The sequence below is a fragment of the Glutamicibacter sp. 363 genome, assembly GCF_052379505.1.
GTDB lineage: Bacteria > Actinomycetota > Actinomycetes > Actinomycetales > Micrococcaceae > Glutamicibacter.
Genome location: NZ_JBQSYR010000004.1, coordinates 1 through 115343 on the forward strand (window position 1 = coordinate 1; position 115343 = coordinate 115343).

A 115343-nucleotide genomic window follows, 5' to 3' on the forward strand; every position below is an offset into this window, starting at 1 on the left:
CGAGCGAAGTGAGTGACTATCTCTCAGGTCTCATGATTGGTGCTGAAATCCGGTCCGTTCTTGGCAAACAAGCCGCCAACGACGCTCTGTCACTGACTATCTGTGGCAATAAAGAGCTCAGCTCCAGATACACCAGGGCGCTGAATATTTTTGGAATTGATCAGGTGCGAGAACTGCAAGGCACAGCCCCTCGGGGAATCTGGGCCGTTGCCAGTGCTCAAAGGCGCCTGCAGACCGTTTCGGTCTGAGCCTCTAACTTGCCACACGATTTATCAAGAAAGGTTTTGCCGTGAATGAACTGACGACAACTTTGAAGGCTGCCGGACTCGTAGCCATTTTGCGAGGTCTTCATCCTTCGGAAGCTCAAGGCGTAGGCGAAGCGCTCTATGCCAGCGGTTTTCGGTCTTTGGAAGTGCCGCTGAATTCCCCGGAGCCATTGAAGAGCATCGAAATTTTACGCGGTGCGCTACCTGAAGACGCAGTAGTTGGTGCAGGAACTGTGCTCACCGTAGACCAGGTTCGTTCGTGCCAGGATGCGGGCTCCCAAATCATCGTTTCGCCAAACACCAACGTGCGGGTTATCCAAGAAACGGTGGCGCTGGGCATGGATTCGTTCCCAGGTGCTGCTACTCCGAGCAACGCCTTTGATGCCATTGAAGCAGGAGCGAAGAACGTCAAGATTTTCCCTGCCGAGCAAGTAGGCCTGGCGGGATTCAAAGCGTGGACCGCCGTGATTCCTTCCGGCATCGGCCTGATCCCTGTCGGGGGCATCAATGAAGAAAACATGGCGCAATGGCTGGAAGCCGGAGCCACAGGTTTTGGCATTGGCTCCTCCCTTTACAAGTCCGGACGAAGCCTTGAAGACCTGAAAACGAGGGCAGGCAATCTTGTCTCTGCCTACCAAACGATCCATGAGATGAGGAAGTCTGCATGAAAATTACAAAACTGACCACGTACATGGTGCCACCTCGCTGGTTGTTCCTGAAGATCGAAACCGACGAGGGAATTGTCGGTTGGGGCGAGCCAGTACTCGAAGGCCGCGCATCCACTGTTGCCGCAGCAGTTGAGGAACTTTCGGATTACCTCATCGGCCAGGATCCGCGAAACATCGAGGACCTGTGGACGGTAATGTACCGCGGCGGCTTCTACCGCGGTGGCGGCATCATGATGAGCGCCCTGGCCGGCATCGACCAGGCGCTGTGGGACATCAAGGGCAAAGCCCTTGGGGTTCCTGCCTACGAGCTACTCGGTGGCAAGGTGCGCGACAAGATCCGCGTGTACTCATGGATTGGCGGCGACCGCCCGTCGGATACCGCAGCCGCCGCGAAGGCCGCTGTTGAACGTGGTTTCACCGCCGTGAAGATGAACGGTACTGAAGAAGTTCAGTACATCGATACTTGGGACAAGGTGCAGGGGTGCTTGGAGAACGTTCAGGCTGTCCGCGACGCAGTAGGCGAGAACGTAGGCATCGGCGTTGACTTCCATGGTCGAGTGCACAAGCCAATGGCCAAAGTCCTGCTCAAGGAACTAGAGCCATTCAAGCTGATGTTCATTGAAGAACCGGTACTCAGTGAAAACGTGAACTCCATGCTGGAGCCATTGCGCAATTCCAGTACTCCGATTGCCTTGGGCGAGCGGCTGTTCTCCCGTTGGGACTTCAAGGATATCTTGGCCAGCGGAGCGGTGGACATCATTCAGCCGGATCCCTCGCACTGTGGCGGCATCACCGAAGCCCGCAAGATTGCGGCGATGGCTGAAGCCTATGACGTTGCAGTCGCCTTGCACTGCCCACTTGGCCCAATCGCTCTAGCCGCGAACCTGCAGATCGATGCCGGTGCATACAACGCCTTTATCCAGGAGCAATCCCTGGGGATCCACTACAACAAATCCAACGATCTCCTTGACTACGTCAATGATCCGTCGGTCTTCGCCTACGAGGATGGCATGGTTGCCATCCCTGAAGGTCCGGGTCTGGGCATTGATGTAAATGAAGAGTACGTCATTGAACGCGCAGCTGAAGGTCATCGCTGGCGCAACCCAATTTGGCGTCACAAGGACGGATCCTTCGCAGAATGGTAAATCGTATGTCTCAGTCGACACTGTCGTCAGCTGCAACACTCAAGAGCGCTGGCAAAGCTACAAAGACGCGCTACGCCGTAGCCTTCATGTTGTTCCTCACCGTAGTAATCAACTACATGGATCGTTCAAACCTCTCGGTTGCAGCGCCGTTGATCTCCGAGGAATTCGGCCTGGACACAGCACAGCAAGGCCTGTTGCTCTCTGCCTTTGGCTGGACCTATGCGGCCATGCAGCTACCGGGCGGTTGGCTTGTAGACCGAGTTCAGCCTCGTCTGCTGTACCCAATTTGCCTGGTGCTGTGGTCGGTGGCCACAATCTTCATGGGCATGGCCGGAAGCTTCATTGCTTTGATCGTGTTGCGAATGGCTGTCGGTGGCTTCGAAGCCCCTGCGTACCCAATCAACAACAAGGTGGTCACTGCCTGGTTCCCTGAACGTGAGCGCGCCACCGCTATTGGCTTCTACACCTCTGGCCAGTTCATAGGTCTCGCGCTGCTGACCCCCGTCCTGCTGTGGCTTCAGCATGCATTGACCTGGCACTGGGTCTTCGTGGTTACCGGTGCGGTAGGCGTCGTATGGGGCCTGATCTGGTTCGTCATGTACCGGAATCCGGTGGATTCCAAGAGAGCCAATGCCGCTGAAATCGAGTACATCCGCGAGGGCGGCGGACTTGTTGACCTTGGCAGCGAGAAGGCCAAGACGGTTGCACCGAAGCTGAGCAAGGCTGACTTTGCCTTGGTTTTGGGACGCAAGAAGCTGTGGGGAATCTATATTGGCCAGTTCTGCCTGACCTCCACGTTGTGGTTCTTCTTGACCTGGTTCCCAACCTACTTGGTGACCTACCGTCAGATGGATTACATCAAGACGGGATTCCTGACGTCGCTTCCATTCATCGCGGCGTTGGCCGGTGTACTGATCAGTGGTGTTCTCTCTGACCTCATGCTCAAGCGTGGGGTGAGCCTGGGTACTTCCCGCAAGCTGCCAATCATCACCGGGCTGTTGCTCTCCATGAGCATGATTGGTGCAATCTTCACGGACAGCACCGCACTGGTCATCACCTTCATGTCTATTGCCTTCTTCGGCAATGGCCTGGCTTCGATTACCTGGTCCTTGGTATCTGCACTGGCACCGTCTCGCCTGATTGGTTTGACCGGTGGCATGTTCAACTTCATCGGCAACCTGTCCTCTATTGCCACCCCAATCGTGATTGGTCTGTTGGTCTCGGCCACGGACTTCGGTCCGGCGTTCATTTACATGACGGTCATCGCGGCGGTCGGAATCCTCTCCTACGTGTTCTTGGTTGGAAAGGTTCAGCGCGTCGAGGGTTAGTATCCCGAGAATGGAGAACACCGAAAAACTATCGCCGTTCAAGCTGATGATTGTTCAGTTTGAACGGCGATAGGTGTTTTAGAGAAAGTTTTTGATCCAGGATTTACAGACCTAGGATGCTGCTGGCTCTGAGTGGTCGGTGGGGGTGTGCACGATGTCGAAGTAGACGTCGGTCTTTTCAGGATCTGGGAAGACTCGGTAGGTGAACTCGTCCGCAGTCAAGGTGACGATGTCTGAGGCACGTGTGAACTGTACTTTTCCGGCGTCATCTTTGGCGACGATGGTACGGGTCTTGCCAACATCGGAGACGCTCCAGTCACCTTGCATCTTTGCTGAGTCGTCCAAGTTGTACATGTTGAAAGTTCCATCGCAGTGGAAGTAGGCGTTGCCGACAAAGTTGCTGACGTTTCTGTCGTTGAGTTCAACGTCGTCACCGTTGGCATCCAGTGCCCTGGTGGTTTCCCAAGAGGTGGACGATAACACCGAGAACGGGGAGCTGGTTGCATCTGCGGCGGCAGTGGCTGAAGATTCGACCTGGCTGCCAGCATTTGCTTGGTCAGCGCCGGCGCCGGTGGAGCATGCGGCGAGCAAGCCAACGGACAGGAAGCCTCCAGCGACGGAGAGAGATAGCTTATGGGAATAACAGAATGATTTCCTAATGTTGAGTATGGGCAAAAATTCGGTATGCACCTTCGTGCGTATAGGTGTTTTTCTAACAATATACGTACGCGTAAGGGTACAAAGCGTTTTCCGGCCCGAAAGACCGCAATGCCGTTGTAGAACTCGTTCTCCGACCTGAGCCCAACGGGAATGAAATCTCAAGACCTGACGATCTTGACTTGGCGCGAGCAATACCCGGCCATTCCCGCTATCCATCGGCTGCTACCCGAAGAGGGATCTTCGATAGTGGTGCGCAAAGTTCTCTACCGATTGGTGGAGCTGGATGCTCAAGAAGGTTGGTGTAGAAACTGGCGAACAACCCTGTACGGGCGTACGACCTAAGCAACGGCTAGGTTTGTGATAATTGGCCCTCAATATTCCTCGGCATTATTGCTTCATCTACATTCAAGAAATCCAAGAGCTTGGTACCAACCACGGGACCTCGACGATACGTAGAAGATCGACTACCTCGCGCATCACTCTGAGAGTATTCGTGGTCAACTTGAATTGAGATAGAACGCGTGATCTGCATCTTTTCAAGTCAGTCGTAACTTTTTCCAACCAAACTAATGCCGGACACCTTCCAGATTTCATCCGGGCTGCTAACGGTGTTCGGACGGCTGAGTCAGGATGATCCCTGAAGCTAGATATCTGTCAGAATCATCGAGATGACTCACAACCTCCAGTAGCTTGGCCTTGGCCATCGTGGGGCCGAAAAGTTTATTCACTATGTTGTGATAATCCCTGAGTACATGTTCAAGCGGATCAGAAACCCCCTGACTTGGTTCAATGGCTTGGCGTATTCCGCTTAGCACGAATGAAAAAAGGTCGGGGCGGCTCATGGTCTTGACGAGACAGAAATGAAGCAGGAAACGTAGGTTGTGAGAAACTTGCCCGATCTCTTCGCCTGCAATTGTCATGACACCATGAGCCGCATAATTCACCCAAAACCCAACCGCCTCAGATGATTTTTCATGGTTGTTATTGATGCCCTCGGCTAACAAATCGAGTGCTGCCGCCGTATCCTTCCAAGAGGAGGGACGTGTCAGGATCGCAGCGGCACCGCTGGCTTTCCAACCATCAAACTTAGCGGCCAAATGCCAGATGCGGGGCTCGGAATCTAGATCTACGTGGAAGTTGGAGATCAGCGTTGATTCCGCAGCATCCCGTTGCTGCTCTGAAATATTCCCAGCATCGGTCAGGAATCTAAGCAAGTCCACCGTTCCAAATGTTGATTGGCCTTGCTGAACGGCAAGAGATCGCAGAGCAAGATCGTCACACCAAAATGCAACTTCGTTTGTGAGAGCGTAGTCGAGCGTAGAAAGCCAAGTAGAGCCTTCCCCGAGATCCTTGAGGTGGTTGAATTTCTGCCAAGATTTGTGCTGGGCTCTTTTGAGAATCGCCACGGTCGCGTCGCTGTGTCGCGCTATGCGGTCAGCTTCCTGCTCAGTAATCTCGTTACGGACGAGCTTTTGTTCCTCGGCGTTCCATCCAATTGTCAGCGTGGAACGTAGCTGGCAGCTTTGCTGCCCCTGTAATGCGTCTTTATATGTAGGCGTGGTGGTCCGCAGGACTGAAAATGCCCCAATCAGCTGATCCTGAACTTCCGAATCCAGTAAGGCCAGTGTTACTGCGGCGGATGTATCCACTGCAACGTGCTTATCGAGTGCCTTTTCGATTGAGTTTGCCGCTTGTGGAGCATAAGACGGATCATGGCTGAATATTCGCTTAGCGGCACGCAATATCGCAGCTTCTGCGTAGCTTTTCCCAGAGATTTCGGAGAGTAATCCAAGCGGAAGTTTTCCTTCGCAAATGGATTTTTCGATCGCTCGACGTTCTGGATCTTCTGGGATTCCTTTGAAATGTTCTTTCAGATCTTCAAGAAATTGCTGGGCAGATTCGAACTTCAAGGCACGGAAGGTCACGCTATCGGGATTTTCACTGGTGTACGTATGCATCTTGCCTTGCAGCGTTTTGATGTCCGTTTTCGAAGCATTTCCGGCGGCAAGGAGTGTGTTGGCGAGGAAGATGCCTAGCAGCTCCGCGTCGTCACTTTGCTCGTGCATGATCCTTAGCGAATGGCTGACAAACGATGGCCGAGTGTCATGCTTCGAGGCCAGATGTATCCAAAGTGTGGCGTCGTGGTTGCTTCGCGGGCCGATCGGTGCACCGTCGTGGTTCAGTACGTCCCAGGCCGCTTGATAATTTCCCATGCGTGCATGTAAATGAACAAGAATCCATCGAGTGTTCTCGTTCTGCGGATTATTCGCGACCATTCGCCGGGCTAGCCGCAAAGATTCTTCATGCCGTTCCAAGGCTTCCAGGGCATCGAAACGCAACATGAGAGCATATTCTTCGCCGGTCGATCCACGTACAGCCATGTTGACTGCTTCTCCAGCTGTGCGCTCTGCCGAGGCATTTTCGCCTGCCCGGAGGTAGCTGCTTGCAGCCATGCTCATCAGCCGTGATGAACTCCATCTATTGGCTGCTTCCTCCAGCACTTGCCCTGCTTCCTCATGTTCTCCCCGGCCAGCAAGCTGTTCGGCCAGCAAGCCAGCAAAGGACTCGGACTTACCGACCTTGGCCCTGAGTAACGCAATTTTGTCGCCGGAAGCGGACATAGTTCGGTGTATGTCGCGAATATCTCTGACGGCATCGGGATAAAGAGTTGAGAGTTCGTTCAAATCAGGTATTTCGACCCCAAGAAGGGCTAGTGCATTGGCGCTCCTGAGATGGTCGAAATCATTGGTCCCTTCATCCCATGCTTTGCGCCATTCCATTGCAGCGTTCTCGCGGTCATCTTGGCGGAAAGCAACCCACCCATTAATATAAGCAATGACAAAAGGATCGTCGAGTTCGGACGCCACGGTTTGAGCCAATGTGTAGTCGTTCTTACTCGCGGCGACGAATGCTGATTCGATGCAAATCCGCTTGTTTTTGGATTCCCTGAATGATGCTTCACCCAACGGTGCGCATTGGGTTAGTCGCCAGGCTTGGTCCAGGTCATTGCTAAGAACCGATGCCTTGACGGCTTCTAGTATCGCTTCGACGCTGTCGCCACCCCAAGTGCGTCTGGCGTTCCGGGCCGCTATGGCAAGTTCACCGGCTCGAACAAGATCAGCGATATTTTCATCGCCTCGGCCGTGCTGTCCGCGCCAAATCAAAGCTCTTGAGGCTGCAAGTGCAAGGCCGCTGGCACTCGAATCTCGGTCGAATGCGTTCTCGAGGACGGATATGGCCCCGTTAATGTCGTCCAGTCCTTCTAGGCACGCGGCTTGGAGCGATGTTTTTAGTGCCGTATCAGCGTCATCAGCTGGATCCCAAGTAGAGAGGGCAGCTTGAGAGTCGCTGAAGCGTTTTTCCGCGATCGCCAGAAACGCTTTCGTCATCGCATGTGATGCGTCAGAACGCTTGACAAACTCTTGAAGATCAAGAAGACCCTCGGGGACGGCTGCATCCACAAGCATGATTGCCTTTGCTTCCCAGTAGCCAGGATTCGTCGCTCCTTGATTCACCCCTTGTTTGTAGAAGAAAATTGCCGCCTTCTTAGCCTTGTAGTCTTCCGCGACCGACCCAAACCAGCACCAAGCTGCTGAGGGGGCATCGGTAAATTTTTGCGGGGGTCTAGTGCTCCAATCGGCTAATACTTGGCCACGGTCCTTTTCGTAGACCAAGCTTTCGACAAATTCCCGGAAGGGAGGCCAAGATTCGGCAATCCTCCTGGCGGGTTCTTGCCTCCAAGGATGCAATTGAGCCACAGCGCGATCGAAAGACTCAGGTACGTCGATTTTGTCGAGAATATGTTGGGTCCCGGCAAGAACAAGCGCTTGAGTCTTTGAATTTTCTTGGGCAGTAGTGCGTTGAGTCCAAACCGTGCCGAGGGAAATGGCATCCTTCGCTGGCAATTCTCGCTGGTATTCTTGCAGTATGAGATGGAGGACTTCCTTAGCACATTCCAGTCTTTTCTCCGCAGGCTGCCCCTCAATGACTACGGCAAGACTTAGGAGCGCTGACTCGACCTCGGTGGCGCTGCCTTGGGATATCTGATTCTTTACATCATCCCGTTCAAGCCAGCGGCGTATGGATTTCCTCGAAATCCGGATGCCGTGTTTTTTGCATGACTTTACCGTTGCTCGGGCAACTCGTTTAGACAAACCTTTTCGGTCCAGAAATTCCTTGGCTTTGCCTGCTGCGCCCCCAAATACGGCTTTTGACAAAGTCGACAGAACTGCTGTTGTTATTGGGTCCAAAGCTACTTCCCCGGCACAAGAAACGGCATGTAACCTTCGGCAAATTCATCAATCTTGAGGAATGCTCGGCCTAGGTCATTGAGCACTAACTCCAGCCTCCAAAAATCTACCTCACCAGCCCCGTTCCTATATGGGCGCAGCCTCAGATCGTCGAACTGCTTGCTCCAGTCCTCGTAAGACTCGCTTTCAAACCGAAAATAGCCGTCGACATAGCGAACGCACTCGGATTGCCACGCGTCATAATCCGCCTCTTCGTAAGTTTCTTCGTGAATGACTGCATTAGCCCAAGGCACAAGACTAGGCAGGAGGGATTCGTATTCCCTTAGCCCCGCCGTAATCATCCACTTGCCCAGTTCGTCACGGTCTTCATTAGTCGCATCAACTGACACGATAGAAAGGTCCCCACGCCCAGAAGACTTGTTGATCCATTCCTCGGCCTCCAGCAGAACACGCCGCCCATTACTAAGTAACCTCATCCAGGGAAGTGCTAGACGCAACCGCCGGATACGAAGGTCATAATCGCTACCAGCCGAAAGCTCAGCAAGCTCTTCTTTAGATGCTTCCGTTAGCTCTTTCGCTTCCTTGATTAGAATTCTCTTACCGCCCTTGGGTCCCTGAAGAACTCTATCTCGTTCTACGGACTCCCAGTAGGCTTTCCCTGTGTCGATATTACAGAAAACCACAATGACAGGCAGCGAATGCTCCAACCAGTATTGAAGATGATCAGCTTCGGGGTAGAACCACCAACCATCAGGAGCCGCCTTAAACCAACTCTCACCGGACTTGATCTGCGCAGCTACTAGTCTTCCCGTAACTTCTCCGCCCATGATAATTTCAATCTGAGCATCTATTCCGAAGTCCAACGTGGGCTGTTCGCGAAATAGCCATCGAAGTTTCTGATGCACCATCGTGCTGACCAGGCCCACACCGATCCGGTCAGTATGCGCGGTATCTTGAATCTTTTGTCCCATGCGATAAGTCTAAGAGAAAGTCAGCAAGTCAAAACGAAAACTGACCGTGACAAACGTGTTGGCTAGGGGAGTACCGACAGTCGTATAGAAGCAACTTGTTCCGCCCACTCAAATGCTGAGACGAGTTAGCTGGCGTAGGGAAGTATATGTTGAAAGTCAAGCAATTTTCAGCTCCGGAACGTCGTCGAGCACCGCATCACGGATCATGGCGAACAGGACGGTGAGCCGTCGGTAGGCTAACGCGATGATTGCTTGAATGTGACGTTTGCCTTGGGGCGGTTTCCGGTCATATGAGGCTGGGTCCCCGTTCGGGTTGAATCTGATCGGGGCGCACCGGGAGAAACAAGGTTAGTGACAAATAACCCTTGAAGGTACTGCCATTCTTGCAACGTGATGTGAAATCTCGTGACTTCGTGGACACTGAAACTCATTACTTCGTGGACACTGAAACTCATTACTTCGTGGACAGCGGATCTCAATACTTTGTATGTCCTGTCTCAAGACTTTGTGGACACACGATCTCATGACATCGTGGACACGATGTGAACCGTCCCGGAAATTATGCCGCCAGTTTACTGGCAGCTACATCGGGTAACGAGCCGCTCATTTCATCATAATAGAGTTCTTCAAATTCCACCGGAGTGCGATACCTCAACGTCGAATGGAACCGCTCGAAGTTGTACCAATGCACCCAATCCACGACAAGGTCCACGACGTCAGACTCCGTAACCAAAGGCCCGTTCCTGAACGGTGAATCCTTAGCCACGGCCGCGTTCTTGAACAATCCCATCACCGTCTCGGCAGCGGCATTGTCGAAGGCATCCCCGATCGTGCCAATCGATGGAATCAGCCCTTCCAATGCCAGCGTTTGCGTATACCGCTGAGAGGCATATTCTGACCCGGCATCGCTATGGTGGACGGTGTCAAACACTGGTCTCACATGAGAGTTTCGCTCACTACGCCGCTGCCATAGAGCCTGCTGGAGAGCTTCCTCCACAAACGTAGTGTCATGCGAGGTCGACGAAGCCCAGGACAGGATCCGACGGGAGAACAAGTCGATCACAAAGGACACGTATGCGAACCCGCTTCGGATGGGAACGTAGGTGAAGTCAGTGACCCACACTTTGTTCGGAGCATCGGTGAAGAAGTTCCGATTCAGCAGATCCTTTGCCCGGATTTTGTCCTTGGCGCGGATCGTCGTGGTGGTCCGTCGTCCTCGCACCAGGCCGTTCATCCCGGCCACACGCATTAGCCGGTCCACAGTGTGTTTGGAAATATCGGGGAAGCCGTTGCGTTGCAACCAGACCCGCATTTTCCGTCGCCCGTAGAGCACTTCAGGTTTCGGCCTGCCCGTTTCTTGGTTGGGTTTCTGCAGGTCATGCAAGGCATTGAGAATGAGTGCATCGGTCACCACTCGGGGTGCCGGTTGCTCGGCTTTCCAGCTGCGATACGTGCGGGCAGAGACCTTCAGGCCTTGAGTGTTCAGGGCCTGACAGATCTGCTGGACTGCATGTCCACGTTCGCGTTGCTGGTCGATGAACTCGGTGATTAGTGCCGGCGAGGGTCCAGCTCCCTCGCGAAGAAAATCGCTGACTGTTTCAAGATGTCGTTGGCTTCTTCAAGATCTCTGACCTTGGCTTTCAAAGCTTTGATTTCAGCGAGTTCGTCGCTGGTGGGCCCGGTGCGTTCACCGGCATCGATCTGAGCTTGGAGAACCCAGCGGCGCAGGGTTTCTTTGCCGATGTTCAGCTTCGGAGCCATGTCTGCGCAGGCTGCGTAGAGGGACTTATACCGGTCAAGGCGTTCCATGGCGTAGGCCACTGCGCGGTTCTTGACTTCTGGGGTGTACTGCTTGGGCATGTCTTCCATTCTCTCAAACGTAGACGGCATAAAACCCGGGACGCTTCATGGATCTGGTGGAGCAGAATGTGTTTCCGTCTGGACAGACCGATAGGATCGCAACTATCGGAAGTCGCGATTTGAGATCTACGTTAGAGGAGAATTAGCTTGAAGAAGCAAATCAATGTTGTTGGTGCCGTTATCATCAGGAACGATGAAATCCTCTGCGCTCAAAGAGGCCTAAATGGAAGTCTCGGCGGCATGTGGGAATTTCCTGGTGGCAAAATTGAGCCCGAAGAAACTCCTCGCGAAGCACTCGAACGTGAGATTCGAGAGGAACTCCTCTGCACGGTCAAAGTAGACGCTGAAGTCACGAGTACCACCTATGAATATGACTTCGGAATTGTTACTCTGACAACCTTCTATTGCGAGTTAGTCGAAGGAGAACCGCAGCTAACGGAGCATGAAGATGCAATGTGGCTCAAACGCGATGAACTCATGTCCCTGGAGTGGGCGCCAGCGGACATTCCCGCGGTGGAACTCATCCAGGCGGCATAGTGAAGACTAACGCTGATCTCGTTCTTGGTAGTGGTCTCTCTAGAGACGTCACATTCGGATTCTTAGACGGGAAACAGCAATCTCGCCGCCATCACCACCCTCGCGTCGTATTGAACGCTGACGGCAATACGGTTCTGCGCATCCTTCGCGAAGAGCTCGCCCGTTGTGATGAATTCATTTTCTCCGTTGCCTTCGTCACCCCGAATGCGATTGCTTTGCTTAAACAGGAGCTCGTGGAGTTTTCGGGTCGAGGAACGATTGTCACCTCCGACTATTTGGGCTTCAACTCACCGTCGGCTTTTAGTGAGCTACTAAACCTTGAAACTCTAGGTATCAACGTTCGAATTCACAACGCGGGAGCCTTTCACCCGAAGGGTTATATCTTCAAAACCGAGAATATGGTTACGGCCATGATCGGCAGTTCAAATTTGACCGGTAACGCGATCGTGAAAAATCATGAATGGAACCTGAAGGTTTCAGCATCCGAGGGCAGCGATCTTGCCGACCAGCTAACTTTGTTGACCCAGAACCAGCTTGAAGAATCCATAGCACTGAGCCAACGGTGGATAGATGCGTATGCGGAACAGTACACACCTCCTCCGATACGTCGGAAAGTAGTAACTGCCCCTCGAACTGATGCTGATGAGCAGCTTTTGCCGATAGCAACTGAAGAAGATCTTGAAGTGACTGGCCAATTGCTGGATGGCGCTGCGTCGTCCGAGTCGCTCATGCCGATCCTCCCGAACCAGATGCAAACGGAGGCGCTCAAGGCGCTGGAGCAGGTTCGGTCGAGCGGGGAGTCGAAGGCCATCGTTATTTCGGCAACTGGTACGGGAAAGACGATCCTCTCGGCATTGGAAGTACGCGCAGCTCATCCTGGTCGGTTCTTATTTATCGTTCACCGCGAGCAGATCCTCGATAAAACCATCCAAGAGTACCGCCGCGTCATCGGCGGCGACCACAACGATTTTGGCAAACTTGCGGGTGTCGCCAAACATAGCGACCGCAAGTTTGTTTTCGCAACGGTGCAGACATTGTCCCAAGACAGTGTGCTGCACGAAATTCAGCCAGACGCTTTTGACTACATCATCGTTGACGAAGCGCATCGCGTTGGATCTCCAACATACAAGAAGGTCCTTGGATACCTCGAACCTACTTTCCTGCTTGGGCTAACAGCTACACCAGAGCGAAGCGACGGGTTCAACGTCTTTGAGTTTTTCGACTACAACGTGCCGTATGAGATTCGCTTGAATCACGCGTTGGAAGAGAACATGCTGAGCCCATTTCATTACTACGGGATAGCCGACGTAACGCTTGATGACCAGACGACCCTAGACAGCACTGATGATCTGGGATATCTAGTGACCGCGGACCGCGTTCACCACATCGTTGACGCCCTGAATAAATATGGGCAGGCGGGTGTTGCTCCGAAGGGGCTGATTTTCTGTTCTCGTAAAGTGGAGGCTGCTGCTCTATCTGCAGCGCTGAATCAGCAGCAGCTTCGTGGGAAAACTTTGCGGACGGTGAGTCTCAGCGGTGACGATTCAGTGGAACAGAGAGAGCAAGCAGTTGGGCAACTGGAACGCGGAGAACTCGACTACATCCTCACCGTCGACATCTTCAATGAGGGGGTGGATATCCCCACGGTGAATCAGGTCGTGATGCTTCGCCAAACGCAATCGGCAATAGTGTTCGTGCAGCAGCTTGGACGCGGTCTGCGTAAAGCACCGATGAAGGACTACTTGGTGGTTATCGACTTCATTGGCAACTACGCGAACAACTACATGATCCCGATCGCGCTTTTCGGTGACGAGTCAATGAACAAAGAGTCGCTGAAAGAGAAGCTTATTTCCACCGAGCAGGCAGGCGTGCTTGCCGGTCTATCGAGTGTTCGATTCGATAGGGTCTCGCAGCAGCGTGTACTTGATTCCATCCGTACAACTACTCTGGACAGCATCCAAAAGCTCCGCAGTGCGATGCAGTCGATGCAGAACCGTGTCGGACGCGCACCGAAACTCTTCGATTTTTATCGATTTGAATCTGTCGATCCGGTATTACTGGCAACGAAGAAAGAAAACTATCCAGCATTGGTCAAGAGTCTTTTGCGGCTTGACCATGAGCTTAGCCAGGATGAGCTCAAAGCGTTGTCACTACTATCGCATGAAGTCCTGACGTCGAAGAGAATTCATGAGTTCGTGCTTGTCCGTGAGTTGCTTTCACACGGATCGGTAACCTTGCCCCAATTCCAAGCAGCCCTCTTCAACGAAGGAATCGACGCGGTCCATCGCGAATTGATGAGCACCGTAGAAACTCTGAATCTTGCTAATCACGGACAAGTTGATCAAAGTCGATATGGAATTCGCTTGGCGAACATCGATGGAGAGTCGATATCGGCTGACCCTGGTTTTCTCAGTTCATATCGTTCTCACCGTGCATTCAGCAACGAAGTGGACGACATCATACAAACGGGCATGGCCCTAGTGCGAGACCGGTATGTTGCTGGAGATCCGTTTATCGTTGGAGGACAGTATTCCCGTAAGGAAGTAACGCGCCTCTTGGGACTACCACGAAAGTGGACTTCGACGCTGTACGGGTACAAAGTCGACCCAGAATCGAAAACCTGCCCGATTTTTGTGACGCTGCACAAATCGGACGATATCTCGGCTAGTACCGCGTACCAGGATGAACTGGTTGATCCATCCCATCTGCGGTGGTTCACACGATCAAGGCGGACGCTACAGAGCGATGAAGTCCGGCGAATAGTGGATAACGAGGTTGATCTGTACGTCTTCGTTAAGAAAGACGATGCGGAAGGCACCGAATTCTTTTACTTAGGCCAGGCCGATTCACTTAATGCCGAGCAGACTCACATGTTTGGAAAGAACCAGGAGCAGCTTGACGTTGTCACGATGAACCTGCATTTTGAGAAAGCGATTGACAACGCTCTGTACGACTACTTGAGCCCGAATGTAAACCTCACGGAGTCTGGCTGATGTTTTTCTGGAGCTTTTAGGAGTGCGAGTGAATGCAGTGCGATCCGATGCGGAACGGGATGAAGGCGAACCACAGGTTCGTCTTCTAATTGATAACGACACAGGTATCGACGATGCCTTGGCGCTGACGTACCTCTGCTCTCTCGACCATGTGCAAATAGAAGCGGTCACCAGCACCCCGGGCAACGTTGACGTAGAACAAGTCACCTCGAACAATCGGGCACTGCTCAAGCTCTGCGGAAAGCCGGTTGTTCCGGTGCTCATCGGTGCAAGTGAACCACTTGAGATTCCTCTGGTGACAACGCCTGAAACTCATGGCCCGCAAGGCGTTGGTTATGCAACGCTCCCAGATCCTGATCCAAGACTTTCTGATGAAGTGGATGCCGTTGATTATTGGATCCAAGCAGCACGCGAGAACCCCGGAGAACTGTCCGTCTTGCTCACGGCACCGCTGACAAACTTCGCTCTGGCACTTCGCCGCGAACCACGTCTTCCCTGGTTGCTGCGCAAGGTAGTGATCATGGGCGGTGCCTTCTATTACCAGGGCAACACCACGCCTACGGCCGAGTGGAACACCCACGTGGATCCGCACGCCGCAAAGGAAGTCTTTGCAGCCTACACAGCGGCCGCTGAACGAGGGTTGGATTCCGCGAAGCTGCCGATTGTCTGCTCTCTGGACACCACGGAACGCTTCGAAATGCAGCCGGACTTCCTGACAAAGCTGTCCAATGAAGCTGGATGCGCTGAACCGGAAATAGTCCGGGCCAACGACCCGGAAGGGACATTGAGCAAGTCCTCCAATCCGCTTGTGCGTTATCTCTCCGACGCCCTGCGGTTCTACTTCGAATTCCACAGGCACTACGACCAGGGCTACATCGCCCACGTGCATGATTACTTTGCCGCCGGTGTTGCCGCGGGGACTTTGGACTACGAGACCCGTCCTGCAACGGTGGACGTTGAGACAGAATCGCAATTGCTCTTCGGTACCACCGTGGCTGACTTCCGCGGGCTGTGGGGCAAGCCGGCGAATGCCCAGGTAGTCGTGGCAAATGACCCCGAGGCAGGGTTTGCCGAGCTGGTCCAGCGCCTCGGTGCGCTGGCAAAGAAACTCAACGAGAATTCCTGAGCGCAGGCAGGTGGGCTAGAATCGTCTACCGGGTCGAGGTGACATAGACCCGCCATTCGCGCGTTGCGGGAGCAATCCTGTGCGCAGCCAAACTCGTATCCCCAGGATTGCCTCATCATGTCACCGAACCTTCTTTTGCCCGAAGCATCAGCGACCCAGCTCCTGCGCCGCAGGGTGCTCGGCGCGGCTGGAACCCTGCTGCTCGTTGGAACCTACCTGTTCCTGGTCATCACCCAACCCGCGGGAATTGTCGAGGGCCTGGGCCAGGGAGTTGCCTTGGCAACGTTCGCCGCCTACCTGATCGCTGCCGTCCTGCTGCTGCTCGCTGTGCTGCCGGACCTGCCGGTCTCCGCCCTGACGCTGATCCCGGTCGCACTGGCACTGAACATCATCCTGGGCCAATTCGTCGGGTCCGTCATGGTCCCGCTCTACCTGGATTCCATCGGTACTGTTCTCGTGGGCTTCCTGGCCGGCCGCCGTGCCGGCGCCGCCACCGGCGTGCTCAGCACGCTGATCTGGTCGCTGTTTGCCCCCACCGTCTTGCCATTTGCTGCTGGAGCCGCTCTGGTCGGTTTCCTTGCGGGAACCGCCGCTCGCTACGGCGCCTTGCGCCGGCCATACCTTGCACCAATCGCGGGCCTGGTTTCCGGTGTACTGGTTGGCGTAGTCTCCTCGCCGGTAGCTGCCTTCGTCTACGGCGGCACCTCGGGAGTCGGTACCGGCGCAGTGGTTGCGGCCTTCCGCTCCATGGGTGATTCGCTGCTCTCCGCGGTCACCAAGCAGGCCCTGATTTCCGACCCAGGAGACAAGGCAATTGTCTTCCTCATCGCAGCGCTGCTGGTCTTCGCCTTGCCGAAGCGCTTGAGTGGTTCCTTCGAATTCATCCGCCGCTACAAGGTGCTGGGCAAGAGCGGAAACAAGTAGGCCACCTATGAAGCGCCGCATCGCTGACTTGCATCCTTTTACCGTGCTTTGCCTAGCCGTGCTCACCGTTTCGGTGGCCACAGCTGCCAGCCGCTGGTGGCTGAGCTGTGCGGTGATAGTGCTTTGCCTGGCCATTGGCGCAGTTGCGGGCACGGCCCGTAAACTCGCGGCGCTCAGCGGTGCAATCATGCTCCCGACTCTCCTGTCCTTGCTGATGATCCATGGACTGGCGTCACGGGATTCTTCGGCGGTGATCGCGGCATGGGGGCCAGTAAGCCTGACGCTTGGGGGAGTGGAGATCGCCATGGCTCTGGCCTTGCGCACCGCTGTGCTGGTGGTGGCCGGTTTGCTTTGCGGTTTGCTGATCGATAAGCACCAGCTGGTGGCAGCCATCGATTTGTCTCCGGCTCCGCCGCAGGCGGGATACCTGTTGGCATCCACGCTGTTCCTTCTTCCGCAGATGATGGAAAAGCAGCATGCCATCGGCGAAGCCCAGGCCTTGCGGAAGGCAGGAACCGGCCGTGGCTTGGTCGGGTGGCTGCAGCGCTTCAGGCTGCGCGCTGTGCCGCTGGTGCTCTCCTCGGTGCAAGACGCCCATGACCGTTCGGCGCATCTGGCCGCGCGCGGTTTTCCCGCCCGCGGTGAGCACAGCAGATTGCGCCACGTCGCAGACTCGCAGATCCAGCGGGGCGTCCGCTGGGTTGTCCTGCTGTGTTCGGTGCTGGTGCCGGTAGCGATTCTGGTGCCTCTTGGGGGAGCCTCATGATGGATATGGATCATCATGCACCTGCCGGAAGCACCGCGGCGCTGCACCTCAGGCTGGGAAGCTTCCGCTACTTCGAGGCGCACGCCGAGACCTTGCGCGAAATCGAGATGGAATTCTCCCCGGGTTCCCTGACAGTCATTGCCGGCAACTCTGGATCCGGGAAGTCCACGCTGGGCGGAGTACTAGCTGGCATGCTGCCGCGGCCGGGAGCGGACCAGTGCGAGGGAACGGTCATCCTGGCGGGGCAACGGATCGATTTTTCTCCTGAGCATTCGCCACGAATCGACATAGCCGGCTGGGCCAGGCATGTGGGATTGCTGCCCCAGGATGCCGGGCGCTACCTTTCGAGGATTCGCCAGACGGTTGCAGAAGAGCTGGCCTTCGCGCGGGAGAACGAAGGAATGCCCCGCGTAGAGATGGCAGAGCTCATCACCGAGCTTTCCACGCGGCTGTCCCTGGAGCATCTGCTGGAACGCGACCCCGCCAAGCTTTCAGGGGGCCAGGAACGCCTGGTCGCGTTAGCGGCGTTGTCCGCAGCCAAACCTTCCATCATTGTGCTCGATGAACCGCTGGCCGGTTTGGACTCCAAGGCAACTGCAATAGTGACCGCGATGATCACTCGGCTGCGCGCCGCGGGCACCGCGCTTGTGGTGCTGACCCGGACAACTGAAGCATGGGAAGCCGAAGAGGATGCCCTGTGGACCTTGGCGGACGGAACTTTGCGGCCTGCATCTGAAGGCACTGGAACTGCTGCATTGCCGTCCAAGCGAAGAAGACCATCCATCGCAGCAGCATCAGCAGAGCCCCTGCTGGCCTTTGCTGGCGTGCAGCTCGGATACAAGGGTGCCAGCGCCCCGGTCCTCTCCAACCTTGACTTCGAAGTCCGAGCCGGAGATTGCGTGGGGCTGGCCGGCGCCAACGGAACGGGCAAGACCACGCTGCTCAAAGCCGCCGCAGGGCTAATCAAGCCAACTGCCGGAAAAGTGCGGATGGCAGGTGATGCCGGGATGCTCCTGCAGAACCCTTCGGACCAGCTCTTCGAACGTACCGTAGCCCGGGAAGTCGCCTTTGGCCTTCCCAAGAAGAGCAGCCAACGCGCCCGTGTGCCGCTGGTCCTTGAACAGCTGGGCCTGGAATACTATGCCGAGACCCATCCTTATGAGCTGCCGGCTTCGGCCCGCCGGCTCGTTGCCTTGGCCACCGTGCTGGTGCGCGAACCGCAGTTGCTCCTTCTTGATGAACCAACCGAGGCGCTGGACTCGGCGGGGCTTCAATGCCTGCACGGGGCAATCGATTCGGTACTCGAACGCGGGGGAGCGGTGCTGTTCTCATCCCATGATGAGCGGTTCATGTCGCTCACCGCGCACAGGGTGCACCAGCTGTCGTAGGAATTTTTTGCCGCGAAATAGGCCCCCATTTCTTTGCCTCGGAAACTTTCGCCCAACTCAAGTCACCTGAAAATAGTGAATCGAGCTAGGAGGTTGTCCAACGGCAACGTGCAGCGCTGTGCGGTGGCCTGCCCTGACAAGTCAGTTCAACTCGTTGCGCACGATCTTCCCCTGGGCAATGACCACCTCCACCTTGGACAGGGCCTGTGCTCCTTCGAGCGGATTCGATCCCAGAATTACTACATCCGCCACGCCCTTGCGAAACAGCTGGCCCACGCCCTGGCGTTCGACACCGATCAGCTTCGCAGGACGGGTGGTCACCGATTGCAGCGCCTGCAGCGCGGAGAGCCCGGCGTCTTCCAACGCCTTGGCCTCGACTCCGATCGGCATGACATCCGTGCCGAACGAGTCGGTCCCGGCGACTACCAGCACGCCAGCCTCATTGGCAGCGCGCACGGCCTGCGCCAGTACCGGGCCGAACTCGCGGCCGCGCTCGGCGATCACCGGATCCGATGAGTTGGCCATTCCGGCCACCCCGGCCAGGGTCGGAGTGAATGCGGTGCCTCGGCGGACCATCTGGCCGATGGTCTGTTCATCCACGAAGACTCCGTGCTCGATGCTAGCCACTCCCGCGCCGACGGCTCCGGCAATGCCCTTGGCGCTGTAGGCGTGGCAGAGCACCCGGGCGCCGCGGGCCGCCTTCACGATGGCCGAAAGCTGCTCCCGGTCGTAGACCAGCTCCAACGGATCTTGCTCGGCAAGGCCCGCGCGCGGATTGGCGCGCGTCTTGATGACCGTTGCGCCGCGGCGCAGATTCACCCCGGTCAGATAGGCGAGATCCTTGACGTCGCGGATGTTGTCCTCCAAGGCGGCCAGCGGAGCCAGCTCGGGATCTGCGAGGATCGAGTCGCCCTGTTCGGGGGAGACGAACAAGCCTGCCGGATGCATGCGAGGCGAAAGCCCGGGATTCCATTTCGGCAGCGAGGCAAGCGCAATGTCCTGGTAGAAGGTGGATGATCCGCTGCGCACCGTGGTCGCCCCGCTTTGCAGGATCAGGCGGACGTCCTCGAGCCCGTTGGCGTGCACGTGGGCATCCACCATCCCGGGGATGATGAATTTGCCGGTGGCATCGATGCGAGTTGCCTGCCCCGCCGCGTCCTTCACTGCATTCCGGGTGGCCTCGTGGTTTCCAACGGCTTCGACCTTGCCGTCGCGCAGCACCAGCACGCCGTCTTGAGCGGTGTCTCCGGTGGCAGGATCGATGAGCGTGCCGCCCTCGATGATGATCGGGACTGTTTTCAATGCCGAGCCGTGGTAGCTCGCTGCGAGTCCGCCGCGCTCGCCGGAATCCGCCGAAGCGGGTGCCGCGAAGCCAAATGCGCCGAGGCCCGCCAGCGCCGCGGCTCCGGCCATCACGCTGCGCCGGGCGAGGGCTTGGTTGGGGACCGGGCCAGCGTTGTGGTCGTGTTCGCACATGGGTGTGATTGCCTTTCGACGTGGGACGTTTTCCTGAAACTCTATAGCAGGGCAATGCTGACCTGAGGTGCAAGTCACATTATTAATGCCGGATCCAGATTCGGGTTTTGCGCGTCTTGGAGACGCCGCAAAGCAGAAGGCGTGGGCAGACGAATGCGAGTGGAATTCGGACCATGTGCTAGCGACCAGCTTGGGAAGAAGCTGCCGTGCGCGGAGGCCCGAGGAATCCGGCGGTTTTGCGCAAGACCTCTTCAACCGAATGCAGTTCGCATTCCCAGAGCGTCAGCGATTCCCAGCCCAGAGAAGCCAGGTCATGGCGGTTGCGGCGATCGCGGGAGATATTGGCGTCCAGCTTCGGGTTCCAATACCCGGTATTGGACGTGGGGCGGCGGCGACCCACGGGGCAGTCATGTCCATGCCAAAAGCAGCCGTTCACGAAAATCTCTTTGTCCCTGGCCGTGAACACCAGATCCGGCGAGCCAGGCAGCTTGCCACCGCGCAGGCGGATGTCTGGATGCTTCGCGCGGATTGCGGCTGACTTCCGCGCGGGCAGTGCTCCATGCAACTGGTAGCGGTAACCTGCGGCATGCAACAGGCTGCGCAAGGCAAGTTCGGGTTGGGTATTCTTGCTCGCAATGCGCGACATGTTCCGCGAGCGCTGCTCGGCCGATACGGTGTCCATAATCCATTGTGCGCGCTTGCTTGCGGGGCGAGCCAGCTCGGTTGTCTGGCCACCGCGATTTCAAATTTGACCTACCCAGCCTTGGAGCAAGGACAACGAAGCAAGAGGAACAATTGGCAGGAATTCACCTACCAATTCCCACTCGGCGCGACCCAAGCAACGGACTAGTCGTCTTTCGCTTCCGGCGACTCCGCTCCAGAACGCGAATCGGTATCGGTGACAAATCCGAAATCCCTCGTATCGGGCAGCGCCGACCAACCGAAGGATCCGAAGCTCTCCTCGTCAGGTTCGCCACCATCCAGATCTGGGTCTTCGGTGCCGCCGAGGAAGTTCCGGGTCAACGTCGCGGAATCGTCCATGAAGTCCGCCGCTGAAATGCGCACGTGCCGTTCGGTGACCGGCACTCCGGCGATGGACGCGGACAAGATGGCCCGGCGGATTACCTCGCGGGTAAATGAGGCGGTAGTGCCCTCGGTCAGCTGGGCTACCGAGTCCACCGTTTCCTTGGACAAATCCAGCTTTGAACCGTAGAGCCGCAGCAGCGCCTTGCGCCCGTCAAAATCTGGCCGGGGTATCTGGACCGCCAGATCGATGCGTCCCGGACGCTGGACCAGAGCCTGTTCCAGGGATTCCACCCGGTTGGTGGTCAGCACAAACGACACGTCTGCATCAGAATCCAGACCGTCCATGGAATCCAGGACCTCAAAGAGCAAGGGCTGTGGACCATGGCCAAAGCTGCGGTCTTCGGCAACCAAGTCGCAATCCTCGAGCACCACGATGGACGGCTGCAGTGCACGAGCCATGGCCGAAGCCTGGGAGACCAAGGACAGGGTATTGCCGTTGAGCAGAATGACCGTATGATCCTTAGCCGCCGAAGCCAGATAGCGAACCGTGTGGGTCTTGCCCGTTCCCGGCGGGCCATACAGCAGCACCCCGCGCTTGAGGTGGGCGCCGAGGGACAAAAGAGCCTGACGGTGCGCTCCGATGCCCAGCACCTGCTCTTCGATTCGTTCGCGCAGACCGGTAGGCAAGATCAGCTGCTCTTCGCTGATTTCTTCGCGCTGGTGGAAGGTGACGCCGGCATTGGATTCGGAGTATTCACTGGATTTGAAGGAAATGACTTGGCCGCGGTAGATGCTGGTGGTGTGCAACTGCTCGCGGAAGTTGGCAAGGAAGGAATCGACAAGTTTCTCTTCGGTGCACAGCACTTCCAAGGTCGCTTCGGGTTTGCCGTATTCCGGGTTTGCCTGGCGCAGCAAGATGACCACAGGTATCTGCTCTGTGCTGAATAAGTGAATGCCAAAGGAGAGGAATCGTTGCTGCTGTCCCGGTCCCACCGCCAAGGTGGTGTAGGAAGGCTCACCAAGGACACCGAAGTCACCTTGCACACCAACGAGATCACCTAGGTCAAAATGGTGCCGGTCCTGGCCTGCTAAACCGATGATCCTGGCCTGCGGGTCACCTGAAATCAACCGCTCCAGGACAATGTTTGCATCCGCCAAACGGTGGGAGGCGAATTTCTCAACAACCAACGGTACGGTGTCGGGGTCTATTCCCAGATGTTCTGCCAGCACCGGTGCCAGAAGCTTGCCTTTGGGCTGCTCCTGATATTGCTCGGCCAGTTGCGCCAAGTGAGCGAAAGATTTCAGGAAACCGCGCAATTCTTCATCCATGAACCGAGACTACCAGTGGCAATAGACATAAAAACAGAGGCTGACTTGGCCAATACTCCATCCGTTGCCCGGTCACTTGCGGCTGCGGGCAGTCGATGCTCCTGAAAGCCACTAAGACACGGTCTGCGTGGAAGGTAGCGTCCCCACCACAAAATGCCGAGGCCTCTTGTGGTGGGGACGGTGCTCCGTGGTTCCCTCAGCCGGTCGACGCTGCCGGAGACAAATGCAAGGAGGGCGTCTCGAAGGAAAGTGCCGTGCACAGCCGCCACCGCCGGCAAGACTCAGAGGGTACCGATCAATCACCACAGATGGCTGGATTCTATTCGGTGCTTATCTGTTGAACTTTAGTTCGCATAACCCGGCCAACGATCACATCGATGAGAAGGAAGAGGACCAAACTGAACCCCATCAGCGGGAGGAATATCCCTACGGTGAGGGATGCTAGCAGCACCAGCACAGTGCCCCACCACGGAGCGCGGACCAAACCGCCGCGTGCAGGTGTTTTGCCCATGCGCCGTAAGGGATTTCTTGTCGGGCGGCGTTTCCACCACATCACGTACCCCAGCACCACCATGGTGGCGATAGCGGAGGCGACGAGGAACAACAGGATCTGGTTCGGCAATCCGAACATCGAACCCATATGGGTATCGATACCCCAACGCGTGAGCTTCGCGGCGAGGTTGAAGTCACTGAAATCTATGCGGTCAACAACTTCCAGTGTTTGACCGTTAATCGAGACTGCATCAACTTCCGTGGGGTAGGACCGCTGAATTTCCTGAACCACCCATGATTTTTCTGGCCCGGCAGGCACCTTGATCTCCACCAGCCCGGTATTGACATTAACTTCCTTCGCGATCGAAAGCATGGTGTCGAAGGCTGCGGGGTCCACCGCCTCACCGGAGGGTGCTGCGGCGGCCCCGTGGTGGGCGTGCTCATCATCTGCGCTTCCCTGGCTGGCGGACAGGTCTGTTTTCACCGCAGGGGTACCCCAATTCAGTGCGGACCGCAGCTCACCGACGTTCCCGCCTCCATAGGTGGACCAGGTGATGCCGGTGGCGGAGAGGAAGAACGCGCCGAGCAGGATCCAGATGCCAAGGGAGCCATGCCAGCTTGCCAGGCGGCGATAACCGGTGGCTTTCAGATTGGGGCGGATGAGATCCCTTTTGCGCTTGGTTCGCCTGATCCGCAAGATCCATAAGCCCAACCCGGCAAGGGCAATCACACCCAGCCAGGAAGCGGCCATTTCACTGTACATGCGCCCGGGCTCGCCAAGGTGCAGGTTGCGGTGCAATTGGTCTATCCAGGTTCTCAGCGGTAACGCGCCACTGGTTCCATAAACGGTGAGGTCTCCTCTGACTTCGGCAGTGGCGGGGTCAATGAAAATCGCTCTGGTTTCGCTCTCGCCAAGATTTGGTTCGGCATACATCACTCTGCTGGTGTCCCCGGGGTGCGGTGCCGGGCGCACCGCTACCAGATTGCCTTCGCCTCCAATGTAGTTGTTGGCCGCTTGCACCTGATCTGCCAATGGCACGTAGGACTCAGCGACCGGCGCGTGCAGCTCCTTGGCGTAGACCGCTTGTTCAATCTGCGGGGTGATCGCATAGAGTGCGCCGCTCACCGCAGCTACGAGAATGAACGGTCCAATGAGGATTCCCGCGTAGAAATGCAGCCGCAAGAGCAGTTGTCCGAACCAGCCTTTGCTGCTGGTGCGCGGTGTGGGGGAGGGCGGCGGCGATTTGGCGGGTGTCGTTTCTAAAAGTGTCATGAGTGGTCCTCGAAAGAAAAGTGTGGACGGTGCCGGCGGCTAGGGAGTGAAGAGGTTTTCACCGATGAACCCTCCTTCGGGGCAACCCGGTGGGATCAGGAACACCGCGGAGCCAATGGGCGTGGTCCATTGGTTCAGCGCATCAAGGTCCGCCAAGCGCTGCTGCAGCGGGATATATTGCTTTGCCACGCTCTTTTGGTAGGACACGAAAATCAGCCCCGAGTTCGAGATGTCATTTCCGCTGGGTTGGTCATCGTAGTTGTATCCACGGCGGTAGATCCGCTCGGTGTTATTTTCGGAGCGGGCTCGTCGAATGTGCGCGTGGGCGGCGATGACGGTGAAGCCTAGCGCTGTAGTTGCTTCGAAGTCCGGTTCATCATGTTCCAGCATGCCGGTGGCGGGTGCACCGTGAGCCAAGGTTCGGCCCACACTGAACTCCCTGCCAGAGCGGTCCAGCTCATCCCAGGTGTCCACGTCCATGCGGATGCGCCGAAGCACCATGGTGCTGCTCCCATCCGCGTTCCACACCAGGGAGTTGAAATCTTCCGAGTCTGGAATGGGGTTAACGGTCCCGTCTACCTGGCCGAACAGGTTGCGCATGGTGGTGCCGCTGGTTTCGGATCCGCGGGAGCGGCGGAACCCGGTTTGCACCCACTTCACCGTGGCAAACCGACGGGCGTCCTTGAGCAGCATGCGCTGAGCATGCGCAACGGTCAAAGGATCATCCGAAGCGATATGCAACAGCAGATCCCCGTCACTCCATCGCTCATCCAGCTGATCGATGGCGAACCTGGGCAGCGGCTGAATCTGCTTGCTGGCAGAGCCAGCAAGCTCAACGAGTTTTGGCCCGAAGCCAAAGGTAATGGTCAGCCGAGCAGGAACTACGCTCAGCTCTGGTTCGGTGTCCGCCAGGGCTGGCCGGCCTTGAGTCAGTTTTGCGGCGTCGTCGCTGAGCAGGCGAAGCAAACCGCGCAAGGATGTGCGGTCAAGACCTTGACGCAAATCCAAGGCGATATAGGTGGCATGGGCTTGCGGCTCGGTAGTGATCCCGGCTTGGTGTGCCCCGTAAAAAGGAATCACGTCGTGGCCAAAGAGCGGCTGCGATGCACCAGCCGGCGCGGCAGCGCTGGTCAGCGATTCGATCCCGAGGGCCGCAACTGCCCCTAGACCGGCAGCGGCCCCGCCGAACAGTATTCCTCGCCGGCTAGGACGTGAGGTGGTGGATGCTCTTGTCTGGGACATTAGTGGTCCATTTTCATGTCGCCGTGATCCATGCCTTGGTGATCAGAACCCTCATAGTTTTCATTCGCCCCAGCGAAGTCCTTCACCGGGGCGGTGATGTCAAGGGTCGTGTGATCGGAGAAAGTCAGGGTTATGCTCACGTCACTGCCCGATGTCAGTGGTTTGGCCAGATCCATGAACATGATGTGGTTTCCACCTGGTTCCAGCTGCAGCTCGCTGTGGGCTGGGATGGTGAAACCGCCGGATTTCTCACGCATCACCATGGCCCCTGATTCGTTGGCCACCGTTTCGTGCAGTTCCAGGTCACTGGATACGGGGCTGCTTACGGAGGCGATGGTGATGTCTTGGCCGCTAGTGTTCTTGATCGCGCCGAAGCCTGCGGACATTCCCTTGTCGGCAGCTTTGACCCAGAGATCTTTTACCGTGATGGAAGCATCCGCCGGGGCAGGGCTGCTGGTCTCGGACGGGGTGGCGGCGCACCCGGTCAGTGCGATCATCGTGGCAGCTACGAAGGCGGAGGAGTATCGAGCAAAAGTGGTTTTCACGGTGTTCCTTAGAAAATGTGGGAAGCACAAATAGGGTGCATTGAAATCGAGGTGTTGCGCCGTCACAAATGGGGCAGATGCCTGCAAGTGTGCAGGGTGCCGGGTTTTGGGCATGGCTGAGTCCAGAAGCGGTCTGGGCCAATAGAGTGTGTGGAAATGCGGTGTAGATGTCCCCCGGCAGCAGATTCTGGGCAGGTCCGCGCGGTACTGGCGAAGTCAGCCTGAGGCAGTCGCTTCCAGTGCGTGAACCGTTATGGTTCGAGCGCGTCTGCGGGGTTGCAGTAGGTCAGAGTTGAGCGAGTATTCCGTTGCCAGACACGAAAATTTACCTGCCGCTCTTGAGAAAATAGGCGCGGGAAGCCAACGGAACTCGCCGAGGATGCACTCCGGCGGTCTTACACCGTGGTCAGTGCCGGTGGTCCTCTGCGAATGACCGAAGTTGCATACACGGCTACCGTATAGGAGGGGATTTCACGCGGTGCGGTAGGAACCGGTTGCGGAAGTACCGGCTGATAGGCAAACTTTACGAGCTGCCGCAGCAGTTTCCAGGTGAATAGCGCAATGAAGTCAGAGACCACAATGAGTAGCTGTTCGCCGCGGTATAAGACCAGAACCGTAGCCAGGCCAGCAAAGAAGTGGGCCAACAGCATGGTGCTATCACCATGGCTCATGATCGACGCACTTGGCGTGCTGCTCATGTCGAGGGTCATGGCCATTCCATGATGCTCGTGGCCGCCAGGTGCCGTGGCCAACATCGAGGAGTGTCCGGCACCCATAGAGAACAGCAAGTGGAAGAGCACCTGGCTGAATCCCACCATGGCAGATATCCGCCCCAGCGATAAACGCTTACCGCTGAGTAAAACGCAGAACATCAGCGAGAGTGATAATGGCAGTGCAATATTCAAGATTCCAGGTACGGTTCCACCCGCAATCACATGCGAGGCCAGAGACACAACAGTCGCAAAAAATGCGACGGCAACGCCTCTGAGCGCGCGTGTAGAGCGGGAAGATTTTTGCACGTTCCAAGTATCCCAGAACAGGGGCCATATTTCTACATCGCGTAAAACTATTCTGGCGTTGACCGGCTTCGGAGCAAGGCCGATTGTCCTTGGGGTGGTAGTGAGAGGAGTCATAATCTCAGCTGCCTCGGAATAACTTGCTGGCGAGGTCAGTTACGCAGTGCAACTACAATTTCCACTTCAGGAGTTCCACCCCATGGATCTGTTTTCCCCGCTCGCCCTCGGCGACCTCAAGCTGTCCAACCGCCTGATCATGGCACCGCTGACCCGCTCCCGCTCGGGCAAGGACGGCGTGCCCAACGCCGATGTGGTGGAGTACTACCGCCAGCGTGCTTCCCTTGGGCTGATTGTCAGCGAGGGCGTCTATCCATCGGCTGCCGGCCAGGGCTTTGTGCGCCAGCCAGGCTTGGTCACCGCCGAACAGGTTGCCGGGTGGAAGAAAGTCACCGATGCGGTGCACGCCGAAGGCGGGCTCATCGTGGCCCAGGTGATGCACGCAGGACGCGTGACCCACCCAGAAACCACGGGCGTTGAGTACGTCGAGGCACCGAGCGCTATCGCCGTAGAAGGCCAGTCCCGCACCTACACCGGCAAGTACGACTACCCGGTTCCGCATGCCTTGGCCAGCGATGAGCTGCCACGCATCATCGAAGAATTTGTCACCGCTTCCCGCAACGCCATCGCTGCTGGCTTTGACGGGGTGGAGCTTCACGGCGCCAACGGATACCTGCTGCACGAATTCCTGGCACCAACCTCCAACACCCGCACCGATCTGTACGGTGGCTCCCCTGAGAACCGCGCCCGTTTTGTCATTGAGCTGGTGACCGCCGTTGCCAACGCCATCGGTGCCGGCAAGACCGGGCTGCGCATTTCACCGGAGCACAATATCCAGAGTGCTATTGAAAGCGACCGTGAGGATGTCACCGCAACCTACAGCGCGTTGCTGGAAGGCGTGGCACCGCTGGGTTTGGCTGCCTTGAGCATCTTGCATCATGATCCAGCGGGCGAGCTGGTTCAGGGGCTGCGCAAGGCATTTGGCGGACCGGTTCTTTTGAATACCGGATTCGGCGAAATCACCACCTATCAGGAAGCAGCGCGCGTGGCCGCCGAAGGCTGGGGAGAAGCGGTAGTCGTCGGACGCCCGGCCATCGCCAACCCGGATTTGGTACGCCGCTGGCGTGAAGAGCTGCCGTTGAACGAACCGGATGCGGCAACCTTCTACACCGAAGGGCCGCAGGGCTACACCGACTATCCATTCTGGGCGAACTAGTAGTAACTCTCCAGACCGCTAAAGGCCCCATTCACCGAGATCGCCCGGTGAATGGGGTCCCAGTATTTAATAGTTGGCAATGGGCCATAATCGGCGGCTAGCCGAACCACGGCTTCTCGGCCGCTTTGAGTGTCCCATCATTTTTGGACATGTTTAGCCACTGATCCACGTACTCTTGGAATTCATCGTCACCCAGCGGCAGAAGATAGGCCTTTTGAGAGAAATTGAAGGGTTTATCAGGATGTACCGCACACAGCTCTGGATGCTCATTGGCGACCCACCGAGTTTCAGACGCATCGGTGGTCATCACGTCAGCACGTCCAGCGATAATCTCATCAAAGATTTTGTTGTTGTCTTCGAATCGAATGATCTCCCCGTCCGGGTAGTGCTCGTCAGCGAATTTCTCGTTGGTTCCGCCAATCGGAGTAATTGACCGGACCCCGGGCTTGTTGATTTCTTTGATGGTGTCGTATTTCTCCACGTTTTCACACAGCGTGATGGGAGTCTTTCCCTCGTCCAAGGTGGCTTCGCTGAAGTAGGCCTGCTGTGAACGCTCCAAGGAAATCGAAACACCGCCCACGGCGAGATCACACTTGGATTTGAAGTCTGGCATCAAATCTTTCCACGTGGTCTGGATGAACTCGGGCTCGGCGCCCAGTGACTGGGCAAGATTCTTGGCCATCGTGATGTCGATTCCTGACCAATCACCGGACTTAGGATCCAGATATGTGAATGGCCGGTAATCGCCGGTCGTACAGACCTTGAGCGTTCCCGAGTCGCTGATAGTAGTCAGCCGACTGTCGTGGGCTACCGGTTCTTTGCCGTCGCCGGTGCCGGGGTCTTGGGCGGGAGCGGAACACCCGGAGAGGAGTAGGGTGGCGCCGAGTGCTAGCAATGGCAACTGGCGGGTGATGGATGGCTTCTTCTGTGGCTTGTCGCTCATAACCCATCAACCTATAAGGGCGGAAGGCAGGGGCACAAGGATCCTGCCTTTTCTTACGCGCAGAATAATTTATCCGTGAGCAGCCGCCACTGCCGTGAGATCCAATGCCGCTACAAGATCTTTGCTGTGTTGGTGTGTGGGGGAGGATAAGAATTCAGCCAACGGCCTGCGCTCCACGAGCTCACCTTCAAAGAACACCGCCACATCATCACTGACATAACGGATTACATCCATGTCATGAGAAATGACCACAAGACTCAGTCCCATCTGGTCACGCAAACGAAGTAGCAGATCAAGGATATGGCGCTGGGCTACCGAATCCAGTGCAGAGGTTGATTCATCACAGATCAAAACCTGCGGCTCGGTCAGCAAAGCCCTGGCGATAGCCATCCGTTGCAGTTGTCCACCCGAACACTGTCCAGGCCTGCGGTCAAGTAATTCTTCGGGCAATCCCACCTGAACCATAGCCTGCGCCATGCGCTCGCTTGCCTGGGATTCTGGCAAACGATGCACCGCCGCACTGATGGAAATGCGCAGCGGAAGTCGCGGGTCAAAGGACGAGTAGGGTTCCTGGGCAATGACCTGGACCCTCGTTGCCTTCTCGCTTTGCTGCTTCTCGATAATCTGCCCGGTCGTTGGCTGATCCAGCCCAGCAAGGAGTCTGGCAAAGGTGCTTTTGCCGGAACCAGAACGACCCACAACTCCCAATACTTGCCCACCATGAATACTTAGTGTGGTGGGCTGCAACGCGGCTGGACCTTTGGCCCGGCGAGTGTAGTTCTTGCTCGCGTCCACTGCTTCAAGCAAACAGGCCGAACTATCTGTGCGGGGCCCACGTACCGAGGGCAGGCTAGCTTCCACGAGCTCCCGCGTTTTGGCGTGACGGTCCTTGGAAAAAATCTGCGCGGTGGGACACTGGTCAACAATCTGACCATCGCTGACCACCACGATGCGGTCAGCGATGTGCTGCACGCTGGCGATGTCATGGGTAATGAATAGAACTCCCACACCGCGCTCTTGCTGCTTTCGACGCAGCAGCTGCAACACTTCTGACTTGAGAATTGAATCCAGTGAGGACGTTGGCTCATCGGCCAGGATGAACTCCGGGTCAGCGGCCAAAGCAATGGCCAGCATGGCACGCTGGGCCATACCTCCGGAGAGCTGATCTGGACGCTTTGAGGCAATATCCGCTGCAGGGGACAAACCCACTTCTTCCAGCAAAGAGAGGACCTGCTCTTCATGCTTACGGGCTTTGTTCCACCCCCGGACACCCAGGGCTTCGAGCAGATGCGCGCGGACAGTCAAGCGCGGGTTCATCACGCGCTTGGGCTGTTGGAAAAGCATGCTGATGCGCCGCCCACGCACAGCATCCAGCTCCTTGTCGCTGAGCTGATCAAGGCGCTGACCGTCTAAGAGAATCTGCCCTTCGGCGTGCAGTCGCTGCGGCAGTAAGCCAATAATAGCCTTGGTGAGCAGCGTCTTTCCGGACCCGGAGCGTCCAACCACTGCCACCAATTCGCCAGCTCGCAGTGCGCCGCGGGCTTTGAAGAGCAGAGACTTTTCACTGGCGCTGACCGATAGATCAATGAATTCAAGTTCTTTAGTCATGGGTGCTGGCCTTGGTCTCGGTAGCAAGAACATCTTGTCCGCCCAACACGTGGGTAATGCGGTTACCCAATAGGGTGACGCAGAAGCTCACTAGGAAAATTGCGGCGCCCGGCGCAATTAAGCCCCAGGGGGAGCGGATTGCATGGGGTTGCGCTTCGGCCAGCATGGAACCCCAGTCAGACTGTGGTGGCTGAACTCCAATGCCTAGGTAGGACAGCGAGCCGAGCAATACGAGCAATAGTCCGAAGCGCAATGCGGCTTGGGCCAGCACAGGCCCGGCGACAAAAGGCAGCACATGATGGCGCAAGATAAACCACCGTGAAGCACCCACATGTTTTGAGGCTTCCACGTGGTGCGTGGACAGTGCTTGGGCCGCCATTGAGCGCACCAGCCGGGCGGTAGGTGTCCACGCGACCACACCAACAGACAGGACCATGGTGAAGAACCCTGGTCCCATGACGGCGATGATCAACAATGCAATGACAATTTCTGGCAGAGCGAGCAGCAAATCGTTGACACGCAAGAAGAGTTCATCCAGCCACCCGCCACGCACCGCACTGAGCAGTCCCAGTACCGTGCCCACCAGCAGGGCGAACAACGTGGTGATCAGCGCTACCGACAGGGAGAACTGGCCTCCGTGCAGCACCCGGCTCAAGGTATCGCGGCCTAATGAATCCGTTCCCAAAAGATGGGTCAGGCTAGGTCCTTGAAGGCGGTTCAGTAAATCTTGGGAGTCAGGATCATTAGGTGAAATCCATGGGGCAGTGATAGTCACGACCACCACTGCCAGCAAGAAGAATGCGGGTGCAGAAAGCAGGATTTTTTTGAAGATATTCTTAGCCATGCCGGATACCAATCCTCACGTTGGGATCGCTGAGCTTATGTACCAGATCAATGAGTCCGGTGGTTAGCACGGCGCAGGCCACAACCACCACAACGCCGCCCTGGGCTACCGGGATATCGGCATCGATAATCGCGTCAAATATCAGTCGGCCCATTCCGGGAATGGCGAAGATGACTTCTACAATCACTGATCCACCCAGCAAGCCGGCAAACCAGACACCAACCATGGTCCACAGCGGAAGCAATCCGTGGGGAATTACATGGCGGACCAGAGCTTCGGTGCGGCTCAAGCCGCGGGCCCGAGCAGCGAGCACATGCTCGGAGTCCAAGGCCTGGAGCACCCCCGAACGCACCGCGACGGTAAAGAAGCTAATCGGACGCAAAGCCAAAACGAATACCGGAAGCACCAGTGAGGCGGGGGATTCAAAACCTGCTGAGGGAAGCAAAGACCAGCGCACAGCGAAGAGCAACACTAAGAGTGGGGCCAGCGCGTACTCGGGAATGGCAATAAGCGCATGGGTCACTGAGGTGATCAGCTTATCTGGCCATGACCCGGCGCGGATGGCGGAGATGACTCCAAGAACTACGGATACGGCGATAGCCACGAGAAGTGCGCTGCCAGCCAAGGAGAGCGTCACTCCGATAGCTGGCAAAACCTGGTCAGCCACCGGGGTGCCACTGATGTGGGAGATGCCCATATCTCCGGTGACAAACCGGCCGAGCCAACGGCCAAACTGCACCAGCATTGGATCATGCAGACCGAACTGCTGTGCGTAGGCCTGTACGGTGGCTTCATCTGCGGCGCCGATGTCCATCCGGGCGCGCAACAGCGAGCGCACCGGGTCCCCAGGAGAAATAAAGGGGACCAGGAACACCGCAAAGGATGAAAGCAACACCGCTGCGCAGAGTCCTAGGGCTCTGCGCAGCAAGGTGGACAGTGATAACAACTTACTGAGTCTTTGCCAGATCCTTGGTCAGTACGTAGCGGGTCAGTGGATCCTGAACATAGCCTTGTACTGAATTGCCCACTGCGTCGATGGCCTGCTCATTGACTAGCCACACATTGGCCGCATCGGCGGCGAGGATATCGCCGGCCTGACGGTAGAGGTCATGGCGTTTGGTCTCATCGGTCTCGGTGGTGGCCTGAAGGATGAGCTTGTCGTAGTCCTTATTGCAGTAGTGGCTCAGGTTGTAGCCACCCTCGCAGGTGTAATCGGCCTGCAGGAAGCCAATCGGATCAGCAATATCAATCATGCGATTGCGCTGGCTGAGGATCATGTCGTAGTTGCCCGCCAGCACATCAGGTTCGGCAGCGCCATAGGATTTGGTGACCACATTGGCGGTCAAGCCGATCTGTTTGAACTGTTCCTGGATGATGGCAGCGACCCCTGCGAACTCGGCACGCTCGGTGATCGCGATGATCTCCAGTGGCTTCTGCTGCTTGTAACCGGAGGCCTCCACCAGCTTCTTGGCTTCTTCAACGTTGAGTTGTGGCACGCCAAGCTCGGGGTTGGCCCAGCTTTCGCTCGGGGCAAAGGGGCCGGTGGCAGGCTGCGCTGCACCTTCATAGATGCTTGCTGCCATTGCTGGCAGGTCCAAGGACATTGTGGCGGCCTTGCGCATATTGACGTCGTCAAATGGTGCGCGGGAATTATTGAGGTACAAGGTCGAGGTGCGTGGTGAATCTGTTTTCAACACGCTGATCTTGTCATCGGCTTCCAACGTGGCCAGGCTGGTAGCCGGGATGGACATGGAGATGTCCGCTTCGCCGGTCTGCACCTGGGTGGAGCGGGTGGCGCCTTCGGTGATGTAGCGGATTTCGCCGCCAGCCAGCTTAACCTCGCCGTCCCAGTAATTCTCATTACGGTCCAAGGTTAAGGACTGTCCGGCCTTTTCTGACACCGGGGCAAAGGGGCCGGTGCAATGTTTCATCGGATCGATGCCCTTGGCGGTGTATGCGGCAGGGGACAGAACCCCGGCGTTCACACTGGCCATGCGGTAGGGCAACAGTGGATCAGCAGCGGGGGTGGTCACGCGCACGGTGTCGGCATCTGCTGCTTCTACTTTGCTGATGGTCTTAGGATTTACTGCACGTGCCGGCGCGGTGGCTTTAAGGACGTGGTTCAGCGAGCCGGCGACGGCCTTGGCATCAAGAGCGGTTCCGTCCTGGAACAACACGTTCTTGCGCAGGTCGAATTCCCATACGGTGTCCGAGGCCTGCTTCCACGAAGTGGCGAGCATTGGCTCAACCTTCTTTGTGGTCTGGTCATACTTGGTCAGGGTTTCCAAGCACCCGGCAATGGAGAGCACATAGGCGTCATCACTTTCCAGAGCCCAATTGGAAACTGGAGCACGGAAGTTTGCCACAACTGCTCGCGCGTCCGGATTCGCAGCTGCCTCAGGGGCCGGGCTGGAGGGCGTGGAGCTGCAGGCGGTGAGTGCCAGGGCGATGGCCGCAAATCCTGCGGCTGCGCTGAGTCGTCCAAAGTTCATGGAAATCCTTCGGCATTACGTGATGAAATGGCTTCTAATGCGATAGCGCCTTGGTTAGCTTATCCTAAATTCATTGTTTCCCTTGAGGCTTCTTAACGCAGTGCGACATCCGCTGAAATGCAACTTTAATGAGGCGCGCAAGAGTGCAAGTTGAGTAGTGCAAAGTTGGTGTGAGAATTGGAAGATTCGCCCGTGATTTACTGAACATGTCTCAGCTCACATGCGTGCAGTCAACGTCCGCGGGAACCGAACGAGCGGTGCAGCCAGCCAGGATGCGAGGAGTAAAGGAACTACCAGGACCATCCAAGGCAGGAATCCAGGCACGGTTCCGTTCCCAGACTGGGTCAAGAGCCACCCAATGAGCAGATTGCCAAGAAGCACCGCCAGCCCTCCGCAACTGGCAAGTAAGCCGAAGTAGGAACCTGTGGGGTGTCCGCCGGCAAATTTGGGAACGAGCGATAACGCGGTGGGGTGCACGCTCATATGCCCCAAGGTCAGCAGAGTTACCGCGCAGAAGATACGCGCCGGACCGGTTTCGATTCCAAAGGCTAAGTCCGGGACGAAGGCAAGTGCCCCGAAGCCCAGCGCGCTACACAGGTATCCGAACCGCAAGGTTGCCGCTGCTCCGATACGTCCGGCAAGCCGCGCGAGCGGCAGTTGTAGGGTCAGCGTCAAAATGGAGATCCACGCAAAGATCAGCCCCACCCATTGGGTGGGAAGCCCCAGACGTTCCAGCTCCAAGGGGATAGCTAAGTAGAGCTGGTTATAGGCCAGTAGATCCGAAGCGTGCAACCCGCAAAAGGCGACAAAGCGACGGTCAGTTAGACACCTGCGCAGGCCACCAGGCCGAACTTCTTGTTTAGAGACATCGCTTGTCCGTCCCGTAGAAGCTTCCGCAGAGATTGGCCGCCGCAGAGCAATTGCCAGAAACAAACCAATGAGCACAAAGAATGCAGCCCCAAAGCCTGCAACGGTGGCGAAACCCCAGCCCCAAAGTGCGGCGCCAACCAGCGGTCCGGTGACCGCACCAATTTCTCCGGTAATGCTCAACCATGCGAAGAGTGTGGACTGTTTGGCTTTGGAATGTTGGTTGTTCTCGCGGGCGACTTGGGCCGCCGCCACTAGGATGTTCAAACCTGGAGAAAAGAGTGCTCCACCAAATCCCGTGAGCAATGTTCCAAGGATGAACATCCAGAGCGTCGGGGTGCCGGTCCACAAGGATGCGGACAGCGTGATGAACCCTGACGCACGTACTGCGCACCCAATGAGAATGACGCTCCGAGCGCCGAAGCGGTCTGCAAGGATGCCGCCGGCAAGGAACAGACCTTGCTGAGCGAAGGTTCTGATTCCCAGAATGAGACCTACTGCGGTTCCCGCTAAGAGGAAATCGTTGGTCAGGACAATCGCAAGAAAAGGCACCACGGCGTAGAAGCCGATATTGAACAACGTTTGGGTTCCGAGAAGTACCGGAACTTCAAATCGTGGAGAGCTAGTTTTCATGGACCTCGGGAATGCTCTTAGTTAGGACGAATCGTGGGGTAGACCTATCCGACTTTAGTGCCAGTCGCTCCTTTAGGCAGTTTTGCGTATGTGGGGGCTTCACCGATTAATCTTCTGAGAGCTCTTCAAAGCTCTTCACCATGATGGGACACTGTGCGTAGGGCGAGGAATAATCCTCTTCGCCTACGCCAGCGAAACATCGAACGCACAAGGGGCAAAGTTCCATGACTGAGAAAGAAGTTCTGAAGCAAGCTGACCGTGAAAGTCAGATGACCCACTTGCCGCACTGGCGCTACGTGCTCGGATCGCTACGCACCGCCTTCAAATGTTCTTCCTCAGCCGTAGCCTTGGAACTCTTTGCAGAGATTGGCGCGCTAGCGCAGGAAGCCAACCATCACCCGAATGTGGACTGGCGGTACGACACGTTGTTCGTGACGCTGGTGTCCCATGATGTCGGGGGAGTGTCGCTTCAAGATACTCAGCTGGCCGGGAAAATCTCTGATCTGGCACAAGAACATGGTGCCCAAGCAAACCTGAACCTGACTCGCACGGTGGAAATAGCCATTGATACCGATGACCGGGACCAGATTGCCGACACCTGGCGTGCAGCTCTAGGGTACAAAGAACAAGCCGACGGTAGTCTCACCGATCCTTATGGGCGCGGTCCCGCCATTTGGTTCCAAAACACCGAGACCCCGAACGATAATCGATTCCATCTGGACATCTCGGTGCCCCACTCGCACCACGTGGATATTCTCGATGGTTTGAAAGAGGCTGGCGCACGGCTGAACTATGCTGATGCGCCGTCATTTACCGTGGCGACGGATCCACAAGGAAATCGCCTGTGCATCTGTACCGAGGCAGGGCGTACCGACTAAGCCTTGAGCAATGGCAGGCCGCCTCCAGTCCTGGACGCGGCCTGCCATTGCTCATTCATTCTTCGACTATTCGTCTGCTAAACCTTAGACACCCAGGGTCTCGCGCAGGCGAGCTACGTGACCGCGCGCTTCCACGCCGTATTCCACATGGCTAATCTTGCCTTCTGGATCAACTATCGCGGTGGAACGCAGGGTACCGGTGAAGGTGTTTCCGTTCTTGGTGCGTTCTCCGTAGGAGCCGTACGCGGTGGCCACGGCGTAATCGGTATCGGAGAGCAGATCAAAGGTCAGCGATTCATCGGCTGCAAACTGAGCTAAGGCTTCTGGCTCGTCAGGAGAAATTCCCAGAACAACGTAACCCGCGCTCTTGAGCGAGTTCAGGTTGTCACGGAAGTCGCAGGCCTCGATGGTGCATCCAGGGGTGGCAGCCTTCGGGTAGAAGTACACCACGACATTCTTTCCACGGTAATCACTGAGCGAAATCGTTTCGCCCTGTGCGTTGCGTAGTGAAAACTCTGGTGCGCTATCGCCGACGTTGAGCGGGATTGGCTGTGCTGTCATGTTAAGTCCTTGTTGATCAAGTTATTTTCTTGCCTTACTACGAACATACTGGGCTGAGCACGAGGGTGGAAACTCGTGATCAACTGTCATGGATTGTCTTCTATCCCAAGTCTGCAGAATTATGAATAACTCAATTACTCATAATCTTGAGGGAATTCGTTATGGGCAATGGTTCCTCCATCGTGGGTGGATGTCACCCCAGAATTTACGCCAGCTGTGAAGAATGGGCGGATTCCCTGACTTCTCACGCGATATCCTTCCCTGCCAGTGGGGGATAGCTGGCAGACTGGGCTAAACACAGTCAAGCAATGAATCTCCAAGGAGCAACATGAGCATGTACGCGGTTACCAACCCTGCCACCGGTGTAGTGGAAGCTACCTACCCAACCGCCACCGATGAGCAGATCCAATCCGCTATCTCCTCGGCACATAAGGCTTACACCAGTTGGTCGGTATCCGCGCTCGATGAACGTGTAGCCCTGCTTGAACGCGTAGCTGACATCTACGAGGCACGTGCCGAAGAGCTAGCGGCAATCATTACCCGCGAAATGGGCAAGCCGGTTAAGCAGGCGCAGGGCGAAATCGGAATCGTCGTGGCAATCTACCGCTATTACGCGAAGAATGGTCCAAAGTTCTTGGCAGACGAAGAGCTGGAGATCGCCTCGGGTGGCAAGGCCTTGGTGCGCAAGGAAGCGGTGGGTGCCATTTTGGGCATCATGCCGTGGAACTTCCCGTACTACCAGGTAGCCCGTTTTGCCGGTCCTAACCTCATGAACGGTAACACCGTACTGCTCAAGCACGCCCCGCAGTGCCCTGAATCCGCATTAGCAATCGAGGAAATTTTCCGTGAAGCTGGTGCTCCGACGGGCGCCTACGTAAATATCTTCGCCACCAACGAGCAGGTTGCCGACGTGATTGCCGACCGCCGCGTGCAGGGTGTTTCGCTGACCGGTTCGGAGCGCGCCGGCGCCGCGGTAGCCGAGATTGCCGGCCGCAATTTGAAGAAGGTTGTGCTCGAGCTTGGTGGCTCGGATCCATTTGTGGTCTTTGGCGACGCTGATGTGGCAAGAAGCGCCAAGCTGGGTATGCGTGCACGCTTTGGTAACACGGGTCAGGCATGTAATGCTGCTAAGCGTTTCATCGTTGATGCCTCGGTTTACGAGGAATTCTCGCAGGCGTTCACCGAGCAGGTCGCTGGAATCAAGGTTGGCGACCCGACGCAGGGTGAAAACTTCCTAGGCCCACTTTCCTCGGCTGCGGCTCGTGATGGATTGGCCGCTCAGGTACAGGACGCCATCGATAAGGGCGCAACCGTCCTAACGGGTGGAAAATCGATTGACGGGAACGGTGCTTACTACGAGCCAACAGTCCTTGCCGGAGTAACGGAACAGATGCGGGCATTCTCCGAAGAACTTTTTGGACCAGTTGCCGTGCTCTACAAGGTCGAAGGCGAAGAAGAAGCGGTTGCGCTGGCTAACAACACCGATTATGGATTGGGTGCTTCGATCCACACGAAGGATCCGGAGCGCGCCGAACGGGTTTCCACACGTTTGCAAGCGGGCATGGTGGCCATTAATGAGCCGTCCGCCTCGTACCCAGAGTTGCCATTTGGTGGTGTGAAGCGATCTGGTATCGGACGCGAGCTTGGCAAGTATGGCATGGATGAATTCATCAACCACAAACTGGTCAAGGTCGCTGGCCGCTAACCGTTAGGTTTTTGCACGAAAAGGAGACTGCTCTCCGGTAGCGTGGCCGATTGCGGCTAGCTACTGGAGAGCAGTCTTTTGTTAATTTAGGCTCCCAGAGCTTCGCGCAGGCGAGAAACGTGGCCTTTGGCGTCCACGCCGTATTCGATCTGGTTGATGGTGCCGTCGGTGCCTATGACTGCCGTTGAACGCAGGGTCCCAACGGTGGTCTTCTCGCCGAAGGTCTTTTCCCCGTAGGAGCCGTAGGCCTTGGCGATCTCGTTGCCGGGGTCCGAGAGCAGCGGGAAGTTCAATGATTCGTCGGAAGCGAACTTGGCGATTTCCTCCGGCTCGTCGGGGGAGATCCCCAAAACCGAGTATCCGGCTCCCAGCAGCGAGTTGAGGTTGTCCCGGAAATCGCAGGCCTCGGTGGTGCAGCCTGGGGTGGCGGCCTTCGGGTAGAAATATACGATGACGCTCTTGCCTGCGTAGTCTGCCAGGGAAACGGTTTCTCCCGACGAATTGCGCAGTGAGAAGCCTGGTGCCGGCTGGCCGGCGGCCAATGGGGCAGAATGCTCAGTCATAGTTCCTACTTTCGTATAACGATATTTATTTCTCATTCTAATGCTTGGTTTGCCAGTATTCCAGAGGCAACCCGAGACAATACGCAGGTGCGGGCGAGCCCCGCCGCTAGCCGATGATGGCCAACAACGCGGAGACCGCTCCGTCAACCAATGAACCACGGTGGTCCTCGTCGTGCCGGTCCCTGGGCAAAATTGAAGGCAACCTTGACGCCGATGCCCGAATCGCCATTGCTAATCAGCGCGCACTTTCCCATCAGCCGGTCCCGGCCCTTGCCTGAGCGCTACCATTTCCGCGGCCCTGTACGTGTCCGGCCAAGCCATTGATCCGGCTTTGATCCAGTCCTGGGGCTTGTTCATCGGGCGCCAGGACAATGTGGACTTGCGCTTCGGCGGAGCCATAGATTTGCTGTTCAACGTGCTGATGTTGGTCATCGACATCGCGGCGATCATCGTGACGGTTCCTTCGGAGAGGAAGAAGGGCAGCTAAAAGACGAAGCGCGAGGAGATTGCTCCGCCGGCCTTCGGCAATTAGTGCCCTGAATGCGTTGAGGGCCGTTGCGCTGCCCGGTCAGGCAACCAGTGCGTAGAGCAGCCAGCACAGCGCGAAACCCATGACGCCGACGGCGGTGGCGATGACGGTCCACGTCGACAGGGCCGTTTTCGTGGAGATGCCCAGGAAGCGGCTGACCAGCCAGAAGCCCGAGTCGTTGACGTGGGAAAGCGTGATCGCGCCTGCGACGATGGCAACGACAATGCACGCCAGCGCGAGCGGGGATTGGTCCCCCGAAGCTGCAACGGCCGGAGCCATGAGCCCGGCTGCGGTGGTGCCAGCCACGGTGGCGGAGCCCTGGGCGACACGCATGATCACAGCGATCAGGAAGCCAGCCAGGATGAGCGGCATGCCGACGGCCTGGAGGCTTGTCGCCATCGCACCTCCGATGCCCGTGGCGGTGAGCACCCCGCCGAAGATGCCGCCAGCGCCGGTGATCAGGATGATTGAGCAGACCGGAGCGAGCGCGTCGTCGACAACTTTCTCCAATGCTCCGCCGATCGGCCCTTCATGTCCCCGAATGATCAGCAGGTACATGGCCAGCAAGGTGGAGATCAGCAGGGCGATGGGAGTATTGCCGATGAAAACGAGAATTTGGGCCCACAGCGCATCTTCCGGGGCCGTTCCTGTCGCTTGCAAGGTCTTAATTCCGGTATTCATGAAGATCAAGACCAGCGGCAGCAGCAATAGGCAAAGCACCACCGCGAAGCTCGGCGGGTTCTCTTGGTCTTCTTTTGGCTTGCCGAGCAGTTCAGGTACGGAAATCATCTGGGTGCGGGCGGCGAGCATCAAGGAGAGCCGGTATCCGGCAACATACCAGGTGGGCAGGCCAACCAAGAGTCCTATCATGAGCACCAGCCCGACGTCGGCCCCGACGATCCCCGCAGCTGCAACGGGTCCCGGGTGCGGTGGCACCAGTGCATGCATGACCAGGAATGCGCCTGCCGAAGGCAGTGCGTAGCGCAGCAGACCGCCGCCGACCCTTCGCGCCACCGTGTAGATGATGGGAAGCATGACGATGAAGCCGGCATCCAGGAAAATGGGGAAGCCGAAGAGCAAGGAAGCAACGGATAACGCCAGCGGAGCACGCTTCTCGCCGAACAACCCGATCAGCTTCCCGGAGATCACTTGCGCACCACCTGAAGTTTCGATGATTCGTCCGAGAACGGCACCGAAGCCGACCAGCATGGCTACGTTGCCCAGAGTTTTGCCGAAGGGGCCGATAATTGTGTCCAGCAGATCCTGCGCGCCTACTCCGGCAGCTACCGCGGTCAGCAGGCTGACGATAATCAATGAGAAGAACGCGTGCATGCGCACTTTCATGATCAGGAACAGCAGCAAGGCTATGGCCAGAACCGCGATCAACAGCAAGACGGGAATAGGCAGCGTCGCCTCGGGCGCCGCAGCTGCCGCCATCCTGAGGGAGGTCAGTTCAATCATGAGTTCTCCAGATGAAATTGGCGGGCGCGCGCTTCATCGAGCACGGCGCCGAAGTTGGCTGGGTCATGGGCGAATCGGCCCAAGAAGAGGCCATCGGCCTCGGGAAGACGGGGGAGCAGGCCAGGGCCTGCGCTGCCGCCGTAAATCAGTGCCACGGGTTGTTCGCTGCGAGTCAGTTCCTTGCGGATCATCCTCAATACCGCATTGATGTGCTCGGCGGAGGCCGGCTGGGCTGCTCCAATCGCCCAGACCGGTTCATAGGCGAAGAGCACCGAGGAGGGCTCGATCTCTTCAGCGGTCCCGCTGCCCAGAGCAGCGGATATCTGCTGCAGGCATTGGCGTGCCGCTCTGGGGGCATCACCAGGTTCCAGCTCACCGATGCACAGCAGCGGGCGCAGGCCGGCCGCGGTGGCAGCGCGCACCTTGGCAGCCACCACCGCGTCGTCTTCGCCGAAGTCGGCACGCCGTTCGGCGTGCCCCAGCTCCACGATATGCACCCCGAGCTCGGCCAGCATCCCGGCACTGACCTCCCCGGTCGCGGCTCCAGCGGTGGCCGCGCAATTCTGTGCAGCCACCTGGCATCCGGTGCCGTGCAGGATTCGTGCCGCGGATTCGAGCACCGGGAAGGATGGCGCAGCAAAGGCAATGACTTCAGGCGTTGCTGCCGCTGCCGCATCGCGGGCGAGCAGCTGCTCGCGCATTCCTTCGAGCCAAGTCAGGGACTGCACGTAGCCCAGATACATTTTCGTGCTGACACCGATGTATTGGGACGCGGGGCGAATGATCGTGGACATGGATCGCTACTGGGCGTTCTGCGAAGCCACGGGTGCTGGGCCGAGCTCCTTGAGCAGCTGGCCCATCTTGACGTAGGCCTCGTTGCGGTAGGCGATCAGCTCCGGCAGCTTCTCCGCGGGCACGTCCAGGAAGCCGCCGCCGGACTTGGTGCCCAGCTTGCCTGCCTCGATCTTTTCGGTGAGGATCCCCGGGGTGGCGAAGCGTTCCGGGAAGTCGGTCTGCAGGGAGGTGTAACAGAAGTTGTATACGTCCAGGCCGGCCATGTCGGCAATCGCGAAGGGACCGAAGAACGGCAGGCGGAAGCCGAAGGTGGTGCGAACCAGGGTGTCGATGGCCTCGGCCGAGGCGACGCCGTCCTCCACCAGCTGGGTGGCTTCGTGGAAGAGCGCATACTGCAGGCGGTTCAGGACGAAACCGGTGACATCCTTGACTACCGCAGTCTCCTTTCCGGTGGCTTCGACGTACCCGACGGCCGCGTCGATAGTGGCCTGGGAAGTTCCTTCATGCGGGATGATTTCGACACCCGGGATGAACGGGGAGGGGTTGGAGAAGTGCACGCCCAAGAAGCGCTCCGGATTGCTGACGGCAGTTGCCATGTCCCCGATGGAAATCGTCGAGGTATTGGAACCGATTACTGCTTCTGGATCTGCCGCAGCGCTGATCTGTCGGAGGATATCGTGCTTGATGGACAGGATTTCGGGCACTGCTTCTTCAATGAACTGTGCCCCGGCAACTGCCTCTTCCAAGGATGCTGCTGCCGAGAGATTCTGCTTCAGGATTTCGGTGGCGCCTTCAGGGAACAGGCCGCGGGCTTCGAAATCGACAGATTCAGCCAGCAGGCGTTCCAGGTTCTTCTGCGCGACCTCTGCGGAGGTGTCGGCCAAGGCTACGCGGGCACCGGCCAAGGCCAGCACCTGGCCAATGCCGCCGCCCATGTAACCTGATCCGATGATTGCTACTTTGATGTCCATGATGTGTGTCTTTCTGAGAAGTTAATTCGTGGGACGTGCGGCGGGCTTAGTTTGCTTCGGGCTCGTATGAGCAGATCGCGTCGACCTTGGCAGCGGATCCGCTGGTGCTGTCGAATTCATACCCTAGCCATTCAGTGGCCAGCTTCTTAGCCAGCTCCAATCCGATGACGCGCTGGCCGAAGGTGAGCACCTGGGCGTTGTTGCTGAGCACCGAACGCTCCACCGAGTAGGAGTCATGGGCGGTGACCGCACGGATGCCGGGAACCTTGTTGGCCGCGATGGCGACGCCCAGGCCGGTGCCGCAGATCAGCAAGGCGCGGTCTGCTTCGCCAGCGGCCACTCGCCGTGCTGCGGCGACCGCAACATGCGGGTATGCCGTTGGGTCATTGGAGCCCACTCCGGCATCCACCACGGATTCCACGCGGTCATCGGCTTCGAAAAGCGCTTTCAATGCGAGCTTGTAGTCCACTCCGGCTTCGTCGTTGCCGATGATGATCTTCAGTTTCTTTTCCATAGCTGTCCTTGTTCTGCTGTGCGTCGTGGGGTTAGGCCAGGGTGCTGCTGGCATGCTGCGCGGCGAGGCCGGCAACGATCAGTGCAAAGGAATAGGCGCCGGGGTCTTGATGGCCAAGCGATTTCTCGGACAGGGGGCGGGCCCGTCCCTTCTTCGGGCGCAGGTTGGCGGTGGCCGCGGCGGCTGCCATGGCGGTTTCGGCACCGTGTTCCAAGACCTGCCCTACCGGCTGGCCATCATCCAGGCTTTCCCGGATGGCTGCGGTGTAGGGGTGCAGGGCATCAACCATGGTCTTATCGCCCAGGTCGGTTTTGCCCAGGGTGATGACTGCTTGGCTGAAGGCTTCCACAGCGTGGGTCAGCTCTGCCGGGCTGTACTGTTCGCGGTTGCCCAGTGATGCGCCAAATGCGGTGATCCCGGCTCCCCACAGTGCGCCGGAAGTGCCTCCGGCCTTTTCGCTCCAGGCCTCGCCAGCGGCAGCCAGGACATCACGCACACTGCTTGTTCCCGCAGCGTCCTTGGCCGCGGTGAGTGCCGCTTCGATGCCGCGGCGCATCCCGATTCCGTGGTCCCCGTCTCCGGCGATGGCATCGAGGTCTCCGAGTTCAGCTTCGTGGCGCACGATGATCTCTCGGGTGATTTCCAGCAGGCCGGCGGCGTACTGGCCCAGCTGTGCGGAGGCTTCGGTAGCCACCTCGCGTACCAGTTCCTCGGTGTCGGCCACCGCGAATTTGCGGCGCGCGGCGGTAATGACGTTGCCACGCCGGAAGGCAGGAGTATCTGCTGGGGCGCTCCAGAGCCGTTCGAGTTCCCCATCTACCCAGAACAGCGTCAGGGAGGCGCCGGACATGTCCAGGCTGGTGACCAATTCGCCGCATTCTGGCTCCACGACCTGCAGGCCCTCTGCGAGCAGCAAGCGCTCCACGTGCCCGTAGAGCACAAAGAGTTCCTCGTATTTGACGGTGCCCAGGCCGTTGACAATAGGCACTACCCGGTTTCCTGACTCGGCTGGACGCTCCGCAAGCAGCTGGGAGACCAGCAGTTCGGCCAGTTCGCTGGAGGTAGGAAGTTCGTGGTCGGAGATTCCCGGTTCACCGTGGATTCCCAGGCCCAGAGACATGCTCTGTTCCGGGACGTGGAATAACGGGGCTTCGGCCCCCGGTAAGGTACAGCCATCAAAGGCCACGCCCAAGCTGCGGGTCCGTTCATTGGCCTTCTGGGCTAGGCGGACTGTTTCGTCCAGGTCCGCGCCTTCTTCCGTGGCGGCCCCGGCGATCTTGAACACGGTCAGGTCTCCGGCGATGCCGCGGCGTTCATGCTTGCGCTCCACAGGGGCGCTGGCAATATCATCGGTGACCACCACGGTGCGGGTTTCGATTCCCTCAGCGATCAGCCGTTCGGCGGCCTGGCCGAAGTGCAGCACGTCTCCGGCGTAGTTGCCGTAGCTGAGCAGTACCCCGCCGCCGGTGGAAGCGGCCTTGGCCACCCGGTAGATCTGTCCGGCGGAAGGCGAAGCGAAGAGATTGCCGCAGGCGGAACCGGCAGCCAGGCCGGGCCCGACCAGGCCGGCGAAGGCCGGGTAGTGTCCCGAGCCGCCGCCAATGACCACGGCGACCTGGTTTGGCTTCATTTCGCTGGCGCGAACCACGCCGCCGTCCACCCGTTCCAGGCGGTTGCGGTGGGCCGCGACCAGGCCGTCGATGGCTGCATCAGCGAATCCGGTGGGATCATCAAAGATTTTTGTCATGTCTTCTGAAACCTGCTTGTGCTTGTCGGGAATCGGGTTAGGAAGCCTGGAACTGCTGGCGGCCCTGGGCAACCAAGGGCGTGCCGAGCTGGTAGTCGGCGGTCTTGGGCAGGATCTGCTCGCGCAAGTAGCGCTGGTTGGTGGCGCTGACGCTCAGTCCGTCTCCGCCATAGTGCTCGGTGCAGATGATGCCCTGGAAACCGTGCTCGAGGGCCACCTTGAAGGCTTCGCGGTAGCTGATCACGCCGGTTTCCAGCGGGGCCGGCATGGCGGAAAACTGCCCGCGGGCCACATTCTCATCGCGCAGGTAGTTCTTCACATGCCAGTAGTTGGCGTAGGGCATGGTCTTGGCGATGAGCTCGTGGATGTCTTCGATGGGGCGGTGCACCCTCACCAGGTTGCCCAGGTCCGGGTTCAGCCCGACGTTGTGCAGGTCGATGTCCTGGAGCAGGCGCACGGCCGAGTCTCCGGTGCCGATGTAGGTGTCCTCGTACATTTCCAAGGAGAGCAGCAGGCCCAGTTCGGCGGCGTGGTTGCCCAGTTCGCGGATTCTCGTTACCGCGTTATTCCAGGATTCGCTGTCGCCGATTGGATCCTGGTGGCCTTCAACGGTCCAGAACCACAGCTGTTCGCGCTGTGCCGGAGTCAAGGCCTGGTGCAAGCCGAAGGAGACGACTTCGCAGCCCAATTGGGCGGCGGCTTCCAAGGTGCGGTGGCTGTAGGCCAGATTCTCTTCCCAGTTCTGCGCATCGATAACGCTGCGGCGGATAGCCGAAATGGCTGGTGCGCCGACACCGGCGGTTTGCGCGGTGGCCTTGAGCTCATCGAGGCGCGGTGCACTGAGGTCTCCGGGGCGGACCCAACCATCAAAGAGATCAACGTTGGTGAATCCGGCTTCGCGTACTTCGGTGAAAACGTCCAACCACACCGATGCGTCGGCTTCTTGGACTGTGCCACCAGCGGGCAGTTCGTGGGGGAACTGCAGTAGGGCTGCGGTGATCGGCCAGTCGGCTGCTGTATAGGGCATTCTGCCTCCAATATTCGAATCCTATTTCCTATAGGATCTAGGAAAGTGTGATCCATGTCAATAGTTGGACCTGAAAGGTAGCCCCAATGAACGCCGACGAATATATGATGGTTTGATGGCTTCCGTCTTTTCCCAAACCTCGCTGCCCTCACGCCAGGTTCTGGCCGATCGTGTGTATGAGGAGCTCCTCGCCGCCCTGATTGATGGGCGGTTTGAGGCGGATGCTTCGTTGAGCATTGACGGAATTGCCCGTGATCTAGGTGTCTCGCCGACGCCGGTGAGAGAAGCCTTGGCGCGGTTGGAACATACCGGAATGGTGCGCCGCGCCGCCCTCAAGGGTTATCGCGTGGCACCCCTGATGACGGCAGAAGAACATGGGCAGCTGGTGGCCGTTCGAAAACTCATCGAAGCCGAGAACGCGGAACTGGCCTGCGCCCGGGTTGATGGGGAAATGGTGGAACAGCTCGCCGATACCATCGAGCGGCTGCGCACCGCGCCGACCGGCGGGTCCTACAGCGAATTCCGCGACTACTGGAAAGCCGACGAGGACTTCCACCGGCTCATCGCGGAATTTACCGGCAACCCCTTTTTGCTCACTGCCTTCCAGGCCCTGGGCGGTCAGGTGCAGCGCTTCCGGCTATTCGCCGGACGCGGCGTCACGGACGCCGACTGCGCCATCTCCGAACACGCCAAAATCCTCCAGGCCTTCCAGGCTGGGGATCCGCAAGCCGCCCGAGCGGCCATGGAGAAGCATCTGGAAGGCGTCGGACGGCGAGCGGTGGAAGACAGCAGCGACTAGCTAGTAGCCGGTGCGGCCAAGCTCCGCTGGAGGTGGGTTGAATCTAGGGAGCTGATCTGGGCCGGTGTATCCATGACTCGTCCCTCCGGAACTTCACGAACTTCTCCGGTGATGGTGAAGGATCCAGTCAGCGGCAGATCCTCGCTGCTGTTGCCCAGCTGCACGGTGAAGCTGCCAGGTTCCACGATTCGCTGGTTCTCCAGGCCGGTAAATGAGGTTCGGTCTGCATGCACCGAGAACCTCACGCGCTTGGACTCACCTGCCTGCAGTGCCACCTTCGCAAAGCCGGCCAGCCATCGGCGGGGACGAACCACCGAGGAGAAATCATCGCTCAGGTAGAGCTGGATGACCTCTGCGCCCGAACGTTCTCCGGTATTGCTGATCGTTGCTGAGATCTCAACGGTGCCGTCATTGGCGATTTCCGCATCCGAAATCTGCAGGTCCGATAGCTCGAAATCGGTGTAGGACAACCCGTAGCCGAAGGGATACAGCGGTCGCGGATCAAGGTTGGAGACGCCATCGGAGTACCAGCCCAGCGGTGGCTGGAGGTAGGTGCCGGGCTGCCCGCCAATATGATCCGGGATCTGCACCGGAAGCTTGCCCGAGGGATTGATCCCTCCGGTCAGCACCGAGGCCAGTGCTGGTCCGCCTTCCTCGCCGGGCATGAAGGCCTGAACGATTCCGGCGGCCCGCTGGGCGAAGGTGCCGAGCGAGTACGGACGGCCGGTCACCAGCACCAAAATGGTCGGAGTGCCGGTAGCCAGCACCGCTTCGACCAGATCCGCTTGGCGGCCCGGCAGCGAAAGGTCAACCACATCGCAGCCTTCCCCGGAGGTGCCGCGGCCAAAGAGGCCCGCGAGGTCTCCGACGGTCACAATGGCCACCTCGGCTGCGCGTGCCGCGGCTACCGCGGCGGCGATGCCGCTGCCATCCGGATCGGTGAAGTCGACCCCGCGCTCGTAGCCGATCTGCGTTCCGGCAAGAGACTCAGCGGTGCGCAGCGAATCAAGGATTGAAGGCAGTTCGATGCCATGGGCATCCTCGCCGAAGAAGCGCGAGAGCACGTGGTTGGTGAAGGAATAGCATCCCAGGTGGGTTCGCGGCTGGGAGGCCGAAGGACCCACTACGGCGATGGACGCGGGAACTGCTTGCGCACCAAGCGGCAGGATCCCGTTGTTCTTGAGCAGGATGATGGATTCCTCGGCCATCTTGCGCGCGTGGGCGCGGTTGTCGGCCGAATCGAAGTCCACTTGCTCGCCGTCCCAAGCCGCTTCCGGCGACCAATCCGCGTCCAGCAAACCGAGCTCGGCCTTTTGCACCAGCACGCGGCGCACCGCGGTGTCCAGTATCTCGGCGTTGAGCCGGCCGTCGGCGACGGCCTGGGCCAGGTTGCGGAAGGCATTGGTTTCTGGCAGCTCGACGTCCATGCCGGCGGCCAGTGAAACAATGCCCGCTTCATCCTGGTCCTTGGCAATGCGGTGCATGGTTTCGAGGAAGCTGATGGCCCAATAGTCCGAGACCACTGTGCCGGTAAAGCCCCAGCGTTCACGCAGCACTTCGGTCAGCAGCCGGTGGCTAGCCGCGGGGGTTTCGCCATCGATATCGGAGTAGGAGTTCATTACCGATTTCACGCCGGCTTCGCGCACCGCACGCTCGAAGGGCGGCAGGATGACATCCTCAAATTCTCGATGCCCAATGGTCACCGGGGCGTGGTTGCGTCCGGCGCGGGAGGCGGAGTAACCGGCGAAATGCTTCAACGTGGCGTGGACCCCGGAGTCCTGGATGCCGCGCACATAGGCGGTGGACAGTTCCGAGACCAGGTGCGGATCTTCGCCCAGTGTTTCTTCCACCCGGCCCCAGCGGTAATCGCGCACCACATCAAGCACCGGGGACAGCCCGAGGTGCACTCCGGCCTTCTTCATGTCCGCGCCAATGCGTGAGGCCATCTCATTGACCAATTGCGGATCCCAGCTGGCACCCCACGCAATCGAGGCGGGGTAGCAGGTGGCACCCAAGGTGGTGAAACCGGTCAGGCATTCTTCATGAGCCAGGGCCGGAATGCCAAAGCGGTTTGCCGCCACGACCTTGCGCTGCAGCTCGGCCAGACGTGCCCGGCCCGCGGCCGGCTCCCGCGGGGCTGAACCGAAAGCGCGGGTGATCTGCCCCAATCCATCAACAATCTCGGTGTCGAAACTGGCTTGGTCCTGGGAGAAGGTGTTCTCCATCGGGGCCACATTGCCCTCGCCACTGCTGTTGCGCTCTGCCGGGCGGATCCAGGAGGAACCGAGCTGGGAGACCTTTTCTTCGATTGTCATCTCGGCCATCAATGCCTCGACGCGGGTGGAAATAGGCTGGCCGGTGTCACGCCAGATCGAATTCTCGTAGTTCACAAGGTTCCTTTGCATAAGTTTTTTTGGGGGGTTACTTGCTGAAGCCGGCAGTCAGACCTGCCACCAGCTGGCGGCGGCCGACAATATAGGCAGCGAGGAGAGGGACGCAGGAGAGGACCACTGCGGCAAGCACCGCTGGGATGTCTACCGCGAATTCGCCCTGGTAGGTCCACAGGGACAGTGGCAACACGCGCACTTCCGAGCACTGGGTCAGGACCAGCGGGAAGAGGAAGCCATTCCACACCTGCAATGCGTTGTAGATGCCTACGGCCATGATGGCCGGCTTGGACAGGGGTAGTACCAGCAACCGGAACATCTGCCAGTGGCTGGCACCGTCCAGCGTCATTGCCTCGTAGAGCGAGGAAGGCACATCGCGCAGGAAGTTGGTCAGGATCAAGACGCTGATCGGAATGGCGAAGGCGATGCTCGGCAGGATCAATGCCAGCAACGAGTCATACAGACCCATTTTCACGATCAGGTAATAGACCGGGATGATGGTCGCCTGGATGGGGATCGCAATGCCCAACAGGAACAGCCGGTGGCTGAATTTCGCGAAAGCACCGCGGTTGCGCACAATCACGTAGCTGGCCAGCAGCGAAATGACCAGCACCACGCCCACCGACACGACGGTGACCAGCGCAGAGTTGAAGAAATACAGCGCGAAGTCGTTTTCCAGGACACGGCCGTACGCTTCGAAGGTGAGGTTCTGGGGCCACGCCAGCGGGTTGGACCCGAAGTATTCCTGACGCGGCTTCAGGCTGGTGACCACGATGTAGTAGATCGGTACCACGGTGACCAGCAACCAGAAGGTCGCCGCGAGTCCGCCGGGAACGTTCGGCGCGTACCCGGTTTTGATTTGCGATTTCACTAGGCGCCCTCCTGCTGGCTTTCCATCTTGTCGGTGCCGTTGAATTTGTTCAGCAACAGTGAGACCGCCAAGCCCACCACCACCAGGATCACCGCGATGGCGCTGGCCGCACCCATTTGGTAGCTGCGGAAACCGGTGAGGTACATATCCAGCGGCAGGATGCGCGTGGCATTGCCTGGGCCGCCGTTGGTCATGACGAACACCAAATCGAAGTAGGTCAGGGACCCGACAATCATCAGGGTGGAGCTGGTGATGACCGTGTACTTGATCTGCGGGAGCGTGACCGAGAAGAAGGTGCGCACCCGTCCTGCCCCGTCGAGCATGGCCGCCTCATTCATTGAGGTGGGAATCTGCTTGACGGCTGCTTGGTAGAGCAGCGAGTGGAAAGGAACGAAACACCAAGAGATCACGAAAATCAGTACGTAAAAGACCAGGTCGGTGCTGCCGAGCCAGTCCTGGCTCAGCAGCGCAATGTTGAAGGCCTTGGACAACCCGAAATTCGGGTCCAGCAGTGCCTTGAAGGCGATGCCCACGGCGGCTGCAGAGAACAGCAGCGGAAGGAAGTAGAGCACCGAGTACACGGCACGGTACTTCTGCTCGCCGGCCATGAACACGCCAACCAGAATGGAGATCGGCGCCTGGGTGAGGTAGCACAGCGCGGTCATGGCAAAGGTGAGCCACATGGCGTTCAGGGTGACCGGGTTGGTGAAGGTCTGCTGCCAGTTGGATAGGCCTGCGAAGGACGGGGTGCCAAGCCCATCCCAGTGCATGAACGACAGTACGGCCACGCCCAACAGCGGGACCAGGGCAAAGATGGCAAAGAAGATGAGCGCGGGGGCCAGCAGCCATGTGCTCGGGCCGATGTTGGTGCCGAGCCGTCGGCGCGAACGTACGGGAGCGGTATGGGTTTTCATCAGCATGGGGGCTACTTAATGGTTGCGTTCATGGCTTCCACAAAATGCTCCGGGGTGATGGAACCCTGGAAAATCTGCGACAAGTTGGTCAGCAAGACCTGGGCCTGGTCGGGGGCCAGAGCCTGGTCCCAGGAGAGCTGGAAGTTGGGTGCGTTTTGCACCGACTGGTAGGCGTAGCCCAGGAAGCCTGCGTCCTCACTGGCGGCAATGGCCTCTTCGGCGCCGTCAACCGAAGGCACCAGGCCCAAGCCGATGAAGCTCCTAACCGATTCTTCGTTCAGCGTGTAGTCGTTGAGGTATTCGAAAGCCGCCTGCTGGGCTTCATCGGAGGCATCGGCCGAAACCGACCAGAAGTTGGCTGGGTTGCCCACGATATTTGATGGATCGCCCTTGCCGCCATTGATGGTTGGGAATGGTGCGAAGCCCAGATTCTCTTCCTCATACCACTGCGGGGCATCGGCCTTGAAGCCGGCGTAGAGCCATGATCCCTGCAGCAGCATGGCGGCCTTGTCGGTGTGGACCAGGGCGGCGTCGGCGTTGGCGTCGGCGACCACCGAGCCGTAGGAGTCGCCGAAGCCGCCGGCCTCGACCAGCTCCTGGATCTTGGTCAATGCCTCGGTGACCGCCGGGTGGCTCCAGGCATCGGGTTCATTGTTTTGGATGGCTTCGAAGACCTCCGGGCCGCCGATGCGGTCGGTCAGGTAGGCGATCCACATCAGGTAGGGCCACTGGCTCTGTCCTGCGACAGCGAAGGGGATGATGCCCTCGGCCTTGAATGCCTTGACCACGTCGAGGGTTTCCTGCCAGGTGGCGGGGGCCTCGACGCCTACCTGTTCGAAGAGCTTCTTGTTGGTGTAGAGCACCACTGGCTGGGTGCTGTTATTTGGGACGGCGTACTGCATGCCGTCGACTTCACCGGTCTTCTCGATGGCCTCGATGGCACGTTCTTCCAGCGCATCGACCTTGCCGGTCAGATCCACCACATTGCCGTTGGCCACATAGTCAGCCAGGGTGCCACCGGACCAATTGAAAATCAGGGTCGGGGCGTTGCCGGCACCGACGGCGGTGCGGACCTTTTCCTTATAGGCATCGTTGGCGAAGAAGTCGGCGGCAATGGACTGTTCCGGATTCCCTTCATTCCACTGGGCGAAGGAATCCTTGAATGCGTTCTGCTGGGTGCCGGTCAGTGCCCAAGCGGAGAATTCGCCGTTGGCTTCGCCGCCCGGCTGTGCGCCTCCGCAGGCGGTCAAGGCCAGCGGGGCAATCATGGCAGCAGAAACCAGCAGCCGTCGAGGGGTGCTGAATTTCCGCGAGGAAGAGGAGGGCAAGTTCTTGGCGTTGCGCATTGCGGGATTCCTTTGCTTGGTAGGGGAGAGACAACGTTCAACCGACACCCATGAACGAAAGTTTCGGAAAGTTAGCGGCGGTGGAGAAAGGTTATAGTGTGGCCCAGGTCTCGTCAAGGGGGATTGTCCGAAACGTCGGGTTCCCGAAATTTCGGTCTAAACCTGCGCTGCAATCGCTATTAGTGGCCGCGAGATGTGGGGAGGGTGCGCGGAATTCTCACTTTCGTTCATTTGTTCCGTAGACTCATGACGAAAGTTTCGTAGATTTTCTTGAAGGATTTGCGATATATTATGTCGTGCATCACAGATGATGCGAGTCGGGCGCTGAGTGTTCGGCGGAACGCATGATTAGGAGGTGGCTCTGTGGGTGTTCGCCTTCAAGACGTTGCCGCAGCCGCAGGCGTGTCAATGTCTACGGCTTCAAAGGCACTTAATGATCGCGGGGACGTCAGTGAATCCGTGCGTCGAAAAATTGCGGCAATTGCCGAAGACCTGGAATATGCGCCCCGTCCTCGTTCGAAAGCGAACAATGGAAGCAAGCGAGTGGTTATCGTGTTCGATCACTTCGACAGCCCTTATGCGGCAACGGTGCTGAATGGGGCGATCCGCGCTGCGAAGCGTGCTGGGGTGGACCTGGTGAATACCTGTATCGAGGGGGAAGCTCGGGGGCACAATGTGCTGTCGATGGCTTGGCTTCGCGAGCAGGTGAAGAGCGGTGTGGCCGGGTTGATTCTTGTTACGACCTTCCTGGAGGACAGCAAGGTCCGCTGGTGCCGGAGTCATGAACTGCCGGTGATCGTCATTGACCCCTCCGCCCCCAATGCGGAGCATATGGTTTCCATCGGGGCCACCAACTGGCAAGGTGGAAAGCAGGCAACCGAGCATCTGCTTGCTCTGGGCCACCGAAGAATCGGATTCGCTAGCGGCCCGCGTCATTCCGTGCCGGCAGGCGAGCGATTGCAAGGCTTCCGCACCGCAATGCAAGAAGCCGCCGTTCCTGTTGATGAATCCCTTATTGCCGGCGGTAGCTTCAGGCCTGAATCCGGACGTGCCGCAGCGTTGAAAATGCTGCATGCAAAGAACCCTCCGACTGCGATCTTTGCGGTTTCGGATGATGTGGCACTGGGTGTGCTGCGTGCGGCGGAGGAACTGGGCGTTGGGATTCCCCAGAAGCTCAGTGTGGTTGGCTTTGACGATGTAGCTGCCGCGTTGTGGATGTCTCCGCCGTTGACCACGGTGCGCCAGCCATTGGATTCCATGGGGCAAATTGCCGTGGAGCGGCTGCTGGCGTTGGTCGATGATCCGGGCAGATTTGCCCACCCTTTTCAGTTGGAGACCAAGCTCGTTGTCCGCGAATCAACAGCCTCTTTGAAATAGCGGCGCAAGCTATCGAGCGGGAGTTTTGATGGGTGTTGTCCGGTCGCGTCCGCGGGGAGCCGGCGCCAAGCGTGCGCAGATATTCACCGGAATTTCGGAAGAAATTAATGATTGGCAAAAATCAATCGCAAGGATGATCTTCACTGTCGGCAGCACGGGCTAGACTGACAATCGCGCTCGAAACACCCTGCCTTTAATCCGAAGGTGCAGGATGCTTCGGTGCAGATGGAGTAAGGACAATACCTCATGCTTCTGAAGATCATCCTCAGACACAGCAAACCCTACGCCGGCTGGATCACCGCCGTCGTCATCTTGCAGCTGGCCACCACGATCGCCACGCTGTATCTACCCAGCCTGAACGCCAAGATCATCGACACCGGTGTGGTCAACGCCGACGTCGACTACATCTGGCGGACCGGCGGAATCATGCTCGTGGTCGCCTTCATCCAGGTTGCCACGGCGATCGGCGCCGTGTACTTCGGGGCCAAGACCTCGATGAGCGTTGGCCGGGACATCCGTCAATCGGTGTTCGAGAAGGTCTCCACCTTCTCCGCCCAAGACGTGAACAAATTCGGTGCCGCCACGCTGATCACCCGCGGCACCAACGACGTGCAGCAAGTGCAGATGCTCACCTTGATGGCGCTGAACTTCATGATCACCGCGCCGATCATGTCCATCGGCGGCGTGGTCATGGCCATCCGCGAGGATCCGGGGTTGTCCTGGCTCGTCTGGGTTGCAGTTCCCCTGGTGCTGGTTGTCGTCGGCATCCTGGTGATCAAGCTGATGCCGCTGTTCCGCGATATGCAGAAGCGCATCGACGGGATCAACGGCGTGCTGCGCGAGCAGATCACCGGTATCCGCGTAGTGCGTGCCTTCGTGCGCGAGCAGCATGAAACCGAACGCTATGCCGATGCCAACCAGAAGCTGACCATCCTCGGGGTTAAGGTCGGCAATCTGTTTGTGCTGATGTTCCCCGCCATTTCGATGATCCTGCACCTGTCCACCGCGGCCGTGCTGTGGTTCGGCGGGCATCGCGTGGACAACGGCCAGGTGGAAGTCGGTGCGCTGACCGCATTCCTGCAGTACCTGCTGCAGATCCTGATGGCGGTCATGATGGGTACCTTCATGGCCATGATGGTCCCGCGTGCGATGGTTTCGGCAGACCGCATCGGCGAGGTGCTCGACAGCGAACCGAGCATGGTCGACGCGGCGAACAACGGCATCGCGCTGCCTACTCCGGGCACCGTTGAATTCCGCAACGTCAGTTTCGGCTACCCCGGTGCGGACGCACCGGTGCTCTCTGACGTGTCATTCCTCGCCAAGCCCGGCCAGACGACCGCGATCATCGGGTCCACCGGCTCGGGCAAGACCACCTTGCTGAACCTGATCCCGCGGCTCTACGACGCCACCGAGGGCCAGGTGCTCATCGGCGGCATTCCGGTGCGCGAACTTGGCCGGGAGCTGCTTTCGGAGAATATTTCGGCAGTTCCGCAGCGCCCCTACCTGTTCTCCGGAACCGTGGCCAGCAACCTGCGCTTCGGCGCCCAGCAGGCCAGCGAGGAAGAACTCTGGGAAGCGCTGCGAATCGCCCAGGCAGACGATTTTGTCGCAGCCCGCGATGAGCAGCTCGATTCGAGGATCTCCCAGGGCGGCACCAACGTCTCCGGCGGGCAGCGCCAGCGCCTATGCATCGCCCGCGCGCTGGCCGCGAAACCGAATACCTACCTCTTCGACGATTCGTTCTCCGCCTTGGATGTGAGCACCGACGCCAAGCTGCGTGCGGCACTGGACGAGCCGACCAAGGACGCCGCGGTGATCATCGTTGCCCAGCGCGTGTCAACCATTACCGGGGCAGACCAGATCCTGGTGCTGGAGCATGGGGCAATTGTTGCCCGAGGCACCCATGAGGAGCTTCTCCAGTCCTCGGAAACCTACCAGGAAATTGTTTCATCCCAGCTCAGCGCGGAGGAGGTGGCCTAAATGGCAGCGAAGAAAGAAGGCGGCGAGAAGCTCGCCGAAGTTGATGCGGACCTCGCCGAGGTAGACGAGTTCGAGGTGGCCGCGGCCTCCGGAGGCTGGGAGGAAACCCCGGTGCGCAAGGCCGAGCACTTCTGGCCTTCGGCCAAGCGGCTCATCGGGCTGATGGGCCCCTACAAGGTGGGCATGAGTCTGGTCTTCGCGCTGATCACCGTGTATGTGGTGCTCTCGGTGATTGCACCGCGGATCCTGGGACGCGCCATGGACGTGATCTTTGCCGGGCTGATCGGCAAGGACATGGAACTGCCCGCGGGAACCACCGCCGAGCAGGTCATCCAGGGTATGCGCGATGCCGGGCAGGACTCCCAGGCGGACATGCTCTCCCGGGTGGATTTTGTCCCTGGGCAGGGCATCGATTTCGCCCAGCTTTCGCAGTACATCCTGATCGTGCTGGCCATGTACTTCGTGGCCTCGATCTTCTCCTGGGTCTCGGGCTGGCTGCTGAACAAGCTGGTCATGAAGGTGGTCTACAACCTGCGCAAGGATGTGGAACACAAGATCAACAAACTTCCGCTGAACTACTTCGACAGCCGCCAGCGGGGGGACATCCTCTCCCGAGTGACCAACGACGTGGACAACATCCAGAATGCCTTGCAGCAGGCGCTGAGCCAGCTGGTCCAGGCGCTGATGACCGTCATCGGCATCGTGATCATGATGTTCGTGGTCTCCTGGCAGCTGGCGCTCATTGCCCTGGTGGCGTTGCCGCTGTCCGGGGTGGGCGCAGGCATTATCGGTTCCAAGGCGCAGAAGCTGTTCACCGCGCAGTGGAAGAACACCGGTGCGCTCAACGGGCAGATCGAAGAATCCTTCTCCGGCCATGAGCTGATGAAGGTCTTCGGCCGCGAGGATGACATGGTTGAGCGTTTCACCACGCGTAACGAAGAGTTGTACAAGGCGAGCTTCGGCGCGCAGTTCGTCTCGGGCATGATCATGCCGGTGATGAACTTCGTGTCCTACCTGTCCTACGTGGGAATCGCGGTAGTCGGCGGGTTGCGTGTGGCTTCCGGGGCGATGTCCCTGGGCGATGCCACCGCATTCATCCAGTACTCGCGTGAGTTCACCCAGCCGCTGGGGCAGATTGCCGGCGTCGCGAATATGCTGCAGTCCGGCGTCGCCTCGGCCGAGCGCACCTTCGAACTGCTGGACGCCGACGAGCAGGATCCGGAAGATGCCCAGCGCCAGCTTCCGGAACGCACCGACGGGCACGTCTCCTTCGAAAGTGTGAGCTTCTCCTACAACCCGGAGCAGCCGCTGATCGAGGAGCTGTCCTTCGAGGCGGACCCCGGGCACACCGTGGCCATCGTCGGTCCTACCGGCGCGGGCAAGACCACGCTGGTGAACCTGGTGATGCGGTTCTACGAGCTGAACTCAGGGAAGATCATGCTGGACAACGTGAATATCACGCAGCTGTCCCGCGCGGACCTTCGCTCGAAGGTCGGCATGGTGCTGCAGGACGCGTGGCTGTTCGGCGGATCCATTATGGAAAATATCCGCTATGGCCGGCTGGACGCCACGGATGAGGAGGTCATCGAGGCCGCGAAGGCGACCTTCGTGGACCGCTTTGTGCGTGCCCTGCCGGAGGGCTATGACACGCTTATCGACGAAGAGGGCACCAATGTGTCCGCCGGTGAGAAACAGCTGATCACCATCGCCCGCGCGTTCGTGGCCAACCCGTCGCTGCTGATCCTGGACGAGGCTACCAGCTCGGTGGATACACGTACGGAGGTGCTGGTGCAGCGCGCCATGGCGGCGCTGCGCAGCGACCGTACCAGCTTCGTGATTGCCCACCGCCTGTCCACGATTCGTGACGCGGACACCATCTTGGTGATGGAAGCGGGCCAGATTGTGGAGCAGGGCAACCATGAGGAGCTGCTGGCTACCCAGGGTGCTTACTACAACCTGTACCAGTCGCAGTTTGCCGGGCCGGCCGAGGATGTGGATGCGAATCCGGATACCGCCGCGGTTCCGGTGACCGGTGGCATACCTGTTGCCGGTGCCCCCGCGCCGCAAGAGGGCAGCGAAACAATCTAGTACCAGCTGGGCACGAATCATGCCGCGACGGAGGGGAGTTAATCCCAGCTGTCGCGGCATGTCTGTTTTCTGAGTGGTCCGCAGGAATCTTTGGCCTGCGCACTATAGTTTCGAAGCGAGTGGCGCCGCGTTTTCAGAAGAGTTATCAACTCTGAACAGCACCGCTCAATGTCGTCGAACTATGCCTTGTGATCTCTATCGGGGGCGACTTATCGCACGCTCAGAGGCTGGCGTTGGAACGGACTATGAGAACAAGCTCCCCACCGGCGGCAGTCTGAATTAGTACTGGGCTGTTCCAGTCGTTCGCCGCAGAGATTTCGCATATTCATCTAGTATTTTCAGCACCCCGTCGTGCTGCCAAATACGGTTCCTGCTTCGTCCGGACTTCTCTACCAGCACACCGCGTTCGGTCAGGACACTGAGCGCACGCTGGACTGCAGCGTCGCCCAATCCGAGCTGTTCTTTAAGATATCGGGCATTAACTACAGGTTGGGAAATCAAGCGTGGCAGTATCTTCCACGCGGCGGAGCTTGAGCGCAGGCCAATCAGCTTTGTGGCGGAGTCATCGAGTTGTGCAGCCAGTGAGTCGATCAGATCCTTACCTGTGTTAGCCGCAAAGATTGAGGCATTGATGAAGGTCTGGATGATCGGGGCCGCGTCCCCGGCACGGAATGCTTCCAGCGCTTCAAAATAGCTAGCGGTATCACGGAGGATTCCCGCGGAGATCGGTGCCGTGGTGTATTGAGAAATTCTTCGGTGACGCAGTATCGAGTGGACCAAAGCCCGGCCTGTACGCCCGTTGCCGTCCACGAATGGATGGATCGTTTCGAACTGAGCGTGCGCGATTGCTGCTTGGACGATGGCAGGTAAATCGGTGCGTGAAATGAATGCAACTAGGTCTTCGACTGCGTCACGAATCAGTTCATGGCTCGGTGCAACAAAGCTGGCTCCGCGGGGTCCTGCGTTATCTGTTCCCCCGATCCAGACGAGTTCTCCCCTGAATTTACCAGCTTCGTCTTCCATGCCAGATTGTTGATTCATCAAATTTTGATGCATAGAGAGAATGCTATTCAGACTGATCTGCGGGGCGAGGGCGAGCGCAGATTCCATTGCGTGGACATTGCCTACAACTGTTCGAGCGTTGGCTTTATCGCCTTCATCGATCTCCGCCAGCGCGAGTTGGCGAGCCGTTGTGGTGAGCTGCTCGATCTGGCTACTAGAGGTGCTCTCGGTCCGGAGCAAAACGCTGGACATCGGTCCGAGCTCAGGGTTTTCATTTCCAAGTCTCAGCAGTGAGTAGACGTCAAAATCCTGGAGGGCATGTATGCCTTCTTCAAGCCCGGTGATCACTAACGAATCTGGCTGGGGATACCAATTGGCGATTCGCGCTGGCAACGCGGAGGCATAGGGTCCTGTTTGCCTCTGAACTTCGGCCTTGGAGAAGATATGCGGATTTGCGGGTTTCCAGAAATGGTTTTCGTACTCCACAGGAGGGAAGTCGAACGAAGCAGAAGCGTTTTGGGAATCAGCCATGACGTTCCTCCAAAGTGATAATAAGAAAAATCTTACTATCACTTTCCTAGAAAGCGATAGTAAGGAATCTTGTTACTATCACTTCCGGGCTTTGCACACAGTGATCTTCTTTGCCTCGTTAGGTCTCAACTCTTTTCCTACTTTAGGGGTTGACGGACCCGAAAGTATCTGCAGAAGATACTTTCGGTGGCATACCAGTAGATGCCAGATCTGGCATCCGGTTGAAAAAAGGCACCGGCCTGATCTGCAGCAGGCGGCTAAAGGATGGTATTGTTCCCCGGGGCTCTGCAGCGCGTGATATCAGTCTTGTTCCGCGGTGAAGGCAGGATCGAGAATTGCCGCGACGCGAAGCATCTGATCATCCAAGCTATCCTCACACACTCCAGCCAGCCCCTGCTTGCGCCTCCAGGCGGCCCACTTCGGCTGGCCAATCAACCCGTAGCCTTCCAACACAGGGCCGATCCGCTGCAATTCAACACCTCGGTAGTCCGCAACAGCACGCACGGCCCGAAGCAGTTCCTCACGGTCAAGGCCAGTCTCGCCGAGGGCGACGATATCGACGTAGTCGCGCCAACGGGTGCTGGTGATTCCTCGTTCAAGAATCGTGACACCCTTTTCAGCCACGGTCGATTCCGGCGCGTACCCGATTAGGACCAGTGGTTCCCCCAGGATCCGTTCAAGGGTCACTTTTCTCGGTGCGGGCACGATCGGGTCACCTGTCGAGACATCCCACGCGACAGCCCCGTTCCAGGTAGAGATGGAGACGTTCACGTGGAGGCGCATCCCTGGGTAGTCAGCGTCATCGCGGATCGCGTCGACTGTGAGAGTGTCGAGGTCAAAGACCACTCCGTCCTTGGTTGCGATGCCAGCTGCATCGCGGACAACTTGCTTCAGGTGCTCTGGGGTGACGTCGGCGCTGATCGCGTTGGAGTCGGCGTCTTTGGTAGGGCGGCGCACACCATACGCCCCCAGTAGTAGGCCACCTTTCAGCACGAAGTCGAGGCGGTGCGGTGTGCGGTTCAGGCGGTCCAAGAAGGATTCCAGGGCATGCCGAATCAAATACTCCTGCGTCGGCACCTGAATTCCCTGCTGCGCAACAGCGGAGCGGGCTGCTTTCTGGATCTGCCGGTAGATCTCATCGGCATTCATGACAGCAGCTCCAGGGCATTGAGGACTAACGATTTGGCCCGCGGCAGTTGAGTCGCGATCTGCATCAACTGAGCAGGTTTCCCGCCTCGGCGCAGCCATTCTTTCGTCGTGTCCCGGGCAATCTCATAGCCAATGGAAGATCGCAGGCGGAAGCAATCGACGATAGTGCGTTCGGGACTATAGATCCCGATCAACTGAGTGCTACCCGGGATGATGATTTCTTCCCGACCCAGCTCAAAGGTGCTCTTATCGAAATGGTGCCAGCGAATCGCACCCTGGGTTTGGGGCGTACGGGCGCCGCGCGGGATCGCCATATCCAATGCATCGGGGATCTCGTCAGTGAGGTCATAATGGGCCAGTGCTGAAATCAGACAGATGGTGGCATCAGGGCGGCGTGTGGCAGCTTCCAGCTGGTCCCAGTCCGTCGGTGGAGCATCGGACGGCAGATAGATCCCGCGGGCAATACGTTCCCAACGTCCCGCTTTTACCCCGCGAGACAATGCACTGCGTGAGAAATCCTCAAGCGTGGAGGACTTGATCGCAGGCATCCCGGCAGATGCGCTGGTCTTTTTTGCGCTCATTCCCGGTCCCTCCTACGCAACAAAACGTCTACAGATAATATTACTTGTAGACGTTTTGTTGCGCAACCCTGAGCGCTATGCCTCTCGCTCACTTTTATATCTGGATCCTTATGCATGGGTCGCACCGGACGCCGCCCGCGTAAAGCCACCGAGATATTGCGGCTAGTAGACGCGGGAAGGTGAAAGCGTCTCTCTCGCCCGGACGCGGCCAGCGCGACCATCACCAGCACCACGACAGAAACCATGGTCATGACAACCATCATCACGACCACGACTATCATCACCGACGCCACCAAGCCCTTCGAGCCCTACCGGCGTGCTCCGGGGCTTTGAAGAGAATGAGTTCATTAAGTGGCGTTAGGATTTGTAGCTTTGCCATCTAGCCACAAAGTATTACTGGCATCTGCGTGGACTGTGCCGCTAACAACATGCTTATCGCTGATCTGCGTACCTTTGGTGATCACATGAACAATAGCCATGGCATGGCCACGCCCCAAACCATGTTCTTCCTTGAGCCACTTGATTATTGGAGTCGCTTTGGTGGCGGAACCGAATCCATGATCAGTTGCCTGTGCTAACAGCTGCCGTGGGGTGAGCCCTGTCTTGGTTTCAATCGTATCGAGATAGGCCTGAAATGACATGTGGTTGCCTTCGCAGCGAAGAGGAACGTGGGTTATCAACCTATACCGAGGAAATATGGACGACAAGGGCTAAGCCCTCGCAGCCATTCCTCATAACGATGTGCGCGCTTTTTGACCGGTTCATAGCATTTCCTCTTGGCACCGTCCTCCGTAACTGTTGCGCCCAGGCCAAGGGGCCGCGCCCCCGTATTTCCGAATTCTGCTGGTGCACCAGAACGATTCGTCGATTTTTTGCCAATTGTTTCTATAATTTGCGCAAACCAAAGCATAGACTGTGGCTATCTAGCGGTAATTCCTCCTAGAAAGAGACAAACATGTCACAGCCATCATCACCCACCATGGGCTCGCGGTTGACCGCAGAGTTCCTGGGCACCTTCGTTCTGGTCTTCGGCGGATGCGGTTCGGCGATCTTCGCCGCCCAGGTCCTCGACGGGGACACCATCAATATGGGAATCGGCTTCCTCGGTGTTGCCCTTGCCTTCGGACTGACCGTGCTGGTCATGGTCTACGCGGTGGGCCATATTTCCGGTGGGCACTTCAACCCAGCGGTCACTCTGGGCGCTGCACTGGCCAAGCGGGTGGAGTGGAAGGCGGTTCCTGCATACATGATCACCCAGGTCATCGCCGCTTCGGTGGCCGGCGCCGTGCTTTTGGCCATTGCCTCCGGAAAAGACGGATTCAACGCCGCCGAGTCGGGGTTTGCCTCAAACGGCTATGCCGACCGCTCGCCGGACGGCTACTCGCTGGTCTCCGCGCTGGTTGCCGAAATCGTGCTGACCGCGATCTTCCTGTACGTGATTCTCGGATCAACCGACCGGCGTGCGCCGGCAGGTTTCGCCGGGGTTTCCATCGGCCTGTCGCTGACCCTGATTCACCTGATCTCCATCCCGATCACCAATACCTCGGTCAACCCGGCTCGGTCCTTGGGTGTTGCCTGGTTTGCCGGGCCGGAAGCCCTGGGCCAGGTTTGGCTGTTCATCGTGGCCCCGCTGATCGGCGCGGCCATTGCCGGGGTGAGCTACTCGAAGATCTTCTCCGATCTGGTGACCGCCGAGGCAGCGAAGTAACTCCTCGAATTACGCCGGCCGGCCACACCAAAGTTTGGTGTGGCCGGCCGGTGGCGTTTGCGGGTAGATTGAGTCGCTTTTCATAGGAATCAACGGCGAACCCAGGCCGTGAATGCAAGGGGCGGTGCGCTCACTGGATAGGCTAGGAACATGCAGCAGCCCCCGCCCTACCCACAGCAGTATTTCCTGCCACGCCGCAAGCAACGGGTATTCGACCCCGGAGCGATGACCCGCGGTGACTGGTGGACGGTGGGTTCCTACATCGTGTTCTTCGTCTTCGGCGGAGCGGCACTCATTGGGCTGATCCCGGGCTACTTCACGGCCTTCGAAACCGAAGAGCAAGCCCTCTTCGGAATCAACCTGATTCTCTACACCAGCTTCTTCATCCTGGCGATGGTCCAGTGCGGAGCGCACTTCTTCGACTCCTTTAAAACCATGAAGTACTACCCGTGGGCCAAATGGCTGATGCTTCCCGGTGGTTGGCTGCTGACGATCATCTTCTCCGCCATCGTGACAACGATCTTTGGCGGACCGCAGATCAGCGAAAATCAGGAAGCCCTGCAGGGCATGACCACCGCCGTCCCGCTCCCGGTGATGTTCGTAGTCACCGCGGTTTTCGGGCCCTTTGTCGAAGAGTACCTCTTCCGCCACCTGCTGATCGGCAAGCTTTCGCGCAAGCTCAATATCTGGGTTTGCGCGCTCATTTCCACCCTGGTTTTCGCTGGAATCCATTTCCTCAACGGCGGCGGAATCTCCTCGATCGTCCAGGTCCTGCCGTACCTGATGCTCGGTATTCTGATGTCCTTGGCCTACATCCTTTCGGGCAAGTCGCTGGCTTACGCCTACCTGCTGCATTTCATCAACAACGCCATGGCTCTGCTCATGCTCTACTTGGTCTACCCGCTGCTTCCGACCGGCGTCTAGGTTGAGCTTCACCGGGCACGAACCGCATTCGGTTCCCTACCGCGGCATGCTGCTGGCCCTGTTTGCCAGCGGTGTTGCCACCTTCTCCCAGCTGTACTCGGTGCAGGGCCTGCTGCCGAGCATCGCCGTAGAGCTGAACATCAGTTCCTCCCAGGCCGCGTTGACGGTCTCCGCGGCCACCCTTGGCCTAGCGCTCGCCGTCACACCCTGGGCCATTGTCTCGGACCGCATTGGGCGCAGGCGGGTCATCGCTATTGCGCTGCTGGCCTCGGTGGTCCTTGGCTTGGCCAGCTCCCTGATGGGCGGCTTCGAACCGCTGCTCGTTGTCCGCTTCCTCGAAGGTATTGCGCTGGCAGGCGTCCCGGGCAGTGCCCTGGCCTACCTCGCCGACGAGCTGACCCCGCGCGCGGTCGCCCTGGCCAGCGGCACCTACATCTCCGGGACCACCCTTGGCGGGTTGGCCGGGCGCTTGGTGGCCAGCTGGGTGGGGGAACCGGCCGGGTGGCGCTGGGGTGTCGCGGCGGTCAGCGTCATGGCGGCCCTGGGCACGCTGTTCTTTCTGCTCAAGGCCCCGGCGGCCCTTGGCTTCACCCCCATCGAGCAGCGCGGCCTGCGCCCCGTCCTGGGCAAATTCAAGCGGGCCCTGGGCGGAGGCATGCCGCTGCTCTACCTGCAGGGCTTCTTGCTGATGGGCGGCTTTGTCGCCGTCTACAACTACCTGGCTTTCCGGTTGGAGGCACCTCCATTCATGGTGCCGGTGTCCTTGGCTTCCCTGGTCTTCATCGCCTACCTGTCCGGGACCTGGTCTGCGGTGGCCAGCGGCCGTTTGGTCGCCAAGGCAGGCCGGCGCGGGGCGCTGTTGCTGAGCATTGTGCTGAGCATGGCCGGACTGCTGCTGACCCTGTCCGGGAACCTGGTGGTCATCATCGCGGGGATGGTGATCTTCACCGCTGGATTCTTCGCCGCGCATGCGGTGGCCAGCGGTTGGGTGCCGGTGCTTGCACCCGCCACCCGGGCCCAGGCCGCGAGCCTCTACAACCTCTTCTACTATGTGGGTTCGTCGCTGCTGGGCTGGCTGATCGGCATTCCCTTCATGCACTACGGCTGGCCCACGGTGGTGCTGTGCGTGGTGCTGTTGCAGATGCTTGCCGTCATCTTTGCCCTGGCGCTGAGAAACAAGAAGTAATCCGCGGCATCAAACTACCTTTTGTCGCATTTAATCCACCGTTCACCGTTTGGGGTTACCCTGATTTTGTGAGCTGTGGGATACGCGCCTGTGATGGGCCGGACAATGGCTAACGATCCTTACTTCGTTCCATCAACACGGAAGTGCAACATGAGCAGACATACCGCCGACTCCTCGGCATCGACAACCACCTTGGCGAAGACTCTCGGCAACTGGGATGCGCTGGCCCTGGGCTTTGGCGCCATGATTGGTTTCGGGTGGGTAGTGCTCACCGGAGGCTGGCTCGATAACGCCGGCACCATGGGCGCCATCTGCGCGATGCTCGCCGGTGGCGCCATCATGGCCATCGTGGGCCTGACCTATGCCGAACTCACCGCGGCCATGCCCAAGGCCGGCGGCGAGCACAACTTCATACTCCGCGCTCTCGGCGCACGCACCTCATTCATTGGCTCATGGGGGATCATCGGCGGGTACGTGACCATCGTGGCCTTCGAGGCGGTCGCCTTCCCGCGGACCGTGGAGTACATTTTCCCCGGCATGGGCCAGATCCCGCTGTGGACCGTGGCGGGGTTCGAAGTGAACCTCACCTGGGCGCTGGTGGGTGTGGCCGCCGGTCTGCTCGTCACCTGGATCAATATCCGTGGCGTGAAGCAGGCCGGCATCGTGCAGACCTTCATCGTGCTCTTCCTGCTGGCCATCGGCGTGCTGATGATCTTCGGTTCGGCCACTAACGGTTCGGCGGAGAATATGGAGCCGTTCTTCACCCCGGGCATGAGCGGCTTCTTCGCGGTGCTGGTTGCCGTGCCGTTCCTCTTCATCGGCTTCGACGTGATCCCGCAGTCGGCCGAAGAGGTGAAGATCCCGGCCAAGCAGATCGGCAAGCTGGTGGTGATCTCCGTGGTGCTGGCGACCCTGTGGTACGTGATGGTCGTGTTGACCACCGCCTCGGCCATGCCTGCGGATCAGCTGGCAGGCGCGGACATTGCCACCGCGGATGCCTTCGGCGCGCTATTCAATTCGGAGATCATGGCCAAGGTGCTGATCGCTGGTGGTCTTGCCGGAATCCTGACCTCGTGGAACTCATTGCTCCTGGGCGCCTCGCGGCTGGTCTACTCGATGGCGCGCGGCGGCATGCTTCCAGCCTGGTTCGGCAAGCTGCACCCGAAGTACCAGACCCCGGCCAATGCGCTGATGTTCATCGGCGGCATCTCCTTGCTCGCGCCGTTCTTCGGAGCCGAGATGCTCGGCTGGCTGGTGGATTCCGGTGCCCCGAGCATCATCGTCGCCTACTTCCTGGTTTCGGTGACCTTCCTGATCCTGCGCCGCCGCGAGCCGAAGATGGATCGCCCGCTGCGCGTGGCGGGCAAGGGGCGCGGCGGCGAAATCATCGGCTACGCCTCGGTGCTGCTGACCGCGGCCTTATTCATGCTCTACATGCCGGGCATGCCCGCCTCACTGAGCTGGGAACCGTGGCTGATCTTCGGTGCCTGGTGGGTGCTGGGCGCGGTGTTCTTCGTCAAGGTTCCCGGCGGCATCAAACCGGGTCCGCAGGCCGAAGAGGAGATCCTGGCACGGGTTGCGGCGCGCAAGCGCTAGAGATCTTCACAATTTGAATGGCTCAGGGTGCACCCAACGGGGTGCGCCTTGGGCCATTTCTCTGCGGTCTCCGGTTCTTCCTGCAAAGTCTGGGGTCTCGGACAATTGGTGAGCTGCGGGTCACATCTTCGAAGCTGAATCGGGTGTTATTGATACTTGACCCGAGGCAGCCGCGTGCTTCCCTCCAGCCAACGAGAAACAGGTCTGCCATGGCATCCGAATCAGTGACTACGCAACCCGCGCGGTTCTCCCACGTCACCAAGTTCATCGTCTTCAGCCTCATCGGCATCGCCATGTTCTTTGTGCCGATTACGCTCAACGGCACGAGCACGATTCCCCTTGACCATCTGGTGACCTTCATCCGCAATTCGCTGGGGCCCGCGGTGCCGTACTACATCCTGGCGCTGCTGCTGGCGGGAACCATCCTGCCCTTCAGCAACGGCGGGTGGAAGGCCTCGAAGCTGCGCATGGTTTTCGCCTTCGCCAACGTGGTGGGACTCGCGGTGGGCGCGGTGCTGATCTTCGGCGGGGGACCGGGGTGGCTGACCGAGGAGAGCATGGGCCCGTTCCTGCTCAATAAGCTGGTCATCCCGGTGGGGCTCATCGTTCCCATTGGCGCGATCTTCTTGGCGCTACTGGTGGGCTACGGACTGATGGAATTCTTAGGGATCTTCTGCCAGCCGGTGATGCGCCCGCTGTGGCGCACCCCGGGACGCTCCGCGGTGGATGCGGTTGCCTCCTTCGTGGGCAGCTACTCGCTGGGCTTGCTGATTACCGACCGGATGTACCGCGGCGGACGCTATACCGGGCGCGAGGCGGCCATTATCGCCACCGGCTTCTCCACGGTCTCCGCCAGCTTCATGATCATCGTGGCCAAGGCGCTGGACCTGATGGAGCATTGGAGCCTGTACTTCTGGCTCGCCCTGGCGGTCACCTTCGCCGTCACCGCGATCACCGTGCGCATTCCGCCGCTGAGCAGAATCAAGGATGAGACCTACCTGGGCGTCGAGCACCTGGCGGAGCAGAAGATCTCCGGACGGCGCGCGGCCACCGCGTGGAAGGAAGCGCTCGCCGCCGTGGGCCGTGCCCCGAGCTTTGGCAAGAATATGCGGGAGAACATCTGGGACGGGCTGAAGATGGCCATGGCCATTCTGCCCTCGATTCTCTCCGTCGGGCTCGCCGGGCTGCTGCTGGCCCGCTACACCCCGATTTTCGACTGGCTGGGCTACCTGTTCGTGCCTTTCGCCTGGGTGGTCGGCCTGGAGGATCCGCTGCTGGTCGGCAAGGCCTCGGCGACGGGGATCGCGGAGATGTTCCTGCCCGCAACGCTGGCCGCCGGGCATGAGTCCATCGAGCTGCGCATGGTGGTCGCGATCGTCTGCGTCTCGGCGATCATCTTCTTCTCCGCGCTGGTGCCCTGCCTGCTGGCCACCAGCATTCCGCTGCGCCTGCGCGACATGGTCATCATCTGGTTCATCCGCGTCGCGCTGACCATCTTGATCGCCACCCCGCTGGTGCGCCTGCTGCTGTAGCTCAGGTCATCGAATCGTTGCTGCCGCTGGCCCAGGCAGCGTAGCGTGCGGCGGAGAACGCGACGATCTCCCCGGCCCGCGCGGGCACGACGCTGGCGAAGTTGTTGTAGAGCCGTTCGAATTCCAGAGCGGCCAGCTGGGTGGCGATGCGGCGCACCACCGGCCCGGAGAGCGGGATCCGGTTGGGATAGCTGCGCAGGAAGGTGACATTTCCATCCGCCACCGGAAAGACCCCGTCCCCGGCCAGCAGCACCCCGAGGCCCGCGGCTCCCGCGGCCCACAGGGCCACGGTGCTCCCGGGGAAGTGCCCGCCGATCTGCTCGAGCCGGATCCCGGGAATCGGTTCGAAGGGCTCGGACCAGACCTTCGCATTCGGGCTAGCGCGTTGGACCCAGTTCTGGTCGGGAGCCGCGATGTAGATGGGCGCGTTTCCGAAGGCGCTGCTGTAAGCGGTCTGCACGCCATACATGTGCGGGTGGCTGGCCACGATCCCCTGCACGCCGCCGCGCTCGCCGATCGCTTCGAAGGTCCGCTGGTCGAGCAGCCCCGGCACCTCGAAGAGCAGGTTTCCGTTCTCGGTTTGCACGAGCAGGGCGCTTTGCCCGATGCCGATATCCGGGGAACTGAACGAGGTCAGCCCGGGTTCCAGATCATGGATTTGGATCTGATGCCCGGCTGCCAAGAGCTCGGCGCGGTGAGTCCAGCGTTGGATTCCATCCGGTACGTACTGGCGTTCGTCGACGCAAATGGGGCAGAAATCCGGCGGCTCAGCCGCCGGCTCGAATTCAACGGCGCAGGCGGCGCACTGCCAATCGATCAGTTCCATAGTTCTACTTCCGGTCCAGGGCGCAGGGGTGTCCCAGCCTAACCGGCTTAGCCGTTGCTGCACAGGGTCAGAGCAGAGCCCAACCGATCACGGCGCTGGAAATCACCAGCATCCACGGCGGGATTCTCCAGGAGTGCAGGGCCAGGAATCCGGCCGCCGCGAGCACCAGCGTGGGCACGGTGGAAGCGCCCTGCAAGAACACCGGGGAGTAGAGCGCGGCGGCCAGCAGCCCCACCACCGCGGCGTTGATCCCGGACAAGGCCCGCCGGGCCGTGCGCGAGCTGCGCAGGCGCTGCCAGAACGGGAGTGCGCCGGCGACCAGCAGGGCCGAGGGCAGGAAGATCGCAAACAAGGCGATGCCCGCTCCGAGTACCCCGCTCGGTCCTGTTTGGAAGACCATTCCCAGATACGCGGCGAAGGTGAAAAGCGGTCCCGGCACGGCTTGGGCTGCTGCGTAGCCAGCGAGGAATGCGTCATGCTCCACGAGCCCGGCGCCCACCGTTTGGGTTTCGAGCATGGGCAGCACCACGTGGCCCCCGCCGAAGACTAGCGCGCCGGTGCTGTAGAAGATCTCGGTCAGCTGCAGCGCCGGGTGGTCGAAAACCGCGGCGGCCACCGGCAAGCCGATCAGCAGCAGGGCAAAGACGGCTAGGCAGATGACCGCGCTGCGCCGCGAGTGGCGGGCGAAGCTGAAATCGCTGTGCTGCGAATCTTCGGCCCCGTTCCGCATCCAGAGCAGGCCGAGCAGCCCCGCGGCGAGGATCACCGCGACCTGGATGAAAGGGGAAGGGAACAGCAGCACGACTCCCATCGCTGCCACCGCCAGCGTTGCGCGCGGTGCGTCCGGAGCCAGCGTCTTGGCCATCCCCAGCACCGCGTGCGCCACCACCGCGACGGTCGCCGCCTTGAGCCCGGTGATCCATCCGTCCCCGATCAGCGAATCCAGGCTATTGGCCGCCAGGGCGAATAGCACCAGCAGGATCGCCGAGGGCAGGGTGAACGCGGCCCACGCGGCGAGCAGTCCCCAGGTGCCCGAGCGCTGCAAGCCCAGCGCCATGCCGACCTGGCTGGAAGCGGGCCCGGGCAGGAACTGGCAGAGCGCCACGAGGTCCGCGTAGGCGCTTTCGCTCAACCATTTTCTTTTGACCACGAACTCTTCGCGGAAGAAGCCCAGGTGCGCGGTGGGGCCGCCGAAGGAAGTGAGCCCCAGCTTGAGGAAGGCGGCGAAGACCTCGCGGACCGGCGCTGCAGGGGGCGGGCCGGCGGGAGCCGCACTCGGGGAAGAAGTCATAGCAGGAGTATTTCAGCTCGGGAATGCGACCGCCTAGTTGCTCCGCAAAGCACAGGTAAACGAGGGGTGAACCCTTGGGGCGCAGACGGAGGAATCGCCGTGAGCGCCGATCAGTTCGTAGAGTAGGACTCGTGAACGCAGATAAGTCCCGGACAGCCTCCCCCTCGCTAGCCAAGCAGATCCTTGTGCTGGCCATTCCCGCCTTGGGGGCGTTGATCGCCGAGCCGCTATTCCTGATGGCGGATTCGGCCATCGTGGGACACCTAGGTGTTTCGGAGCTGGCTGGCGCGGCCCTGGGCACCACAGTGCTGCATACCGCGGTGGGCCTGATGATCTTCCTTGCCTATGCCACCACCCCGGCGGTCGCTCGCGCTCTTGGCGCAGGGCAGCAGGCACGTGCCATGGCGGCCGGCCGCGACGGCATGTGGTTTGCGGTGGTTCTGGGCATCGTCTTATCGGTGGCGGGCTTCATCTGTGCCGAACCGCTGGTGCGGCTGCTGGGCGGCGAAGGCCAGACCCTCGAGTTTGCGGTGGACTATATTCTGTATTCGATGCCCGGTCTCACCGCCATGCTGCTGGTCCTCGCGGCAACCGGCGTGCTGCGCGGAATGCAAGACACCAAAACGCCGCTGGTGGTCGCTACCGCGGGATTCGGGCTGAATATCGTACTGAACTTCGCCTTGGTCTACGGGCTGCAGATGTCCGTGGCCGGTGCCGCCTTGGGCACCTCGATCGCGCAGTGGCTGATGGCGCTGGTGTATTTGCGGATGCTCGTGCCGCGCATCCGGGCCGCTGAGATCCGCCTGCGTCCAAGCTGGGCGGGATTCATTTCCACCGGCCAGGTGGGTTCCTGGCTGATGCTGCGAAACCTGACCATGCGCGTGGCATTGCTGCTGACGGTGGTGGTGGCAACTAACGCAGGAGAGCTGACGCTGGCCGCTCACCAGCTGGTCTTCACCATCTTCTCCTTCCTGGCCTTTGCCCTGGACGCACTGGCCATTGCCGCCCAAGCGCTCATTGGCAAGGAGCTCGGCGCAGGAGACGCATCCCAGGTTCGCCAGCTCACCGGGATCATGAGCCGGTGGGGGATTTACTTTGGAATATGCACCGGACTATTGCTGCTGGCCACCTCATGGGTGTTCCCGATGATGTTCACTCCGGACACCGAGGTCCACCAGCTGACCACCATCGGGTTGTGGATCTTGGCGCTCTCCCAGCCCCTGTGCGGATTGGTCTTTGTCCTGGACGGCGTGCTGATCGGCGCCGGGGATGCGAAGTACCTGGGCATTGCCGGAACCATCAACCTGCTCGCCTATCTGCCCATGCTGTGGGCGGTGCAGCACTTCGCGATTGGCCCGCAGGCGGCGATCTTGTGGATCTGGGTGGCCTTCGCCATCGGCTACATGCTGGCGCGTGCCATCACCCTGGGGCTGCGAGCCCGCGGTGATGCGTGGATGCGCCTAGGGCAGTGAGGGCCACAGCGACCGGCTAGCCCCATAGCGAGTCCGGGTCTTGATGCTGTCCGAGCATGGCCCGGTGGATGGACTGCAGATGCGTGCGCATCGCGTGCTCCGCAGCTTGTGCATCTGCCGCGCTAATGGCCGCCAAAATGGCTCGGTGCTCGGCGAGCTCGGCGGACTGGGACATATAGGGCTGCATGGCCGGCAGGACATAGTGCGCCCTGGCGGTCTCGGCGAAGCACTTGGTCAACGTGGCGGTGATCCGCGAATTGCGATTGGCCGCCGAGAGATCCTCGTGGAAGCGGCGGGCGGCGAGCATCGAGGCAATGGGATCCGCCTCGGCCAGGTGTTCCTGTTCGGCGAGGTGCCCGCGCAGCTCGGCGAGGGTTTGCGCCGAATGAAAGCGCGCGACATTCCGTGCCGCCCGTGGTTCGAGCAGGATGCGCAGTTCCAGGACTTCATGGATGTCCTCCATGCTGATCGCCCGTACCAGGTAGCCCTTTTTCGGCAGTAGCTGCAGCAGGCCTTCGCTGGTCAGCTGGCGCAGGGATTCACGGACGGGAGTTTTGGACACCTGGAATTCCTCGGCCAGCGCCGGTTCGATCACCATGGTGCCCGGGGCGAGCAGGCCGGTAGCGATCCGTTCGCGCAGCTCCAGCGTGAGCCGCTCGGAGAGTGAACTAGCCATGGATCCTCATTTCTCTGCTTATACCCTTAGGAATCGCGCGTAACTTTTGGCGCGAGACTTTCCCGGAATCATGGAACAGTCTAGTCTTGGCTGAAATATATTTCAGGTATCTTACGTTGGCTTGCCACGAGCCAACAAGGAATTTTCGCATCCGTGCGGAGGAGAACGAACCGATGGAAAAGACAACGACACTGGGTTCCGACCCGCTCCGCGTGCAGCGCCGCCGGGCTATTTCGGCCTCCCTGATCGGCACCGCCATTGAGTGGTACGACTACGCGCTCTATGGGGCGGCGGCCAGCGTGGTGATCGGCCCGCTGTTCTTCTCCGGAGCCGGAAGCTCGGCGGCCTCCATCGCCGCATTTGCGACCTTTGCCGTGGGATTCGTGGCCCGCCCGGTGGGCGGGGCGGTCATTGGGCATCTCGGGGATAGATTCGGGCGCCGCCCGGCAATGCTGCTCTCGGTCATACTGATGGGCATCGCCACGGTCGGCATAGGTTTGCTGCCCACCGCGCAAACCTGGGGCGCATGGTCCATCGGCCTGCTTGTGCTCTTCCGACTGATTCAGGGCTTCGGCGCCGGTGCGGAACTCACCGGAGCAATGACCCTCGTGGCCGAATATGTCGAGCCGAAAAAACGCGGCCTGTACACCTCGCTGATTCTCTCCACCCCGCCGCTGGGCATCGCCTTGGCGACCATCTGCTTCTTCTCGGTTTCCCTGCTCGGGGACGAAGCGCTGCTTAGCTGGGCCTGGCGTATTCCGTTCCTCGTTTCCGCCTTGCTCTTCCTGGTGGCCCTCTACATCCGCAACAAGTTGGAAGAAACTCCCGAGTACACGCAGGCCATGAGCAAAGCCCAGCAGCTGGCGGGAGCAACTAAGCTGCCGCTGCGCGAGGTCTTCGAATCCCACTGGCGCCGGGTTGTGCTGGGCTTCTTCGCAATTACCGGGCATAACGCCACGAACTACATCCTGGCGGTGTTCTCCATCAGCCTGATGGTTGGCTCCGGCATGGCGCGCAGCCAGGCACTGCTTGCGGTGACGCTCGGCTCGCTCGTCTCGGTAGTGCTCACCCCGGTGGGCGGCTGGCTGGCTGACCGGTACGGCGCGGCCCGCATCCTCGCGGCCGGAAACATCGCCGGGCTGCTGCTGGCCTTCCCGATCTTCTGGATGCTGGCCACCGACCAATTCATCTTCGGCTTCCTGGCCATCGCCTTGGGCTACGGGATGGTCATTCCCTGCACTTCCGGGGCGCAGGGAGCCTTCCTGACCGAACTGTTCCCGGTATCAGTGCGCTTCAGCGGCATCGCGATTGCCCGCGAAATGAATGGCGCCATCGTGGCGGGACTCTCGCCACTGATCGCCGCCGCGCTTTTGGAGCTCGGCAACGGCTCGGTCAGCCTGCCGGCAGGGTTCCTCGCCTTATGCTGCCTGAGCTCGGCGATCGCCATCTACCTCGGAGCCCAGGCGAAGAGCCGCATCCGCTACTAGATAACCGCTATTCAATTGCACGAGAAGCAAAGGATCAATTTTGGGTAACCTCAAGCGTCAATTCCCGGATTTCGGCGAACTGGTCAATCTGATGAAGTTCAAACTGCCATCCACCGATCGCCGGGCCGCGCGGCTGGCCCAGGCGGCGGACCTGTGGGACCTGCGCCGCATTGCCAAACGGCGCACCCCCACCGCGGCCTTCGACTACGTGGACGGCGCCGCCGGAAATGAAATTACCGCAACCCGCGCCCGCAACGTCTTCGACTCGGTCGAACTGCTGCCGCGTATCCTGCACGGAACCGCAGCAGCGGACCTGTCCACGCGGATCGCCGGAGCACCATCCGCGCTGCCCTTCGGCATTGCGCCCACCGGGTTCACCCGGTTCATGCAGTCCGAAGGAGAAATCGGCGGCTCCCGTGCCGCCGCGCGGGCGGGCATTCCCTTCAGCCTCTCCACCATGGGCACCCGCTCCATCGAGGAGGTCGCCCAGGCCGCACCCGAGGGGCGCAAGTGGTTCCAGCTTTACCTGTGGAAGGACCGCGAAAAGTCCGCGGCCCTGGTCAACCGGGCCCAGGCGGCGGGTTTCGACACCCTCCTGGTCACCGTTGACACTCCCGTGGCGGGCCAACGCCACCGGGATACCCGCAACGGCATGAAGATTCCGCCGGAGCTGACCTTGAAGACCGTCCTCGATGCTTCCTACCGCCCGGAGTGGTGGTTCAACTTCCTGACTACCGATTCGCTGAAATTCGCTTCCCTCTCGGATTCTTCCGCGGATCTGCCCAGCATCATCAACTCCATGTTCGACCCTTCGCTGGACTTCGAAGATCTTAAATGGATCCGCGAATTGTGGAAGGGGAAACTTTTCGTCAAGGGCGTGCTCACCGCGGAAGATGCGGCGAAGGCCAAGGCCGCAGGCGCCGACGGGCTGGTGGTCTCAAACCACGGAGGACGCCAGCTGGACCGGGCGCCGATCGCCTTCGAAGCGTTGAGCGAAGTCCGTGCCGAGGTCGGAGAGGGTATGGAGATCATCATGGACTCGGGCATCATGTCCGGTTCGGATATCGTTGCGGCCCTATGCGCCGGGGCGGACTTCGTCTTGATCGGCCGCGCATATCTCTACGGGCTGATGGCCGGCGGGGAAGAAGGCGTGAGCCGCGCCATCGAATTGCTGGCCAAGGAAGTAGAAGTTGCCATGCAATTGATGGGCGCGGCAACGATTGCCGAGCTCAATGAGAGCCTGATCCGCCGTCGCGGCTAGCTCTCCGGCGCACCGGTAAATGTGACTTAGCTTTGACTCGGCTGATTCTTTGTTCTATCGCCGGTAGAATGGGGGTGTGCCAGCACCAAAAACCACCCCAGCCCAAGCCCAAGACGTCTTCCGCCCGGTATTCCTGCGCGGACTCGGCGCCCTGGTCTACTCGCTCATCTCGATATTCTGGATCAACGCGGATCAGACCGTGCTGTCCTATGCGACCGGCGCGCTGCTGGTGGTGACCGGTGTTTTCATGTGGCAGTACGTCACCGTGCCGACCGCTCCGGAGAAGTCCCGAGGAGCCTACGCGCTAGGTGCCGGGCTCATGCTGCTGGCAGGCATTGCCTGCCTGTTCGCCACCACCCCCATGTGGGTGGCCTATCTCGCGGCCTTCGCATTCTTCGTCACCGGTGCGGTTGAGCTTTACGTCTTTGTCAAAATGCGCGCGCAGTTCCCGCCGTTCCGCAACCAGCTGGTCACCGCCGCGGTTTCGATGATCCTGGCCATTGCCCTGCTCTTCGGCACGTCGCTGGATGCTCACGGCATGTTCGGCCTGATCGGTGGCGGCACCATAATTTTCGCGGTCTTTGAACTGATCGCCGCGTTCGGCCATCGCCATGACGCCAAGGCGGCGGCGGCGACCGAAACCGAAAACAACTAATACTTTTTAGGTCAACAGGAAAAGTAGAAACGGAGTTCCTGGTGGGAAACAACTCGCAGAAGAAGCAACCGTGGAGCCATTCAATTAAAGGCCCGCTGAGCTTCTCGCTGTTGCTGGCTGTCGTTGCCGGAGTGGTCGGCATGATCTCCTCGACCGGAGGCTCGCAAAACCCGATTCGTTTTGACATCGGGCTGGTCTGCTTCGGGGTGGCCTTTGTCGCCAGTTTGCTGATCATCTCGGTGCTCACCATGGCAGGCAAGGAAAACGATTCTGAGCTGGGTAAGGGCACCGGTGTGAACCGGTCCTCGGCCGACCCGAAGAAAAAGTTCGAAGACTAAACATCGCGTCGACAACGCGCTGGGCCCGCCGTGAAGGCGGACCCAGCGCGTTGTCGTTAGCTTGGCGGTCAGCGCACCGCACCGAAAAAGAACGCCATTTTCAAGGATTGACACGTGAATAACACGAAGCAGACGTCGAGAAGTAGCCGCACCCCACTGGGCGAGCAGCTGATTCGACGTAAATCAATCCACTCCATGACAACCGAGGCCGCAAATAACGCCGGTCTCGGGCAGCTCAAGCGCAGCTTCGGGGTGCTGCAGCTGACCATGATCTCCGTCGGCGCCACGCTGGGCACCGGCATCCTGGTGATCCTTGGCGATTCGGTACCCGTTGCCGGTCCGGCCATCTGGATCGCGTTCGTGCTCGCTGGCGTGACCGCGCTGCTTTCGGCGGTGTCCTACGCGGAAATGGCCGGCATGGTCCCGGTCTCCGGTTCCAGCTATTCCTATTCCTACGCCACCATGGGCGAGGGGGTGGCATGGATCTGCGGTTGGTGCCTGATCCTTGAGTACGCGGTATCCGCGGCCGCCGTGGCCGTGGGCGCTGGTTCCTATGTGAACCAGACGCTGGAGATCTTCGGCATGCAGCTGCCAGCTTCGCTGGCCAGCGGTCCGGTAGACGGCGGCGTCATCAACCTGCCTGCACTGATCACGGTGGTCCTGGCCACCCTGCTCTTGGCGCGGGGCGCCCGCGAATCGGCCCTGGCCAACACCGCCATGGTGATAGTCAAGATCGCGATCCTGGTGTTCTTCTCCATCGTCGCGTTCACCGCCTTCGACGCGGGGAACTTCGCCCCGCTATTGCCTATGGGTGCAGCCGGAGTGAGCGCCGCCGCCTCGATGGTGTTCTTCTCCTACATCGGCTTTGATGCCGCATCCACCGCAGGCGAAGAGGCAAAGAACCCGCAACGCGATATGCCGCGCTCAATCATCATCTCCATGGTTCTGGTGACCACCGTGTACGTATTGGTGGCGGTGGCCGCGGTAGGCGCACGCAACTGGCAGTGGTTTGAAGGTGCCCAAGCAGCACTGGTGATGATCGTTTCCGAGGTGACCGGGCAACGCTGGCTGGTGCTGCTCTTCGCCCTGGCCTCGGTGATCGCGATCATCTCGGTGGTGCTGACCACGCTGTACGGGCAGACTCGCATCCTGCTGACCATGGGACGCGACGGGCTGGTGCCGAAGGCCTTCGCCAAGGTGTCCCCGAGGACCCACACCCCGGTGATCGGTACGCTCATCGTCGGCAGCGCGGTGGCAATTACCGCCTCGCTGATCCCGTTGGGCGAGCTGGCCGAAGCCACGAGCATCGGAACCCTCTTCGCGTTCGCGTTGGTAGGGGTCGCGGTCATCTTCCTGCGGCGGACCCAGCCGGACGCGCCACGTACCTTCAAGGTGCCGTTCTACCCGGTGACCCCGATCCTCGGAATCGCCGCGTGCTTGTTCCTGATGTTCAATCTCGGCACGAACACCTGGGCGGTTTTTGGCATATGGATGATCGTCGGTTTTATCGTGTACCTCAGCTACGGCCGCAAGCATTCCCGCTTGGGGGCGCTGCACACCGATTCATATCGCGAGACACTGAAGTCGAAATAATTCTGCGGCGAGTTAGGCTGTGAGTTGTACCAGACTCTAGCCCTCATCGACCAGGAGCAACCATGCAGCAAGAAGCGATCAGCACCGCGGATCTCTACGACGAATTTGAAGAGCAGATCCAGTCGATTTCACTGCAGTTTCAGTCGTTCGGCGCCCGCGAAAGCTTTTCGGGTCCTGCAAAAACGATCAAATGCTTTGAAGACAATGTGCTGATCAAATCCACGTTGAATACCCCCGGCGAAGGCCAGGTGCTGGTCGTAGACGGCGGCGGATCGCTGCGCTTCGCCCTTATGGGAGACATGATCGCCCAGGCGGCGGTGGATAACGGCTGGGCCGGAGTCATCATCAACGGCGCGGTGCGCGACCGCGTTGAGCTGGCAAAGTTGGACCTTGGCATCAAGGCGTTGGGGAGCAACCCACGCAAAACCGTGAAACGCGGCGGCGGATTCAGCGATCTGAACCTCGAAATTGACGCGGTCACCATCCGCCCCGGCGCCATGGTGTACGCCGACGCGGACGGTGTGCTGGTCGAGCGCTAGGCGCCGGCCCTATTCCGAGAGGTGCTTTCCGCCTCCCGTATTTCCTTGGCCCCACTCTTCAACGAACTCAGCGGTGCTCAACTCCTCCAGATCCTTGCGAATCTGAACGATCAAGCGTTCGGCTTCTTCAAGGTTGGAGGTTTGCATGCGCAGCAGAATTGCATCATTTTTCAAGGAATGAACGACTACCTCGGCTCCGCGCGCTTCAAATTCCGCATCGCCGAGCGTTGCGGAGGCGATAGCTGCGGCCCACCGGCCGGCTGCCTTCAGCGGGGAATCCGCGCTGGCTTCAAGGCGTGCCTCATATTCTTCGGATGCGTGTGCTTCACCGGTCATGATCTGGCCTTTCGACTGCAACGACAGGATGCTCCTGTTATCCAATCATCTTAGGGTCGAAGCGATGGATAACGCGACTTATTTAGGCGTCAGTCTTTCGCTTTTCGTGCCCGGTATGCGCGAACATGCTCACGGTTGGCGCAGTTGCCGGTGTCGCAATACAATTTCGAGCGGTTGCGAGACAGGTCAAGCAGGGCCGCGCCGCAGTCGGTGGAGGCGCAGATGCGCAAGCGCTTGCGCCCGCCGGAGCGGATCACCTCGGCCAAGGCCATGGCTGCGTCCACCGCCATGCGGTCGTAGAGCGGGGCCCTGGTGGTGGTCGCGTGCAGGTGGTAACCCCATTTTTCGCTTTTGATGAGTTGCGGCTGGGCGTTGACGTTGCGCAGTATCTGATTGACTTTGAACACCGCGTCATCCTCATCGGTGGTCCAGATGCCTTTGAGCTGGGCACGCAGCTGGCGGATGGAACGCAGCTCGGACTGGTCCTGGGCATGGGGGCCGCTGAAGTTCTCGGTGCGCAGGAACTGATCCAAATCCGGCACCGTGGAAAGCAAGTCGACGAACGAGACCTCGGTGTTCAGCAGGTTCACGATGGTGTGCAGCGACGCTTCAATATCTGGCGCAAAGGTCATAAATCATTCCCGGGATGTTCGTGGATTGACGCGAGTTCAAGCGGATCCGTATTGTCATGATCATATAATCTTTTGCTCCTGAATCAGCTGCGTGTTCCTGTACCGCATGTCGTTCAGGAGCATTCGTAGCAAAGGCCTACCCGCTCATGTCACAGCCCCAAAAGCCACCAAGTTCCACGGCATCGACGCTGAGCTCGCCGCGCGCTCACGGACAACTGGCAGGAATCTGGATCGCGTTGGCTTCCTCGGCCGCTTTCGGCCTGTCCGGCTCGTTCGCCAAGGGGCTGTTCGAGGCCGGTTGGACCCCGGCGGCCGCGGTGGCGGTGCGCATGGCCGGCGCCGCCTTGGTGCTCGCGGTCCCTGCGCTTCTGGCGATGCGCGGACGCTGGACCTTGCTGCGCACCAACTGGGTTTCGATCCTGCTGTTCGGGTTCTTCGGGGTCGGCGCCTGCCAGCTGTGCTATTTCCTGGCGGTGGAACGACTCGACGTGGGTGTGGCACTGCTCCTTGAATACTTGGCACCGGTGTTGATTGTGCTGGTGCTCTGGATGCGCCATAAGAAGCGCCCTTCGGCCGCGACCATTGGCGGCACCGTGCTCGCTCTCGCCGGTTTGGTTGCGGTGCTGGACCTGAACGGAGCCTCTTCGCTGGATCCGATTGGAATTTTGTGGGGGCTTGGGGCTGCGGTCGGCTTGACCGTGTATTTCTTTGTCAGCGCCCGCGTTGACGGCGCATTGCCGCCGATTATCCTGTCGGCCGGGGGCATGCTCGTCGGTGCGCTTTCGCTGGCACTGGTGGGCTTATTCGGCATTCTTCCAATGCGTGCCGAATTCGGCAGTGGTTCCTTCGCCGGGATGCAGGTTCCGTGGTGGGTTGCCCTGCTGGGATTGATCTTGATAGCCACGGTGTTCTCCTACACCACCGGAGTGATGGCCGCCCGTGCGCTGGGCTCCAAGGTAGCTTCCTTCATTTCCTTGACCGAAGTGCTCTTCGCGGTGCTCTGGGCGTGGCTCTTGCTCTCCGAGCTGCCCGGAACGATCCAGCTTTTCGGCGGACTGCTGATCGTGCTGGGCGTGGTGCTGGTGCGCATCGACGAGTTGCGCTCCGCACGAATCCGCCGCTGAGGCTGACCGTCCGCTTCTTGGACTCGGATTTACACTATGGAAGATCCTCGGGGAATCGCATGCCAAGGAAAAGTGTGCGTGCGCTGCTGCCTCGCGGATTCACCCGTCCGGTGCCATAACTGGACCTCACCGAATGACTCTACGGCTCACGCTTCGCACGCAAAGACAAGGTCAGTGCACGCGATGACAAGAACCTGGCAGGCCCGCGACGCAGACTGGAAGAAAGTAGCGCGTATGCGTGATCGCGGTCACCGAGGATCGGTCCTGCGCATCGATTAGGAGAGCTCGTGAACAATAAATCCGTCATCGTGGTTGGAGCAGGTTCTGCAGGATCCGTGGTCGCTCGTCGGTTAGTGGACGCCGGCGCCAAGGTGACCTTGTTCGAAGCCGGGGGAGAAGACACCAACCCTGCGATTCATGACCTGTCCCGCATGGGTGAACTGTGGCATAGCCCAGATGACTGGGATTACCACACGGCTCCTATGCAAGGCGCCGCAAATAAGCCAATGCACCTGCCGCGCGGCAAGGTGCTGGGCGGATCCCACGCGCTCAACGCGACCATCTGGGTGCGCTGCGCGCCGCAGGATTTCGACGGCTGGGCTGAAGACTGCGGGGAACACTGGTCTTGGCGCAATGTCCTGCCCATCTATAAGTCCATTGAAAACTTCTCCGGCGGCGCTGGCGAATTCCATGGCGCCGAGGGATTGGTTCCGGTGGACAACGACTATGAACTGGATCCGATCCAGCTCTCGATTATCGACGCTGCCGTGCAGTCCGGGGTCGAATTCAATCCTGACTACAACGGCGAAAGTCTCGAAGGTGTCTCCAAAGAGCAGGTCAATATCGTTGACGGGGAACGCATCAATACCTGGAAGGCTTACCTGTTGCCGGTGCGCGAGCAGCTGGAGATCATCACCAACGCCGAGGTGCACTCGGTAATAGTCCAGGACGGTGCTGCCGTTGGCATTCGATACCAGCAAGATGGCCAGTTCAAAGAGATTCTGGCAGATGAGGTGGTGCTGAGCGCCGGGGCGCTCGGCTCCCCGCAGATCCTGCTGCGCTCGGGCATCGGCCCGGGCGAAGAACTTGAACAGGTAGGCGTGAAACCGGTGCTGGAATCTCCGCAGGTGGGAAAGAACCTCCACGACCACCTGCTCGCACCGGTCATCGCCCAAACCACTACCCGGGATATTGACCCGCCACGAACCGGGGTCTCGGTGTCGCAGAGCCATCTGTTCGCCAGATCGCGGGCGGAACTGGAAGTGCCGGACACCCAGCCGATTTTCTTCTCGGTTCCCATGTACTCGCCGGGGATGGCCGCGATCGACGGAACCGCGTTGACCCTGCATTCGGGGATCGTCACGCCGGCCAGCCGAGGCGCGGTAACGCTGAGCGGACCGAATCTCGAAGACCCGGTAGTCATCGATTTGAATGCCCTGGACGATCCGCAGGATATGGAGTCCTTCTTGTTCTCCATCAAGCAGTGCCGGGAAATTGTGAAGCAGCCGGCGCTCGCGGAGGACTGGGGTGCCGTCGAGGTCTATCCGGGTCCCAAGGTGCAAAGCGATGCGGAGCTGGAAGCGTATATTCGCGAAAACGTGGTCACCTACCATCATCAGGTGGGTACCTGCCGGATGGGCAGCGACGACCAGGCCGTGCTCGACCCGCGACTCAAGCTCAACGGGCTGAGCGGATTGCGGGTGATCGATGCGTCGATCATGCCGACAATCACCACCGGCAACACCAACGCGCCGGCGATTCTGATCGGCGAGCTCGGAGCGCAGTTCCTCCTGGAGGATCTGGGGCTTGAGCCGCGCTAAAGCGTTCTAGCGGGGCTGCTGCTGGGCGCGTAATTCGCGGGCGATTGCGGCTAATCCGATGGTCAGCGAGCGCAGCTCATCGGCCGATATGCGGTAGAGGATTTCATCGGCGAGCTCTGGGCGATTCGCCACGAGTTCGCCGATGACCTCGCGGCCAAGACTGGTTGCCTTGATCCGCCGAATGCGCTGGTCCTTGGGATCGACGGTGCGTTCCGCGACACAGACCCGCACTGGGCCGCGTCGCTGGAACCGGGCTGGCAGAAAAAGCGCCAAGACAACTTCCTGGATATCATCTCCGGTGAGGACTTCGACGAGGACCTGATCCAAGACGGCTGGACCACCGTTCCGCAGCTGCAACGTGCCATGATTACCGGCAAAATCGACGAGTCGCTCAGCGCCGAAGAGCGCGAGCGCGCCGAAGAATTGCTGGACTTCGCCAAGCTGAATCAAATCCGTTCCCGCGTGGATGAGATCGTGGAAGATCCGCAGGCCGCGGAGAAGCTCAAGCCCTGGTACCGCTACATGTGCAAGCGCCCGGGCTTCTCGGACACCTATTTGCAGAGCTTCAACCGGAAGAACGTCACCCTGGTGGATACCGCCGAATACGGCGGGGTGACCCGCATGACGGAAAGCGCAATCGTTGTCGGCGACACCGAGTACGAGGTCGACTGCGTCATCTTCGCCACCGGCTTCGACGTCGGAGTATCCGGTGTCCTTTCCGGAACCATGCCAGTGTACGGCCGGGGCGGATTGCCATTGCTGCATGCTTGGGCCCAGAGCCCCAAGTCCCTTCATGGGTTCCAATCCCATGGATACCCGAACCTGTTCCACCTCGGCGCCTTGCAAAATGCGAATTCGGTGAACTTCGTGCATATCTTGCAGGAGCAGGCGGAGCATCTCTCGGCGATAATACAGGCCGGACGCAGCGCAGGAGTGTCCATCATTGAGCCCTCGGTCGAGGAACAAAAGGAATGGACCCGCACCATTCATGGCTCGGCGATCGACAACAGCAAATTCCAGTTGGAATGCACCCCCGGCTACTACAACAACGAAGGCAAGGCGCGTCCGAACCTGAACTCCTTTGGCCCTGGCCCGGTAGCGTTCGCGAAGCTGCTGAAGCAATGGCGCGAGAATGAACTGGAAGCCTACATCGCCCGTCACATAGAGGTGAACGCATGAGCGCCCGCGGCCGTTTGCTCCAAACCGGCGGACTCTTAACCGCATCCCTGTTGCTGCTCAGCGGCTGTGCCGCCGGTGGCACCGCCACTTCCTCCGCGGCAACGCAGCTAGTGGCAGAGGAATTCACGCAAGTCAGCGAAGTCCACGAAGCGACGGGTATGGCATTGCTCGAAGGCCCAACCTTCGGCGCTGACGGCCACCTCTATTTGGTGGACGTCGTCTCGGGACCGGGCGAGCCGAAACTGCTGAAGGTGGATGTCGAGAGCAAGGAAGTCTCCAGCCTCTATACGGATGATTCCGGAGCCTATTCGTCGGTGCAGATTTCCCCGAAGGATGGAAAGCTGTACCTGAGCGACATCGCCGGCGGAAGAATCATCAGCATGGATGCCGATGGCTCGGAGGCTGAAACCTTCTTTGCAGGGCAAGTAGATGGCAGGCGGGTGAGCCCGGATGACATCGCGTTCAACGAGGACGGCGATCTCTTTGTCAGCGACTTCACTGCTTTCCCGGGCGTTCCGCTAGAAGCGGCCCAGGCAGGTCGCATCATCCGAATCGATGCCGACAGTGCCAAGGGCTCGGTGGTGGCCGAGGATCTGCCATCCACCAACGGGATTTCCTTCAACGAGGATTTCACCGCGCTGTGGCTCAGCCAGTATGCCGCGAATCGAATCGACCTGCTAAAGCTAAACGCGCAGGGCACGCAAGCGGCCGCCATCCACCCGGCGGTCTACGTCGATGGGGGAGAAGCGCAAGTGGATTCCAATGCGGTGGACGCGGCGGGCAACGTCTATCAGATGTTCGAGCATGACACGCGAGTTGATGTGTATAGCCCCAAGGGGCAACTGCTCGCGCAGGTGAAAATGCCAGAAGCTGCGCAGGGACTGGACTCGGCGACGAATATTGCCATCAAGCCCGGAACTACCGAAGGGTTCATCACTGTCAGCGGCGCGGCCGGTGGATTCATTTACACCTTTGAATCCTTGGCCGAGGGCACCCGCCAATCCAACGGAGGCTAAAGCCTCGGTATCGGTTCAGACAGAGGTAGGCGCCGCACCCCAAGCGGGGTGCGGCGCCGATCTCAATTAATCTATGGATACGGTTTGCTTCTCGTCTTCACCGGCCGCCTCGGTGGCAGCCGGGCCGTGGATGCGGAAGGCCCCGGCGTCTTCCTTCTCCACCGCGACCTTTGCCACGTGCGCGGCACGAAGCGCCACGTGCCCCGGCTTGCGGCGCACCACGCGGTATCCGATGGCCAGGCCGATGAACCACAGCGGGGTGACCAGCAGGGCTGACAACGTATCGCTCTGCGTGGTCAAGGCCCAGAGGATGAATCCGAAGAAGGCCAACACCACATAGGGCATGAAGGTGCCACCGGGCATCTTGAACTTGCTCTGCGCATGCAGGTGCGGACGGCGCTTGCGGTACACGAGGTAGCTGACCAGGATGATCGACCAGACGAACATGAAGCACAGGGCCGCTACGGTGGTGACCAGGGTGAAAGCAACCATCACCGAATCGCCGCTGTAGAGCAGCACCACTCCGGCAAGCAGGAACATGCAGGAGAACATCAGTGCGTTGCGCGGCACCTTGTTTTCGGACAACTGAGCGAAGGCCTTCGGCGCGTCGCCCTCAAGGGCCAAGCCGCGGATCATGCGGGAGGTCGAGTAGATGCCCGAGTTCGCGCTGGACGTCGCGCTGGTGAGCACCACGAAGTTGATGATGCCCGCCGCGCCGGCCAGCCCGGCCAAGGCGAACATGCCCACGAACGGGGATTCTCCAGCGGAGAACAGGCGCCATGGCTGAACGGCCATGAGGATGATGAGCGCACCCACGTAGAAGATCAGGATGCGGATGGGAATGGAATTGATGGCCTTGGGGAGGGTCTTCTCGGGGTCCTTGGTTTCGGCCGCGGTGGTGCCGACCAGCTCTATTCCCACGAATGCGAATACTGCAATCTGGAAACCTGCAACGAAGCCCATGAAACCGGTCGGGAACATTCCGCCGTCGGCCCAGAGGTTGTTGAAGGAAGCGGTAGCACCATTGTGCCCGAAGCTGGTGATGACCATGACCAGGCCGACGACAATCAGCGCGCAGATGGCCACGATCTTGATCATGGAGAACCAGAACTCGGTTTCGCCGAAGGCCTTCACCGTGGCCAGATTCAGCACCAGCAACAACGCGATGCATGCGAGTGCCGGGATCCAAAGCGGAAGGTTCCCCCACCAGAAAGCGACGTAGTGCGCAATGGCCACCACGTCCGCGATACCCGTGACTACCCAGCAGAACCAGTAGGTCCAGCCGGTGAAGAACGCGGCCCACGGGCCGAGCAGGTCGCCTGCGAAGTCCGCGAAAGTCTTGTAATTCAGGTTCGAAAGCAGCAGTTCACCCATGGCACGCATGACGAAGAACAGCATGAAGCCGATAACCATATAAACGAAGATGGCAGATGGTCCGGCGACCGAAATAGTTTTACCCGAGCCCATGAACAAGCCGGTGCCGATGGCACCGCCAATGGCGATGAGCTGGATATGACGGTTAGAGAGCCCGCGTTCGAGTTTGGGTGAAGAGCTGGTATCGCTCATGCTGCTGCCTTCCAGGAGTGGTGAGGTGCTTCGATGAGGTGCCATGGCGAACCACTAGGGGTTTCGCCACGTTGCGGCAGATCTACGTTCGCACTCGAACCGTCGGACTCCGCGGCAAGATTCTCCGCACCGAAACGTAGCGGACGAGGCCCATCTAGGGATCGCCCTGCACGAAGGTGGAGATAGTTTGCCAAGGGGAGAACTTTCGAATCGGGTGCGTACGGTGCGGCACTGTTCTTAGTTCCTCCCCAATCTGTTTGAAGACCTGAGAGTTTTCACCTCGATCCGGTGGGGATCGGAGGTTTGCTCCGTCGGTGAGCAAGGACTAGTCCTTGCTGCTTTCCAGATTCGCCTCGTCGTGGCGGTACGGGTGCCTGAGAGTTTCCCGGGGAGGAATTGCTCCTACGGCGCCCGCCCTTGGCTTGGGCGGGACTCTCCCGCCACGCGTCAACGGCGTACTGCTTGTGATTGCAGTCACAGTATGCCCAGCTCTTTTCTGCTTGCGCAAACCGGCGTGGGGTTTATTGCATGAGCAATCCATGGCTTGCTCATGCCTGAGCCCGGTATTGGGCGGTTTTGGCCGAGAAGCCCGTTTTAAATATGAAGCGTTTTGTTGTCGAGTACGAGCGGCGTCACCGGATGATGACTTGCAGATACTTAGACGAGAGAGAAATTTACTGGTCAGAAAGCGGGGAGCATATTCGTGGATCAGCTTTAGGACGAAATAAGTATGAAAACTTTTGCGGCGGCTTCCTGAAAAATTGTTCTGGATGTTGGCTGCGCAAGCCGACGTTGTTTCGTTTTCATCCGATGCTGCGCGCGAAGCGGCGGCCTCGGTGCAGCCCTTGCCGCCGTATTCGCCGGGCTTCGTACCTAGAGTCGAGGCGCCGGCCCGAGCAATCTGCAGGCAATTAAAAACCGGAGCCCAGCCAATGGCTGGGCTCCGGTTCATCACTCGCACCTTTGAGGAAGGTAGTTACCACTCTAGGGGCGGCAACTGTTTGGCTACTGTGTGCGCGGTGCCTATTCGCTTTGCATGCCGAGCGGTTATGCCACGGGCGCCGCTTCGTCGATGAAATCAGCCGGTGAAGGGAACGCGCTCCCAGCTGAGAATTTCTGCACCCTGTGCCGAGTTCGGCGCAACGCTCACGCGCAGCCACTCGCTTGAGGTTGCGGCACCCTCGACGGTGACCCGCTGCAAATTCGGAACCGGGTCGACACCGTAGACCTCTAGCCACGGTGAACCGGCGGCCAGCGGCGCATCTTCGTTGAACACGTGGCTGTCGCCATTGACCAGATACACCGGTCCGCCGAAGGCCGCTGATTCGTTGGCTAGGGCTTCGACAAACGACTTGAAGCCTGAAACGGATTCGGGGTTTGCCAGGGAATCATCCTCGAACCCCGGGGTGAACATATCTGCCTGGGTCATCACCACTACGGCGCGCGCCTGGGATCGTTTCGCATCGGCGAAGGTTTCGGCCAGTTGGTCGAGGTTTGCTTCGGTGCGCAGCGCGACTTCTTCCAGCTGTTCGGAAGTTGGTGCGGTCAGTCCGAGTCCAGCCCACGGGGCCAGGGAGTTATTGGATCCCTGGACGTTCACCACGGAGAAGGCGACACGGTTCTTCGTGAATTGGACGTTTTCCGGTAAACCGATGACCGCCTGGGAATCTACCTGCATGGTGCCGCCCAGAGTCTTGTTTTCGACCGGGAAGAACATTTCACGCAGGGTATCCAATCGCTCCAGCGGGTTGTAGCCGCCGTTGTTGGCCCGGTGGCAGTCGACCCATTCGTTGTCGCCCGGGGTGAATACCAGCGGAGTTTGAAGCCGATCCAGTTCCTCCTTGACCAGGCTCAGGCGTTCGTCGGTGCATTTTTCGGAACCTGCCTTGATATCCCCGACATGGGCAATGAAACGAAGCTCGTCTTGCTCGTTAAGTTCGCTAACCATGTTGGGGAATTCGGCCAGTTGGGCTGCGCCATAGGGGATGTCTCCAATGACGCCGAAGGTGTAAGCGGAGTCCGCGGACCCCGCGGAATTCGCAACTGCTGGGGCCGCTGGGGCGAGGAGAACTGCACAGGCCAAGGCGGCGAAGCCCTGAAGGAAACGAAAACGCATGAGGCACTCCTGTATTTCGGTGCGAGATGAGGCTGAAAGACCTCTGCCACACTATGAGGCAAGGGTTAATAGCCGGCAACGGAATCGTTGCAGGAGCGTGAAACGAGCGCTCCTGGGCATGCGCTAGGCAGTCTTAACCAGCAGCGGCTACCGGACCCTACGGGGAATGTAGGAGCGGTAGCCGTTTGGCGCTTAGAGCAGCTGTTACCCGGGACTACTTCTTTTCCTGCGGGTCGGTCGCCAAGACTGCCTCGGTGTAGCGGCGCTCGAATTCCTCGGCGGAAACTGACTCGCGTTCCACTCGGAAAGAGGACTCAGGGATGCCAAGAACCGCCGCGATGAGGGTGCGGGTGTATCCGGCAATCTTGCGGGACTTCCGGGTGGAGGTGACGTGGTCCAGCTCCGGGACCCAGATGTTCCACCAGCCGGCTTGCTTGCCCACCACCGCGTGGAATACTCGTTGCTCGTTCATCTGTTGTCCTACTTTCATGGATGCACCAACCGTGAGTCCAGCTAGAGGTAATTGCTTAGAGCAGGCAGCCACCTGCACGCCGCCTGCTCTAATGTTCTATCATCGGTGGCCTCTGCGCCAAGACAACTTGCGCCACCTGGCAGCAATTGGCCTGTGGCTACTTCGCCAACGGCGCGCCGTCCTGGCTGACCGGGAAGGTCACCACATCGTCGTATACGCGTCGTTCGGTGCGTTCAAGCTGGTATTCCGAATCCAACTTCGGGAAGACGTATACCGGGGTCAATGTGAGCTCTGCTCCCTTGGCCTTCTTCGCGATGTCGATTTGCAGGTGTCCGTAGTGCAGACCGCCGGATACGAGCTGCGCTACGCCATTTTCGTCCTCTTCCCAGGTCTCTGGCTGGTCTGCCGGCGCTGACCACTGCGAGTGCGAGTTGAAGCGCAATGGTTCGTACTCGCCCTGGGCATTCTGCACCAGCTTTTCACCGCGCAGGCCGTCGGCGGCCACGCCCACATCATAGGAGTGGAAGCCTCGGCCGTCGCCGTCCGCGTCAACCCAAGAACGCTCGAACATCTCGTCATGGCCGGAGATGACCGCGGCGACCCCGTGTTCCTCGAACATTGGCGAGTACGCGCGCATTGCGGTGCCGGACTGGTTGTCGGGGTGCTCATGGTTCGGCGGGGTGCCGTGCACGCCGTTGGAATAGGCGGCATGGTGGAACTGGACGAGCACAATCTGGCCGTCGGCGCGGGCTTCGGCCAATTGCTTCTCGGCCCAGTCCCATTGGGCCGACCCGGCATCCATATTTGGCAGGTCAACATCTTGCTCGGTTGAGCCGGGGAATAGATCCTTGAAGCCCTGAACATAGGATTCAAAGGTGAACTGGCCTTGGGTGTCGGTGGACTGGTTCTCAGCGGTCAGATTGGTGTCGTCCCCAGAGAATTTTTCGCCGGACAAGGTGCCGGTGCTGGTGTTCTCATCGGGTCGGCCATTGGTGGAGTCCAAGGTCAGGACCGTGACCGGCCCATGATCCACCCGGTAGTAGGAACCCTTGTATTCGGGGTGCTCCGGGTCCTGCGGCAAGGAGAAATAATCCAGGAAGCGGTTGCGTGAAATTACCGCGGGGGTGCGGTCTGCGTCCGAACCGTAGCCACCGTTCAGGGCCGCATAGGTTTCCCAATTGCCCAATGCCGGAAGCAACGGAACGTTGGAGGCCAGATCCGAGTGTTCACCGGCAACATGTCCGAAGAACTCATCCCATGCCGGCTGGTATCCCGAGCCCTGCGTCAGGTCCCCGGCCATCATGACCAGATCCGGGTTGGCGGCCTGAACATGCTTGAGGTTTTCGTTGAAGGCGGTGGACTGGTCCAGCGGATAGCGCAAGGTCGGCTGGCCATAGCGGGTGGTCATTCCAAAAGTCTCGGCCCACTTTGAATCGGTGCTCGGGCGTTGCAAGGACTCGGAGGTGTATCCGTTGACCGGGGAAAGCTCCCATTCACGGTGCTCGGTGCGTCCGCGAGGTTCGGTCTCCGAGTCGGAGAAGGCAACAATGCGGATGTTCTTCCAGGATTTTCCATCTGGCGCTGTTTCGAAAGCGGCAGTATGCCTCTGTCCTGATTGGGTGACCGTGTAGTCGTATTTCTTGCCTGGTTTGAGATCTTCGATGGTCACCGAGTGCTTGTAATTGGAATTCGACTTCAGCCAGGTGCCCTGTTCAAGTCCGGGGATCTGCTGCTCGAGTTCGGCCTGGGTGTACTCCATCAAGTCCAGGTATTCAGGCTCGCTGCTTTGGGCGCTGCTATTTCCTTTGCCCGGCTGGTTGCCGAGACCCGGCCCCTGGACTGAGAGGGTTCCTGGTTGGTCGGTTTCGCTGATCCAGTTGATGGTCATCGAGGTCGCGCCTGGAGCCTGCAGGTAGGGCAGAACACGAAATCCGGGTTCTGGAGATTTGGCGGTGGACGCCGGGAAGGACATGGGGGCGCTGGCTGGCAGGGCTGCCGCCGGTGTAGCAGGCGCGATGGCCAGCGGGAGCAGAACGGCGGCCGCGAGCGCGACGGCGGTGGGCTTGTGCATGAGCAATTCTCCTGTGCGAGTGTGATCGCCCGAGTTGGCGGGCAATACCTCGAGGATGCACAGCGCGAATGGACGAAACGTGCACGGAAGGAGTCGAAGAGGTGAACCTGCCCGGTGGTCCTAATCTCCGTTTCGTGGAAACTTTTGGTTTACCGGGTGCGGGATCGGGTTTTCGCGGTCCATGACATTGGTCCTGCGCACTTCCAGCCTTCCCGGATGTTGACTGCGTCACGTTTGAGATATACCTTTAATCACATTTTGATATATGAGGTCGATATCGAACGTGCGGTGTCGAGTGAACCTTCTGAGAGGGAATCTACATGTCAGATAAGGTCGTTACCCGAGCGTATTTGGCAACGGTTGAAAAAGGCAGCTTCTTCCGGGTCTTGACCTACGCCGGGGCGATAATGGCGTTTTTGATCGGCTCAGGTTTTGCTACGGGCCAGGAGATTTTGCAGTACTTCACCTCGTACGGCTACTGGGGAGTCTTTGGCACCGGGCTGCTGGTTCTCGTGCTCATGACGTATGTAGCAGTGGAGTTCTTCGTTGTCGGGCAGGCAAAGAAATATGATCGCCCGTCGCACATCTTCCGCTATTACTGTGGAAAGCACTTGGGGAACTTCTTCGACTATTTCTCAATACTGTTCGTCTTCCTGAGCTTCACGGTAATGGTAGCCGGCGCGGGCGCCGTATTCGAGGAGCACTATGGATTGTCGAAGTTTATTGGCGGCATCGGTTTGGCTGTTGCGGTCGGCATCAGCGTCTGGTTTGGCCTGAAGAGTCTGGTTGACGTCATCGGCAAGATCGGACCGCTGGTTGTTGTGGTGGCTATTGGGCTTGGATTGCTGGCGATTCTGCGTAATCCAGCAGGGATTTCTGAAGGGCACCAGTTGCTTCCAGAGCTGGACCTTACCCAGGCATCCACAAACTGGTTTATGGCTGGACTTTCCTACGTGGGTTTCTGCATGCTGTGGCTAGCGGCCTTCCTGACCGCGTTGGGCAAGACGGCGAGAAGCCGGAAGGAGGCGGTTGCCGGTGGAATTACCGGTGCGGTGGTGTTCTCGCTGGCCTGCGTTGTCGTCGGGCTGGGGCTGCTGGCCAATATCACCCGGGTGGGTGGAACCGAAATTCCCATGCTGGTGCTGGCGAAGGATATTAGCCCCGTACTTGCCGCAGGAATTTCGGTCATGATTCTCGCCGGAATCTACACCACCGCGGTCCCGCTGCTGTGGACCGTGTCTTCGCGATTCTTTGCCGACAAGACTCTCCGATTTAAGTACTTGACCATCACCTTGGCAGTACTAGGAACGGTAATCGGGCTGATGCTGCCATTCTCGCAAATGGTCAACGTTGTCTATGTCATCAACGGGTATGTAGGTGTTCTTCTGCTGGCGTTGATGGTGGTGAAGACGATCTCACGGGCTGCCCGGCGCCACCCCATGTCGCGCTAAGCCTGTTTGCTTCGGTGAGATGCGTGATTGCCGGTGAACGGTGACCAGGTCTAGCAAGCCGCCAGTTGGATGGTTGTGTTCCCGGCGGAGTGGGAATCGTATCGAGGGTCTGTAGAACGCTCGTCCCGTATCCGCGCCTGCGCGGTGGGTTCCTAGCTGCCGACGGATTCGAGGGTGTACCCAGCTTCTTCGACGGCCTGGCGAATCGTCTCTTGCCCCACGGCGCCGCTGGTGCTGATGATTGCAGTTGAGACCCCCTTGGCGTCCAAGATGATCTCGACGTTCTGGACCTCGGGGATTTCTTTGAGTTCTTCGGTTACCGAAGAGACGCAATGACCGCAAGTCATTCCCGAGATCTTCAGTTCGGTATGACTGATGATGGGCGTAGCCTCCGGACGCGGAATGATCTGCAGCCCCTGGCTGGTGGGCTTTGAATTATCGGAACATCCGCAGTTGCAGGCATGGCTCATGTTTGGATCTCTTTCGTTGAAAAGGGTGGAAAGTCTTCGAGGATTAGCGCAGCAACCGGGAGATGGCTGCGGTGGCTTCGGAGATCTTGACCTGAACGATGCTCGCATCCCCGGATTGGATTGACTCTTCGGCGGCACCCACCACGCAGTGGCCGATATGGTCTTCGACTAGTTGAAGGCTGACCTTGTGCAAAGCCGCGTTGATGGCCGAGATCTGGGTGAGAATATCAATGCAATATTTGTCCTCATCCACCATGCGGGCAACACCGCGCACCTGTCCTTCGATACGGTTCAGGCGCTTTCGCAACGCCTCCTTTTCGGGAGTGTACCCGTGGGGTGCCGTGGGTTGCGCCTGCTTAGTTTGAGAGTCCATACATCAATAATACCCCCGAGGGGTATTATTTGCACGTGACCTCGATGGTGACTTTCGGCAAGAAACTTACTTGCCGAACTGAGTCTCCGCATGAGTTCCTCTGGCTCGTTGCCTGCCCCTGGAAATCATGTGCCAGGCGTGCCCTGCAAGTTCTGTCCGCTAGGGCTCACGTCTTCAACTGGTTTCCGGCAAGAGCACGTGTCCAATTGCTCACAGCCTGGCACCGCGCATCAGCTGGTCTGTGCCAATGATCCTGCGAGTGATCTTCGGCGCGAGGGCCGCTGGCGGTATGTCTCATCCCGAGGGTGGTGCGTAAACCACGATAGGCTTCTACGTGTGAGCCACAATGAACTTCGCGTGCGTCCGATATCCAGCACCGAGCACTCCGCGTTCCTTGCTACCGCGCAAGATGTCAGCTTCCTTCAGCGTCCCGAATGGGCACAGGTCAAGGGAGGCTGGCGGGGGGAATCGCTCGGTTGGTTCGATAGCGACACCCTGGTTGGAGTCGCGTTGGTCCTGCACCGCCACGCGCCGGTGATCAAAAAGACCCTCGCCTACATTCCCGATGGCCCGGTCATTGATTTCGCAACATATGACCCGCAGGCTGTGCTTTCCATACTCGCTAGCTATCTGAAAGACCGCGGTGCCTTTCAGCTGCGCCTCGGCCCGGGGCTGACGGTGCGCACCTGGGGTGCGGCGGCTGTGCGAAAAGCATTTGGCAAGGAAGAGCTCGCTTCACTAGCGGACCTGGAAACCGTGTCGGTCAATGAAGAAGCCCATAAGCTCAACGAGGCGCTCGGCGACTTGGGGTTCACCAAGCAGGACGTCGGAATGGACTTCGCCGCCGGGCAGCCGGAGTACGTGGCACGGGTTGCGTTGCAAGATAACGCGGGGAACCAGCTGGATACCGACCAGGTAATGGCTTCCTACTCCTCATCCACCCGCAACGAAACGCGCAAGTCGCTCAAGAGCGAGCTGAAGGTTGAAATCGGGGAAACCCAGGACATGGCACGCTTCCATGCCCTGTATAACCACACGGCCGAACGCCAAGAGTTCACCGGTCGCCCGCTGAGCTATTTCGAAAAGATGCACACGGTGCTTAATGCCGCGGTACCCGGCTCCTGCACCCTGTACATCGCCAGCCACGAAGGCGTAGACCTGGCCTCGGCTATCGTGCTGCGCTCAAGCAACCTTGCCTGGTACCTCTATGGAGCCTCGTCTTCGGAACAGCGCAAGCTCTTCGCCCCCAAGGCATTGATGCATCACATGATTTCGGATTCCTCCGACGCCGGATGCCGGTACCTGGACCAAGGTGGCGTCAGTGCCACCTTGGATGGGGCGCACCATCTGGCAGGTCTGACCAAATTCAAGACCAACACCGGCTGCGACATTGTGCAAACCAATGGCGAATGGGATCTTGCGCTGAATAAGCCGCTTGCCTGGGCATTTGAGAAGTACATGAACTGGCGAAAGAAGTAGGAACCAAAAACCTTATGGCAATCGATAATTCTCAGCCATTCGTTCCCGTTATCCTCGGCGGAGATATCGGCACCTATACCCTCGCCCGCGAATTCTATGAGGCGTACCAGGTGCGCTCGGTCGTGGTCCCTGCCTCAGGCAATGGCGTCATTGAGCACTCGGTGGCTATCGAACTGCATCCCATTGGGTCCATGGTTGATCAGGGGCGGGTAGTAGAAGAACTCATCGCCCTGGCCAAAGAGCTTAACGCCGAAACGGCTCGACCGCTGATGCTCTTTGGTTCCCTCGATTTCCATATCATGCTGATCGCCGAGCACCGTGCGGTGTTGAGCGAGTATTTTGTCATCCCCTACCCGGAATTGGGAACAATCGAAGGCGCCGCGCTGAAGGAAAACTTCTACGCGCTCGCCGACCGGCTGGGAATTGCCCACCCGCGGACCGCCGTCTACCGTGCCGGAGATGACCTGCAGGAGTTGGCGCAGTCGCTGACCTTCCCGCTGATCGGTAAGCCCTCGAGCTCGGGGGACTGGATTGCCGCCAAGTTCGAAGGCAAGCAGAAAATCCACACCCTGCAGAGCATCGACGAACTTGAGGACCTGCTGACTCGTATCGACGCGAGCGGCTACACCTCGGGATACATCCTGCAGGAATATATCCCCGGTTCGGATGACGCGATGCGTCTGTGCACTTATTTCGCTACTCAGGACAAGAAGGTCATCTTCGCCGGATACGGCGAGGTGGTGGTCGAAGAGCACGCGCCGCTGGTGCTGGGCAATTCCGCAGCCATCGTCACCGGGCAGCATGACCAGATGTCCCAAGATGGCGCCCGCCTGCTCGAAGAGCTCGGCTGGCAGGGGATCGCGATGATCGATGCCAAATACGACCACCGCGATGGATCCATCAAATTCTTTGAAATTAATCCTCGTCTGGGACGCAATCATTATTATCTGACGGCGGCCGGAGTCAATCCTGCGCGTTTTTACGTCACCGAATTCTTGGGCGTCGAGTTTGACCGCTCTGACCCGCATACCAATGCGGTCATCGATACGGGAATCGGAATCTTGCAGCTAAGCCGCCAGCAACTTTTTACCGTGCTCCCGCACCATTTGCTGCGGCGCTTCTTGGATAGCGAAACCGGGCAGAAGGCCGCCGCATTGCTGAAGGCGGGGAAGGTTTCCAACCCGCTGAAATTCAAAGCAGAGAAGCACCCTCGCCGGAAGTTCTATCTGCTGCTCAATGCGGTCAACCACTACCGCAAGTACAAGAAATTCCCGCCGCGTAGCTTGTAAGTATCTACGTTCGGCAGTTGTCAGCCTAGGCCTTGAGCCTAGGCTGAGCTCTTTAACGCCTTCTCGCGTTTGCGCGCGTACGCACGAGCAGCGCGGACTCGGTCCCCGCAGCGGGTCGAGCACCACTGCCGGCGTCCATGGGTCCTCAGCAAGAACCGCTGGCAGGGCTCGGCTTCGCATTGCGCCAGCAACGCTGACTCTTCCGAAGCTAAAAGCGCCGCGGCATCTTCGGCGATCACCGACATCGCATATTCCACCAGACGGGTCACCGGGTGCTCGGTCGATCGGTAGAACCCGGTGTCGGGGGAGTAGCGCAGCAGTGGAATATGCGGTGCCGCGGTTAGTGCCTTGTTCAGCCGATCCAGGATCTGCGGGTCGAATGACTGCCCCGCCGCGCAACTGGAGAAGGCTTCGCGCAAGTCTGCGCGCAATCCGCTGAGCCTGTTCTGGCAATAGGACTGCAAAGCGGCATCTTCGTCGACCAGCTCGCGTTCCTTGAGCCATGAGGTGGTTTCCTCGGGGGAGTCCAGCTCGTCGACAATCCTCCCGCCGGGTAGCTGGATCACGCTGTTGACCAGGTCGATGCTCAGGTGCTTTTGTGTGCCGGGGGCTGGGGGTAGCAATGCTTCGGACATACTTCTCATGGTATCAGTAGATATTTATCGTGAGGGCGTGTTACCTTAGTATCACGCTATAAGTCGATTTTATCCGTGATAAAGAGGTTGTATTTTGTACCCCGCACCAAAGTTTGGATCCGCACCCTTTGCGCTCAATGCCCATACCGGTGGCAGCGTTGGAGTGGGACGCACCGCCCAAGAAGGCTTTAGCTCGCTGATCAAGCTCGCACGAAGAGCCGACGAACTGGGCTACCACCGTTTCTGGATGTCCGAGCACCACGCGATGCCAGGTCTGGCGGTGTCCTCACCGCCGCTGGTGCTCTCGCGCCTGACCGCAGAAACCGAGCGAATCCGGCTGGGCGCCGGCGGAGTGATGCTCCCGAACCACGCACCGCTAGTCATCGCTGAGCAATTCGGAACGCTGGACGCGCTGGCCCCGGGCCGCATCGATCTCGGGCTCGGCAGGGCACCGGGCACCGATCATGCAACGGCCGCCGCGCTGCGCCGGGGCGAAGGAGCGAATGACAACTTCGCCCAGCAGGTTGCCGAGCTGATGGGATTCATGAATGACGACTTCCCCGAGGGGCATCACTACAGCACCGTCCATGCGGTCCCGGGTCCGTGGCAGGCCAAGGAAAACCGGGTTCAGCACCCGCAGCTCACTCCCGAGCTTTGGATGCTCGGCTCCTCGCCGTACTCCGCTCAACTGCCTGCAAGGCTTGGCCGCCCCTACGCCTTCGCCCTGCAATTCGGGGATGCCGACATCGATACCGCCATGCGCATCTACCGGGACAATTTCGAACCCTCCGAAGTGCTCGATGCGCCCTACTCCATGGTCAGCGTCACCGCGGTGGTCGACGAAGACCCGAACGAGGCCAAGCGCCAAGCTTCCAGCATGGCCATGGCAATGCTGCGCATGTTCAAGCGCGAATCCTTCACGCTGCTTTCCCCCGAAGAGGTCGCGGCCTTCGACGGAACACTCAACGAACGGTCCATCATCGAGATGTACACCGAACGCGCATTCACCGGCACCGCGGCCACCGTAGCAGGTCGCCTCGAAAGGCTCCAGGAGCAAACCGGAGTTGACGAGATCATGCTGGTCATTGGGACCTACTCGGCAGAGGCGGAGATCAACACCCTGGAACTGCTGGCCAAGCACTACGGCGCATAGGCCGCCTGCATCCGACTCAATCGCTTTACCCGACAGAATAACCAGGAGAAAATATGAACACCCCACGCCGTGCCCTGATTGTCATCGACGTCCAGCAGGAATACTTCGAAGGCCTGCTGCAGATCCAGTACCCGCCACGCGAACAGTCCCTGGCCCGCACCGCCCAGGCGATCGACGCCGCGCAGAGCGCCGGAATTCCGGTATATATCGTGCAGCACCAGCTCCCGGCCGAAGCACCCGTATTCGCAGATGGTTCGGCAACCTTCGAATTGAACCCGGAAATCGCACGGCGTGCAGACAAGGCCGCGAAGGTCTTCACCAAGGCCTACGCCAGCGTTTTTGCGGGCACCGAGCTGGAAAGCTGGCTGCGCGAAAATGAGATCGACACGATCGCGGTGACCGGATACATGACGAACAACTGCGTGCTCGGCTCCGTGGCCGCCGCAGAACCCCTGGGCTTCAAGGTTGAGGTGCTCTCGGACGCAACCGGCGCCATCAACATCAGCAACGAAGCGGGTTCCGCCAGCGCGCAACAGGTCCACGAAACCTTGATGGCGCTGCTGCACTCCAACTGGGCTGCGGTGGCAACCACCGAGGCATGGATCGGCGCGCTCGACGCGGGCGCAACGCTGGAGGCGAGCAACCTGGTCGTCTCGGCGATGGAAGGCCAGAAGCAGCACCGGCAGTAGCTTGGCAAACAGGCGGCGTGAACTTGACAGTTCACGCCGCCTGTTGCGTAAGAGGTCATCAAGGGCCAGTTACCCGATGTTCGCTGGCTAGGATGAAGCCATGGACTCCAAACACCCGGTACTGCCCAAGGGCTTCGGCGCGCTGCTGATCATCGCCCTGGTATTTGCGGCATTGAACCTGCGCCCGGCGGTCACCTCACTTGGTTCGCTGCTGGACCCGGTCATTGACGGTCTGGCCATGAATGGCTTCGTCGCCGGGCTCATCACCGGAGTTCCGCCCCTTTGCTTCGCGGTGCTCGGGCCGCTGGCACCCAAGCTGGCCGGAAAACGTGGCCCAGAAGTAGTCGTGATCGCCGCCATGCTGGCAATTCTTCTTGGTCTGGCTTTGCGTTCTGTGGCGCCCAATACCTGGGTGTTCTTCATCTTTACCGCGGTGGCGCTGGCCGGCATCGCGGTCGGAAATATCCTGATGCCGGTGCTCGTCAAGCGCTGGTTTCCCACAAAAATCGGCATAGTCACCGGTGCCTACACCACCGCGGTGGCCCTCGGCGCCTCGGTGGTCGCAACCGTCGCGGTGCCTGTCAACGATGCAGTGGGCGGCGCCTGGCGAAGAGGACTGGGGATTTGGGCGATCCTTGCGATGATTGCGGTATTCATCTGGGTCGTAGTCTTTTTCGGGTTGCGCAATCAGATCGCGCAGCGCCAGCTGCCTTCCTCGAACCTATCCGTCGCCGCCTCGGAGATCGGGCCGATGAGCCGCAACGCCACCGCGTGGTGGGTGGCACTCTTTTTTGGTGCGCAATCCACCGTCGCCTATATCCTCATGGGGTGGGCGCCGAAGATTTTCACCGACTTCGGCGTGGATCCAGCGTATTCCGGGGCACTGCTCGGGGTAATCCTCGGCGTCGGGGTGCCGCTGTCCTTCGTCATGCCGGCGCTCGCAGCAAGGTTCTCGCATCAGGGGCCGCTGGTGATTATCAATGGCATCGCCGGGATACTTGCGGTGATCGGCATATTCATCGCGCCGGTGCAGGGAGCCTTTATTTGGGCGGCGCTTTTAGGCATCTGCGGTTCGAGCTTCCCGCTGGCGCTGACCATGATCGGGCTCAAGGCGCATACCGCCGCTGGGGTGAGCAAGCTTTCCACCTTCGGGCAATCGGTGGGCTACCTGATCGCAATTCCCGGGCCCTTCCTCGTCGGGGCCCTGCACGAGGTGACCAATTCCTGGACCACGCCGCTCTTGCTGATCGCTGCGGTGATCATTTTCCAGACGTTCACCGGCATCATGGCGGGCCGGCCTCGATTCGTCGAGGACAACGGAACCCCAATTCGCATCGATGCCTAGCCCGCCAAGAGCTTTCCGGATCGGTTGACCTGCCATCGGCGACTTGGATCCCGAGGTTTGGGCGGGAGAGACATAGACTGAGGCAGTGGAAGAAAACGGCAGCCTGCGCATCAGTAAGAGTCTCTGGGCAGCGGCCATATTTCTGGCCGTCATGCTCCTCTGCCTCGTTGGCGATCCCGCAGGGTGGGGACAATCTCCTGACCCTGCAGGCTTAGTCGCCGCCGGTATTTTTGCCGTCGGGTTCGCCGTCCTTTCCGTACTGCAAGACGGTTTTCCGCGTGTGATCATGTTCATCGCAGCTCTGGGGATCTGTGCCTGGCTCACGCTTGAACTGCCGCATATCGCACTAGTGATCCCCATGCTTTATTTTCTCGCGGGGACAGCTCGCGCCGGGCACCGCACCTTCGCGTTGCTCAGCGCGACGGGCATCCTGATCTTCGGCATGACGCTACAGCTGATCCAGCGGCAGGCGCCCGCAGAAATCTTCGGCTATGAGCTGCTGGCCTTCGCCGCGCTGGCGCTGCTGGCCGTTGCCTTCGGAGAACTGCGGGAAAACCGCAAGATCCTGGGTGAGCACATGGAACAGCTCGAGAACGTCGCCCGCCGGGCGTCGAACGCGGAAACAGAACAGCAGCAGTTGATCAAACGCGCACGGGTGACCTATCAGCTTCATGACGAGATTGCCCACAATCTCGCGGTGGCTTCGTTGCATACTAATGCGGCCCTCGACTCCGAGCTGACCGATACCAGCACGGCATTGCGCCTGATCCATGTGCGCCAGGCGGTGACCGGGGCGTTAACGGCCCTGCGCCGTACCTTCGATGCCTTGGGGCATCAAGAACTTCCCGAGGAATTATCCGCCACCCTCGAAGATGTCGAACGCATTGCCACATCCCTGCGCGACGCCGGAATCGAGGTGAGCATCCATAGCTCCGGGCTTGGGCACACCGCGAATTTCCCGCAGCTAGCCATGCGGATTATCCGCGAGGCCGCCACAAACGCGGTTAAGCATGCGGATCCGAGCGAAATAGTTATTTGGATCCGCGAAAATGATGATGAGAACCAGACTCCGCATTGGACCGTGTCGGTGCGCAATAACGGTGTTCCTAGGCCCAATCCGCAAGCCCGTCCCGGGCAGGGCCTGACCCGATTGCGTACGGCAACCGAAGAGGACGGCGGAACCATAGAGTGGGGACGGCTGGGTTCGAACTACCTGCTCTCGGCAACCGTGCGCAAAGAAAATGAGCAGAAACCCTAGCCTCCAGGCCCGCCAATGGAAGCCAGTAGTTCGCCGGAATGCCGCCACCTGCCTTTGGGCAGCTGCACCTGGATCTTCCCTAGTGAAGCCCGAGCCAAAGTAGCTATAGCCGGGTTCGAAAACCGGGCGTAGAGTGAAGGCACCAAACGATGCGGCACTTGCGACAGCGCGGGGCTCGCACAAACTATGGGAGGTCGAGATGGGCGATTTTCGGGCATACACCATGGAGGAACGGGCCACATATTTGGCACCGTCTTGCGCGCGCTGCGGGCAGCACCGGCATGTGGTGTGGGAGAAGGTCAAGGACACCGAAACATATCTTCCACGCGATGCCGGGTGCTCAAATGAGGCCTGCACCGCCTAGCGGATGACCATTCGGTGCCTCTCCGCAGCGCCATTTCGTGCCGCCGCGGGGCTGTGGGCACCCCATTGCCTTGCCGGGCCGGCAAGTTTTCCCGGCCCGGGGCATCTTGCACGATCATTTATAGGCCACCGGGGCTGGGGCCTGCGGGCGGCTCGGTCCGCTAGCCCGCCAGCGCCGCTCGGCACGGGCGCCCCACCAGGTGGCAAAGAGCAGCACCGCGGCACCAGTGTATCCGAGTGCGCCGATGCGCTCGCCTGCAAGAAGCACCCCGACCAGCAGCGCCCATCCGGGTTCGGTGCCAAGCAGCATGCCCGCCCGTGATGCCGAGGTGTGCTTTGTCGCCCACAGCTGCCCGAGGAACGCGAAGATGGTGCAGCCGAGGCAGAGATAGCCAATGGTGAGCCAATTTGCGGCACTGAAGTCGGGTAGATGCTCCAGCAGCGAACTTCCGCCCCACGCGGCAAAGATGGCCGCGCCAAATACGATCTCCATCGTGGTCAAGCCCAGCACGTCGGCGTTCTTGCCGACGGTGAACCGCGCCTCGGCCACACCGAGCAGGGCGCGGGTTGCCGCCGCGGCGAGCATCAGTCCGTCGCCGAGGTTGAACTCGGAAAAACTCTGCCCGCCCACGAGCAGCATGATCCCGATCAGGGCAAGCAGAATGCTTGCGACCAGCGAGGGGGAGAGCCGTCTTTTGGTGAGTGCGGATTCGAGGATCGGGGTGAGCAGGATGGACAGGGCGATGATGAGCCCTGCGTTTGTGGCGCTGGTGAGCGTGACCCCGATGGTTTCCAGTGCGATGGTCGCCGCGCGAAGCGTGCCCAGCATCATGCCAGGAAGGGCCGAATCCCGGAGTCGGAATTGGGGGCGGGCCAGATGCACGCACAACAGGATCGCGGCCGAGGGGAGGAACCGGGCGCACATCACCGCGGCGGCCGAGGAGGCCGCCGCCAGGTCTTGGGTTGCCAGATAGCTCCCGCCCCACATGATTGCGACGATCAGGAGCACCAGGTCGGGAAGGGCGCGGCGAAGGCGGGGAAAAGCGGAGGTCATGCTTTTACGGTAGAGCGGCATTCTATGCAGAACAACGGGCAGTATCTTCACCATCGCGTAAGCTGAGCTTCATGGAAGTGCATCATCTTCGAACTCTTCGGGAGCTCAGGGACCGGGGCTCGGTCACCGCCGTGGCGCAGGCGCTGCATCTGTCTGCCTCCGCCGTGTCCCAACAGCTCGCTTCGCTGCAGCGAAGCGTTCAACTGCCGCTGACCGAGCAGCGCGGACGCGTGCTGGTGCTCACTCCCGCGGGGGAGCGGCTGGCGGATGCCGGCGGCGAGGTGCTCGAATCCCTGGCTCGCGCGGAGAACTCGGTGGCGGACTATCTCCTGGCGCGCCGCGAACCGGTTTCGGTCACCGCCTTCCACAGCGCCGGCCTGGCCTGGTTTCCGCCGCTGATCGCCAGCAGCCTGGCCGACCCCGAGGGGCCGGCGGTGCGCTGCCGTGACGAGGATGTATCGATCAACGGTTTCATCGATTTGGTCGGCGACCACGATGTGGTGATCGCCCACCGCCCGCTGGCCTCGGATCCCTGGCCGGGCCAGCGGGTGCATGTCACCCCGGTGCTGCAGGAGCCGATTGACTTGGCGATCCACCGGGAGCATCCGCTGGCGAAGCAGCAGACGGTGAGCCTGGCGGATCTGGTGGGGGAGACCTGGGTCGCGGCCCATGAGGGCTTCGCGCTGGAGCCGCTCCTCGTCCAGGCGATGTTTGCCAGCGCGGGTACGCCGATCCAGATCACGCACCGGGTGAATGAGTTCAATCTGGTGGCGGCCATCATCGCCGAGACTCGCATGGTGGGACTGCTGCCGCGGTACACCGGATTGATTCCATACTTCCGGGAGCACGTGGTGCTGCGCCCGATCCGGTCACTGGCCCTGGGTCGGCACATCGATGTGCTGACCAGGCCGGAGGCGCAATCCCGGGTGAGCACGCGCAGCGTGATCGAGCGCATTGTCAAAATTGCCGAGGAGACCCGCCGCCAGGCCGAGAGCCGCTAGCGAGCTACCCCGGCCCCGGGCGGAGCCGGGAAAACACGCTCGACGCACCGCGGAATCTTGACGCGCAGTTTAGCGCTGGGTGCCGCGTCGCATAGAGTTAAAGCTGCGGTTAACGAAGGGACGCACCATGGCCAAGAAACGCTCAATTTGGGCCCGTATTTTCGGGATCGGCAAAGCCAACGCCAATGCGGCACTCGACGCGCTCGAAGATCCGCAGAAGATGCTGGACCAGCAGGTCCGCGACTACACCAACAACATTGCCCAAGCAGAATCGGCGGTGGCTCAGACCATCGGCAATCTGCGCATGGCCGAGGACGACCAGGCCAAGGCGATGGAAGAGGTCAAGTCCTGGGGCAAGAAGGCGCTTGCGGCCTCGAATAAGGCCGAAGAGTTCTCCACCGCCGGGGACTCCGCCAATGCGCAGAAGTTCAATCAGCTAGCCACCGTCGCGATTCAGCGCCAGATGGCGGCGGAGAAGAAGGTCAAGGACCTCGCTCCGCGCATCGCCTCCCAGCGTGAGGTGGTGGCCAAGCTCAAGGACGGACTGAACACCATGGGCGCCAAGCGCGTGGAACTTGTCGCCAAGCGTGATGAGCTCGTCGCCCGTGCCCGCAATGCGAAGACCCAGGGCCAGATGATGGAGACCCTGAAGGCCTTGGACTTGAATGATCCGACCTCGGAGATCAGCCGCTTCGAAGATAAGATCCGCCAGGACGAGGCGAAGGTCCGCGGTGCTTCGGAACTTGCGGCCTCCTCGCTCGACTCGCAGTTCGCCGCGCTGGAAGATTTGGGTGAAGAAACCGAGATCGAGGCCCGACTTGCGGCGATGAAGGGCGAGCAGAACGTGCTCGATGAATCCCCAGCGCCGCAAGCCGTTGAATCCCAGGCTCCGCAGATGTCTGAAATCGAGGCTCGGCTGGAAGCCATGAAGAAGAACCAAGCCTAGTCTTAAAATGAATGCTGGCCTCGGGCCGACGCGGATATCCGCGTCGGCCTGAGGCCAGCTTCGTCCTACCGGAAGATAACGCCTATTTCGTTGGCGTTGTCGCTTCCGCCCCGGGGCGCAGGACCACGTTCCCGGCCGAGACCTCAACCTGAACCTGGTGCTCCGAGGCGGAGTTGACGCTCAGGCCGTTCTCCACGCCGCCGGCCGAAACATCCTGGAGCACGTTGTATTCGGTATCCGGCAGGGTCAGTTGCAGCATCCCCGCGCTGACTTCTGCCTGGACGCTGCGCGGCGCGCTGCCGGTGAAGGTGCTGTCGATGCGGCCGGCGGAAACATCGAAGTTCGCGCTCTGCACGTCAGCCATGTCGATATCGGTTTTCCCGGCGCCCAGTTCCACGCTCAAGCCCTTGGCCGAGCCGGTAGCATCCAGGGTGCCGCCGCTCATCTCCATGACCAGGTCGTTGAAGTTGCCATTGACCGAAAATTCTCCGGCGGACATCTTCAGGTCCGCATCGAGCGTGCCTTCGTTGAGCGAACTAGGCAGCGTCAGCGTGACCTCGTTTTCATCCCAGTCGCAACCGGTGAAGCACCAGTCGCCCCAGTCGTTGGGCGAACTGACCAGCAAGGTGCCGGCGTCGCGGCGGAGTTTCCATTCGCCGCTGCGTGCGCTGCGCACTTCCAGCGTTGCCTCGGGAACGTTGGCGAAGAGCACGGTGAACCTTCCGGCATCCGCGTCTACCTCCAGTGCGGTGACGCCAGCGGCGCCGACGCTCTGCGAGCTGCTGGAGTTGGCGAGGCTGTGTGAAGCACGCCAAGCCGAGGTGGCGATCACCCCGAGGATGACCAGTGCGCCGATGAGGCCCAGCACCAGGGTCAAGGTTTTCTTCGAACCGGCGGGTTGCGGATTCTGCGGTGCAACCGGCGCGTTGATGGTTGGGGAGTTCATGGGTTTGTCCTGTCGCTGCGAGTGGTGCCCAAAGTTTGGATATGAGCCAGGGCGGCGAGCACACGCCGGTTTCCCGTCCCATCTGCCTCGAGTCCAAGCTTCTGGAAGATCGAGGTAATGTACTTTTCAACGCTTGCCTCCGAAAGGAACAGCAAGGCGGCAATGGCCTGATTCGATTTGCCTTCGGCCAGCGCCGTCAGCACGCTGCGTTCCCTATCGGTCAACCGCTGCATCCGGTCATCGTGATTGCGTCTGGTCAACAGCTGTGCCACCACCTCTTGGTCGAGTACCGTGCCGCCGTCCGCGATCTGCTCCAGGGAAGCAATGAATTCGGTGACATCCGCAACGCGGTCCTTGAGCAGGTAGCCCAGGCTTCCGGACTGCATGGAGATCAGCTCCGAGGCGTAGCGTTCCTCCACATACTGGGAGAGCACCAGCAAGGGCAGCTGCGGGTAGTTCTTGCGTACTTCAAGCGCGGCGCGGATTCCCTCGTCGGTGTAGGTCGGAGGCAGCCGCACATCCAGGATGCAGATCTGCGGGAATGCCGAGGCCTCGGCTTGGGCCAGGAAATCCATAAGTCCGCCGGTGTCGGGCAGGTCCGCGACCACCTGATGCCCGGAGTGGTCCAGCAGCCTGACCAGGCCTTCGCGCAGGAGCACCGAGTCTTCGCAGATCAGGACGCGCATGGCACGTTCACCTCCACCGCGGTCGGGCCGCCTTGCGGGCTGTCCAGGCGCAGTGTGCCCCCGGCAGCCAGGACGCGGTTGTTGATCCCATCCAGTCCGCCGCCGGGCAGGATCTGTGCCCCGCCCACCCCGTTGTCCTCGATGCGCGCGAAGAGCCAGCGCCTGCCGGCCTCCTCGCGTTCGCGCACCGTCACGCGGCAGGTCGCCGCCCGGGAATGCTTGGTCGAGTTGGTCAGCGCCTCGGCAATCGCGAAGTACACCGCCGATTCGCTGTCCCGCGGGTAGCGTCCGGAAAGCTGCACATCGAGTTGCACCGGAATATGGCTGCGTCCGGCCACCGCGGACAGGGCCGCATCCAATCCGCGGTCATCGAGCACCGAGGCGTAGATCCCGCGGGTGAGCTGGCGCAGCTCGGTGATCGCCGACTTGGTCGAGGCATGCGCCTCGGCGATCAGCTCCTTGGCCTGCGCCGGGTCCTTGTCGATCTGCTGATGGGCCAGGCCCAGGGTCATGCCCACCGAAACCAGCCGGGGCTGGACCCCGTCGTGCAGGTCGCGCTCGATGCGGGTGCGTTCTACCTCTGCGGCACGCACCGCGCCTTCGCGCTGGACCGAGCTGGTCCGCACCCGTTCGGTCATGGCCGATTCACGGGCAATCGCGCCGATGATGGCGCAGGTGACCGCTCGGTGCAAGAAGGCCAGGCCGACTATCACCGCCGCACCCAGGAGGGTGAAGAGGAACAGCCAGGGGGCCTGGGAAGCCGGAACCAAGAGTCCGAAGGGACCGGATACGGTGTCGGCATCGCTCAGCGGAGCGAAGCCGACGATGGCGGTATGCACCGTCCACTGCAACGCGCCGATCATCAGCGAGCCGAAGATGCAGGAGAGCACGAAGCTGCCGAAGGAGGCCCACATGCGTCCGCTGGCGAGGTTGCGCCCCAGCGAGCGGAGATATTCGCCGAAACCTTCACGGCGTCGTGGACGCCAGGATAAGGTGGCGACGTTCAGGTCATAGAGCCCGGAGACGCGCTGTATTTCGAGCCAGGAGAGCCCGAAGAGCGCGTAGAGCAAGCCGATGAGCACGATGATGCCGAATCCCAGCAGGAATATCAGCGCAGCACCCGCTGCGAGCCAGCCGAGCAAGAGCCAGGAGATGGCGGTGCCGACGCTGCCCAGAACTGCCAGGTGAAGAATCGTCAGTCCGATTCTCAACGGTGGCCGGACGGTGTTCTCGTCCGGGAGAAGCTTTGGTGATGAAGTCATAGCTCAACAGTATGCTGACGTGGCTTCCGGCAACATCGAGAGATCCGGAGAAGAAGAGTAGGGAAAACCCGAATGATTCTCTTGGGGTATCGCCAAAGCACCCGGGGGTGCAGGATAGATTCATGGAAGCCAATGCGCAGAGTCCGGCAGCAGGCAAAGCCAACTGGGAAGTGCTGCCGCTGACCGCGGATCGTTTTGCGGATTTCGCCGCAGTGGTCAATCCCGGCGGACGCGAGAAGCATTGCTGGTGCCTTTCGCATCGCCTGGGAGCCAAGGAAATTGAGCTGCTCGGTGCCGGGGACCGGGCAGCGGCGATGCGCGCCCTGAGCGCCGAACCCATTGCCCCGGGAGTGGTGGCTTACCGGGATTCGGTACCGGTGGGCTGGTGCAGTATTTCCCCGCGCTCGCAGATCCCCCGGCTGGAGCGTTCAAAGCTCATTCGCCCGGTGGATGAGCTGAAGGTGTGGAGCATTATCTGCGTGGTGGTCCGCAGCGGTTACCGCCGGCAAGGGGTGAGCACCGAAATGCTAACCGGTGCCCTGCGCTACGCCCAGGCGCTCGGCGCGCCCGCGGTGGAAGCCTACCCGGTGGATCCCGAAGGGCGCATGGATCTGACCATGGCCTTTGTGGGGACGCGGAAAATGTTTGAGCGCGTGGGATTTGAGCTGATCGGGAGCACGGATGCGGTGGCCAGTCGAATGCCGCGGCTGATCATGCGAAAAGACCTCACCGCGCATTGAGCCCCACCTGCTAGGCGGGATTGACCAGCGCCTGCAGGCCGCGCAGGCCCTCTTCATCCAGGCTGTGGTTGAAGTAGGAAGAGATGGCCGTCTTGGCCGCGTTCCCCGCGGCGGCGGGCTCGCCGGCGGCGATGGCCTCGAAGATGGCGCGGTCCAGGGCCACGACCTTTTTCATTTCACGCCGCTCATTGTCCGAATGGCTCATTTGCTCATTCATGACGTTGAGGATGGCTCCCGATACCGCCTCGCCGCAGATCCGCAGCAGCGCGTTGCCGCTGGCCTCCCAGACGGCCGCATGGAAATCCAGATCGGCCCGGTTGAAGGAATCCGATCCGGTTCCCGCTTCCACCTCCATCCGCTCGATGGCGTCGCGCATCGCGGCCAGCTGCTCGGCATTGTGCATGACCGCCGCCAATTGGCAGGCCGAGCTTTCCAGCACGATGCGGAACTGGACCAGTTCGGAAAGCGACAAGGAAGCAATCCGCGCCATATTGGCAAAGGAGCGTCCGAGATTATCCGGGGATACCGGCAGAACTATCGGGCCGCTGCGGCTGCCGGGCCGAGAGGCGATAAGCCCCTGGCTTTGCAATACGCGCAGTGCTTCGCGCACCGTTGGCCGACTCACGGAGAATTGCACCATCAGCTCGCGTTCGCTGGGTAGGTGCTGCCCGGGTTCGATTTCCTTGGAAAGAATCGCCTCTTCGATTTGCTGCACAACTCGCTCGTAGGTCAATGTCGGCACGGCCGGCGTGAAAGTCAGCTTGCTCATGTGGAGCCTTCCTTTGATTGCGAGGATGAGTGCGTTATGGACAAAGCTAGCGCAGCTGCCCCGGCCGCGCGGTCTCCACCAAATATGTCGTTTACTGGTAAGACCAGAAAACTTAGTAGAAATATCAGCATATATGGTGTTGTATGGATCACATCACTCAGTTGTCACTTTGACCCAATGGAGATCTCATGAGCGCGAAAAAGAACTACTGCCGATTGGCTGCGGCCGTCATGGTCGGTTCCCTGGCCCTGACCGCCTGCTCGGCGGGATCCGGCGGAACTTCTTCGGAAGGCTCGGCGGAGAACACCTCGGTCACGGTGGCGCTGACCGGCGAACCGGTCAACCTCGACTTCACCACTACCGCAGGCGCCGCCATCCCGCAGGCCCTGATGTCCAACGTGTATGAAGGCCTGGTCGAGATCGACCAGGCAGGCAAGATCCAGCCGCTGCTCGCCGAATCCTGGGAGCTGAGCAACGGCAACAAGACCTACACCTTCAAGCTTCGCGAGGGCGCAACCTTCTCCAACGGCGAGGCCTTCACCGCCGAAGACGTCAAGTTCAGCATCGAACGCGTCCAATCCGACGCCTGGGTCTCCAGCCTGAAGAAGAAGATGGATATCGTCGACTCGGTGGAGGTCAACAGCGACACCGAGGTCGCCGTCACCCTCAAGCAGCCAAGCAACGCCTGGCTGTTCGATATGGGAACCCTGGTCGGCGCCATCTTCGATCCGAGCGGAGTCGATGACCTGGCGGGGACCGCCATCGGCACCGGCCCCTACGAAATCGACGCATGGAATCGCGGCCAGTCCATCGAGTTCGCGACCCGCGAGGACTACTGGGGCGAAGCTCCTGCAGTGGAGAACGTCTCGCTGCGCTACTTCGCCGATGCGGTGGCCACTACCAACGCGCTGCAGTCCGGAGACGTGGATGTCGTCTACAACATGCAGTCCCCGGAGCTGCTCTCCAGCTTCGAATCCGATGGCAAGTACCAGGTCCTCGAGGGCACCTCAAACGGTGAAATCGTGCTGTCGATGAACAACAACATGGCCCCCTTCGACGACTTGCGGGTGCGCCAGGCGGTGATGCATGCCATCGACCGGCAGGCCGTGGTGGACACCGCCTGGAACGGCTACGGCACGGTGGTCGGCGGCCCGGTCCCGACCACCGACCCGTACTACGAAGATCTCAACGACGTCTACCCCTACGATCCGGCCAAGGCCGAGTCCCTGCTGGCGGAAGCCGGCGCCCAGGACCTGGACATCACCTTCACCGTCCCGACCCGCCCCTATGCCACGGCGGTCTCCGAAATTGTCGTCTCCCAGCTGGCAGACGTGGGAATCAACGCGAAAATCGAATCGGCGGAATTCCCTGCCGTCTGGCTGGACGAGGTCTTCACCAAGCAGGACTACCAGATGTCCGTGGTGCTGGCCGTGGAAAGCCGGGACGTGCTGGCCATGTTCAACAACCCGGACTACTACCTCGGCTATGACAACTCGAAGATCAAGGACCTCGCCGCAGAGGCCGACGCCGCCGATGAAGCCGGCTACGTGGACGGGATGAAGCAGGTGGTGCGCACCATCGTCGACGACGCGGCGGCAAACACTCTGTTCATCTTCCCGAACATCGTCGTTGCCAAGGCGGAGGTCACCGGAATCCCTGCGAACTCCGTGACCGAGGCGCTGGATCTGACCAACCTCGGTTGGAAGTAATCCGCAGCACCGTTTTGGCAGAGAGGAACGCACGTGGGTATCCGATTACTGACTAACCTCGTGAGATTTGCTGTCACCTACGTGATTGCGACTGTCGCGGTGTTCTTCTTCATGCGCGCAATTCCCGGGGACCCGGCGCAGATCGCCTTGGGCGTGAACGCCAGCCCGGAACTGCTGGCCAAGACGCGAGCCGAGTTCGGCACCGACCGTCCGCTGATTGTGCAGTACTTCGACTGGGCGCTCGGGTTGCCGGCGGGGAACTTCGGCACCTCCTACGTCACCCGGCAGGATATCAGCCCGCTGATCATCGACCGGGTCCAGGTGAGCCTGATCCTCGTGGTGCTGGCGATGCTTGTCGCGCTGCTGATCGCCGTGCCTTTTGGCACCTATGCAGCGGTCAAGCACCGCAACCCCAGCGGCATCATCATCAGCGGGGTCAGCCAGCTTGGCGTCGCGATTCCCAACTTCCTTGCGGGCATCTTGCTGGTGGTCGTCTTCGCCGTCGGGCTCGGCTGGCTGCCGGCCAACGGCTGGACGCCGCCGGGCGAGGACTTCGGCGATTTCCTGGCCCGCGTGCTCCTGCCCGTGCTCGCCCTGGCCTCGGTGCAGGGCGCGATCCTGACCCGCTACGTCCGCTCGGCGGTGATGGAGGTGATGAGCGAAGACTACCTGCGCACCGCACGGTCCAAGGGGCTGGGCAAGCTCGAATCACTGGTCAAGCATGGCTTGCGCAATGCCTCCATCCCGGTGCTGACGGTGACCAGCGTGCAGCTGGCCGCGCTGATCATCGGCGCCGTGGTGATCGAACGGGTCTTTGTCATCCCCGGATTGGGATCGATGCTGCTGGACGCGGTAGGCAACCGCGACCTGCTCACGGTCCAGTCGGTGGTGATGGTGCTGGTGGCCATCACGCTGATCATCAACCTGGTGGTGGACGTGCTCTATACGATCCTGGATCCCCGCATTCGAAAGGGAGCGTAATGGCTGCCGAACAAGTATTAGTGGAGAAAACCCGCCGCAAGCTTTCGCTCACGCTCATCGTGGGCGGATCATTGGTGGCAGTTGTGGTGCTCGCCGCCCTCGTCTCATTCTTCTGGACCCCCTACAACCCGGTCCAGGCATTTCCCGCGGACCGCTTGCAAGGTTCCAGCGCCGCGCATCTAATGGGCACCGACCGCTACGGCCGGGATGTGTTCTCCGGGGTGCTCTACGGGGCGCGCATCACCTTGCTGGTCGGGCTGGTGGCCGTTGGCATCGCGCTGGTCATCGGCACGCCGCTGGGGATCCTCGCCGGCATGCGCGGCGGGATCACCGAAGAGGTGACCATGCGCGGCGCGGATATCCTGCTGGCCTTCCCCGCCCTGCTGGTGGCCATCATGTTCGGCGCGGTCTTCGGCGCCAGCACGCTCACCGCGATGCTCGCCATCGGCATCGGCTCGATCCCCGGGTTCGCCCGCGTGGCCCGCAGCGGAACCCTGCAGGTGATGAGCACCGAATACATCATGGCCGCCAAGGCCGCCAGCCAGAGCGGCTGGAGAATTGCCCGACGCCACGTGATGCCCAATATCGTGGGCATGGTGGTGGTGCAGTGCTCGGTTTCCTTCGCCATCGCGGTGCTGGCCGAGGCGGCCTTGTCATTCCTCGGCTTGGGCACCCCGCCACCGGTGCCCTCCTGGGGGCGCATGCTGCAAGAATCCCAGCAGTTCCTAGGCACCTTCCCGATGCTGGCCGTCTGGCCCGGTGCCGCGATCGCCGTCGCGGTGCTCGGCTTCACCCTGCTCGGCGACGGGCTACGCGACCGCTTTGACCCGAAACTGAACGGAGAGCGCTGATGATGGCGAAGCATGCAGAGGCCGCCAAATTGCTGGAGGTCAAAAACCTGTCCATCGGCACCAAGACGCGCACCCTGGTCAGCGACTTCAACCTGAGCATGGCGCCCGGAGACCGGGTGGGCCTGATCGGGGAGTCCGGCTCGGGCAAGTCCATAACCACCTCGGCGCTGATGGGATTGCTCCCCGAAGGGGTCACCGCGCAAGGCTCAATTCACCTCGCGGGCTACGCGGGAAACCTCCTCGAGGCCAGCGACCGGGAATTGCAGAAGATCCGCGGCAAAGACATGGCCATGGTCTTCCAGGAGCCATTGACCGCGTTGAATCCGCTGATGAAGGTAGGCCCGCAGGTCGCCGAGATCATGAGCAGCCATAGGACCGTGCCTTCAAAGGCCGCGGCCCGCGCGCGGGCGGTGCAGATGCTGGAATCGGTGAAGCTCCCGGACCCGGAACGTGCGGCGCGCTCCTATCCGCATCAGCTCTCCGGCGGCCAGCGCCAGCGCGCCATGCTGGCGATGGCGCTGGCCAACAACCCGGGCCTGCTGCTCTGCGACGAACCGACCACCGCCTTGGACGTCACCGTGCAACGCCAAGTGCTTGACCTGATCCTGGAATCGGTGACCGAGCGCGGCACCGGGCTGCTGTTCATCACCCACGACCTGTCGGTGGTGGCCAACGTCTGCGACCGGGTCCTGGTCATGAACGACGGACGGGTGGTGGAGGAAGGAAGCACCGAAGAGGTCTTCAGCAATCCGCAGCACCCCTACACCCGGGGACTTCTTGCCGCCTCCGATCTGGACGCCACCGACGCCCAGGGGCGTCTGTACACCGTGGCCTCGGCCGCCGCCTATGTGCCGCCGAACGTGCGGGAGGAGCCGGCCCCGGCGGAAGCTGCCCAAGTAGCGCCAGAGCCTGCCGCCCAGGAGAAGCCTGCCGAAAAACCGGTGATCAGCGTTAAGGACCTGCATCGGATCTACCCGGTGAGCCGTTCCACCCTCTTCGGCAAGCCCTCCGAGGTCCACGCCCTGCGCGGAGTGTCCTTCGAGGTGGCCGCCGGCCAGCGCTTCGGGGTAGTGGGCGAATCTGGATCGGGCAAGTCGACGCTGCTTCGCATTCTGGCGGGCCTTGACCAGCCTTCCTCCGGTAGCGTGCAGGTCGCGGGAAACCAGGTCTCCGGTGCGAAAGAACGCGATCTGCTGCAATTGCGCCAGCAGCTGCAGATCGTTTTCCAGGACCCCATGGGATCCCTGGATCCGCGGATGCGGGTCCGCGACATCATCGCCGAGCCGCTGCTCGCCCCGGGGCAAAAGGTGGACAGCGCCAAGCTGCGCAAACAGGTGGCCGAAATGCTCGGAGCCGTGGGGCTGCCGGCCGACGCGGCCGAACGCTTCCCGCACCAATTCTCCGGCGGGCAGCGCCAGCGCATTTCGATTGCCCGCGCGCTGATCTGCGAACCGCGGGTGCTCGTGGCCGACGAACCGGTCAGCGCCCTTGACGTCTCGGTTCGGGCGCAGGTGCTGAACCTGCTCTCCGACCTGGTGGATGACTACCAGCTCACCCTGGTCTTCGTCTCCCACGATTTGGGGGTGGTGCGTTATATCTGCGACAACGTGGTGGTGATGAACGAGGGGCAGATTGTCGAAAGCGGCACTACCGAGCAGATCTACGACAACCCGCAGCATGACTACACCCGGACATTGGTGAACTCCTCGATGTCCCTCCAAAACGAGCTGGCACTGCGCTAGAAGCGCTTGTGCTTTTTGAAAGGTCCAGATGTCTCAGCTATCGAACCGCACCACAGCGCTGCACCAGCTCTCCGCCCGCGAGCTCGGCCAGGGGTATGCGGCCAAGGAGTTCTCCCCGGTCGACGTCGCCCAGGCGGTGATCACCCGGATCCAAGAACGCGAACCGGTGCTGAATGCCATGTATCAGTTCGATCCGGAAGACATTCGCTCCCAGGCCCGGTTGAGTGAAAAACGCTGGGCAACCGGGCGGCAACGCGGTGCCCTGGATGGGGTGCCGGCCACGGTGAAGGAGAACGTGGCCCGCGCGGGAATTCCCATGCCTTCGGGGACCGCACTGGCCAACCCGAAGGTTCCGCGCGCCAACGCGCCGATCACCGACCGAATACTGGAAGCCGGATCGGTGATCCTCGGATCCACCACAATGCCGGATTGGGGCATGCTCTCCTCGGGAGTCTCCAGCCTGCACGGCATTTCGCGCAGCGCCTGGAATCCGGCCTGGACCACCGGCGGCTCCAGCGCCGGGGCCGGGTCGGCGGCCGCGGCCGGGTACGGTCCGCTCCATGTGGGAACGGATATTGGCGGCTCGATTCGGCTGCCCGGCGGCTGGCAGGGGCTAGCCACGCTCAAGCCGAGCGCCGGACTGATTCCGCTGGATGCCCCGTACATCGGACGGGCCGCGGGACCTATGGCGCGCACGGTGGATGACCTCGCGGCGTTCATGGCCATTCTCGGCCGGCCGGATATCCGCGATTATTCCGCGCGGCCCTATGCGCCCATGGACTTCGAAACCGCGCGGGATAACGTGCGGGGGTTGAAGGTCGGGCTGCATACCGAGGCGAACGCGGGAGCCGAGGTCGATCCCGAGGTTCTTGCGGCCGTGCAAGCGGTCGCGGAGACCTTTGCGGAAGCCGGGGCCAACGTGCAGCGGCTGGATCCGTTTATCGATCAGGGAATGCTGGACCGGCTGGACAGGTTCTGGCGCACCCGCTCCTGGGCCGACTACCGCGAGCTTTCCGAA

102 protein-coding genes, 1 pseudogene and 1 riboswitch (1 of these 104 running past the window's edge) are annotated in these 115343 nt (G+C 59.9%); of the genes and pseudogenes, 50 read left to right on the forward strand and 53 right to left on the reverse strand.

Annotated elements, in window-relative coordinates; translation table 11 throughout:
- The 4 genes from ACT3UA_RS03400 to ACT3UA_RS03415 all read left to right on the forward strand — a co-directional run.
- The coding region (locus tag ACT3UA_RS03400) for a 2-dehydro-3-deoxygalactonokinase (RefSeq protein WP_444615524.1) at positions 1 to 248 on the forward strand (248 nt) is incomplete at its 5' end.
- A 41-nt stretch (positions 249 to 289) separates the two neighbouring features.
- The gene (locus ACT3UA_RS03405) at positions 290 to 934 is read left to right on the forward strand and encodes a 2-dehydro-3-deoxy-6-phosphogalactonate aldolase (RefSeq protein WP_444615525.1); all 645 of its coding nucleotides are present in this window, start codon (positions 290 to 292) and stop codon (positions 932 to 934) included.
- The gene (dgoD, locus tag ACT3UA_RS03410) at positions 931 to 2079 is read left to right on the forward strand and encodes a galactonate dehydratase (RefSeq protein WP_444615526.1); all 1149 of its coding nucleotides are present in this window, start codon (positions 931 to 933) and stop codon (positions 2077 to 2079) included. Before ACT3UA_RS03405 ends, dgoD begins: the two co-directional genes overlap by 4 nt.
- Positions 2080 to 2084: 5 nt before the next feature.
- A complete protein-coding gene (locus ACT3UA_RS03415) occupies positions 2085 to 3407 on the forward strand; it encodes an MFS transporter (protein ID WP_444615527.1) in 1323 nt (440 codons plus the stop codon).
- Positions 3408 to 3518: 111 nt separating this feature from the next.
- Here ACT3UA_RS03415 and ACT3UA_RS03420 read toward each other — a convergent pair whose 3' ends face one another.
- The 6 genes and pseudogenes from ACT3UA_RS03420 to ACT3UA_RS03445 form a co-directional block, all read right to left on the reverse strand.
- Complete coding sequence (locus ACT3UA_RS03420; protein WP_444615528.1) at positions 3519 to 3998, reverse strand: DUF4822 domain-containing protein; 480 nt, start codon at positions 3996 to 3998, stop codon at positions 3519 to 3521.
- 671 nt (positions 3999 to 4669) lie between these two features.
- Positions 4670 to 8284 (reverse strand): tetratricopeptide repeat protein, encoded by a 3615-nt coding sequence (locus tag ACT3UA_RS03425; RefSeq protein ID WP_444615529.1) that lies wholly within the window; start codon positions 8282 to 8284, stop codon positions 4670 to 4672.
- Positions 8285 to 8319: 35 nt separating this feature from the next.
- Complete coding sequence (locus ACT3UA_RS03430) at positions 8320 to 9288, reverse strand: DUF4365 domain-containing protein (RefSeq protein ID WP_444615530.1); 969 nt, start codon at positions 9286 to 9288, stop codon at positions 8320 to 8322.
- 156 nt (positions 9289 to 9444) lie between these two features.
- Positions 9445 to 9627, reverse strand: a pseudogene (locus ACT3UA_RS03435) (IS110 family transposase); the annotation flags it as partial.
- Positions 9628 to 9847: 220 nt separating this feature from the next.
- The gene (locus tag ACT3UA_RS03440) at positions 9848 to 10837 is read right to left on the reverse strand and encodes an IS3 family transposase (RefSeq protein WP_444615621.1); all 990 of its coding nucleotides are present in this window, start codon (positions 10835 to 10837) and stop codon (positions 9848 to 9850) included.
- Positions 10837 to 11148, reverse strand: a complete 312-nt coding sequence (locus tag ACT3UA_RS03445; RefSeq protein WP_444615531.1) for a transposase — start codon at positions 11146 to 11148, stop codon at positions 10837 to 10839. Before ACT3UA_RS03445 ends, ACT3UA_RS03440 begins: the two co-directional genes overlap by 1 nt.
- Before the next feature lie 147 nt (positions 11149 to 11295).
- Between ACT3UA_RS03445 and ACT3UA_RS03450 the strand changes: the two genes are divergently transcribed.
- From ACT3UA_RS03450 to ACT3UA_RS03475, 6 genes are all read left to right on the forward strand, one after another.
- A complete protein-coding gene (locus ACT3UA_RS03450) occupies positions 11296 to 11685 on the forward strand; it encodes a (deoxy)nucleoside triphosphate pyrophosphohydrolase (RefSeq protein ID WP_444615532.1) in 390 nt (129 codons plus the stop codon).
- Positions 11685 to 14678, forward strand: coding sequence for a DEAD/DEAH box helicase (locus ACT3UA_RS03455; protein ID WP_444615533.1), 2994 nt, complete (start codon positions 11685 to 11687; stop codon positions 14676 to 14678). The genes ACT3UA_RS03450 and ACT3UA_RS03455 overlap by 1 nt, the downstream gene beginning before the upstream one ends.
- 28 nt (positions 14679 to 14706) lie before the next feature.
- Positions 14707 to 15804 carry a nucleoside hydrolase gene (locus tag ACT3UA_RS03460; protein ID WP_444615534.1) on the forward strand — a complete coding sequence of 366 codons (1098 nt, stop codon included), beginning with the start codon at positions 14707 to 14709 and terminating at the stop codon, positions 15802 to 15804.
- Between the two features lie 117 nt (positions 15805 to 15921).
- A complete protein-coding gene (locus ACT3UA_RS03465; RefSeq protein WP_105659162.1) occupies positions 15922 to 16728 on the forward strand; it encodes a glycosyl transferase family 9 in 807 nt (268 codons plus the stop codon).
- Between the two features lie 7 nt (positions 16729 to 16735).
- Positions 16736 to 17494, forward strand: coding sequence for an energy-coupling factor transporter transmembrane component T family protein (locus ACT3UA_RS03470; RefSeq protein WP_444615535.1), 759 nt, complete (start codon positions 16736 to 16738; stop codon positions 17492 to 17494).
- Positions 17491 to 18882 carry an ATP-binding cassette domain-containing protein gene (locus tag ACT3UA_RS03475; protein WP_444615536.1) on the forward strand — a complete coding sequence of 464 codons (1392 nt, stop codon included), beginning with the start codon at positions 17491 to 17493 and terminating at the stop codon, positions 18880 to 18882. The genes ACT3UA_RS03470 and ACT3UA_RS03475 overlap by 4 nt, the downstream gene beginning before the upstream one ends.
- Before the next feature lie 141 nt (positions 18883 to 19023).
- Here ACT3UA_RS03475 and ACT3UA_RS03480 read toward each other — a convergent pair whose 3' ends face one another.
- The 7 genes from ACT3UA_RS03480 to ACT3UA_RS03510 form a co-directional block, all read right to left on the reverse strand.
- Complete coding sequence (locus ACT3UA_RS03480; RefSeq protein ID WP_444615537.1) at positions 19024 to 20358, reverse strand: amidohydrolase family protein; 1335 nt, start codon at positions 20356 to 20358, stop codon at positions 19024 to 19026.
- Positions 20359 to 20536: 178 nt separating this feature from the next.
- Positions 20537 to 21040, reverse strand: a complete 504-nt coding sequence (locus tag ACT3UA_RS03485; RefSeq protein ID WP_444615538.1) for a very short patch repair endonuclease — start codon at positions 21038 to 21040, stop codon at positions 20537 to 20539.
- Positions 21041 to 21204: 164 nt separating this feature from the next.
- Positions 21205 to 22713 carry an AAA family ATPase gene (locus ACT3UA_RS03490; RefSeq protein ID WP_444615539.1) on the reverse strand — a complete coding sequence of 503 codons (1509 nt, stop codon included), beginning with the start codon at positions 22711 to 22713 and terminating at the stop codon, positions 21205 to 21207.
- Between the two features lie 319 nt (positions 22714 to 23032).
- Positions 23033 to 24478, reverse strand: coding sequence for a PepSY-associated TM helix domain-containing protein (locus tag ACT3UA_RS03495; protein WP_444615540.1), 1446 nt, complete (start codon positions 24476 to 24478; stop codon positions 23033 to 23035).
- A 39-nt stretch (positions 24479 to 24517) separates the two neighbouring features.
- Positions 24518 to 25720 (reverse strand): Dyp-type peroxidase, encoded by a 1203-nt coding sequence (locus ACT3UA_RS03500; protein ID WP_444615542.1) that lies wholly within the window; start codon positions 25718 to 25720, stop codon positions 24518 to 24520.
- Positions 25720 to 26265 carry a copper chaperone PCu(A)C gene (locus ACT3UA_RS03505; RefSeq protein ID WP_444615543.1) on the reverse strand — a complete coding sequence of 182 codons (546 nt, stop codon included), beginning with the start codon at positions 26263 to 26265 and terminating at the stop codon, positions 25720 to 25722. Before ACT3UA_RS03505 ends, ACT3UA_RS03500 begins: the two co-directional genes overlap by 1 nt.
- A 395-nt stretch (positions 26266 to 26660) precedes the next feature.
- On the reverse strand, positions 26661 to 27083 hold the full coding sequence (locus ACT3UA_RS03510) for a hypothetical protein (protein WP_444615545.1): 423 nt from the start codon (positions 27081 to 27083) through the stop codon (positions 26661 to 26663).
- 397 nt (positions 27084 to 27480) lie between these two features.
- On the opposite strand from ACT3UA_RS03510, the gene ACT3UA_RS03515 reads away from it, so the two are divergent.
- A complete protein-coding gene (locus tag ACT3UA_RS03515) occupies positions 27481 to 28554 on the forward strand; it encodes an alkene reductase (protein WP_444615546.1) in 1074 nt (357 codons plus the stop codon).
- Positions 28555 to 28651: 97 nt separating this feature from the next.
- On the opposite strand, the gene ACT3UA_RS03520 is transcribed toward ACT3UA_RS03515, so the two are convergent.
- The 6 genes from ACT3UA_RS03520 to ACT3UA_RS03545 all read right to left on the reverse strand — a co-directional run bounded on the left by ACT3UA_RS03520 (position 28652) and on the right by ACT3UA_RS03545 (position 35941).
- Positions 28652 to 29497: a transporter substrate-binding domain-containing protein gene (locus ACT3UA_RS03520; protein ID WP_444615548.1), complete on the reverse strand. Its 846-nt coding sequence runs from the start codon at positions 29495 to 29497 to the stop codon at positions 28652 to 28654.
- 69 nt (positions 29498 to 29566) lie between these two features.
- Entirely contained in the window at positions 29567 to 31105 is a 1539-nt protein-coding gene (locus tag ACT3UA_RS03525) for an ABC transporter ATP-binding protein (protein ID WP_444615550.1), read from the reverse strand.
- Entirely contained in the window at positions 31098 to 31949 is an 852-nt protein-coding gene (locus tag ACT3UA_RS03530) for an ABC transporter permease (RefSeq protein WP_444615551.1), read from the reverse strand. Before ACT3UA_RS03530 ends, ACT3UA_RS03525 begins: the two co-directional genes overlap by 8 nt.
- Positions 31942 to 32895, reverse strand: a complete 954-nt coding sequence (locus ACT3UA_RS03535) for an ABC transporter permease (protein WP_444615553.1) — start codon at positions 32893 to 32895, stop codon at positions 31942 to 31944. Before ACT3UA_RS03535 ends, ACT3UA_RS03530 begins: the two co-directional genes overlap by 8 nt.
- A 1-nt stretch (position 32896) precedes the next feature.
- Entirely contained in the window at positions 32897 to 34441 is a 1545-nt protein-coding gene (locus tag ACT3UA_RS03540) for an ABC transporter substrate-binding protein (protein ID WP_444615554.1), read from the reverse strand.
- A gap of 216 nt (positions 34442 to 34657) precedes the next feature.
- Positions 34658 to 35941: an MFS transporter gene (locus ACT3UA_RS03545; protein ID WP_444615555.1), complete on the reverse strand. Its 1284-nt coding sequence runs from the start codon at positions 35939 to 35941 to the stop codon at positions 34658 to 34660.
- A 224-nt stretch (positions 35942 to 36165) separates the two neighbouring features.
- Between ACT3UA_RS03545 and ACT3UA_RS03550 the strand changes: the two genes are divergently transcribed.
- Complete coding sequence (locus ACT3UA_RS03550; RefSeq protein WP_444615556.1) at positions 36166 to 36819, forward strand: 4a-hydroxytetrahydrobiopterin dehydratase; 654 nt, start codon at positions 36166 to 36168, stop codon at positions 36817 to 36819.
- 84 nt (positions 36820 to 36903) lie between these two features.
- Here ACT3UA_RS03550 and bcp (ACT3UA_RS03555) read toward each other — a convergent pair whose 3' ends face one another.
- Positions 36904 to 37380, reverse strand: coding sequence for a thioredoxin-dependent thiol peroxidase (gene bcp, locus ACT3UA_RS03555; protein ID WP_444615557.1), 477 nt, complete (start codon positions 37378 to 37380; stop codon positions 36904 to 36906).
- A gap of 328 nt (positions 37381 to 37708) precedes the next feature.
- Between bcp (ACT3UA_RS03555) and ACT3UA_RS03560 the strand changes: the two genes are divergently transcribed.
- Positions 37709 to 39085, forward strand: coding sequence for an NAD-dependent succinate-semialdehyde dehydrogenase (locus ACT3UA_RS03560; RefSeq protein WP_444615558.1), 1377 nt, complete (start codon positions 37709 to 37711; stop codon positions 39083 to 39085).
- A gap of 86 nt (positions 39086 to 39171) precedes the next feature.
- On the opposite strand, the gene bcp (ACT3UA_RS03565) is transcribed toward ACT3UA_RS03560, so the two are convergent.
- Positions 39172 to 39648, reverse strand: a complete 477-nt coding sequence (bcp, locus tag ACT3UA_RS03565; RefSeq protein WP_444615559.1) for a thioredoxin-dependent thiol peroxidase — start codon at positions 39646 to 39648, stop codon at positions 39172 to 39174.
- A gap of 304 nt (positions 39649 to 39952) precedes the next feature.
- Between bcp (ACT3UA_RS03565) and ACT3UA_RS03570 the strand changes: the two genes are divergently transcribed.
- A complete protein-coding gene (locus ACT3UA_RS03570; protein ID WP_444615560.1) occupies positions 39953 to 40135 on the forward strand; it encodes a hypothetical protein in 183 nt (60 codons plus the stop codon).
- An 81-nt stretch (positions 40136 to 40216) separates the two neighbouring features.
- On the opposite strand, the gene ACT3UA_RS03575 is transcribed toward ACT3UA_RS03570, so the two are convergent.
- From ACT3UA_RS03575 to ACT3UA_RS03600, 6 genes are read right to left on the reverse strand one after another with little or no spacing between them, the layout of a single operon-like run.
- Complete coding sequence (locus ACT3UA_RS03575) at positions 40217 to 41638, reverse strand: GntP family permease (RefSeq protein ID WP_444615561.1); 1422 nt, start codon at positions 41636 to 41638, stop codon at positions 40217 to 40219.
- Positions 41635 to 42432, reverse strand: a complete 798-nt coding sequence (locus ACT3UA_RS03580; protein ID WP_444615562.1) for a triose-phosphate isomerase family protein — start codon at positions 42430 to 42432, stop codon at positions 41635 to 41637. Before ACT3UA_RS03580 ends, ACT3UA_RS03575 begins: the two co-directional genes overlap by 4 nt.
- A gap of 6 nt (positions 42433 to 42438) precedes the next feature.
- A complete protein-coding gene (locus ACT3UA_RS03585; protein ID WP_444615563.1) occupies positions 42439 to 43404 on the reverse strand; it encodes a 3-hydroxyacyl-CoA dehydrogenase family protein in 966 nt (321 codons plus the stop codon).
- Positions 43405 to 43450: 46 nt separating this feature from the next.
- Positions 43451 to 43918 carry a ribose-5-phosphate isomerase gene (locus ACT3UA_RS03590; RefSeq protein ID WP_444615564.1) on the reverse strand — a complete coding sequence of 156 codons (468 nt, stop codon included), beginning with the start codon at positions 43916 to 43918 and terminating at the stop codon, positions 43451 to 43453.
- Positions 43919 to 43949: 31 nt separating this feature from the next.
- Positions 43950 to 45665 (reverse strand): dihydroxyacetone kinase subunit DhaL, encoded by a 1716-nt coding sequence (dhaL, locus tag ACT3UA_RS03595; protein ID WP_444615565.1) that lies wholly within the window; start codon positions 45663 to 45665, stop codon positions 43950 to 43952.
- Between the two features lie 37 nt (positions 45666 to 45702).
- The gene (locus ACT3UA_RS03600; RefSeq protein ID WP_444615566.1) at positions 45703 to 46692 is read right to left on the reverse strand and encodes a sugar phosphate isomerase/epimerase family protein; all 990 of its coding nucleotides are present in this window, start codon (positions 46690 to 46692) and stop codon (positions 45703 to 45705) included.
- A 115-nt stretch (positions 46693 to 46807) separates the two neighbouring features.
- On the opposite strand from ACT3UA_RS03600, the gene ACT3UA_RS03605 reads away from it, so the two are divergent.
- On the forward strand, positions 46808 to 47491 hold the full coding sequence (locus tag ACT3UA_RS03605) for a GntR family transcriptional regulator (protein ID WP_444615567.1): 684 nt from the start codon (positions 46808 to 46810) through the stop codon (positions 47489 to 47491).
- Here ACT3UA_RS03605 and ACT3UA_RS03610 read toward each other — a convergent pair.
- From ACT3UA_RS03610 to ACT3UA_RS03625, 4 genes are read right to left on the reverse strand one after another with little or no spacing between them, the layout of a single operon-like run.
- Positions 47488 to 49881 (reverse strand): glycoside hydrolase family 3 N-terminal domain-containing protein, encoded by a 2394-nt coding sequence (locus ACT3UA_RS03610; RefSeq protein WP_444615568.1) that lies wholly within the window; start codon positions 49879 to 49881, stop codon positions 47488 to 47490. The genes ACT3UA_RS03605 and ACT3UA_RS03610 overlap by 4 nt on opposite strands.
- A gap of 31 nt (positions 49882 to 49912) precedes the next feature.
- Positions 49913 to 50749, reverse strand: coding sequence for a carbohydrate ABC transporter permease (locus ACT3UA_RS03615; RefSeq protein ID WP_444615569.1), 837 nt, complete (start codon positions 50747 to 50749; stop codon positions 49913 to 49915).
- On the reverse strand, positions 50749 to 51669 hold the full coding sequence (locus ACT3UA_RS03620) for a carbohydrate ABC transporter permease (protein WP_444615570.1): 921 nt from the start codon (positions 51667 to 51669) through the stop codon (positions 50749 to 50751). The genes ACT3UA_RS03615 and ACT3UA_RS03620 overlap by 1 nt, the downstream gene beginning before the upstream one ends.
- A 5-nt stretch (positions 51670 to 51674) precedes the next feature.
- Entirely contained in the window at positions 51675 to 53009 is a 1335-nt protein-coding gene (locus tag ACT3UA_RS03625; RefSeq protein WP_444615571.1) for an extracellular solute-binding protein, read from the reverse strand.
- 363 nt (positions 53010 to 53372) lie between these two features.
- On the opposite strand from ACT3UA_RS03625, the gene ACT3UA_RS03630 reads away from it, so the two are divergent.
- The 3 genes from ACT3UA_RS03630 to ACT3UA_RS03640 all read left to right on the forward strand — a co-directional run bounded on the left by ACT3UA_RS03630 (position 53373) and on the right by ACT3UA_RS03640 (position 58454).
- A complete protein-coding gene (locus ACT3UA_RS03630; RefSeq protein ID WP_444615573.1) occupies positions 53373 to 54386 on the forward strand; it encodes a LacI family DNA-binding transcriptional regulator in 1014 nt (337 codons plus the stop codon).
- 246 nt (positions 54387 to 54632) lie between these two features.
- Positions 54633 to 56366 (forward strand): ABC transporter ATP-binding protein, encoded by a 1734-nt coding sequence (locus tag ACT3UA_RS03635; protein WP_444615574.1) that lies wholly within the window; start codon positions 54633 to 54635, stop codon positions 56364 to 56366.
- The gene (locus ACT3UA_RS03640) at positions 56367 to 58454 is read left to right on the forward strand and encodes an ABC transporter ATP-binding protein (protein WP_444615575.1); all 2088 of its coding nucleotides are present in this window, start codon (positions 56367 to 56369) and stop codon (positions 58452 to 58454) included.
- A 279-nt stretch (positions 58455 to 58733) separates the two neighbouring features.
- Here the strand turns inward: ACT3UA_RS03640 and ACT3UA_RS03645 are convergent, their stop codons facing one another.
- The 4 genes from ACT3UA_RS03645 to ACT3UA_RS03660 form a co-directional block, all read right to left on the reverse strand.
- Positions 58734 to 59987, reverse strand: coding sequence for a Fic family protein (locus tag ACT3UA_RS03645; protein ID WP_444615576.1), 1254 nt, complete (start codon positions 59985 to 59987; stop codon positions 58734 to 58736).
- A gap of 300 nt (positions 59988 to 60287) precedes the next feature.
- Positions 60288 to 61136, reverse strand: coding sequence for a nucleotidyl transferase AbiEii/AbiGii toxin family protein (locus ACT3UA_RS03650; RefSeq protein WP_096286141.1), 849 nt, complete (start codon positions 61134 to 61136; stop codon positions 60288 to 60290).
- On the reverse strand, positions 61133 to 61717 hold the full coding sequence (locus ACT3UA_RS03655) for a type IV toxin-antitoxin system AbiEi family antitoxin domain-containing protein (RefSeq protein WP_255248432.1): 585 nt from the start codon (positions 61715 to 61717) through the stop codon (positions 61133 to 61135). Before ACT3UA_RS03655 ends, ACT3UA_RS03650 begins: the two co-directional genes overlap by 4 nt.
- Positions 61718 to 62064: 347 nt before the next feature.
- Entirely contained in the window at positions 62065 to 62358 is a 294-nt protein-coding gene (locus tag ACT3UA_RS03660; protein WP_096286143.1) for a DUF4287 domain-containing protein, read from the reverse strand.
- 314 nt (positions 62359 to 62672) lie between these two features.
- Between ACT3UA_RS03660 and aqpZ the strand changes: the two genes are divergently transcribed.
- From aqpZ to ACT3UA_RS03685, 5 genes are all read left to right on the forward strand, one after another.
- Positions 62673 to 63425, forward strand: coding sequence for an aquaporin Z (gene aqpZ / locus ACT3UA_RS03665; RefSeq protein WP_096286145.1), 753 nt, complete (start codon positions 62673 to 62675; stop codon positions 63423 to 63425).
- A 150-nt stretch (positions 63426 to 63575) separates the two neighbouring features.
- Positions 63576 to 64349 carry a CPBP family intramembrane glutamic endopeptidase gene (locus tag ACT3UA_RS03670; protein ID WP_096286147.1) on the forward strand — a complete coding sequence of 258 codons (774 nt, stop codon included), beginning with the start codon at positions 63576 to 63578 and terminating at the stop codon, positions 64347 to 64349.
- Position 64350: 1 nt separating this feature from the next.
- Positions 64351 to 65535 carry an MFS transporter gene (locus ACT3UA_RS03675; protein ID WP_444615577.1) on the forward strand — a complete coding sequence of 395 codons (1185 nt, stop codon included), beginning with the start codon at positions 64351 to 64353 and terminating at the stop codon, positions 65533 to 65535.
- 150 nt (positions 65536 to 65685) lie between these two features.
- Positions 65686 to 67131, forward strand: coding sequence for an APC family permease (locus ACT3UA_RS03680; RefSeq protein WP_444615578.1), 1446 nt, complete (start codon positions 65686 to 65688; stop codon positions 67129 to 67131).
- A gap of 209 nt (positions 67132 to 67340) precedes the next feature.
- Positions 67341 to 68663 (forward strand): YjiH family protein, encoded by a 1323-nt coding sequence (locus ACT3UA_RS03685; protein WP_444615579.1) that lies wholly within the window; start codon positions 67341 to 67343, stop codon positions 68661 to 68663.
- Position 68664: 1 nt separating this feature from the next.
- Here ACT3UA_RS03685 and ACT3UA_RS03690 read toward each other — a convergent pair whose 3' ends face one another.
- Together ACT3UA_RS03690 and chrA are read right to left on the reverse strand one after the other, a co-directional pair.
- A complete protein-coding gene (locus ACT3UA_RS03690; RefSeq protein WP_096286155.1) occupies positions 68665 to 69489 on the reverse strand; it encodes a hydrolase in 825 nt (274 codons plus the stop codon).
- Positions 69490 to 69556: 67 nt separating this feature from the next.
- On the reverse strand, positions 69557 to 70780 hold the full coding sequence (chrA, locus tag ACT3UA_RS03695) for a chromate efflux transporter (protein WP_444615580.1): 1224 nt from the start codon (positions 70778 to 70780) through the stop codon (positions 69557 to 69559).
- Positions 70781 to 70911: 131 nt separating this feature from the next.
- Between chrA and ACT3UA_RS03700 the strand changes: the two genes are divergently transcribed.
- Positions 70912 to 72252, forward strand: a complete 1341-nt coding sequence (locus tag ACT3UA_RS03700) for an MATE family efflux transporter (RefSeq protein WP_444615581.1) — start codon at positions 70912 to 70914, stop codon at positions 72250 to 72252.
- 16 nt (positions 72253 to 72268) lie between these two features.
- Here ACT3UA_RS03700 and ACT3UA_RS03705 read toward each other — a convergent pair whose 3' ends face one another.
- Positions 72269 to 72928, reverse strand: a complete 660-nt coding sequence (locus tag ACT3UA_RS03705; RefSeq protein ID WP_444615582.1) for a GntR family transcriptional regulator — start codon at positions 72926 to 72928, stop codon at positions 72269 to 72271.
- A gap of 173 nt (positions 72929 to 73101) precedes the next feature.
- Between ACT3UA_RS03705 and ACT3UA_RS03710 the strand changes: the two genes are divergently transcribed.
- The 6 genes from ACT3UA_RS03710 to rraA all read left to right on the forward strand — a co-directional run bounded on the left by ACT3UA_RS03710 (position 73102) and on the right by rraA (position 78801).
- Positions 73102 to 74415: an MFS transporter gene (locus ACT3UA_RS03710; protein ID WP_444615583.1), complete on the forward strand. Its 1314-nt coding sequence runs from the start codon at positions 73102 to 73104 to the stop codon at positions 74413 to 74415.
- 40 nt (positions 74416 to 74455) lie between these two features.
- A complete protein-coding gene (locus ACT3UA_RS03715; protein ID WP_444615584.1) occupies positions 74456 to 75676 on the forward strand; it encodes an alpha-hydroxy acid oxidase in 1221 nt (406 codons plus the stop codon).
- A 76-nt stretch (positions 75677 to 75752) separates the two neighbouring features.
- Positions 75753 to 76331: a DUF308 domain-containing protein gene (locus ACT3UA_RS03720; RefSeq protein ID WP_444615585.1), complete on the forward strand. Its 579-nt coding sequence runs from the start codon at positions 75753 to 75755 to the stop codon at positions 76329 to 76331.
- 41 nt (positions 76332 to 76372) lie between these two features.
- The gene (locus tag ACT3UA_RS03725; protein WP_255248434.1) at positions 76373 to 76669 is read left to right on the forward strand and encodes a hypothetical protein; all 297 of its coding nucleotides are present in this window, start codon (positions 76373 to 76375) and stop codon (positions 76667 to 76669) included.
- Between the two features lie 195 nt (positions 76670 to 76864).
- Positions 76865 to 78262 carry an amino acid permease gene (locus ACT3UA_RS03730; RefSeq protein WP_096286167.1) on the forward strand — a complete coding sequence of 466 codons (1398 nt, stop codon included), beginning with the start codon at positions 76865 to 76867 and terminating at the stop codon, positions 78260 to 78262.
- A 62-nt stretch (positions 78263 to 78324) separates the two neighbouring features.
- Positions 78325 to 78801: a ribonuclease E activity regulator RraA gene (gene rraA, locus ACT3UA_RS03735; protein WP_444615586.1), complete on the forward strand. Its 477-nt coding sequence runs from the start codon at positions 78325 to 78327 to the stop codon at positions 78799 to 78801.
- Positions 78802 to 78810: 9 nt separating this feature from the next.
- Here rraA and ACT3UA_RS03740 read toward each other — a convergent pair whose 3' ends face one another.
- The gene (locus ACT3UA_RS03740; RefSeq protein ID WP_105552695.1) at positions 78811 to 79137 is read right to left on the reverse strand and encodes a hypothetical protein; all 327 of its coding nucleotides are present in this window, start codon (positions 79135 to 79137) and stop codon (positions 78811 to 78813) included.
- A gap of 89 nt (positions 79138 to 79226) precedes the next feature.
- Complete coding sequence (locus tag ACT3UA_RS03745) at positions 79227 to 79769, reverse strand: CGNR zinc finger domain-containing protein (protein WP_096286173.1); 543 nt, start codon at positions 79767 to 79769, stop codon at positions 79227 to 79229.
- Between the two features lie 146 nt (positions 79770 to 79915).
- Between ACT3UA_RS03745 and ACT3UA_RS03750 the strand changes: the two genes are divergently transcribed.
- Together ACT3UA_RS03750 and ACT3UA_RS03755 are read left to right on the forward strand one after the other, a co-directional pair.
- Positions 79916 to 80893, forward strand: coding sequence for an EamA family transporter (locus tag ACT3UA_RS03750; RefSeq protein ID WP_444615587.1), 978 nt, complete (start codon positions 79916 to 79918; stop codon positions 80891 to 80893).
- A gap of 287 nt (positions 80894 to 81180) precedes the next feature.
- Complete coding sequence (locus ACT3UA_RS03755) at positions 81181 to 82713, forward strand: GMC family oxidoreductase (RefSeq protein WP_444615588.1); 1533 nt, start codon at positions 81181 to 81183, stop codon at positions 82711 to 82713.
- A 6-nt stretch (positions 82714 to 82719) separates the two neighbouring features.
- Here the strand turns inward: ACT3UA_RS03755 and ACT3UA_RS03760 are convergent, their stop codons facing one another.
- On the reverse strand, positions 82720 to 83070 hold the full coding sequence (locus tag ACT3UA_RS03760; protein ID WP_444615589.1) for a hypothetical protein: 351 nt from the start codon (positions 83068 to 83070) through the stop codon (positions 82720 to 82722).
- A gap of 6 nt (positions 83071 to 83076) precedes the next feature.
- Between ACT3UA_RS03760 and ACT3UA_RS03765 the strand changes: the two genes are divergently transcribed.
- Both ACT3UA_RS03765 and ACT3UA_RS03770 read left to right on the forward strand, forming a co-directional pair.
- Complete coding sequence (locus ACT3UA_RS03765; RefSeq protein ID WP_444615590.1) at positions 83077 to 83892, forward strand: hypothetical protein; 816 nt, start codon at positions 83077 to 83079, stop codon at positions 83890 to 83892.
- Complete coding sequence (locus ACT3UA_RS03770; protein WP_444615591.1) at positions 83889 to 84908, forward strand: SMP-30/gluconolactonase/LRE family protein; 1020 nt, start codon at positions 83889 to 83891, stop codon at positions 84906 to 84908. Before ACT3UA_RS03765 ends, ACT3UA_RS03770 begins: the two co-directional genes overlap by 4 nt.
- Before the next feature lie 66 nt (positions 84909 to 84974).
- Here the strand turns inward: ACT3UA_RS03770 and cycA are convergent, their stop codons facing one another.
- From cycA to ACT3UA_RS03790, 4 genes are all read right to left on the reverse strand, one after another.
- Positions 84975 to 86474 carry a D-serine/D-alanine/glycine transporter gene (gene cycA, locus ACT3UA_RS03775; RefSeq protein WP_444615592.1) on the reverse strand — a complete coding sequence of 500 codons (1500 nt, stop codon included), beginning with the start codon at positions 86472 to 86474 and terminating at the stop codon, positions 84975 to 84977.
- Between the two features lie 352 nt (positions 86475 to 86826).
- A riboswitch (glycine riboswitch) is annotated at positions 86827 to 86924 on the reverse strand.
- A gap of 628 nt (positions 86925 to 87552) precedes the next feature.
- Positions 87553 to 88590, reverse strand: coding sequence for a metallophosphoesterase (locus tag ACT3UA_RS03780; protein ID WP_444615593.1), 1038 nt, complete (start codon positions 88588 to 88590; stop codon positions 87553 to 87555).
- 214 nt (positions 88591 to 88804) lie between these two features.
- The gene (locus ACT3UA_RS03785) at positions 88805 to 89062 is read right to left on the reverse strand and encodes a hypothetical protein (protein WP_096286185.1); all 258 of its coding nucleotides are present in this window, start codon (positions 89060 to 89062) and stop codon (positions 88805 to 88807) included.
- Between the two features lie 157 nt (positions 89063 to 89219).
- Positions 89220 to 91133 carry a metallophosphoesterase gene (locus ACT3UA_RS03790; RefSeq protein ID WP_444615594.1) on the reverse strand — a complete coding sequence of 638 codons (1914 nt, stop codon included), beginning with the start codon at positions 91131 to 91133 and terminating at the stop codon, positions 89220 to 89222.
- A 320-nt stretch (positions 91134 to 91453) separates the two neighbouring features.
- Here ACT3UA_RS03790 and ACT3UA_RS03795 point away from each other — a divergent pair, with 320 nt between their 5' ends.
- Positions 91454 to 92584, forward strand: coding sequence for a YkvI family membrane protein (locus ACT3UA_RS03795; RefSeq protein ID WP_444615595.1), 1131 nt, complete (start codon positions 91454 to 91456; stop codon positions 92582 to 92584).
- Positions 92585 to 92736: 152 nt separating this feature from the next.
- Here ACT3UA_RS03795 and ACT3UA_RS03800 read toward each other — a convergent pair whose 3' ends face one another.
- Complete coding sequence (locus ACT3UA_RS03800; RefSeq protein WP_444615596.1) at positions 92737 to 93054, reverse strand: heavy-metal-associated domain-containing protein; 318 nt, start codon at positions 93052 to 93054, stop codon at positions 92737 to 92739.
- 43 nt (positions 93055 to 93097) lie between these two features.
- Complete coding sequence (locus ACT3UA_RS03805) at positions 93098 to 93427, reverse strand: metal-sensitive transcriptional regulator (RefSeq protein ID WP_444615597.1); 330 nt, start codon at positions 93425 to 93427, stop codon at positions 93098 to 93100.
- Between the two features lie 336 nt (positions 93428 to 93763).
- Here ACT3UA_RS03805 and ACT3UA_RS03810 point away from each other — a divergent pair, with 336 nt between their 5' ends.
- Positions 93764 to 94906, forward strand: coding sequence for a lipid II:glycine glycyltransferase FemX (locus ACT3UA_RS03810; RefSeq protein WP_444615598.1), 1143 nt, complete (start codon positions 93764 to 93766; stop codon positions 94904 to 94906).
- Between the two features lie 14 nt (positions 94907 to 94920).
- Entirely contained in the window at positions 94921 to 96195 is a 1275-nt protein-coding gene (locus ACT3UA_RS03815; RefSeq protein ID WP_444615600.1) for a carboxylate--amine ligase, read from the forward strand.
- A 38-nt stretch (positions 96196 to 96233) separates the two neighbouring features.
- Here ACT3UA_RS03815 and ACT3UA_RS03820 read toward each other — a convergent pair whose 3' ends face one another.
- A complete protein-coding gene (locus ACT3UA_RS03820; protein ID WP_444615601.1) occupies positions 96234 to 96830 on the reverse strand; it encodes a CGNR zinc finger domain-containing protein in 597 nt (198 codons plus the stop codon).
- A 94-nt stretch (positions 96831 to 96924) separates the two neighbouring features.
- Here ACT3UA_RS03820 and ACT3UA_RS03825 point away from each other — a divergent pair, with 94 nt between their 5' ends.
- The 5 genes from ACT3UA_RS03825 (at position 96925) to ACT3UA_RS03845 (ending at position 101639) form a co-directional block, all read left to right on the forward strand.
- On the forward strand, positions 96925 to 97983 hold the full coding sequence (locus tag ACT3UA_RS03825) for an LLM class flavin-dependent oxidoreductase (protein WP_444615602.1): 1059 nt from the start codon (positions 96925 to 96927) through the stop codon (positions 97981 to 97983).
- 53 nt (positions 97984 to 98036) lie between these two features.
- Positions 98037 to 98672 carry a cysteine hydrolase family protein gene (locus ACT3UA_RS03830; protein ID WP_096286201.1) on the forward strand — a complete coding sequence of 212 codons (636 nt, stop codon included), beginning with the start codon at positions 98037 to 98039 and terminating at the stop codon, positions 98670 to 98672.
- 100 nt (positions 98673 to 98772) lie between these two features.
- Positions 98773 to 100017 (forward strand): CynX/NimT family MFS transporter, encoded by a 1245-nt coding sequence (locus ACT3UA_RS03835; RefSeq protein WP_096286203.1) that lies wholly within the window; start codon positions 98773 to 98775, stop codon positions 100015 to 100017.
- Between the two features lie 85 nt (positions 100018 to 100102).
- Positions 100103 to 101275: a histidine kinase gene (locus ACT3UA_RS03840; protein WP_096286205.1), complete on the forward strand. Its 1173-nt coding sequence runs from the start codon at positions 100103 to 100105 to the stop codon at positions 101273 to 101275.
- Between the two features lie 199 nt (positions 101276 to 101474).
- Positions 101475 to 101639, forward strand: coding sequence for a hypothetical protein (locus ACT3UA_RS03845; protein ID WP_176484169.1), 165 nt, complete (start codon positions 101475 to 101477; stop codon positions 101637 to 101639).
- Between the two features lie 114 nt (positions 101640 to 101753).
- Here the strand turns inward: ACT3UA_RS03845 and ACT3UA_RS03850 are convergent, their stop codons facing one another.
- Complete coding sequence (locus tag ACT3UA_RS03850; protein ID WP_176484170.1) at positions 101754 to 102692, reverse strand: DMT family transporter; 939 nt, start codon at positions 102690 to 102692, stop codon at positions 101754 to 101756.
- Positions 102693 to 102763: 71 nt separating this feature from the next.
- Between ACT3UA_RS03850 and ACT3UA_RS03855 the strand changes: the two genes are divergently transcribed.
- Both ACT3UA_RS03855 and ACT3UA_RS03860 read left to right on the forward strand, forming a co-directional pair.
- On the forward strand, positions 102764 to 103693 hold the full coding sequence (locus ACT3UA_RS03855) for a LysR family transcriptional regulator (protein ID WP_096286211.1): 930 nt from the start codon (positions 102764 to 102766) through the stop codon (positions 103691 to 103693).
- Between the two features lie 127 nt (positions 103694 to 103820).
- On the forward strand, positions 103821 to 104639 hold the full coding sequence (locus ACT3UA_RS03860; protein WP_096286213.1) for a PspA/IM30 family protein: 819 nt from the start codon (positions 103821 to 103823) through the stop codon (positions 104637 to 104639).
- 82 nt (positions 104640 to 104721) lie between these two features.
- Here ACT3UA_RS03860 and ACT3UA_RS03865 read toward each other — a convergent pair whose 3' ends face one another.
- The 3 genes from ACT3UA_RS03865 to ACT3UA_RS03875 are packed head-to-tail and all read right to left on the reverse strand — an operon-like array spanning position 104722 to position 107533.
- Complete coding sequence (locus ACT3UA_RS03865) at positions 104722 to 105585, reverse strand: hypothetical protein (protein WP_444615604.1); 864 nt, start codon at positions 105583 to 105585, stop codon at positions 104722 to 104724.
- Complete coding sequence (locus ACT3UA_RS03870) at positions 105582 to 106271, reverse strand: response regulator transcription factor (RefSeq protein ID WP_096286217.1); 690 nt, start codon at positions 106269 to 106271, stop codon at positions 105582 to 105584. Before ACT3UA_RS03870 ends, ACT3UA_RS03865 begins: the two co-directional genes overlap by 4 nt.
- Entirely contained in the window at positions 106259 to 107533 is a 1275-nt protein-coding gene (locus ACT3UA_RS03875; protein WP_096286219.1) for a sensor histidine kinase, read from the reverse strand. Before ACT3UA_RS03875 ends, ACT3UA_RS03870 begins: the two co-directional genes overlap by 13 nt.
- Positions 107534 to 107655: 122 nt before the next feature.
- On the opposite strand from ACT3UA_RS03875, the gene ACT3UA_RS03880 reads away from it, so the two are divergent.
- On the forward strand, positions 107656 to 108273 hold the full coding sequence (locus ACT3UA_RS03880) for a GNAT family N-acetyltransferase (protein ID WP_096286221.1): 618 nt from the start codon (positions 107656 to 107658) through the stop codon (positions 108271 to 108273).
- 10 nt (positions 108274 to 108283) lie between these two features.
- Here ACT3UA_RS03880 and ACT3UA_RS03885 read toward each other — a convergent pair whose 3' ends face one another.
- A complete protein-coding gene (locus ACT3UA_RS03885) occupies positions 108284 to 109042 on the reverse strand; it encodes a FadR/GntR family transcriptional regulator (protein WP_096286223.1) in 759 nt (252 codons plus the stop codon).
- Between the two features lie 188 nt (positions 109043 to 109230).
- Here ACT3UA_RS03885 and ACT3UA_RS03890 point away from each other — a divergent pair, with 188 nt between their 5' ends.
- The 5 genes in view from ACT3UA_RS03890 to ACT3UA_RS03910 are tightly spaced (at most 33 nt apart) and all read left to right on the forward strand, a layout consistent with a single transcriptional unit that may run on beyond the window.
- The gene (locus ACT3UA_RS03890; protein ID WP_444615607.1) at positions 109231 to 110751 is read left to right on the forward strand and encodes an ABC transporter substrate-binding protein; all 1521 of its coding nucleotides are present in this window, start codon (positions 109231 to 109233) and stop codon (positions 110749 to 110751) included.
- Positions 110752 to 110784: 33 nt separating this feature from the next.
- Positions 110785 to 111732, forward strand: a complete 948-nt coding sequence (locus ACT3UA_RS03895; protein ID WP_096286227.1) for an ABC transporter permease — start codon at positions 110785 to 110787, stop codon at positions 111730 to 111732.
- Positions 111732 to 112583 carry an ABC transporter permease gene (locus tag ACT3UA_RS03900; RefSeq protein WP_096286229.1) on the forward strand — a complete coding sequence of 284 codons (852 nt, stop codon included), beginning with the start codon at positions 111732 to 111734 and terminating at the stop codon, positions 112581 to 112583. The genes ACT3UA_RS03895 and ACT3UA_RS03900 overlap by 1 nt, the downstream gene beginning before the upstream one ends.
- On the forward strand, positions 112583 to 114325 hold the full coding sequence (locus ACT3UA_RS03905) for a dipeptide ABC transporter ATP-binding protein (RefSeq protein ID WP_096286231.1): 1743 nt from the start codon (positions 112583 to 112585) through the stop codon (positions 114323 to 114325). The genes ACT3UA_RS03900 and ACT3UA_RS03905 overlap by 1 nt, the downstream gene beginning before the upstream one ends.
- Before the next feature lie 28 nt (positions 114326 to 114353).
- Positions 114354 to 115343, forward strand: the 5' portion of a protein-coding gene (locus ACT3UA_RS03910) for an amidase (RefSeq protein ID WP_444615609.1). The gene runs 426 nt beyond the window's last position; only the first 990 of its 1416 coding nucleotides appear in the window; its start codon is at positions 114354 to 114356; its stop codon lies beyond the right edge, outside the window.

Excerpts from the sequence above, each read along its gene's own strand:
- dgoD (WP_444615526.1), top strand. The coding sequence starts at position 931 with ATGAAAATTACAAAACTGACCACGTACATGGTGCCACCTCGCTGGTTG.
- ACT3UA_RS03415 (WP_444615527.1), top strand. The coding sequence starts at position 2,085 with ATGTCTCAGTCGACACTGTCGTCAGCTGCAACACTCAAGAGCGCTGGC.
- ACT3UA_RS03430 (WP_444615530.1), bottom strand. The coding sequence starts at position 9,288 with ATGGGACAAAAGATTCAAGATACCGCGCATACTGACCGGATCGGTGTG.
- ACT3UA_RS03445 (WP_444615531.1), bottom strand. The coding sequence starts at position 11,148 with ATGCCCAAGCAGTACACCCCAGAAGTCAAGAACCGCGCAGTGGCCTAC.
- ACT3UA_RS03465 (WP_105659162.1), top strand. The coding sequence starts at position 15,922 with ATGTCACCGAACCTTCTTTTGCCCGAAGCATCAGCGACCCAGCTCCTG.
- ACT3UA_RS03470 (WP_444615535.1), top strand. The coding sequence starts at position 16,736 with ATGAAGCGCCGCATCGCTGACTTGCATCCTTTTACCGTGCTTTGCCTA.
- ACT3UA_RS03475 (WP_444615536.1), top strand. The coding sequence starts at position 17,491 with ATGATGGATATGGATCATCATGCACCTGCCGGAAGCACCGCGGCGCTG.
- ACT3UA_RS03480 (WP_444615537.1), bottom strand. The coding sequence starts at position 20,358 with ATGTGCGAACACGACCACAACGCTGGCCCGGTCCCCAACCAAGCCCTC.
- ACT3UA_RS03485 (WP_444615538.1), bottom strand. The coding sequence starts at position 21,040 with ATGGACACCGTATCGGCCGAGCAGCGCTCGCGGAACATGTCGCGCATT.
- ACT3UA_RS03490 (WP_444615539.1), bottom strand. The coding sequence starts at position 22,713 with ATGGATGAAGAATTGCGCGGTTTCCTGAAATCTTTCGCTCACTTGGCG.
- ACT3UA_RS03495 (WP_444615540.1), bottom strand. The coding sequence starts at position 24,478 with ATGACACTTTTAGAAACGACACCCGCCAAATCGCCGCCGCCCTCCCCC.
- ACT3UA_RS03500 (WP_444615542.1), bottom strand. The coding sequence starts at position 25,720 with ATGTCCCAGACAAGAGCATCCACCACCTCACGTCCTAGCCGGCGAGGA.
- ACT3UA_RS03510 (WP_444615545.1), bottom strand. The coding sequence starts at position 27,083 with ATGGTGGGATTCAGCCAGGTGCTCTTCCACTTGCTGTTCTCTATGGGT.
- ACT3UA_RS03515 (WP_444615546.1), top strand. The coding sequence starts at position 27,481 with ATGGATCTGTTTTCCCCGCTCGCCCTCGGCGACCTCAAGCTGTCCAAC.
- ACT3UA_RS03520 (WP_444615548.1), bottom strand. The coding sequence starts at position 29,497 with ATGAGCGACAAGCCACAGAAGAAGCCATCCATCACCCGCCAGTTGCCA.
- ACT3UA_RS03525 (WP_444615550.1), bottom strand. The coding sequence starts at position 31,105 with ATGACTAAAGAACTTGAATTCATTGATCTATCGGTCAGCGCCAGTGAA.
- ACT3UA_RS03530 (WP_444615551.1), bottom strand. The coding sequence starts at position 31,949 with ATGGCTAAGAATATCTTCAAAAAAATCCTGCTTTCTGCACCCGCATTC.
- ACT3UA_RS03540 (WP_444615554.1), bottom strand. The coding sequence starts at position 34,441 with ATGAACTTTGGACGACTCAGCGCAGCCGCAGGATTTGCGGCCATCGCC.
- ACT3UA_RS03545 (WP_444615555.1), bottom strand. The coding sequence starts at position 35,941 with ATGAAAACTAGCTCTCCACGATTTGAAGTTCCGGTACTTCTCGGAACC.
- ACT3UA_RS03550 (WP_444615556.1), top strand. The coding sequence starts at position 36,166 with ATGACTGAGAAAGAAGTTCTGAAGCAAGCTGACCGTGAAAGTCAGATG.
- bcp (WP_444615557.1), bottom strand. The coding sequence starts at position 37,380 with ATGACAGCACAGCCAATCCCGCTCAACGTCGGCGATAGCGCACCAGAG.
- ACT3UA_RS03560 (WP_444615558.1), top strand. The coding sequence starts at position 37,709 with ATGAGCATGTACGCGGTTACCAACCCTGCCACCGGTGTAGTGGAAGCT.
- bcp (WP_444615559.1), bottom strand. The coding sequence starts at position 39,648 with ATGACTGAGCATTCTGCCCCATTGGCCGCCGGCCAGCCGGCACCAGGC.
- ACT3UA_RS03575 (WP_444615561.1), bottom strand. The coding sequence starts at position 41,638 with ATGATTGAACTGACCTCCCTCAGGATGGCGGCAGCTGCGGCGCCCGAG.
- ACT3UA_RS03580 (WP_444615562.1), bottom strand. The coding sequence starts at position 42,432 with ATGTCCACGATCATTCGCCCCGCGTCCCAATACATCGGTGTCAGCACG.
- ACT3UA_RS03585 (WP_444615563.1), bottom strand. The coding sequence starts at position 43,404 with ATGGACATCAAAGTAGCAATCATCGGATCAGGTTACATGGGCGGCGGC.
- ACT3UA_RS03590 (WP_444615564.1), bottom strand. The coding sequence starts at position 43,918 with ATGGAAAAGAAACTGAAGATCATCATCGGCAACGACGAAGCCGGAGTG.
- dhaL (WP_444615565.1), bottom strand. The coding sequence starts at position 45,665 with ATGACAAAAATCTTTGATGATCCCACCGGATTCGCTGATGCAGCCATC.
- ACT3UA_RS03600 (WP_444615566.1), bottom strand. The coding sequence starts at position 46,692 with ATGCCCTATACAGCAGCCGACTGGCCGATCACCGCAGCCCTACTGCAG.
- ACT3UA_RS03605 (WP_444615567.1), top strand. The coding sequence starts at position 46,808 with ATGGCTTCCGTCTTTTCCCAAACCTCGCTGCCCTCACGCCAGGTTCTG.
- ACT3UA_RS03620 (WP_444615570.1), bottom strand. The coding sequence starts at position 51,669 with ATGCTGATGAAAACCCATACCGCTCCCGTACGTTCGCGCCGACGGCTC.
- ACT3UA_RS03625 (WP_444615571.1), bottom strand. The coding sequence starts at position 53,009 with ATGCGCAACGCCAAGAACTTGCCCTCCTCTTCCTCGCGGAAATTCAGC.
- ACT3UA_RS03635 (WP_444615574.1), top strand. The coding sequence starts at position 54,633 with ATGCTTCTGAAGATCATCCTCAGACACAGCAAACCCTACGCCGGCTGG.
- ACT3UA_RS03640 (WP_444615575.1), top strand. The coding sequence starts at position 56,367 with ATGGCAGCGAAGAAAGAAGGCGGCGAGAAGCTCGCCGAAGTTGATGCG.
- ACT3UA_RS03645 (WP_444615576.1), bottom strand. The coding sequence starts at position 59,987 with ATGGCTGATTCCCAAAACGCTTCTGCTTCGTTCGACTTCCCTCCTGTG.
- ACT3UA_RS03650 (WP_096286141.1), bottom strand. The coding sequence starts at position 61,136 with ATGAATGCCGATGAGATCTACCGGCAGATCCAGAAAGCAGCCCGCTCC.
- ACT3UA_RS03655 (WP_255248432.1), bottom strand. The coding sequence starts at position 61,717 with ATGAGCGCAAAAAAGACCAGCGCATCTGCCGGGATGCCTGCGATCAAG.
- ACT3UA_RS03660 (WP_096286143.1), bottom strand. The coding sequence starts at position 62,358 with ATGTCATTTCAGGCCTATCTCGATACGATTGAAACCAAGACAGGGCTC.
- aqpZ (WP_096286145.1), top strand. The coding sequence starts at position 62,673 with ATGTCACAGCCATCATCACCCACCATGGGCTCGCGGTTGACCGCAGAG.
- ACT3UA_RS03670 (WP_096286147.1), top strand. The coding sequence starts at position 63,576 with ATGCAGCAGCCCCCGCCCTACCCACAGCAGTATTTCCTGCCACGCCGC.
- ACT3UA_RS03680 (WP_444615578.1), top strand. The coding sequence starts at position 65,686 with ATGAGCAGACATACCGCCGACTCCTCGGCATCGACAACCACCTTGGCG.
- ACT3UA_RS03685 (WP_444615579.1), top strand. The coding sequence starts at position 67,341 with ATGGCATCCGAATCAGTGACTACGCAACCCGCGCGGTTCTCCCACGTC.
- ACT3UA_RS03690 (WP_096286155.1), bottom strand. The coding sequence starts at position 69,489 with ATGGAACTGATCGATTGGCAGTGCGCCGCCTGCGCCGTTGAATTCGAG.
- chrA (WP_444615580.1), bottom strand. The coding sequence starts at position 70,780 with ATGACTTCTTCCCCGAGTGCGGCTCCCGCCGGCCCGCCCCCTGCAGCG.
- ACT3UA_RS03705 (WP_444615582.1), bottom strand. The coding sequence starts at position 72,928 with ATGGCTAGTTCACTCTCCGAGCGGCTCACGCTGGAGCTGCGCGAACGG.
- ACT3UA_RS03710 (WP_444615583.1), top strand. The coding sequence starts at position 73,102 with ATGGAAAAGACAACGACACTGGGTTCCGACCCGCTCCGCGTGCAGCGC.
- ACT3UA_RS03730 (WP_096286167.1), top strand. The coding sequence starts at position 76,865 with ATGACAACCGAGGCCGCAAATAACGCCGGTCTCGGGCAGCTCAAGCGC.
- rraA (WP_444615586.1), top strand. The coding sequence starts at position 78,325 with ATGCAGCAAGAAGCGATCAGCACCGCGGATCTCTACGACGAATTTGAA.
- ACT3UA_RS03740 (WP_105552695.1), bottom strand. The coding sequence starts at position 79,137 with ATGACCGGTGAAGCACACGCATCCGAAGAATATGAGGCACGCCTTGAA.
- ACT3UA_RS03745 (WP_096286173.1), bottom strand. The coding sequence starts at position 79,769 with ATGACCTTTGCGCCAGATATTGAAGCGTCGCTGCACACCATCGTGAAC.
- ACT3UA_RS03750 (WP_444615587.1), top strand. The coding sequence starts at position 79,916 with ATGTCACAGCCCCAAAAGCCACCAAGTTCCACGGCATCGACGCTGAGC.
- ACT3UA_RS03765 (WP_444615590.1), top strand. The coding sequence starts at position 83,077 with ATGATTACCGGCAAAATCGACGAGTCGCTCAGCGCCGAAGAGCGCGAG.
- ACT3UA_RS03770 (WP_444615591.1), top strand. The coding sequence starts at position 83,889 with ATGAGCGCCCGCGGCCGTTTGCTCCAAACCGGCGGACTCTTAACCGCA.
- cycA (WP_444615592.1), bottom strand. The coding sequence starts at position 86,474 with ATGAGCGATACCAGCTCTTCACCCAAACTCGAACGCGGGCTCTCTAAC.
- ACT3UA_RS03780 (WP_444615593.1), bottom strand. The coding sequence starts at position 88,590 with ATGCGTTTTCGTTTCCTTCAGGGCTTCGCCGCCTTGGCCTGTGCAGTT.
- ACT3UA_RS03785 (WP_096286185.1), bottom strand. The coding sequence starts at position 89,062 with ATGAACGAGCAACGAGTATTCCACGCGGTGGTGGGCAAGCAAGCCGGC.
- ACT3UA_RS03790 (WP_444615594.1), bottom strand. The coding sequence starts at position 91,133 with ATGCACAAGCCCACCGCCGTCGCGCTCGCGGCCGCCGTTCTGCTCCCG.
- ACT3UA_RS03795 (WP_444615595.1), top strand. The coding sequence starts at position 91,454 with ATGTCAGATAAGGTCGTTACCCGAGCGTATTTGGCAACGGTTGAAAAA.
- ACT3UA_RS03800 (WP_444615596.1), bottom strand. The coding sequence starts at position 93,054 with ATGAGCCATGCCTGCAACTGCGGATGTTCCGATAATTCAAAGCCCACC.
- ACT3UA_RS03805 (WP_444615597.1), bottom strand. The coding sequence starts at position 93,427 with ATGGACTCTCAAACTAAGCAGGCGCAACCCACGGCACCCCACGGGTAC.
- ACT3UA_RS03815 (WP_444615600.1), top strand. The coding sequence starts at position 94,921 with ATGGCAATCGATAATTCTCAGCCATTCGTTCCCGTTATCCTCGGCGGA.
- ACT3UA_RS03820 (WP_444615601.1), bottom strand. The coding sequence starts at position 96,830 with ATGTCCGAAGCATTGCTACCCCCAGCCCCCGGCACACAAAAGCACCTG.
- ACT3UA_RS03830 (WP_096286201.1), top strand. The coding sequence starts at position 98,037 with ATGAACACCCCACGCCGTGCCCTGATTGTCATCGACGTCCAGCAGGAA.
- ACT3UA_RS03835 (WP_096286203.1), top strand. The coding sequence starts at position 98,773 with ATGGACTCCAAACACCCGGTACTGCCCAAGGGCTTCGGCGCGCTGCTG.
- ACT3UA_RS03845 (WP_176484169.1), top strand. The coding sequence starts at position 101,475 with ATGGGCGATTTTCGGGCATACACCATGGAGGAACGGGCCACATATTTG.
- ACT3UA_RS03850 (WP_176484170.1), bottom strand. The coding sequence starts at position 102,692 with ATGACCTCCGCTTTTCCCCGCCTTCGCCGCGCCCTTCCCGACCTGGTG.
- ACT3UA_RS03855 (WP_096286211.1), top strand. The coding sequence starts at position 102,764 with ATGGAAGTGCATCATCTTCGAACTCTTCGGGAGCTCAGGGACCGGGGC.
- ACT3UA_RS03860 (WP_096286213.1), top strand. The coding sequence starts at position 103,821 with ATGGCCAAGAAACGCTCAATTTGGGCCCGTATTTTCGGGATCGGCAAA.
- ACT3UA_RS03865 (WP_444615604.1), bottom strand. The coding sequence starts at position 105,585 with ATGAACTCCCCAACCATCAACGCGCCGGTTGCACCGCAGAATCCGCAA.
- ACT3UA_RS03870 (WP_096286217.1), bottom strand. The coding sequence starts at position 106,271 with ATGCGCGTCCTGATCTGCGAAGACTCGGTGCTCCTGCGCGAAGGCCTG.
- ACT3UA_RS03875 (WP_096286219.1), bottom strand. The coding sequence starts at position 107,533 with ATGACTTCATCACCAAAGCTTCTCCCGGACGAGAACACCGTCCGGCCA.
- ACT3UA_RS03880 (WP_096286221.1), top strand. The coding sequence starts at position 107,656 with ATGGAAGCCAATGCGCAGAGTCCGGCAGCAGGCAAAGCCAACTGGGAA.
- ACT3UA_RS03885 (WP_096286223.1), bottom strand. The coding sequence starts at position 109,042 with ATGAGCAAGCTGACTTTCACGCCGGCCGTGCCGACATTGACCTACGAG.
- ACT3UA_RS03890 (WP_444615607.1), top strand. The coding sequence starts at position 109,231 with ATGAGCGCGAAAAAGAACTACTGCCGATTGGCTGCGGCCGTCATGGTC.
- ACT3UA_RS03900 (WP_096286229.1), top strand. The coding sequence starts at position 111,732 with ATGGCTGCCGAACAAGTATTAGTGGAGAAAACCCGCCGCAAGCTTTCG.
- ACT3UA_RS03905 (WP_096286231.1), top strand. The coding sequence starts at position 112,583 with ATGATGGCGAAGCATGCAGAGGCCGCCAAATTGCTGGAGGTCAAAAAC.